The 113,563-nt window shown below is 61.5% G+C and carries 105 protein-coding genes and 1 tRNA gene (2 of these 106 running past the window's edge); 63 read left to right on the top strand and 43 right to left on the bottom strand.

All coding sequences use genetic code 11. The features are described from left to right. On the bottom strand, window positions 1–515 hold the 5' portion of the coding sequence (locus FDM28_RS10850) for a hypothetical protein (protein ID WP_138515152.1). It extends 7 nt beyond the left edge of the window; only the first 515 of its 522 coding nucleotides appear in the window; its start codon is at window positions 513–515; its stop codon lies beyond the left edge, outside the window. A 197-nt stretch (window positions 516–712) separates the two neighbouring features. On the opposite strand from FDM28_RS10850, the gene trmB reads away from it, so the two are divergent. Next, complete coding sequence (gene trmB / locus FDM28_RS10845) at window positions 713–1,501, top strand: tRNA (guanosine(46)-N7)-methyltransferase TrmB (RefSeq protein WP_138515151.1); 789 nt, start codon at window positions 713–715, stop codon at window positions 1,499–1,501. A 52-nt stretch (window positions 1,502–1,553) separates the two neighbouring features. Then, on the top strand, window positions 1,554–2,468 hold the full coding sequence (locus tag FDM28_RS10840; protein WP_138515150.1) for a pseudouridine synthase: 915 nt from the start codon (window positions 1,554–1,556) through the stop codon (window positions 2,466–2,468). Between the two features lie 84 nt (window positions 2,469–2,552). Here the strand turns inward: FDM28_RS10840 and FDM28_RS10835 are convergent, their stop codons facing one another. The 4 genes from FDM28_RS10835 to FDM28_RS10820 are packed head-to-tail and all read right to left on the bottom strand — an operon-like array spanning window position 2,553 to window position 7,700. Then, window positions 2,553–3,629 (bottom strand): rhomboid family intramembrane serine protease, encoded by a 1,077-nt coding sequence (locus FDM28_RS10835; RefSeq protein WP_138515149.1) that lies wholly within the window; start codon window positions 3,627–3,629, stop codon window positions 2,553–2,555. Between the two features lie 37 nt (window positions 3,630–3,666). Continuing rightward, window positions 3,667–4,767: a TIGR03790 family protein gene (locus FDM28_RS10830; RefSeq protein ID WP_138515148.1), complete on the bottom strand. Its 1,101-nt coding sequence runs from the start codon at window positions 4,765–4,767 to the stop codon at window positions 3,667–3,669. After that, complete coding sequence (gene pabB, locus FDM28_RS10825; RefSeq protein WP_138515147.1) at window positions 4,751–6,517, bottom strand: aminodeoxychorismate synthase component I; 1,767 nt, start codon at window positions 6,515–6,517, stop codon at window positions 4,751–4,753. The genes FDM28_RS10830 and pabB overlap by 17 nt, the downstream gene beginning before the upstream one ends. A gap of 19 nt (window positions 6,518–6,536) precedes the next feature. Further along, on the bottom strand, window positions 6,537–7,700 hold the full coding sequence (locus FDM28_RS10820; RefSeq protein WP_138515146.1) for a transglutaminase-like domain-containing protein: 1,164 nt from the start codon (window positions 7,698–7,700) through the stop codon (window positions 6,537–6,539). A gap of 172 nt (window positions 7,701–7,872) precedes the next feature. On the opposite strand from FDM28_RS10820, the gene dinG reads away from it, so the two are divergent. Together dinG and FDM28_RS10810 are read left to right on the top strand one after the other, a co-directional pair. Continuing rightward, complete coding sequence (gene dinG, locus FDM28_RS10815; protein ID WP_240791972.1) at window positions 7,873–10,032, top strand: ATP-dependent DNA helicase DinG; 2,160 nt, start codon at window positions 7,873–7,875, stop codon at window positions 10,030–10,032. 114 nt (window positions 10,033–10,146) lie between these two features. After that, window positions 10,147–13,089 carry a sensor domain-containing diguanylate cyclase gene (locus FDM28_RS10810; protein ID WP_138515144.1) on the top strand — a complete coding sequence of 981 codons (2,943 nt, stop codon included), beginning with the start codon at window positions 10,147–10,149 and terminating at the stop codon, window positions 13,087–13,089. A gap of 40 nt (window positions 13,090–13,129) precedes the next feature. On the opposite strand, the gene FDM28_RS10805 is transcribed toward FDM28_RS10810, so the two are convergent. The 3 genes from FDM28_RS10805 to FDM28_RS10795 are packed head-to-tail and all read right to left on the bottom strand — an operon-like array spanning window position 13,130 to window position 14,412. Continuing rightward, entirely contained in the window at window positions 13,130–13,450 is a 321-nt protein-coding gene (locus tag FDM28_RS10805; protein ID WP_138515143.1) for a single-stranded DNA-binding protein, read from the bottom strand. Next, entirely contained in the window at window positions 13,447–14,001 is a 555-nt protein-coding gene (locus tag FDM28_RS10800; RefSeq protein WP_138515142.1) for a lipocalin family protein, read from the bottom strand. The genes FDM28_RS10805 and FDM28_RS10800 overlap by 4 nt, the downstream gene beginning before the upstream one ends. A 51-nt stretch (window positions 14,002–14,052) precedes the next feature. Further along, window positions 14,053–14,412, bottom strand: coding sequence for a DUF2237 family protein (locus tag FDM28_RS10795; protein ID WP_138515141.1), 360 nt, complete (start codon window positions 14,410–14,412; stop codon window positions 14,053–14,055). A gap of 132 nt (window positions 14,413–14,544) precedes the next feature. On the opposite strand from FDM28_RS10795, the gene FDM28_RS17660 reads away from it, so the two are divergent. Genes FDM28_RS17660 through FDM28_RS10785 form a run of 3 tightly spaced genes read left to right on the top strand, consistent with a single transcriptional unit; the run spans window position 14,545 to window position 15,421 of the window. After that, the gene (locus FDM28_RS17660; protein ID WP_170211630.1) at window positions 14,545–14,721 is read left to right on the top strand and encodes a hypothetical protein; all 177 of its coding nucleotides are present in this window, start codon (window positions 14,545–14,547) and stop codon (window positions 14,719–14,721) included. Then, entirely contained in the window at window positions 14,718–15,176 is a 459-nt protein-coding gene (locus FDM28_RS10790; protein ID WP_138515140.1) for a DUF3429 domain-containing protein, read from the top strand. Before FDM28_RS17660 ends, FDM28_RS10790 begins: the two co-directional genes overlap by 4 nt. Next, window positions 15,173–15,421, top strand: coding sequence for a TIGR03643 family protein (locus tag FDM28_RS10785; protein WP_138515139.1), 249 nt, complete (start codon window positions 15,173–15,175; stop codon window positions 15,419–15,421). Before FDM28_RS10790 ends, FDM28_RS10785 begins: the two co-directional genes overlap by 4 nt. 57 nt (window positions 15,422–15,478) lie before the next feature. On the opposite strand, the gene FDM28_RS10780 is transcribed toward FDM28_RS10785, so the two are convergent. Beyond that, complete coding sequence (locus FDM28_RS10780; RefSeq protein WP_138515138.1) at window positions 15,479–16,255, bottom strand: ferredoxin--NADP reductase; 777 nt, start codon at window positions 16,253–16,255, stop codon at window positions 15,479–15,481. Window positions 16,256–16,389: 134 nt separating this feature from the next. On the opposite strand from FDM28_RS10780, the gene FDM28_RS10775 reads away from it, so the two are divergent. Continuing rightward, window positions 16,390–16,746, top strand: coding sequence for a thioredoxin family protein (locus tag FDM28_RS10775; RefSeq protein WP_138515137.1), 357 nt, complete (start codon window positions 16,390–16,392; stop codon window positions 16,744–16,746). Here FDM28_RS10775 and FDM28_RS10770 read toward each other — a convergent pair. Together FDM28_RS10770 and alaS are read right to left on the bottom strand one after the other, a co-directional pair. Then, a complete protein-coding gene (locus FDM28_RS10770; RefSeq protein WP_138515136.1) occupies window positions 16,725–17,276 on the bottom strand; it encodes a TlpA family protein disulfide reductase in 552 nt (183 codons plus the stop codon). The two genes, FDM28_RS10775 and FDM28_RS10770, sit on opposite strands and share 22 nt — an antisense overlap. Window positions 17,277–17,372: 96 nt before the next feature. Next, window positions 17,373–20,024: an alanine--tRNA ligase gene (gene alaS / locus FDM28_RS10765; protein WP_138515135.1), complete on the bottom strand. Its 2,652-nt coding sequence runs from the start codon at window positions 20,022–20,024 to the stop codon at window positions 17,373–17,375. A 143-nt stretch (window positions 20,025–20,167) separates the two neighbouring features. Here alaS and FDM28_RS10760 point away from each other — a divergent pair, with 143 nt between their 5' ends. The 6 genes from FDM28_RS10760 to FDM28_RS10735 are packed head-to-tail and all read left to right on the top strand — an operon-like array spanning window position 20,168 to window position 25,839. Next, on the top strand, window positions 20,168–20,926 hold the full coding sequence (locus tag FDM28_RS10760) for a GntR family transcriptional regulator (protein ID WP_138515134.1): 759 nt from the start codon (window positions 20,168–20,170) through the stop codon (window positions 20,924–20,926). After that, window positions 20,923–21,837: a dihydrodipicolinate synthase family protein gene (locus tag FDM28_RS10755; RefSeq protein WP_170211713.1), complete on the top strand. Its 915-nt coding sequence runs from the start codon at window positions 20,923–20,925 to the stop codon at window positions 21,835–21,837. The genes FDM28_RS10760 and FDM28_RS10755 overlap by 4 nt, the downstream gene beginning before the upstream one ends. 26 nt (window positions 21,838–21,863) lie before the next feature. After that, entirely contained in the window at window positions 21,864–22,874 is a 1,011-nt protein-coding gene (locus tag FDM28_RS10750) for a sialic acid TRAP transporter substrate-binding protein SiaP (RefSeq protein WP_138515132.1), read from the top strand. 14 nt (window positions 22,875–22,888) lie between these two features. After that, on the top strand, window positions 22,889–23,368 hold the full coding sequence (locus tag FDM28_RS10745) for a TRAP transporter small permease (protein ID WP_138515131.1): 480 nt from the start codon (window positions 22,889–22,891) through the stop codon (window positions 23,366–23,368). Further along, window positions 23,365–24,663, top strand: a complete 1,299-nt coding sequence (locus tag FDM28_RS10740) for a TRAP transporter large permease (RefSeq protein ID WP_138515130.1) — start codon at window positions 23,365–23,367, stop codon at window positions 24,661–24,663. The genes FDM28_RS10745 and FDM28_RS10740 overlap by 4 nt, the downstream gene beginning before the upstream one ends. Before the next feature lie 6 nt (window positions 24,664–24,669). Next, window positions 24,670–25,839, top strand: a complete 1,170-nt coding sequence (locus FDM28_RS10735) for a fumarylacetoacetate hydrolase family protein (protein ID WP_138515129.1) — start codon at window positions 24,670–24,672, stop codon at window positions 25,837–25,839. 14 nt (window positions 25,840–25,853) lie between these two features. Here the strand turns inward: FDM28_RS10735 and FDM28_RS10730 are convergent, their stop codons facing one another. After that, window positions 25,854–27,272 carry an aminotransferase-like domain-containing protein gene (locus tag FDM28_RS10730; RefSeq protein ID WP_138515128.1) on the bottom strand — a complete coding sequence of 473 codons (1,419 nt, stop codon included), beginning with the start codon at window positions 27,270–27,272 and terminating at the stop codon, window positions 25,854–25,856. Window positions 27,273–27,444: 172 nt separating this feature from the next. Here FDM28_RS10730 and gabT point away from each other — a divergent pair, with 172 nt between their 5' ends. From gabT to FDM28_RS10675, 11 genes are all read left to right on the top strand, one after another. Beyond that, complete coding sequence (gene gabT / locus FDM28_RS10725) at window positions 27,445–28,737, top strand: 4-aminobutyrate--2-oxoglutarate transaminase (protein WP_138515127.1); 1,293 nt, start codon at window positions 27,445–27,447, stop codon at window positions 28,735–28,737. Window positions 28,738–28,770: 33 nt separating this feature from the next. Next, window positions 28,771–29,862 (top strand): ABC transporter ATP-binding protein, encoded by a 1,092-nt coding sequence (locus FDM28_RS10720; protein WP_138515126.1) that lies wholly within the window; start codon window positions 28,771–28,773, stop codon window positions 29,860–29,862. A gap of 49 nt (window positions 29,863–29,911) precedes the next feature. Next, window positions 29,912–30,943, top strand: coding sequence for an ABC transporter substrate-binding protein (locus tag FDM28_RS10715; RefSeq protein ID WP_138515125.1), 1,032 nt, complete (start codon window positions 29,912–29,914; stop codon window positions 30,941–30,943). 27 nt (window positions 30,944–30,970) lie between these two features. Continuing rightward, window positions 30,971–32,212, top strand: coding sequence for an ABC transporter permease (locus FDM28_RS10710; protein ID WP_420853013.1), 1,242 nt, complete (start codon window positions 30,971–30,973; stop codon window positions 32,210–32,212). An 11-nt stretch (window positions 32,213–32,223) separates the two neighbouring features. Further along, complete coding sequence (locus FDM28_RS10705) at window positions 32,224–33,042, top strand: ABC transporter permease (RefSeq protein ID WP_138515124.1); 819 nt, start codon at window positions 32,224–32,226, stop codon at window positions 33,040–33,042. A gap of 19 nt (window positions 33,043–33,061) precedes the next feature. Next, window positions 33,062–34,006, top strand: a complete 945-nt coding sequence (gene speB / locus FDM28_RS10700) for an agmatinase (protein ID WP_138515123.1) — start codon at window positions 33,062–33,064, stop codon at window positions 34,004–34,006. A gap of 100 nt (window positions 34,007–34,106) precedes the next feature. Continuing rightward, window positions 34,107–35,579, top strand: a complete 1,473-nt coding sequence (locus FDM28_RS10695; RefSeq protein WP_138515122.1) for an NAD-dependent succinate-semialdehyde dehydrogenase — start codon at window positions 34,107–34,109, stop codon at window positions 35,577–35,579. 112 nt (window positions 35,580–35,691) lie between these two features. After that, window positions 35,692–36,201: a MarR family winged helix-turn-helix transcriptional regulator gene (locus FDM28_RS10690; protein ID WP_240791971.1), complete on the top strand. Its 510-nt coding sequence runs from the start codon at window positions 35,692–35,694 to the stop codon at window positions 36,199–36,201. A 7-nt stretch (window positions 36,202–36,208) separates the two neighbouring features. Continuing rightward, complete coding sequence (locus FDM28_RS10685) at window positions 36,209–37,708, top strand: efflux transporter outer membrane subunit (protein WP_138515121.1); 1,500 nt, start codon at window positions 36,209–36,211, stop codon at window positions 37,706–37,708. Window positions 37,709–37,761: 53 nt separating this feature from the next. Continuing rightward, window positions 37,762–39,027: an HlyD/EmrA/EmrK family protein gene (locus FDM28_RS10680; protein WP_138515120.1), complete on the top strand. Its 1,266-nt coding sequence runs from the start codon at window positions 37,762–37,764 to the stop codon at window positions 39,025–39,027. Between the two features lie 6 nt (window positions 39,028–39,033). Further along, on the top strand, window positions 39,034–40,596 hold the full coding sequence (locus tag FDM28_RS10675; protein WP_138515119.1) for a DHA2 family efflux MFS transporter permease subunit: 1,563 nt from the start codon (window positions 39,034–39,036) through the stop codon (window positions 40,594–40,596). Window positions 40,597–40,665: 69 nt separating this feature from the next. Here FDM28_RS10675 and FDM28_RS10670 read toward each other — a convergent pair whose 3' ends face one another. The 3 genes from FDM28_RS10670 to FDM28_RS10660 all read right to left on the bottom strand — a co-directional run bounded on the left by FDM28_RS10670 (window position 40,666) and on the right by FDM28_RS10660 (window position 42,587). Next, window positions 40,666–41,130 carry a hypothetical protein gene (locus tag FDM28_RS10670; protein WP_138515118.1) on the bottom strand — a complete coding sequence of 155 codons (465 nt, stop codon included), beginning with the start codon at window positions 41,128–41,130 and terminating at the stop codon, window positions 40,666–40,668. Between the two features lie 77 nt (window positions 41,131–41,207). Beyond that, on the bottom strand, window positions 41,208–41,846 hold the full coding sequence (locus FDM28_RS10665; RefSeq protein ID WP_138515117.1) for a 3-oxoacid CoA-transferase subunit B: 639 nt from the start codon (window positions 41,844–41,846) through the stop codon (window positions 41,208–41,210). A 33-nt stretch (window positions 41,847–41,879) separates the two neighbouring features. Beyond that, window positions 41,880–42,587: a CoA transferase subunit A gene (locus FDM28_RS10660; RefSeq protein ID WP_138515116.1), complete on the bottom strand. Its 708-nt coding sequence runs from the start codon at window positions 42,585–42,587 to the stop codon at window positions 41,880–41,882. A 99-nt stretch (window positions 42,588–42,686) separates the two neighbouring features. On the opposite strand from FDM28_RS10660, the gene FDM28_RS10655 reads away from it, so the two are divergent. Both FDM28_RS10655 and FDM28_RS18130 read left to right on the top strand, forming a co-directional pair. Then, window positions 42,687–43,241: a PAS and helix-turn-helix domain-containing protein gene (locus FDM28_RS10655; protein ID WP_138515115.1), complete on the top strand. Its 555-nt coding sequence runs from the start codon at window positions 42,687–42,689 to the stop codon at window positions 43,239–43,241. A gap of 175 nt (window positions 43,242–43,416) precedes the next feature. Then, window positions 43,417–44,979 (top strand): methyl-accepting chemotaxis protein, encoded by a 1,563-nt coding sequence (locus tag FDM28_RS18130; RefSeq protein ID WP_138515114.1) that lies wholly within the window; start codon window positions 43,417–43,419, stop codon window positions 44,977–44,979. Here FDM28_RS18130 and FDM28_RS10645 read toward each other — a convergent pair. Both FDM28_RS10645 and FDM28_RS10640 read right to left on the bottom strand, forming a co-directional pair. After that, entirely contained in the window at window positions 44,976–45,431 is a 456-nt protein-coding gene (locus FDM28_RS10645) for a hypothetical protein (RefSeq protein ID WP_138515113.1), read from the bottom strand. The genes FDM28_RS18130 and FDM28_RS10645 overlap by 4 nt on opposite strands. Window positions 45,432–45,442: 11 nt before the next feature. After that, entirely contained in the window at window positions 45,443–46,273 is an 831-nt protein-coding gene (locus FDM28_RS10640) for an IclR family transcriptional regulator domain-containing protein (RefSeq protein WP_138515112.1), read from the bottom strand. 222 nt (window positions 46,274–46,495) lie between these two features. On the opposite strand from FDM28_RS10640, the gene FDM28_RS10635 reads away from it, so the two are divergent. The 11 genes from FDM28_RS10635 to FDM28_RS10585 all read left to right on the top strand — a co-directional run bounded on the left by FDM28_RS10635 (window position 46,496) and on the right by FDM28_RS10585 (window position 55,566). Next, window positions 46,496–47,698, top strand: coding sequence for an ABC transporter substrate-binding protein (locus tag FDM28_RS10635; protein WP_138515111.1), 1,203 nt, complete (start codon window positions 46,496–46,498; stop codon window positions 47,696–47,698). Window positions 47,699–47,771: 73 nt separating this feature from the next. Further along, a complete protein-coding gene (locus FDM28_RS10630; RefSeq protein WP_138515110.1) occupies window positions 47,772–48,647 on the top strand; it encodes a branched-chain amino acid ABC transporter permease in 876 nt (291 codons plus the stop codon). A gap of 22 nt (window positions 48,648–48,669) precedes the next feature. Continuing rightward, window positions 48,670–49,653, top strand: a complete 984-nt coding sequence (locus FDM28_RS10625) for a branched-chain amino acid ABC transporter permease (RefSeq protein ID WP_138515109.1) — start codon at window positions 48,670–48,672, stop codon at window positions 49,651–49,653. Next, the gene (locus tag FDM28_RS10620; RefSeq protein WP_138515108.1) at window positions 49,653–50,411 is read left to right on the top strand and encodes an ABC transporter ATP-binding protein; all 759 of its coding nucleotides are present in this window, start codon (window positions 49,653–49,655) and stop codon (window positions 50,409–50,411) included. Before FDM28_RS10625 ends, FDM28_RS10620 begins: the two co-directional genes overlap by 1 nt. 3 nt (window positions 50,412–50,414) lie before the next feature. Beyond that, window positions 50,415–51,167, top strand: a complete 753-nt coding sequence (locus FDM28_RS10615) for an ABC transporter ATP-binding protein (protein ID WP_138515107.1) — start codon at window positions 50,415–50,417, stop codon at window positions 51,165–51,167. A 39-nt stretch (window positions 51,168–51,206) separates the two neighbouring features. After that, entirely contained in the window at window positions 51,207–52,091 is an 885-nt protein-coding gene (locus tag FDM28_RS10610) for a 4-hydroxyphenylpyruvate dioxygenase (protein WP_138515106.1), read from the top strand. A gap of 5 nt (window positions 52,092–52,096) precedes the next feature. Continuing rightward, entirely contained in the window at window positions 52,097–52,999 is a 903-nt protein-coding gene (locus FDM28_RS10605; protein WP_138515105.1) for a sugar phosphate isomerase/epimerase family protein, read from the top strand. Window positions 53,000–53,041: 42 nt separating this feature from the next. Continuing rightward, window positions 53,042–53,938 (top strand): lyase family protein, encoded by an 897-nt coding sequence (locus tag FDM28_RS10600; RefSeq protein ID WP_138515104.1) that lies wholly within the window; start codon window positions 53,042–53,044, stop codon window positions 53,936–53,938. 179 nt (window positions 53,939–54,117) lie between these two features. Next, a complete protein-coding gene (locus FDM28_RS10595) occupies window positions 54,118–54,633 on the top strand; it encodes a chemotaxis protein CheW (protein ID WP_138515103.1) in 516 nt (171 codons plus the stop codon). 128 nt (window positions 54,634–54,761) lie between these two features. Beyond that, the gene (locus FDM28_RS10590) at window positions 54,762–55,181 is read left to right on the top strand and encodes a hypothetical protein (RefSeq protein WP_138515102.1); all 420 of its coding nucleotides are present in this window, start codon (window positions 54,762–54,764) and stop codon (window positions 55,179–55,181) included. Window positions 55,182–55,341: 160 nt separating this feature from the next. Continuing rightward, complete coding sequence (locus tag FDM28_RS10585) at window positions 55,342–55,566, top strand: helix-turn-helix domain-containing protein (RefSeq protein WP_206021948.1); 225 nt, start codon at window positions 55,342–55,344, stop codon at window positions 55,564–55,566. 15 nt (window positions 55,567–55,581) lie between these two features. On the opposite strand, the gene pcaC is transcribed toward FDM28_RS10585, so the two are convergent. Next, window positions 55,582–56,001, bottom strand: coding sequence for a 4-carboxymuconolactone decarboxylase (gene pcaC / locus FDM28_RS10580; protein ID WP_138515100.1), 420 nt, complete (start codon window positions 55,999–56,001; stop codon window positions 55,582–55,584). A 297-nt stretch (window positions 56,002–56,298) separates the two neighbouring features. Between pcaC and FDM28_RS10575 the strand changes: the two genes are divergently transcribed. The 3 genes from FDM28_RS10575 (at window position 56,299) to dnaG (ending at window position 60,958) form a co-directional block, all read left to right on the top strand. Further along, entirely contained in the window at window positions 56,299–56,880 is a 582-nt protein-coding gene (locus FDM28_RS10575; protein ID WP_138515099.1) for a peroxidase-related enzyme, read from the top strand. A 36-nt stretch (window positions 56,881–56,916) separates the two neighbouring features. After that, window positions 56,917–58,806 carry a gamma-glutamyltransferase family protein gene (locus tag FDM28_RS10570; RefSeq protein ID WP_138515098.1) on the top strand — a complete coding sequence of 630 codons (1,890 nt, stop codon included), beginning with the start codon at window positions 56,917–56,919 and terminating at the stop codon, window positions 58,804–58,806. Between the two features lie 136 nt (window positions 58,807–58,942). Further along, window positions 58,943–60,958, top strand: coding sequence for a DNA primase (gene dnaG / locus FDM28_RS10565; protein WP_138515097.1), 2,016 nt, complete (start codon window positions 58,943–58,945; stop codon window positions 60,956–60,958). Window positions 60,959–61,010: 52 nt separating this feature from the next. On the opposite strand, the gene FDM28_RS10560 is transcribed toward dnaG, so the two are convergent. Further along, complete coding sequence (locus FDM28_RS10560) at window positions 61,011–61,811, bottom strand: substrate-binding periplasmic protein (RefSeq protein ID WP_138515096.1); 801 nt, start codon at window positions 61,809–61,811, stop codon at window positions 61,011–61,013. A 263-nt stretch (window positions 61,812–62,074) separates the two neighbouring features. On the opposite strand from FDM28_RS10560, the gene rpoD reads away from it, so the two are divergent. Then, window positions 62,075–64,384, top strand: coding sequence for an RNA polymerase sigma factor RpoD (rpoD, locus tag FDM28_RS10555; protein ID WP_138515095.1), 2,310 nt, complete (start codon window positions 62,075–62,077; stop codon window positions 64,382–64,384). A gap of 104 nt (window positions 64,385–64,488) precedes the next feature. Continuing rightward, the gene (locus FDM28_RS10550) at window positions 64,489–65,331 is read left to right on the top strand and encodes a shikimate dehydrogenase (RefSeq protein WP_138515094.1); all 843 of its coding nucleotides are present in this window, start codon (window positions 64,489–64,491) and stop codon (window positions 65,329–65,331) included. A 12-nt stretch (window positions 65,332–65,343) separates the two neighbouring features. Here the strand turns inward: FDM28_RS10550 and FDM28_RS10545 are convergent, their stop codons facing one another. Beyond that, window positions 65,344–65,625 carry a late competence development ComFB family protein gene (locus FDM28_RS10545; protein ID WP_138515093.1) on the bottom strand — a complete coding sequence of 94 codons (282 nt, stop codon included), beginning with the start codon at window positions 65,623–65,625 and terminating at the stop codon, window positions 65,344–65,346. A gap of 266 nt (window positions 65,626–65,891) precedes the next feature. Here FDM28_RS10545 and FDM28_RS10540 point away from each other — a divergent pair, with 266 nt between their 5' ends. The 9 genes from FDM28_RS10540 (at window position 65,892) to FDM28_RS10500 (ending at window position 76,462) form a co-directional block, all read left to right on the top strand. Then, a complete protein-coding gene (locus tag FDM28_RS10540; protein WP_138515092.1) occupies window positions 65,892–66,203 on the top strand; it encodes a winged helix-turn-helix transcriptional regulator in 312 nt (103 codons plus the stop codon). A gap of 151 nt (window positions 66,204–66,354) precedes the next feature. Further along, window positions 66,355–66,708 carry an FKBP-type peptidyl-prolyl cis-trans isomerase gene (locus FDM28_RS10535; protein ID WP_138515091.1) on the top strand — a complete coding sequence of 118 codons (354 nt, stop codon included), beginning with the start codon at window positions 66,355–66,357 and terminating at the stop codon, window positions 66,706–66,708. A gap of 126 nt (window positions 66,709–66,834) precedes the next feature. After that, window positions 66,835–67,395 carry a nucleotide exchange factor GrpE gene (grpE, locus tag FDM28_RS10530; RefSeq protein WP_138515090.1) on the top strand — a complete coding sequence of 187 codons (561 nt, stop codon included), beginning with the start codon at window positions 66,835–66,837 and terminating at the stop codon, window positions 67,393–67,395. A gap of 123 nt (window positions 67,396–67,518) precedes the next feature. Next, window positions 67,519–69,468: a molecular chaperone DnaK gene (gene dnaK / locus FDM28_RS10525; protein ID WP_138515089.1), complete on the top strand. Its 1,950-nt coding sequence runs from the start codon at window positions 67,519–67,521 to the stop codon at window positions 69,466–69,468. 91 nt (window positions 69,469–69,559) lie between these two features. Further along, complete coding sequence (gene dnaJ / locus FDM28_RS10520) at window positions 69,560–70,690, top strand: molecular chaperone DnaJ (protein ID WP_138515088.1); 1,131 nt, start codon at window positions 69,560–69,562, stop codon at window positions 70,688–70,690. A gap of 115 nt (window positions 70,691–70,805) precedes the next feature. Then, complete coding sequence (locus FDM28_RS10515; RefSeq protein WP_138515087.1) at window positions 70,806–72,170, top strand: MBL fold metallo-hydrolase RNA specificity domain-containing protein; 1,365 nt, start codon at window positions 70,806–70,808, stop codon at window positions 72,168–72,170. Between the two features lie 47 nt (window positions 72,171–72,217). Next, entirely contained in the window at window positions 72,218–73,165 is a 948-nt protein-coding gene (trhO, locus tag FDM28_RS10510; RefSeq protein WP_138515086.1) for an oxygen-dependent tRNA uridine(34) hydroxylase TrhO, read from the top strand. 46 nt (window positions 73,166–73,211) lie between these two features. Then, a complete protein-coding gene (locus tag FDM28_RS10505) occupies window positions 73,212–73,862 on the top strand; it encodes a glutathione S-transferase (protein WP_138515085.1) in 651 nt (216 codons plus the stop codon). A gap of 203 nt (window positions 73,863–74,065) precedes the next feature. Beyond that, complete coding sequence (locus FDM28_RS10500; protein WP_138515084.1) at window positions 74,066–76,462, top strand: DUF1631 family protein; 2,397 nt, start codon at window positions 74,066–74,068, stop codon at window positions 76,460–76,462. A gap of 91 nt (window positions 76,463–76,553) precedes the next feature. Here FDM28_RS10500 and FDM28_RS10495 read toward each other — a convergent pair whose 3' ends face one another. The 5 genes from FDM28_RS10495 to FDM28_RS10475 form a co-directional block, all read right to left on the bottom strand. Further along, complete coding sequence (locus FDM28_RS10495) at window positions 76,554–77,519, bottom strand: NAD(P)H-dependent flavin oxidoreductase (protein WP_138515083.1); 966 nt, start codon at window positions 77,517–77,519, stop codon at window positions 76,554–76,556. A gap of 114 nt (window positions 77,520–77,633) precedes the next feature. Continuing rightward, complete coding sequence (locus FDM28_RS10490) at window positions 77,634–79,424, bottom strand: acyl-CoA dehydrogenase (RefSeq protein ID WP_138515082.1); 1,791 nt, start codon at window positions 79,422–79,424, stop codon at window positions 77,634–77,636. Between the two features lie 96 nt (window positions 79,425–79,520). Then, window positions 79,521–80,453, bottom strand: a complete 933-nt coding sequence (locus FDM28_RS10485; RefSeq protein WP_138515081.1) for an electron transfer flavoprotein subunit alpha/FixB family protein — start codon at window positions 80,451–80,453, stop codon at window positions 79,521–79,523. Window positions 80,454–80,455: 2 nt separating this feature from the next. After that, on the bottom strand, window positions 80,456–81,205 hold the full coding sequence (locus FDM28_RS10480) for an electron transfer flavoprotein subunit beta/FixA family protein (protein WP_138515080.1): 750 nt from the start codon (window positions 81,203–81,205) through the stop codon (window positions 80,456–80,458). Between the two features lie 221 nt (window positions 81,206–81,426). Beyond that, the gene (locus FDM28_RS10475) at window positions 81,427–82,713 is read right to left on the bottom strand and encodes a mechanosensitive ion channel family protein (RefSeq protein WP_138515079.1); all 1,287 of its coding nucleotides are present in this window, start codon (window positions 82,711–82,713) and stop codon (window positions 81,427–81,429) included. A gap of 110 nt (window positions 82,714–82,823) precedes the next feature. Between FDM28_RS10475 and FDM28_RS10470 the strand changes: the two genes are divergently transcribed. The 3 genes from FDM28_RS10470 to FDM28_RS10460 are packed head-to-tail and all read left to right on the top strand — an operon-like array spanning window position 82,824 to window position 86,842. After that, the gene (locus tag FDM28_RS10470; RefSeq protein WP_138515078.1) at window positions 82,824–83,744 is read left to right on the top strand and encodes an AAA family ATPase; all 921 of its coding nucleotides are present in this window, start codon (window positions 82,824–82,826) and stop codon (window positions 83,742–83,744) included. After that, window positions 83,744–84,811: a DUF58 domain-containing protein gene (locus FDM28_RS10465; protein ID WP_138515077.1), complete on the top strand. Its 1,068-nt coding sequence runs from the start codon at window positions 83,744–83,746 to the stop codon at window positions 84,809–84,811. Before FDM28_RS10470 ends, FDM28_RS10465 begins: the two co-directional genes overlap by 1 nt. 24 nt (window positions 84,812–84,835) lie before the next feature. Beyond that, window positions 84,836–86,842, top strand: coding sequence for a transglutaminase TgpA family protein (locus FDM28_RS10460; protein ID WP_138515076.1), 2,007 nt, complete (start codon window positions 84,836–84,838; stop codon window positions 86,840–86,842). 18 nt (window positions 86,843–86,860) lie between these two features. Here the strand turns inward: FDM28_RS10460 and FDM28_RS10455 are convergent, their stop codons facing one another. After that, complete coding sequence (locus FDM28_RS10455) at window positions 86,861–88,207, bottom strand: DUF945 family protein (RefSeq protein ID WP_138515075.1); 1,347 nt, start codon at window positions 88,205–88,207, stop codon at window positions 86,861–86,863. Window positions 88,208–88,435: 228 nt separating this feature from the next. Here FDM28_RS10455 and mltB point away from each other — a divergent pair, with 228 nt between their 5' ends. Continuing rightward, window positions 88,436–89,482, top strand: coding sequence for a lytic murein transglycosylase B (gene mltB / locus FDM28_RS10450; protein ID WP_206021959.1), 1,047 nt, complete (start codon window positions 88,436–88,438; stop codon window positions 89,480–89,482). Between the two features lie 3 nt (window positions 89,483–89,485). Beyond that, the gene (locus FDM28_RS10445; protein WP_138515074.1) at window positions 89,486–90,910 is read left to right on the top strand and encodes an SPOR domain-containing protein; all 1,425 of its coding nucleotides are present in this window, start codon (window positions 89,486–89,488) and stop codon (window positions 90,908–90,910) included. 8 nt (window positions 90,911–90,918) lie between these two features. Here FDM28_RS10445 and FDM28_RS10440 read toward each other — a convergent pair whose 3' ends face one another. The 16 genes from FDM28_RS10440 to FDM28_RS10365 form a co-directional block, all read right to left on the bottom strand. Continuing rightward, complete coding sequence (locus FDM28_RS10440; protein ID WP_138515073.1) at window positions 90,919–91,788, bottom strand: HDOD domain-containing protein; 870 nt, start codon at window positions 91,786–91,788, stop codon at window positions 90,919–90,921. 125 nt (window positions 91,789–91,913) lie between these two features. Further along, window positions 91,914–91,990: transfer RNA gene (locus tag FDM28_RS10435), tRNA-Pro, on the bottom strand. A 37-nt stretch (window positions 91,991–92,027) separates the two neighbouring features. Then, window positions 92,028–92,477 carry a MerR family transcriptional regulator gene (locus tag FDM28_RS10430; protein ID WP_138515072.1) on the bottom strand — a complete coding sequence of 150 codons (450 nt, stop codon included), beginning with the start codon at window positions 92,475–92,477 and terminating at the stop codon, window positions 92,028–92,030. Window positions 92,478–92,585: 108 nt separating this feature from the next. Further along, on the bottom strand, window positions 92,586–92,915 hold the full coding sequence (locus FDM28_RS10425; protein ID WP_138515071.1) for an integration host factor subunit alpha: 330 nt from the start codon (window positions 92,913–92,915) through the stop codon (window positions 92,586–92,588). A gap of 26 nt (window positions 92,916–92,941) precedes the next feature. After that, the gene (gene pheT / locus FDM28_RS10420) at window positions 92,942–95,377 is read right to left on the bottom strand and encodes a phenylalanine--tRNA ligase subunit beta (RefSeq protein WP_138515070.1); all 2,436 of its coding nucleotides are present in this window, start codon (window positions 95,375–95,377) and stop codon (window positions 92,942–92,944) included. A gap of 33 nt (window positions 95,378–95,410) precedes the next feature. Next, entirely contained in the window at window positions 95,411–96,481 is a 1,071-nt protein-coding gene (gene pheS, locus FDM28_RS10415) for a phenylalanine--tRNA ligase subunit alpha (RefSeq protein ID WP_138515069.1), read from the bottom strand. Between the two features lie 113 nt (window positions 96,482–96,594). Then, window positions 96,595–96,954 (bottom strand): 50S ribosomal protein L20, encoded by a 360-nt coding sequence (gene rplT, locus FDM28_RS10410; protein ID WP_138515068.1) that lies wholly within the window; start codon window positions 96,952–96,954, stop codon window positions 96,595–96,597. Window positions 96,955–96,979: 25 nt separating this feature from the next. After that, entirely contained in the window at window positions 96,980–97,183 is a 204-nt protein-coding gene (rpmI, locus tag FDM28_RS10405) for a 50S ribosomal protein L35 (RefSeq protein ID WP_087497166.1), read from the bottom strand. A gap of 165 nt (window positions 97,184–97,348) precedes the next feature. Next, on the bottom strand, window positions 97,349–97,936 hold the full coding sequence (gene infC / locus FDM28_RS10400; RefSeq protein ID WP_138515067.1) for a translation initiation factor IF-3: 588 nt from the start codon (window positions 97,934–97,936) through the stop codon (window positions 97,349–97,351). An 88-nt stretch (window positions 97,937–98,024) separates the two neighbouring features. After that, window positions 98,025–99,935 (bottom strand): threonine--tRNA ligase, encoded by a 1,911-nt coding sequence (thrS, locus tag FDM28_RS10395; protein WP_138515066.1) that lies wholly within the window; start codon window positions 99,933–99,935, stop codon window positions 98,025–98,027. A gap of 271 nt (window positions 99,936–100,206) precedes the next feature. Then, entirely contained in the window at window positions 100,207–101,538 is a 1,332-nt protein-coding gene (gene aceA, locus FDM28_RS10390; protein ID WP_138515065.1) for an isocitrate lyase, read from the bottom strand. Between the two features lie 395 nt (window positions 101,539–101,933). Next, on the bottom strand, window positions 101,934–102,788 hold the full coding sequence (locus FDM28_RS10385) for an ABC transporter permease (RefSeq protein WP_138515064.1): 855 nt from the start codon (window positions 102,786–102,788) through the stop codon (window positions 101,934–101,936). 8 nt (window positions 102,789–102,796) lie between these two features. Further along, a complete protein-coding gene (locus FDM28_RS10380) occupies window positions 102,797–103,714 on the bottom strand; it encodes an ABC transporter permease (RefSeq protein WP_138515063.1) in 918 nt (305 codons plus the stop codon). 8 nt (window positions 103,715–103,722) lie between these two features. Beyond that, on the bottom strand, window positions 103,723–104,823 hold the full coding sequence (locus FDM28_RS10375) for an ABC transporter ATP-binding protein (protein WP_138515062.1): 1,101 nt from the start codon (window positions 104,821–104,823) through the stop codon (window positions 103,723–103,725). 86 nt (window positions 104,824–104,909) lie between these two features. Then, a complete protein-coding gene (locus tag FDM28_RS10370; protein WP_138515061.1) occupies window positions 104,910–106,070 on the bottom strand; it encodes an extracellular solute-binding protein in 1,161 nt (386 codons plus the stop codon). Window positions 106,071–106,198: 128 nt separating this feature from the next. Next, window positions 106,199–107,566: a glutamine synthetase family protein gene (locus tag FDM28_RS10365; protein ID WP_138515060.1), complete on the bottom strand. Its 1,368-nt coding sequence runs from the start codon at window positions 107,564–107,566 to the stop codon at window positions 106,199–106,201. 132 nt (window positions 107,567–107,698) lie between these two features. Between FDM28_RS10365 and FDM28_RS10360 the strand changes: the two genes are divergently transcribed. Beyond that, on the top strand, window positions 107,699–108,652 hold the full coding sequence (locus tag FDM28_RS10360; protein WP_138515059.1) for a DMT family transporter: 954 nt from the start codon (window positions 107,699–107,701) through the stop codon (window positions 108,650–108,652). Window positions 108,653–108,659: 7 nt separating this feature from the next. On the opposite strand, the gene rraA is transcribed toward FDM28_RS10360, so the two are convergent. Further along, window positions 108,660–109,181, bottom strand: coding sequence for a ribonuclease E activity regulator RraA (gene rraA, locus FDM28_RS10355; RefSeq protein WP_138515058.1), 522 nt, complete (start codon window positions 109,179–109,181; stop codon window positions 108,660–108,662). A 179-nt stretch (window positions 109,182–109,360) separates the two neighbouring features. Between rraA and FDM28_RS10350 the strand changes: the two genes are divergently transcribed. The 5 genes from FDM28_RS10350 to FDM28_RS10330 all read left to right on the top strand — a co-directional run. After that, window positions 109,361–109,786: an SWIB/MDM2 domain-containing protein gene (locus FDM28_RS10350; protein ID WP_138515057.1), complete on the top strand. Its 426-nt coding sequence runs from the start codon at window positions 109,361–109,363 to the stop codon at window positions 109,784–109,786. Between the two features lie 171 nt (window positions 109,787–109,957). Next, entirely contained in the window at window positions 109,958–110,968 is a 1,011-nt protein-coding gene (locus FDM28_RS10345) for an ABC transporter permease subunit (RefSeq protein ID WP_138515056.1), read from the top strand. Next, a complete protein-coding gene (locus FDM28_RS10340; protein WP_138515055.1) occupies window positions 110,968–111,867 on the top strand; it encodes an ABC transporter permease subunit in 900 nt (299 codons plus the stop codon). Before FDM28_RS10345 ends, FDM28_RS10340 begins: the two co-directional genes overlap by 1 nt. A 19-nt stretch (window positions 111,868–111,886) precedes the next feature. Next, window positions 111,887–112,864 (top strand): ABC transporter ATP-binding protein, encoded by a 978-nt coding sequence (locus tag FDM28_RS10335; protein WP_138515054.1) that lies wholly within the window; start codon window positions 111,887–111,889, stop codon window positions 112,862–112,864. Further along, window positions 112,861–113,563, top strand: partial view of a peptide ABC transporter ATP-binding protein gene (locus FDM28_RS10330; RefSeq protein WP_138515053.1) — the 5' portion only. 293 nt of this gene lie beyond the right edge of the window; only the first 703 of its 996 coding nucleotides appear in the window; its start codon is at window positions 112,861–112,863; the stop codon falls past the right edge of the window. Before FDM28_RS10335 ends, FDM28_RS10330 begins: the two co-directional genes overlap by 4 nt.

Below are 113,563 nucleotides of genomic sequence, written 5' to 3'. Positions count from 1 at the left end.
ATGGAGGCCGCGACAAAGGCGTTGCCATCGGTGACGGTGGCATCCACCCCAGCGCGGTGCTGCAAGTAGAGCGCGTGCACCGCCGCCAAATGGGTTTTGGCCACATCCCCCTGACCTGCCGCCAGCGGCTCCACAATTTGCGAGCGCGCAGCGGCCATGAAGGCCTGCGCCGCCGTGTGCTGCGCCCCCAACAATTTGGCCTCCAAGCCATAAGGCGGGTTCTTGCTCCAGTAGTCCACGCGCTGGGCGTATTCGGCCGCCAACTCGTCAAACCGCTTTTTGCCCTCTGCGGGGCTGAGGCTGCCGTCCAGCATCATGGACAGCACCAGCCGCATTTCAATCAGGTACATGGGCGGCGGCAGGATGTCGGCCACCACGTCTTTGGCAACGTAGGCCTTGGTGGCCGACGCATCCAATTTGTTAATGAAGTGGTACCCCTGAGCGGCCACGGCCAGCGCAGCCGCCACACCAATCGTGCCCAATAGGGCCATCACCCAGCGCAACGATTTGAACATTACCGACCTCCATGGGGCAGCGCCCCGTGTTGTATGTCCTCCCAGAGTAAATCACTCTGTGAGTTTTGACAAAACAAATATTTAACACTTTTTATATTTTGCACGATAAATTGTTCGAATGCGCATTTTTTGCTCTACGGCCACTGTGCCCAACTGCCTACAATGCAGGCCCTGCTCCCCTTTCATGCCCCCTCACCATGACGAACCCGAATCCCGCCCCCACTGACTCTGTCGATGCCGACGCCGCGCCCCAGGAGGCCGCCAAGCCCTTCATGCGCACCATCAAGAGTTTTGTGAAGCGCGCAGGCCGCATGGGCAGCGGGCAGGAGCGCGCCATGGCCGAGCTGGGCCCGCAGTTTCTCGTGCCCTACCAACCCAGCGCTATCAATTTCGAAGCAACTTTCGCAGGCGCAGCGGGCGCTAGCGGCACCAACGATGCCCAACGCCCGGTGGTGCTGGAAATCGGCTTCGGCATGGGCGAGGCCACGGCTCAGATCGCCCTCACCCTGCCCGGCACCAACTTCTTGTGCTGCGAGGTGCACGAGCCCGGCGTGGGCGCGCTCTTGAAGCGCATTGGCGAGCACAGCATCCCCAACATCCGCATCTGCAACCACGATGCCGTCGAGGTGATTGACCACATGCTGCCGCTGGCCTGCCTGGATGGTGTGCACATCTTCTTCCCCGACCCCTGGCACAAGACCAAGCACAACAAGCGCCGCCTGATCCAAAGCCCGCTGGTGGCCAAGCTGGCGGCTCGCTTGAAGCCCGGCGGCTACCTGCACGCGGCCACCGACTGGCAGCCCTATGCCGAGCAAATTCTGGAAGTGCTCACCGCCGAGCCCAAGCTCAAAAACCGCGCCCTGGCCACCCACCCCGAGTTGGCCGGCTACGCCCCCAAGCCCCACTACCGCCCGCTCACCAAGTTTGAGAATCGTGGCATCAAGCTGGGCCACGGCGTGTGGGACGTGGTGTTCGAGCGCATCTAAGCCAGCTTCCAGCCACAGCGCCAACGCACACGCTCGCCCAAGCCCCGCACGCATGGCGCGCTTCAAACCCCAGGCCCCGGCTCCGCGTGACGGCGTGCGCCCGAGCTGCGTGGTCGTCCCCACCGGCAACTGGCCCCACCTGCTGGCATTTTTGAGCCACCGCTTTGCAGGCGTGCCCGCCACGACCTGGCAAACCCGCCTGGATGCCGGCCATGTCAGCGATAGCGATGGCCTCACCGCGCACGCGCAAGACCCCGCCACGCCGGGCCGGCGCCTCTACTACTACCGTGAGGTGCCTGATGAGCCCGTGCTTCCTTTTCAGGAAAACGTGCTCTGGCACGACGAGCACCTGCTGGTGGTGGACAAGCCGCACTTTCTGGCGGTGGTGCCCAGCGGCAAGCATGTGCGCGAAACCCTGCTCGCCCGGCTGCAGCGGCAACTGGATGTGCCGGAGCTCTCGCCCATCCACCGTATCGACAAGGACACCGCCGGGTTGGTGATGTTTTCGGTGCAAGCCGCCAGCCGCAATGCCTACCAAGCCCTGTTTCGCGACCGGCAGGTGCGCAAAACCTACGAGTGCATTGCCCCTTGGAACCCGGCACTGCCCTGGCCCCTGCACCGCGAAAGCCGCATCGGCGACGCCGCCCACTTCATGCAACAAACCGAGGTGCCGGGCGAAGTGAATGCCATTACCGACATCGCCCCCCTGGAGGTGCTCGGCGCCTGGGCCCGCTATGTGCTGCACCCGCTCACCGGCCAACGCCACCAGCTGCGGGTGCACATGCACGCGCTGGGCCTGCCGCTGCTGCACGACGGCATCTACCCCGTGCTCACCCCCGAGGGCGCCAACGACTACGCCCGCCCCCTTCAGCTACTCGCCCGCAGTCTGGCGTTCACCGACCCGCTCACCGGCGCGCCGCGCCAGTTTGAAAGCCAACGCACACTGCTGCCCTTGAATAGCCTGTAAATTTCAAACGATTTCGGGCTCTAGCGCTTGTAGCGTATGCGCAAGCAGCTCCTGAATTCATAGCAAAAAAAGCTACCCGAAGCACTACTTTGCGCCGGACGTACCGGGGCGTGGCGCGGGTGTACGCCCGTGCCGCAAGGCATCGGCCTGCGCTTGGGCTGCTTCGGCTTGCTGGGCCGCATAGGCTTGCAATTGCGCCAGATTGGCCGCCGAGGGCGCGGCACCGCCGGGAGTGGCGCGCATGAGCTGCTCAAAACTCTGGCGGTAGGGCTGCGCCACTTCCGCATCGATACGGCCGGCCACCGATTCAAACGATGCCGAGTTTTTTTGAACATCGTTCAAAATCAAGCTCCAGCGCTCATTGATTTGCTCATCCGCCGACAAAAAGCGCTGGATACTCTGGCGCGCCTTGATCTCTTCACCCAAGCGGTACGCCGGTGCAGGCAACACCCAGCACAGCGCAGCCACAGCGGCCGACAACAAGAATGCAGCACACCAGGGCCGCACTCCCGTGGCCGGGCTGGCAGGCGTCCAGGGACGCAACAGCACTCCCGCCCACAACATGCCGGCAAGCAGCCCGCCGCCATGGGCGGAGTTGTCGATACCCGGCATGACCCAGCCCAACCCTAGCATCAACACTGAAAAGCCCAGCGCACCGCCAAACAACCAGCGGAATTCACCGGCCTCCACCTGCCGGCGCTCGGTCCACAAAAACACCAGCAATGCGCCATACAGCCCAAACACGGCCCCCGATGCCCCACCCGACACCGCGCGGTTGCCCTGCACCACCAGCGACAGCAAGTTGCCACACACGCCCGCGCCCAGATACACAAGCGCAAACCGCCAGCGGCCCATCACCCGCTCCAACAGGCGGCCGATGTCCCACAGTGCCCACATATTGAGCAGCAAGTGCCAGATGCCGAAGTGAATGAACATGGCACTGCCCAGCCGCCACCACTGCCCGTCCTGCGTGGCAGGTGCAAAGTTCGCGCCCCAATCCAGCTGCACGCCCCGCGTGGCGTGCCACCAGCCGCCCCCGGCGGCGGCCAAGGCGGCAAAAACCAGCCCGTTGAGCAACAGCAGGCACAGCACCACCGGCACCTGCCGCGCGGGGGTGCGCATCAAGTCGGTGAGTGCGGGGGGCGTGAAGGCGGTGGACATGGGAGCAGTCTACGGGTCGTGTCGGTGCGCCAGGCGTTCAGCGCCCGAATGGCGCAGCCAAAGGTTCGCCCACCAACACGCCCTGCGCAGGCCAGGCCACGCTGCGCCAATAGGCTTCCAACGCCGTGGCGCCTTGCAGGTAGTGCAGCAGCAAGACCTGGGGGTGTGGAAACTTCTGCCAATGGTTGCAGGGCTCGCTCACGGTGCCGTAACTGGCCGTAGCGCCGGCCTCCAGCCACTCCAGGGCGGTCATCTGGCCACCCGTGTTGTTGAGTTGGCCGCCAAACGAAGTCAGGTGATCAGCGAGCGCACCGGGCAGCCAATCGATGGCAGTGGGATGCTCCACCCGCACCGCGCCGGTTTGGTACAGCAGAACGCGGGGCGGCAGCTCGGTGCTGCTGTCTTGCACCCGCAGTTGTGCGCCCAGTGGCTGCAATGGGTCGGGCTGCCCCATGGCGGGAATAGGCGGGTACCAGGCCGAGCGCACATTGCGGGCCGCATCGGTGGTGCGCAGCAGCACCATGCTGGCAGGCGGCACACCGCGTTTGCCCAGTTGCCGGTCTGCGGCTACACCCCGGTCAATCAGCGCCATGGCGCTGGCCACCGTTTTGCCGGCCAGCAACATGCTGGGGCGCACCCCCAAGTCGGTAAACGGGCGGGCGCTGGCGTGGTTAAACAACACCGAGGGGCGGGTGGGCGCGCAGGTCTGGCTGCACACCTCGGGGGCAAATCCCAGCGTCAAGGCGGCGGTGAGGCTGTTGCACTCGACCGCGTAAGGCTGCCTCCAGGCCAGCGCCAGCGCCTGCACGCTGGGGCCCATGAAAGCCTGCACCTGCTGCGAGAGCAGCTCCAACTCCGCAGCCGTCAATGCGGCTTTCACGGGCAGTGAGGTACGCAGCACTTGCTCGGCGGGAATGCCCCGTTGCAGGACGTAATACTCGCCTACCGCCACCGAATACGGGTCGCTGGTGTTGATCACCACCCCCACATCGGCGGCACTGAGGTGGCCTTGAATGCGTGGCACATTCACCCACACCGGCTTGGCAGGCAGCACCGTTTGCTGCGCACCCGCCGTGGCCGCAGCCCATACGGCCCAGCCCGCCAGCAGCCAGCGCAGGGCACTATGCCAGCGTGGCATCCAGCCAGCCCCGCAAACTGTTGATAAACGCCAGGCCCTGCGCGTGCCGCAGTTGCTCCACCCGCACGACCTGCTCTTGCATGCGGCCTTGCGCCAGCAACACCTGGCGACCGATCCCGGGCAACATGCCACACGACAAGGGGGGCGTGACCCACTGGCCATCCAGCAGCACCGCGATGTTGCCGCGGGTGCACTCGGTGACCTCGCCCGCCGAGTTGAAGAGGATGGTGTCAAACACCGCCGGGTCAGTGGGCGTGAAAGCGTCGTAATGGGCGCGGCGCGTGGTTTTAAAACGCACAAACTCGCCATGCGCCTCGTCCAACGAGCAGTCTGCCAGCTGCAGCTTTACAGGTACCGGCGTGTCTGCCAAAGCGAATGCCTGCGCCGTGAAGCCGCCATCCGGCCGCATGAGCAGCCGCACGCGCCAGGCACCGGTGGGGTGCGCTTGCACCACGCCTGCCAATGCTTGCATGACATGGGCGACATCCCACACCAAGCCGAAGTGCGCCGCCGCGCCCGCCATGCGCTCCAGATGCAGGGCTTGGTGCTGCACCACGCCATCGCGCAAGGCCAGGGTTTCGAGCAGCTCAAAAGGCTGGCTGGCCCGCTCCAGAAACATGCGCTTGTTGCGCCACTCCTGCCACTCGCCTTGCGCCTCGGCGTCAAAGGTAATGCCGCTGCCGATGCCACACCGGGCTTGCCCGCCACGCACGGTGACGGTGCGGATAGGCACATTGAACGTCGCGTGGCCTCCCGGCCGCACCACCCCCACCGCGCCGCAATACACCCCGCGCGCATCCGGCTCCAAGGCCTTGATCTGGCGCATGGCCTGCACCTTGGGTGCGCCGGTGACCGAGCCGCAAGGAAACAGGGCCGCAAACACGTCCCAAAGGCGCGTACCCGCGCGAGTAGTGGCCACCACGTCCGAGGTCATCTGCCACACGGTGGGCAGCGCCTCCAGATGAAACAGGCGCGGCACCTTCACGCTGAAAGGCTGGGCCACGCGGGAAAGGTCGTTGCGGATCAAATCCACAATCATCACGTTCTCGGCCTGCTCTTTGGGGGTGTTGCGCAGGCGCTCGGCATTGGCGGCGTCCTCCTGCGGGGTGGCGCCCCGGGCGGCGGTGCCCTTCATGGGGCGGCTCAGAATGCGCTGGCCATCCCAGTCAAAAAACAACTCCGGCGACACCGAGAGCACCTGCTCGTCGCCGGTGTCGATAAAGGCGCCGTAGGCCCGTGGCTGCGAGCGGCGCAGGGCCGCAAAGTAGGTCCAGGCGCTGTCTGCAACGGTGGATGATGTGGGCCCCGCAAAGGGCGCTTCCAATTGGGCGGTGTAGTTCAGCTGGTAAAAATCCCCCGCAGCAATCGCGTCATGGATGCGCTCCATGTTGGCATCAAACGCCTCGCGGCTGATGCGCGGGGTCCAGAGCACATGCGGCTCGGGCCCTGTGGGCCGCTGCGCATCCGCATTGTCCAAAGGCCGCGCATGCACGCCAAACCATACCAGCGGCCCCTCGGCCGTATGCACCTGCAACGCAGCATCGAATGCAGGCGCCGCTTCATAACGCACATAGCCCACGCACCACAGGCCCTGGCGACTCAGCACATCCACCTGCTCGAGCACCGGCCGCACCTCGTCCAGCGTATGGGCCACCAGCACCTGCTGCGGCTCGCCAAACGCGAGGCGCACCGGGGCTTGGTCTGCGTGGTACGGGTCGCCGAACTCCAGCAGCGCGCGGGGCATCGTCATGGGCAATCGGGCGGCGCGCTTAAACCGTCAGTTCCTTGGCGCTGATCTGGTACTTGAAGTCATCCGGCGCATAGGAATCCAAACGGCCCGCGGCAGTCTCGGCCACCGGGTACATCAAGAAGCCCAGCTTGGGCCCTTGCGACTGGGGCAGTACCACATCGTGCGCCAGGTTGTAGGCCATCCAGTTGCCTTCCCAGCCACCGAACAAGCCCTTGTTCACGGGGGCGACCAGCGGGTTGCTGGCGGACTTGATCCACTCCGGGGTTTCCTGGCGCATGACCTTGGCCACGTCGGCGGGGTCCATGCCCACCCAGCCATAGCCTTTGAGGTAGACCTCGGCACGGCAGTGCTGCGCGCCTTTGAGGCTGGCGGAGTTACCGCCCAGCTCGCGGTAGCCGAAAGCGCTGGGCGCCACCCGCAAACCGTACACATCGCGCGCGGGCACGCCGGCGGCGCGGCACAGGCCCACAAACAAGGCGTTCAAATCGGCGCACTTGCCGCCCAGGTTGTTGGTCTCCAGCATGGTTTTGATGTCACCTTCCCCGCAGCCGCGCACCTTGGGCTCACGGTAGGTGTTGGTGACGATCCAGTCGTAAATCTTTTGCACCTTTTCCACATCGGTCTTGGCACCACGGGTGGCCTCTTGCGCGGTGGTGCGCACGATGCCGTCCAAAGGCAACAAGGCAGTGGGCTGCGTCCAGTATTTCAGGGTAGCGGCGTCTTCCGCCACGGCGGTCTTCTGGCTCCAGTCTTGGGCGCGGCTGCGGGTGCGGATGCGGCTGGTCAGCTCCACAAAGGGCTTTACCTGGTCGGCGGCAAAGTCCACAAACAGCATGCGGGCGCCAGTGGCGTTGTCGTCTTCCATGCGGGCGCTGCCGTTGCTGGCGTAGCTACTCTCCAGCGACTGCTGCCACTCGCTGTTGATGGAGGGCACCGGCAACCACAGGCGCGTAGCCCCCTGGGCTTTGGCAATATCGACCCGGGTGGTCACCTCAAACGTGCGCCAGGCGGCGGGTTTGGGGCTGAACTGGCGCTCAGCCGCAGGCGCGGTTTGTGCAAAATTGATAGCAGGCAGCGCACAGCCGGCGAGCGCTAGCGCCGAATTTTTCATAAATTGGCGGCGCGCAGCGGCGGGTGTGGCGTCGGATGTAGCGATGGGCGTCAAGGTGCGTTGGATGGACATGCTGGATTCTCCCGGAGGGTGGATGGGCCGCATGACTTGCACGCCACGTGGCACCACGTGGCGTGCCCCTGCGGCGAAGGCGCGATTATCCCCTGCTGCCTGTATATTCAGCCCTCCCCGCCCTCTTTCCCCCTTTCCTTGCCCCTGCAACGGCCCTTGGCTGCCCTTCCCCTTGAGCTCTGATTTTTCCTCCCTGTCGCCTGCCAGCGCCGCCCTGGCCCAGCATGCCCTGCGCGCGTTTGAGCAAGTGGTGGGCAGCACCAGCGGTTTCCGGCGCCGCCCCGGCCAGCACCAAATGGCCGAAACCGTGGCCGCCACCCTGGCCCAGGCCGACATCGGCGAGCACCCCAACCCCACCAAAGCGATTGCCGTCATCCAGGCCGGCACCGGCGTGGGCAAGAGCGCGGCCTATGCCAGCACCGCCATTGCCATGGCGCTGGAGCGCAAAACGCGCGTCATCATCAGCACCGCCACCGTGGCCCTGCAAGAGCAGCTGATGACCAAGGACCTGCCCGCCCTGGCCCGCAGCATGGAACAGCCCTTTGCCTACGCACTGGCCAAAGGCCGCGGGCGCTATGTGTGCAAGGTGAAGCTGGAGCGACTGGTGGGCAGCGGCGCAAGCGAGGACGACCTGTTTGACGACGACCTGCCCCAGCCCAAGGTCAGCGCCTTGTCGCAAGAGGCGATCGAAGAACGCCGCCAGGCCCTGTTCGAGAGCATGGCCCACAAGCTGGCAGTCGCCAGCTGGGACGGTGACCGCGACAACCTGCCCGACCTACCCGACCCGCGCGACTGGTCCGCCGTGGCGGCGGAGCGCCACACCTGCACCGCCCGCCACTGCCCGCGCTACAAAGAGTGCAGCTACTACAACGCCCGCACCAAACTCGCGGAGAGCCAGGTCATCGTGGCCAACCACGACCTGGTACTGGCCAGCCTGGGCATGAAAACCCTGCCGGACCTGGACAACTGCCTGGTCGTGTTCGATGAAGGCCACCACCTGCCCGCCGTCGCGCTGGACCAGTTCTCCAACAGCATGGACCTCTCCAACCTGCGCTGGCTGGACAAACTGCCCAAGACCATGAATGACGTGGCCGGCAAGCTGGCCCTGCACCTTGGTGAAGACGTGCAGACTGTGACCAGCCAGCTCAAAGGCGCTCTCACCTCCGTCGCCCGCATGGCCATGGACCTGGTGTGGGCCCACACCGGCCAGGACGCCCACGGTGGCGGCAAAGACGGCACCCTGCGCTTTGCCAACGGCGTGCTGCCGGAGGCCTTGCACGAGCCGGTGCGCCAGATCCAGTCGCAGGCCACCGGCCTGTCCAAAGCACTGGAAGCCTTGGGTGTGGACGTGAAAGCCATTGCCAAAGACGACCCCAGCCAGGCCGTGCTGTGCGCGCAGCTCTATGCCCAGCTGGGCGGTTTGGCGCCCCGCCTGGGCAGCCTGGTGAGCACCGCCAATTTGCTGCTGGAGCATGGCGATCAGCCCCTGGCCAAGTGGCTGCAAGCCGAGAGCGAAAACGGCTACCTAACCATGACGGCGCACGCCTGCCCCATCGTGCCGGGCGATTTACTGCGCCAGTTTTTGTGGAGCCAGGTGCGTGGTGCGGTCGTCACCAGCGCGTCGCTGACCAGCTGCGGCAGTTTTGACTACTTTTTGAAAGAAGCCGGCCTGTCGAACAAGCCGTATGTGACGGCGCTGGAAGTCGCCAGCCCGTTCAACTACGCCAAGCAAGGCAGCCTCACGGTGGTACACACCCGTGCCGACCCCAAGCACGCGGACGCCTACACCGCCGAAGTGGTTCGCGCGCTGATGGAGGACATCGAGCAGGTGCAGCGCGGCGCGCTGGTGCTCTTCACCAGCCGCGCCCAGATGCGCGCCGCCACCGACGCGGTGCCCGGCCACATGATGGACATGGTGCTGGTGCAAGGCACGCAGTCGCGCACCCGCCTGCTGGCAGCTCACGCCGAGCGGGTGGAGAGCGGTTTGCCTTCGGTACTGTTCGGCCTGCAGAGCTTTGGCGAGGGGCTGGATTTGCCCGGTGCGCTGTGTGAAACCGTGTTCATTGCCAAGCTGCCCTTCGCGCCTCCCAGCGACCCGGTGGACGAGGCGCGTGCCGAGTGGCTCAAAAGCGTGGGCCGCGACCCGTTCAATGAGCTGGTGATTCCTGCCACGGGCGTCAAACTGCTGCAATGGACCGGCCGCGCCATCCGCACCGAAGAAGACCGTGCGCAAGTGATTTGCTACGACAAGCGACTCACCCAGACCAGCTACGGCAAGCGCATGCTGGCGGGCTTGCCGGCTTACAAACTGGGCACCCGCAACCTGGGCTGAGCCCGCACGCTGCGGGTGGCGGCGACGTGGTTTTTCTGACCATTTCGTCAGGGTATTGGCTGGCTAGAATCCACCAGAAACAAGCCCCAAACCGTGGAAATCCAGGACGGACGCATGAGAACACCCCCCCCATTTCCACACAACGAAGCCGAACGACTGGCTCGTTTGCGTTTACTGGAAGTACTGGATACCGGGCCTGAGCCCATTTTTGACGCTCTGACCCGCACCGCCTCGCTGATATGCGACGCCCCGATTGCGCTGCTGAGCCTGGTGGATGCGGACCGGCAGTGGTTCAAGTCCAGCGTCGGACTGGAGGGCGTGAGCGAAACCCCGCGCGAACTGGCTTTTTGTGCGCACGCCATTCTGCAAACCGACGTGATGGAAGTGCCCGATGCCCGCCAGGACGCCCGCTTTCACGACAACCCTCTGGTGACTTCGGCGCCCGATATCCGGTTTTATGCCGGTGCACCGGTGGTCATGCCGGGCGGGCAAAACATCGGCACCCTGTGTGTGATCGACAGAAAGCCGAAGGAACTCAGCCCCCACCAACGGGCCGTGCTGGAGAACCTGGCCCAGGTTGCCGCCCATGCTCTGGACATGCGCAAAAAAGCCCTGGAGCTGGACCACTTCAACACCGACCTGCTGCAACGCGCCCACGCGCTCCATGCCAAAGAAGTGCTGTACCAGGCGATTGTGGAAGACCAGACCGACATGATCTCCCTGGCGCTGCCGACCGGAGAGTTGACGTTTGTGAACGAGGCGTATGCCGCGCACTTCGGCAAAAAACCGCAAGAAATGGTGGGGCACAACCTGCTGGACTTTGTAGCCCCGCAGGACAAGGACGCGGTGAACGCGCATCTGCGCACCGTGTGTGCGGCACCCGGTGTGGCCATGGGGGAAAACCAGATGCGCTCCACCGGCGGCGATGCACGCTGGGTGGCATGGACCAATCGCTCCATTGGCGATGAGGCGGGCCGCGTGATCGGCCTGCACTCCGTGGGCCGCGACATCACCGACAAAAAACGGGGGGAGCTGGCCCTGCGCGCCAGTCACGAGCGCTACCGCGCCTTGTACGAATCCACCCCCGCCATGATGCACTCCATCGACGCGCAGGGGCGCATCCTGTTCGTGAGCGACAAGTGGCTGCAGACCATGGACTACCTGCGCGAGGAGGTCATAGGCCGCCCCTCCACCGACTTTTTCACCCCCGCCTCCCGAGCGTATGCGCAGGCGGTGGTCATTCCGGCCTTTTTCGAGTCCGGCCGCTGTGAAGACATTGCCTACCAGCTGGTGCGCAAAGACGGGAGCATTCTGGACGTATTGCTGTCCGCCGTGCTCGAGAACGAGACCCCGGACCGCCCGGCCCACTCCCTGGCGGTGTTGCAGGATGTGACCGAGAAAAATGCCCTCGCCCGTGAGCTGCGCACCCAGGAAGAGCGGCTGAACCTTGCCACCAGCGTAAATGAAATCGGCATCTGGGAGATCGACCTGACCACCGGGCGCCTGGAGTGGAGCGACACCATGTTCCGCATCTTCGGCGGGGAGCGCAACACCTTCAAGGGGCAACTCGAAGACTGGTCCAGCAAGGTCTACCCGGAGGACATCGCTCGCAGCGAACAAGCCTTTGCCAAGGCGCTGCAAACCCACGCGCCCATGGACTTCGACTTCCGCGTGGTGCGCGAGGGCGGCCGTATCCGCTATGTGAATGCGCGCGCCGTGGTCATCAAAGACGCCGAGGGCAAGGCCACCCGGGTTTTGGGCACCAACTACGACGTCACCGACCGCAAGGCGATTGAGAGCGCGCTGGAATACAGCGAGAAGCGCCTGCGCACCATTGCCGACAACCTGCCGGTGCTCATTTCGCACATGGACACGGATTTCCGCTACACCTTTACCAACAACAACTACCAAAACTGGTACGCCCTTCAAGACCCCATTGACGGCAAAACCGTGGCGGAGGTCTTCGGCGACGCCATATTCCAAAGCGTCAAGCCCCACATTGCAGCGGCTCTGGCGGGCGAGAGCGTCACGTTTGAACTGCGCAGCGAAGTGCCCAACTCGCCCCGCCACCTGCTAGTGCACTACGTGCCCGACAAGGACGCCGACGGTGTGATCCGCGGAGTGTTCGGCATGGTGCAAGACCGCACCGAATCCCACCTCGCCCGGGAACGGCTGGAGGACAGCGAACGCCAGCTCAGGGCAGTCACCGACAGCCTGCCGGTGTTGATTTCCTATGTGGACCAGGACGAGTGCGTCCACTTCCTCAACGCAACCTTTCGCGATTGGCTGGGCGTGGATTTGGCGTGGGCCCAAGGCCGCAAGCTGCGCGAGGTGATTGGCGACGCGCTCTACGGCCAACGTGGCGACTACCTCAGACACGCGTTGCGGGGGGAGCGGATCGAGTTTGCGGTGGAGTCCACTACCCAAGGCATCACGCGGCATTTGCAGGCCACCTACATCCCCGATATTCGCCCGGACGGAGAGGTGCGCGGCGTCTTCGCCTTGAGCACCGACGTTACCGCCCTGAAGCTCGCCGAGCTGGAGCTGCGCCGGCTGGTGCGCATTGACTCCCTCACCGGCCTGCCGAACCGCCGTTACTTCGACGAAAAACTGCAGGAAGCGATTGCACGCAGCAAACGCACCCGGCAAACCATGGCCTTGATGTTTCTGGACGTGGACCACTTCAAGTCCATCAACGACACCCTGGGGCACGGCCTGGGTGACCAGGTGCTGTGCGAATTTGCCCACCGACTGCGGTCATCCGTGCGTACCAACGACTTTGCGGCCCGACTGGCGGGCGACGAGTTCGTGATCCTCATTGAGGGCGTGGCCACGGTGGAAGAGATCGAGGTGGTGGCTCACAAGGTGATTGCCCACGTACGTCAGCCCATGACGCTTTCCCGCCACGAGGTTTCAGTCACCACCAGCATAGGCATCGCGGTGAACGATGCAGAAGACATCAACTCCGACGCCCTCATCAACCGGGCAGACAAGGCGCTCTACCGTGCCAAGGCGGCCGGGCGCGACCGCTATGCCTTGGAGCACCGCGAGGCCTGAGCCCCTGATGGCCGCTACTGGCCGCTACTGGCCGCTGCGCTCAGGGGGCTTGCTGTTTGCGTGCTGCGTGATAGGCGGTGAGCACCTGGCTGGCCACCATGTCCAGCGCCGGGCGGGTATTGCCTTGTTTGTCGGTCCAGACCTTGGGGGTGAGCGCTCCTGCCAGGGTAAGTGCATCGCCGTCGTCCAGAGCCATCAATGCGGCACCCGCCTCGGTGGCGAAGGCAATCACGTTCACGATCAGGCTCTCGCCGTCGCCTGCCGTGGCTTTGACCTTGGCCAGCACAAAATTGCTGCCATTTTTGCCTTGGCGGGTTTCGGCCAGGCCCACCAAGTGGCCGGCAATCAGTCCGTCGATCATGGCTGCTCCTGCGGGCTGGGTTCCAAGCGTTTCAAGTCAAAACCCTGCCGGGCCAGTCGTGCCAGCAGGGCCTGGTAGGCCGCAGGGTCGACCTGAGGCATGCGGGAGAGCACCCACAGGTACTCGCGCTGCGGCTCACTCACCGCGACCAATTGGTACTGCGGGTCCAAATCAATCACCCAATAGTCGCCCCACACCATGGGCAAAAAAGACAACCATGCCGGCGCAAACCGCACCTGGAGTTTGGGGGATTTGGCCGGCCCCACTTGGCGGGCAGCGCCGAGCGCCTCGGTGGTCTGCCCATCCGCCGTCACGCAGCGGTTGCGCACTTGGACCGTGCCGTCCGGCTGGGTTTGGTAGTCCGCACGGGTGTTGCGCACGCACTTCTTTTGAAAGCTGTTGGGGTACTTGGCAATCTCGTACCAGGTGCCCATGTAGCGAGGCACGTCGAGAGATGCGATGGTTTGTAGCGCGGGCTGTTCGGCATGCACCCCCACCGCAATGGCGGCCCACATCACGCCCAAAAACAGCAGGAAAAATTTGTTTTTCATGGCGGAAGTATGCATCGGCCCACACCCTGTGTTGTGCGGTGGCGCACGGCTTTACAAGGCGTATTCCTTGAGCTGCTCCAGGCTCACCCGCTCCAGCGCCTTGGCGTGCGTGGCCTCCAGGTGCACCGGCGGCGCCACGCCGGCCTGCAAGGCTTCCAGCCAACGGTTCACACAAAGACACCAGCGATCACCGGGACGGAGACCCACAAAACGATACTCCGGCCGCGGAGTGACCAGGTCGTTCCCACGCTTTAGCGAATAAGCGAGAAAGTCCGCCGTGACCTTGGCGCACACCACATGGGTGCCATGGTCGTGCGCATCGGTATTGCAGCAGCCATCACGGAAGTAGCCGGTAAGCGGGTCGTAGGAACAGGCCTGCAGTGCAGTGCCTAAAACATTCAGTGCGGACATGGTGAATGGGCTTTCTGTGGTCGGGAAAAGGCCCCCGTGCACACGGGCGGGGCCGATTCCAGCAAAATCTATGCAACGGATGCTGCCACAGCGGCAAGCGCCTTTGTTTCACACGGATATTCAGGATGCCCCATGGAAGAAGACGAACGCTACTGCGGTACCGGCACCTGCATCATCAACGCCGAAGGCCTGTGCTGGTGCGGCCAGCAATGGAACGGCACCATGATGTGCCGCCCGACACCCGAGGTTGGCAATGCTGTGACCGCCCAACCAGTCGATACAGAAGACGCGGCGGGAGACGCACCATGAGCACCCCAATCACTTCACCATCCGCAGGCACGCCCCTGCCCCGCTGGGCAGCCCGACTGGGATACGCCGGACTGATTCCGTTTGTGGCATTGGCCGCAGCGGCTTGGCTGGCCCCGGCCACGCATCGTGCGCAAGCGGCTTTTGCCTTGCTGGCCTATGGCGCCACTATCGCGAGCTTTCTGGGCGCTATCCACTGGGGCCTGGCGATGCGTGGGCCACTCACACCGCAACCCGGGCCCTTTGTGTGGGGCGTGTTTCCCAGTCTGGTGGCTTGGGTCGCTTTGCTGCTGCCCCTGTCCCAAGGGCTGGTGACCATGGCACTGCTGCTGGGCATTTGCCTGGCGGTAGACCGGCGCAGCTACCCGGCCTACGGCTTGGGCGATTGGCTGGGCATGCGCTTGCACCTCACCGTGGTAGCGGCACTGTGCATGTTGGCCGGGAGTATGGCGGTATGACGCTCACAGACGCTGATGTGTCGCGCATTGTCGAAATGGCCTGGGAAGACCGTACGCCATTTGAATCCATCGAGCTGCAATTCGGTTTGAATGAATCCGGTGTCATCGCGCTGATGCGCTCCCACATGAAGGCCAGCTCCTTCCGTATGTGGCGCAAACGCATGGCAGGACGGGTTACCAAACACCGCGCCCTACGCTCACCCGAGGTGCAGCGGCACCGGGCCAGCCACACTCGACAGGCGTAAAAAAAGGCCTGCAAGCAGGCCTTTGATCGACAACGAGGCTCTTGCGAGCCCCCGTATTTATTGCTCCACGAATGCGCGCTCCACCACGTAGTCGCCCGGCGTGGTGGTGTTACCTTCCTTGAAGCCTTTGGCGTCCAGGATTTCGCGCATGTCTTTGTTCAGGCCGGGGCTGCCGCAAATCATGATGCGGTCGGTCGCGGGGTCCAGCGGGGGCAAGCCCAAGTCAGCGGGCAGCTTGTTGGACTCGATCAGTGTGGTGATGCGGCCTTGGTGCTCAAACGCCTCACGGGTCACGGTGGGGTAATACAGCATCTGGTTGGTGACCATTTCGCCCAGGAACTCGTGCTTGGGCAGCTCGTTTTTGAAGTAGTCGTAATACGCCAGCTCTTTGACCTCGCGCACGCCGTGCACCACGATGACCTTCTCAAACTTCTCGTAGGTCTCGGGGTCGCGTGCCACGCTCAAGAACGGCGCCAAGCCGGTGCCGCTGCCCAAGAGATACAGGTTTTTGCCAGGCAAGAGGTAATCAATCAGCAAGGTGCCAGTGGGCTTGCGGCCGATCACAATCTTGTCGCCCACCTTGATGTGTTGCAGCTTGGAGGTCAACGGACCGTCTTGCACCTTGATGCTCAAAAATTCCAGGTGCTCTTCGTAGTTAGCACTGACGATGGAATAAGCACGCAGCAGCGGCTTGCCGTTGTCTTGCATCAGGCCGATCATGGTGAAATGGCCGTTGGAAAAGCGCAGCGCAGGGTCACGCGTGGTGGTGAAGCTGAACAAACGGTCTGTCCAGTGGTGTACGCTTAAAACTGTTTCTTCCAGAAATGCACTCATGGGGGCCTTGCTTCAGGGTCAATCTGTGGAGCACCACACAGGCCAGCAATGGCCTAGGGCGAAACCCTATATTGTAAAACTTCATACCCCTGCAGCCCGTTATATCGATATTGATTTGAGTCATTAGACCGCGCATGCCCCCTACCACCGAATCCGCCCCCTCCGAATTGCTGATCACCTGCCTCTGTGCCCAGTGGTGCGGCACCTGCACCGAGTACCACCCCCTTTTCACCAGCTTGCAAGCCGAGTTTGCGGATGCTCGCTTTCTATGGGTGGATGTGGAAGATGAGGCGGACCTTGTAGACCCGATTGAGGTGGAAAACTTCCCCACCATCCTGATCGAACAAGGCGGCAGCGCCCGTTTTTTCGGCACCGTCATGCCTCATCTGGAAACACTGCGCCGCCTGATTCAATCGAGCGCGGCGGTCGATGCACGCCCGGTGCAAGACACCGACGTGCAAGCCCTGGCTCAACGCTTGCGCGGGCGCTGAGGGGCGGACTGCAGCAAGGGGCGCCACAAGGCATCCCCGTCGCGCCCTGCCCAGTCCAAGGCCCCGCGCACGGTGCTACGCGGCGTGCCTTGGCGATCCAGCAACACGGTGGACGGGTAAATGCGGATACCCCAAGCACGTGCGACTTCGCCCTGCGGATCGCGCAGCACGGGCAAGGTCAGCCCCGTGGCTTGCACAAAGCGGGCAATGGCCTCCGGGCTCTCTTTCAGGTTGATGGTCAGCACCGCCAAGTGGGCGGACTCCCGCTCCGCCAGCGTTTGGAGTGCGGGCATTTCCGCGCGGCAGGGTTCACACCAACTAGCCCAGAAGTTGATCAGCACCGCTTTGCCGTGCAGTGCCTGCAAGGAGCCGGCGGAAGCCCCACCATCGCCCACCGGAATGGGCGGCACGCCCTGCCCGACAGGCCACGGCAGCAGGTCATAGCCACGGCCGCTGGCATCGGAAGATGCAGCAAAAACGCCAGAGGCCCCGAGGGCCCCTAGTGCAGTCAATGCATCACGGCGCTGCATACTTGATTTAGATACAAAAAGTGCTGCTAGCGCTTATGGAATATGCGCAAGCAGCTCCTGTTTTTATAGCAATCGCAGTAACTTACAGCACTGTCATCACAGCTTGGCACTGACCCAGGCTTGCACGCTGGCCAAAGCGCCGGCCAGCTTGGCAGGCTCGGTGCCACCGGCCATGGCCATGTCGGCCTTGCCGCCGCCCTTGCCACCGACCTGGCCGGCCACAAAATTCGCCAGCTCGCCGGCCTTGACCTTGGCGGTGGTGTCGTTGGTCACGCCTGCGGCGATTTGCACCTTGTCGCCATCTACCGCGCCCAGCACGATGATGGCGGTCTTGAGCTTGTCTTTGAGCTTGTCCATGGTGTCGCGCAGGGTCTTGGCATCCGCGCCGTCCAGCTTGGCGGCCAGCACCTTCACGCCATTCACGTCCACCGCGCTGCTCACCAGTTCATCGCCTTGGGCAGAAGCCAGCTTGCCCTTCAAGGCAGCCACTTCTTTTTCCAGCGCCTTGACCTGGTCCAGCACCTGGCCCAAACGGTTGCCCAACTCGGCCACAGGAGCCTTGAGGGTCGTGGCGGCTGCGCCCACGGTGTCTTCCAGGTCTTGCAGATACGCCAGCGCGTTGGCGCCGGTCACGGCCTCCATACGGCGCACACCTGCGGCAACGCCACTCTCGGCCACCACCTTGAACAAGCCGATGTCTCCAGTGGCATGAACGTGGGTGCCGCCGCAGAGCTCGCGACTGGAGCCGATGTCGAGCACGCGCACGGTCTCACCGTACTTTTCGCCGAACAACATCATGGCGCCGGTCTTTTGGGCGGACTCAATGTCCATCACGCGCGCTTGCGCTGCGGCATTGGCCAGCACTTCGGCGTTCACTTTCGCTTCAATCAGGCGAATTTGCTGGGCCGTCACAGGCGCGTTGTGTGCAAAGTCAAAACGGGTGCGCTCGGCATTCACCAGCGAACCCTTTTGCTGCACATGCTCGCCCAGCACTTCACGCAGGGCTTTGTGCATCAGGTGGGTGGCGCTGTGGTTGCGCACCGTGGCGGCGCGCTTGGCGGCGTCCACATGAGCAGTCACGGCATCGCCCACGCGCAAAACGCCGGTCTTCAGCGTGCCGTGGTGGCCGAACACATCGGCCTTGATCTTCTGAGTGTCGCCCACTTCAAACAGGCCGGCATCCGAGAACACCGCGCCCTCATCGCCCACCTGGCCGCCGCTCTCGGCATAGAACGGTGTGGTGTCCAGCACCAGCACGCCGTCTTGACCGGCCTTCAGCTCGCTAACCGCCGTACCGTCTGCGTAGAGCGCTACGATTTTTGCAGCCTGGGTCAGGTGTTCGTAACCTACAAAAGTGTTGCCTGCGCCGGTGTACTCCAGCGCCTTGTCCATCTTGAACTTGCCCGCTGCACGGCCCTTGGCCTTTTGCGCTTCCATGGCGGCGCTAAAACCGGCGCTGTCGACTTCCACACCGTTTTCGCGACACACGTCGGCCGACAGATCAAGCGGGAAACCATAGGTGTCGTGCAACTTGAAGGCCACCTCACCGGGCAGTACTTTCACACCGCCAGCCAGGGCTTCGTCCAGAATCTGCATGCCGGTGGCCAGGGTTTCGAAGAATCGCTCTTCTTCGACGCGCAGCACTTCGGTGATGCGAGCCTCTTGCGATGCCATGTTGGGGTAGGCCGCGCCCATGACCTGCACCAGGTCTTTCACTAGCTTGTGGAAGAACGGGGTCTTTTGGCCCAGTTTGTAGCCGTGGCGGATCGCGCGGCGCACGATGCGGCGCTGCACATAACCGCGGCCTTCGTTGCTCGGGATCACGCCGTCGCTCACCAGGAAGGCGGTGGCGCGGATGTGATCGGCAATCACGCGCAAGCTTTTGTTGCCCAGGTCGGTGCAGCCGGTTTCACGGGAAGCGGCTTTGATCAGCGCGTCGAACAGGTCAATTTCGTAATTGCTGTGCACGTGCTGCAGGATGGCCGCCAGACGCTCCAGACCCATACCAGTGTCCACGCAGGGCGCGGGCAGCGGGGTCACGGCGCCGGTCTCGTCCATGTTGAACTGCATGAACACGTTGTTCCAGATTTCAATGAAACGGTCGCCGTCTTCATCGGGGCTGCCGGGAGGGCCGCCGGGGATGTGGGCGCCGTGGTCGTAGAAAATTTCGGAGCAGGGGCCGCAGGGGCCAGTGTCAGCCATCATCCAGAAGTTGTCGCTCTTGTAGCGGCCGCCCTTGTTGTCGCCGATGCGGATGATGCGTCCCTCTTGCTTGACGCGCTCGGGCGTCCAGCCGGACTTCACAAAAATGTCTTCCCAGATGGCATAGGCCTCATCGTCTTCCTGATAGACGGTGGCGTACAACTTTTCAGCGGGGAGCTTGTAGACGGTGGTCAGCAGTTCCCACGCCCAGTTCAGGCTTTCCTTCTTGAAGTAGTCGCCAAAGCTCCAGTTGCCCAGCATCTCGAAGAAGGTGTGGTGGCGGGCGGTGTAGCCCACGTTTTCCAGGTCGTTGTGCTTGCCGCCAGCTCGCAGGCAGGCTTGCACGGAGGCGGCACGCACGTAAGAGCGCTTGTCAGAGCCCAGAAACACGTCCTTGAACTGGACCATGCCCGAATTGGTGAACATCAGCGTCGGGTCGTTGCCGGGCACCAGAGGGCTGCTTGCCACCACGGTGTGGCCCTTGGAGGCAAAGAAGTCGAGGAAGGATTTGCGAATGTCGGCAACACTCATTACGGGCTGGGTCATGACGGAATTTCTTCGAGTGGTGGATCAATAGGACCCACTATTATCGCCGCCCCCGCCATCGCCCCGCAGGCGGCCACCGGGTTCTTGTGCGCGCGGGTTTGTACCAATACCAGCCATACTGACCGACAACTAACATGTCAGTCATGAATCAACCGGTTATCAGCCCTATCGACGACACCTTGAGCCAGCGCGCCAAGGCTTACCAGGGCTTTACCCGGCAAGTGTTTGAGGGCGGCATCCGTGCGGGGCAATTCATCTCGCAACGCGAGCTGATGACCTTGCTGGATATGCCTTTGGGCGCAGTGCGGGAAATGATTCCCCGCCTGGAGGCCGCCGGTCTGGTCAAGACAGTGCCGCAGCGCGGCTTGCAAATCGCCCATGTGGATTTGCGCCTGATCCGCAATGCATTCCAGGTGCGCTCCATGATCGAGCGCGAAGCCCTGCTCCACTTTGTGCATACCGCTACCGATGCCGAGCTGGAAGCCATTGAAAGCACCCACCGCACCATCCTCGCGCGTGCCGCAGCGCCTGACGCCTTGCAAGACAGCACGCTGCTCGACGATGCGCAGGCCGTGGACTGGGGCTTGCATGACCGCATGGTGGATGCGCTGGGCAACGACATCATTTCCGACCAGTACCGCGTCAACAGCCTGCGGGTGCGTCTGATCAAGCTGGAGCACAGCGTGATCACGCCGGGGCGTTTGATCCCCGCCATGGAAGAACACTTGCGTTTCATCGAAGCCCTGCGCCAGCGGGACGCCGGCAAAGCCGCAGCCCTGCTGGAAGAGCACATCAGCAGTGCGCGCAACCGTGTGATGCACGCGCCGCTGGAGCAAGTGCGCAATGAATGGAATACCGGCAACAGCCCTCTCACCACCGACACCACCAGGAGACCTCTTTGAACCCAGACATCCACGGCCTTTGGCCCGCGCTTTTGTTGCCCGTTGCGGCAGATGGCGCACTCGACACCCCCCGTGCACTGGCGCACGCCCGGCGCATGCTGGATGCGGGCTGCGATGGCGTCACCCTTTTTGGCACCACCGGCGAGGGCCCGGCGTTCACCATCGCCGAGCGCAAAGGCTTGCTCGAAGCCATGCTGGCCAGCGGCATCCGCCCGGATCAGGTCATCGTGACCACCACGGCCCTGGCTTTGGGCGACGCTATTGAGTTGGGCCGCCACGCCAGTGGTCTGGGGGTCCACCGCCAGATGCTGATGCCGCCCTTCTTCTTCAACCAGCCCAAAGACGCCGGCATCATCGACGCCGTGTCCCAGGTGGTGCGGGGCATTGGTGACGATGGCTTGAAGCTGTTGCTCTACCACTTCCCCTTCATGAGCACCTTCGGCTTTTCGCACGCGGCAGTGGCCGAGCTGGTACGCCGCCACCCCGGGCAGGTCATGGGCATCAAAGACAGCAGCGGAGATCTGGAGCACTCTCTGGGTCTGGCACGTGCGTTCCCGCAACTCTCCATCTTGGTCGGCGCAGAGCCGCATGTAGCCCCGGTCATGTGCGAAGGCGGCTCGGGCTCCATCAACGGGCTGGCCAATATTGCCCCCCGCTTGATGAAGCGGGTCATGAGCGCACCGGACAAGGTCAGCCAGGCCGATGAGCAGCTCATTCTGGATTTGCTCAAGTTACTGTCTATCAAGCCCGGCATGCCTTTTGTGGGCGTCTACAAAGCCATGCTTGCAGAGCAAACCGGAGACGATGCATGGCTGACCATGCGCGCCCCTTTGAGCCCCTTGGATAACACCGAGTTACAAACCGTGCGCAGCGGTTATCGTGCACTGGGTGCCGCATTGAGCCACCTGTAAATACCAACAACACGAGGAGACACACCATGACCACATCCCACCTGAACCGCCGCACCCTGCTGGGTGCCGCCGCTGCACTGGGCGCCACCGCCTTGCCCGCACTGCCTGCCTTGGCACAAACCAAAACCGTGTTGCGCATTTCCACCCCCGCCGTGCCGGACGACTGGCACGCCAAGATGTGGACCGTGTTCAAAGAGCAGCTCGAAAAAACAGCCCCCGGCGAATTCGATGTGCAGATCAACCTGAATGCCACGCTGTTCAAGCAAGGCACCGAGCCTGCCGCCATGGCCCGCGGCAACCTGGAGCTGTCCAGCATCTCGGCCTTTGACATTGCCAAGCTCGTACCCGAGTTCTCCATCTTCACCGCCGGCTACGTGGTGCGCGATCCGGACCAGCAACAAAAGATATTCAACGGCCCCATTGGTGCGGAGCTGTTCAAGGCCGTGTCTGAAAAAATGGAAGTCACACCGCTGGCCACCGTCTATTTGGGAACCCGACAGGTCAATCTGCGCGAAGCCAAACCGGTCAAAACACCTGCCGACCTGAAAGGCGTGAAGCTGCGCATGCCCGGCTCCAAAGAGTGGTTGTTCCTCGGCGAAGCACTCGGTGCCACCGCCACACCGCTGGCCTTCGGCGAGGTGTACATGGGCCTCAAGACCGGCACCATCGACGGCCAGGACAACCCCCTGCCCTCGGTACGCGCTGCCAAGTTTTACGAAGTCACCAAACAAATCGTGTTGACCAGCCACTTGGTAGATAGCATCTTCATCGCCATCTCCAATAAGAGCTTCAACGCCTTGACGCCCGCGCAAAAGCAAAAGGTGACAGCAGCAGCCCAAGCCGCTGCCGCCTACAACAACGAGAACCGCATCAAGGAAGAAGGCCAGCTCGTCGAATTCTTCAAGAAGGAAGGCCTGCAGGTCACGACCCCTGATGTGGACGCTTTCCGCAAGTCGGTGCAAGCCACCTACCAGGCGTCTGACTACGCCAAGGTGTGGCCCAAGGGCTTGCTGGATCGCATTAACGCGACCAAGTAAGCGACTGCCACGCCATGTTGCGCCGATTGCAACAGGCCGCCAACCTTCTGGGCGGCGGCCTTTTCCTGACCCTGTTCATCGTATTCATCATCCAGATTACAGCGCGTTTCGGCTTTAACAAGCCCCTGCCCTGGACCGATGAAGCCGCGGTGATTCTGTATGTGTGGGTGATTCTTTGGGGTGCCGCGGCCGTGGTGCCCGAGCGCGAACACGTGGTGTTTGATTTGCTGTGGAACAGCGTGAACTACCGCAGCCGCCAGGTCATGCGGATTGTGGGCAATCTGCTCTTGGGCGGGCTCTCCGCAGCCGCCATTCCCGCCAGCTGGGACTATGTGCACTTCATGGCGCGCGAAGGCTCGCCGGTGCTGGGAGTTTCTTTCATGTGGATTTTTCTGCCCTTTGTGTTGCTGCTGATCGCACTGGTCATCCGTAGCGCCTGGGCCATTTGGAACGCGGTGCGCGGCATCGGGTTGGAAGCGGAGCTGCGCATATGACATCGGGACTTTGGATTTTGGTGGCGGTTCTTCTCGCCGGCTTGCTCTTGCGCATGCCCATCGGCTTTTCGATGCTGGCTGCGGGCATCGGCTACCTGCTGGCCAAGGGGCAGGACGTGGGCCTGGTCGCCGAGCAGGTGGGCAACGGGCTTTACAACAGCTATGTGCTGCTGGCCGTCCCCCTCTTTGTGTTCGCGGCCAACATCATGAACGCTGGCACGGTCAGCGAGCGTATTTTTGATTTCTGCCGCATTCTGGTGGGCCGCATGCGCGGTGGCCTGGCACAGGTGGACATTTTGGTAAGCGTGATCTTCTCGGGCATGAGCGGCAGTGCCATTGCCGATGCCGCCGGGCCGGGCCTGGTCACCATCCGCCAGATGCTTAAAAAGCCGGAATACACCCGTGGCTTTGCCGGCGCCGTGGTGGTCGCCAGCGCCACGCTGGGCCCCATCATTCCGCCCAGCATTCCCATGGTGATTTACGCCCTGGTGTCCGGCGCCTCCGTCGGTGCACTGTTTCTGGGCGGCGTCGTGCCGGGCTTTTTAATGGCAGGCCTCATGATGGGCGTGGTGCACATCATTGCCGTCAAGCGCAACATGCCGCGGGACGAGCCCGTGCCCCGCTCCGAATGGGCCGGCCTGATCTTCCGGGGCGCCCTGCCCTTGTCCATGCCCATCGTGCTGCTGGGTGGCATTTACTCCGGCGCTTTCACACCGACCGAGGCGGCCGCCGTGGCGGCCCTGCACGCCCTGATTCTGGCGGCCGTGGTGTTTCGTGCACTCACCTGGCGCAGTTTCTGGGGCGTGGTCATGGAGTCCACCCGGGGCAGCGCCGTCATTACACTGATTCTGGCCGGTTCGTTCATGCTGAACTACGCGTTCACCGCGGAAGGCGTACCGCAAAGCATGGCCATGTGGGTGGACAGCATGCACCTCTCCAAAATCCAGTTCCTGCTGCTGGTGAACGTCATGTTCCTGGTGCTAGGTTGCTTTCTGGATGTGTCGGTGTTGCTGCTGGTGTTTGTGCCCATGCTGCTGCCAGCCGCCAAGTTGCTGGGCGTGGACCTGGTGCACTTCGGTGTGCTGGTGGTGCTCAACATGATGATCGGCCTCATCCACCCGCCCTTCGGCATGTTGCTGTTCGTCACCAAAGCGCTCACCGGCATTCCTATCGGCGAGATGATGAAAGAGGGCTGGCCCTTCCTGGTGATGCTGCTATGCCTGTTGCTGGCCATGACCTTCTTCCCCCAAATCGTGCTGTGGCTTCCACAGACCATGGGCTACGTCACTACCTAAGCCACCATGCAACTCACGCCCCACAACACCCTGCCAGCCGACGCCGATCAGGCAGCCCTGCTGGGCCGCATCTGGCGGCCCGAAGTGCGAGGGCCCAGCGTCGTCACCGTGCGCCATGGGCAGGTGCTGGACATCAGCGCCCGCTATCCGACCACGCGCGACGTATTCGAGGCCGATGACCCCGCAGCCGCCCTGCGCAGCGCCCCAGGGGAGCCTGTGTGCAGCGTGGAAAGCCTGCTGTCCAATAGCAGTGCGGCCACACGCAACACGGCGCTGCCCTGGCTACTGGCGCCCTGCGATCTGCAGGCCATCAAAGCGGCCGGCGTCACGTTTGCCACTTCCATGCTGGAGCGTGTCATTGAAGAAAAAGCCCGGGGCAACCCGGCTGCCGCCGCCGCCATACGCACTGAAATTCAGGCGCTGATCGGCGACGACCTCTCCAAACTCAAGCCCGGTTCAGAGCAGGCCATGGCACTCAAACAGGTCTTGATCGCCCAAGGTGCCTGGAGCCAATACTTGGAGGTGGGTATTGGCCCAGATGCTGAAATCTTCACCAAAGCTCCGGTGCTGGCCGCTGTGGGCTGTGGCGACGATGCAGGCCTGCACCCGGCATCGCACTGGAACAACCCGGAGCCCGAGGTCGTGCTGGCCATCAACTCGCGCAGCGAGGTCGTGGGCGCCACGCTGGGCAACGATGTAAACCTGCGTGATGTGGAAGGCCGCTCGGCCCTCTTACTGGGCAAAGCCAAAGACAACAATGCTTCGGCGTCGATAGGGCCCTTCATCCGCCTGTTTGACGGGCATTTCACCCTGAACGATGTGCGTAACGCCGAGCTCACCCTCCGGGTGGAAGGCACCGACGGATTCGTGATGGATGGCTACTCCTCCATGGCCCGCATCAGCCGGGACCCGCTGGACTTGTCCGCCCAGCTCATGGGCCCCCACCACCAGTACCCGGACGGGGCCATGCTATTTCTGGGAACCTTGTTCGCACCAGTGCAAGACCGGGACGCTCCGGGCAGCGGATTCACCCACCACTTGGGCGATGTTGTCGCCATCAGCAGCCCCCGCTTGGGCAGCTTGCGCAACCGCATGTTGCACACCCACCAGTGCGCGCCTTGGACGTTTGGCGCATCCCACCTGATGCGCAACCTGGCACAACGCGGCTTGCTCTGACCCGCGGGCTGCGCTCAGGCGTGCTCGGTGCTCTGGCCCACCAGAATGCGCTGATCCAGAAAGCGCCACAAGCGCTCATCTGCGCTGAACGCGACGTTGAAACGCAGCCACCCCGTGGGCCGGGGCTCCACCAGAAACAACTGGCCCGGCCCGAGCATGATGCCTTCCTGGGTACCCGCCTGCGACAGCACCGCACTGTCCGCAATGTCCGGGTGCCGGGCCCACAGGTACATGCCGGCCTCCGGCTCATGAAAGATTTCAAAACCCAGCCCCAGCAGGCGGCGGCTGACTTGGCGGTGGGCCTCACCCAAACGGTCGCGCAAGGACTTGAGGTGCTTGCGCCAGCGGCCATCGGTGACCGCACCGAAGGTAATGCGCTCCGCGATATCGGAAGAGGTAAGACCCGCAATCATCTTGAGCTGGACAAACTGGGCCGACAAATCCGGCCTCGCCAACAGATACCCCACACGCAAATTGGGCGAGATAGTTTTGGAATAGCTGCCCACGTACACCACACGGCGTAGCTGATCCAGGCTGGCCAGCGTCGTGCGGGACGCCACGTCCATATCGGCGTAAATATCGTTCTCTACCAGCACAAAGTCATGCGTTTCTGCCAGCTGCAATAATCGGTGCAACTGCGCCACTGAAGCCACCGAGCAGGTCGGACTTTGCAAACGCGGCTGGGTAAAAAACACCTTGGGCTTGCGGGTTTGCAAAATGCTCTCCAGCGCGGCGAGGTCATACCCCACGCCGGTGCGGGGCACACCGATCACCTCCACACCGGCAAAGCGCAGCATGAAGAGCAGGTTGGGGTACGAGGGGTCGTCCACCAACACCGTGTCACCCGGCTTGAGCAGGCAGCGCGCCACCAAATCCAGCCCCTGGCTGGAGCCGTGGGTGAGCAACACCTGCCCAGCCTCCGCGCTGATCTGGTGTTCAGCCAGTGACTCGGCAATGATCATGCGCAGCGCCATGTGGCCATAAGGCAAGCCATAGCCATCGAGCTCGGAACCATCGCTGGAGAGCTGGCGCATGCTGCGGCGCACGGCATCGCCAAACAACCAGTCATGCGGCAACCAGCCGCAACCGGGCTTGAGCGGCAGATTGCGGTTCTCGAAAATCTGCTTCAGGTACCAGCTTGCATCAAAACGGGGCGTTTCTACCGCACGGGCAGGCGTGCCTGCGCTCCCCCCCTCCTCACGCCGCTTCACAAAAAAGCCGGAATGGGCCCGCGACACCAGCCACCCCTGCGCCACCAAACGGTCATAAGCCTCCACCACGGTGAAGACGCTGACGTTGTGGGCCACCGCAAAAGCGCGGATGGAGGGCAGCTTGCTGCCCGGCTTGAGCACCTGCCCTGCAATCAGGCCGCGCAGTCCGTCCACGATCTGGCTGACCAGGGGGGTGGCGATATCGGGGCTGAGTGTGAGCATTGAACGAGGATAAACCGGGCAGACGGGTACGGAAAACGCACCAATTTAGGGAAACTGTGTACAGGATTTTAGACCTGCACAGTGTCTCGAAACTTTCATCATTGTGTACATGGTTGTTTGTGTGCACGCTTTCTATAGTTCCGCCACCCGTTCAACAACACCGGACTACCTTATGCAAGCCGACCGCCAAGTTCTCAATGCCGCCCTGTACGCCCGCCGCCAATCTGCCGTTGCACGCGGCGTCGGCCAGGCCCACGAGATTTTCATCAAGAACGCCCGTAACTCCGAGTTCTGGGATGTGGAAGGCCGCCGCTTCATCGACTTCGCCGGCGGCATTGCCGTGCTCAACACCGGCCACCTGCACCCCCAGGTGATTGAAGCCGTCAAGGCCCAGCTCGACCTGTATACACACACCTGCTTCCAGGTGATCGCCTATGAACCCTATGTGGAAGTGTGCGAGCGCCTCAACGCCATGGCACCCGGCAACTTTGCCAAAAAGAGCCTGCTGCTGACTACCGGCGCCGAAGCCGTGGAAAACGCCATCAAGATCGCCCGCGCTTACACCAAGCGCCCCGGTGTGATCGCTTTCACCGGCGGCTACCACGGCCGCACCAACTTCACCCTGGGCCTGACCGGCAAAGTGGCGCCCTACAAGCTGGGCTTCGGGCCCTTCCCCGGCGAAGTGTTTCACGCCCTGTTCCCCAACGAATTGCACGGCGTGAGCGTGGCAGATGCACTGCACTCGGTGGAGCTGATTTTCAAGAACGACGTGGAGCCCGAGCGTGTGGCGGCCTTCATCGTGGAGCCGGTGCAAGGTGAGGGCGGCTTCTATGTGGCGCCACCCGAATTCATCTCCGGCCTCAAAGCCCTGGCCGACCAATATGGCATCTTGCTGATTGCCGACGAAGTGCAAACCGGCGCAGGCCGCACCGGTACCTGGTTCGCTTGCGAGCAGTGGCCCGTGGCTCCTGATTTGATTACCACCGCCAAGTCTTTGGCCGGTGGCTTCCCCCTCTCCGGCGTGGTCGGCCGTGCGGACGTGATTGACGCCCCCGCGGCCGGTGGCCTGGGCGGCACTTATGCAGGCAGCCCGGTAGCGTGCGCCGCAGCCCTGGCCGTGATCAAGGCCTTTGAAGAAGAAAAACTCCTGCAGCGCAGCAAAGACATGGGCGCCTTCCTGGTTGAAAAGCTCAAGGCGATTGCCACCAAAGTGCCTGCCATCGGTGATGTGCGCGGCCTAGGCGCCATGGTCGCCATTGAGTTGTTTGAAGGGGGCGATGTGCACCGCCCCGACGCCGCATTGACCAAGAAGGTGGTCACAGAAGCTGCACGCCGCGGACTGATCCTGCTGTCCTGCGGTACCTACGGCAACGTGATCCGCATCCTGGTGCCATTGACCGCGCCCGACGCGCTGCTGGAAGAAGGCTTGGCCATTCTGGCCGACAGCTTCGCAGCCGTGGCCTGATCGCCTCTTTTGAATCTGCTTCTCGAAGAACACATGTCCTCTACTGAACCCTTGGTGCGCTTTAGCGGCGTACAAAAAACGTACGACGGCGAACAGCTGGTGGTGCGGGAGCTGAACCTCGATATCCAGCGCGGTGAATTCCTCAGCCTGCTCGGACCCTCGGGCTCGGGCAAAACCACCACCCTGATGATGCTGGCCGGGTTCGAGTCCCCTACGGCAGGCGACATCCTGCTCGACGGCAAGCAGATCACCCGCACCCCGCCCCACAAGCGCAACTTCGGCATGGTGTTCCAAAACTACGCGCTGTTCCCCCACATGACGGTGGAACAGAACGTGGCCTACCCGCTCACCGTGCGCAAAGTGCCCAAAGACGAGCAAGCCAAGCGCGTGCAAAAGGCGCTGGACATGGTGCGCTTGACCGGCATGGGCGAGCGCCTGCCCACCCGCCTCTCGGGCGGCCAGCAGCAGCGTGTGGCTTTGGCGCGTGCGCTGGTGTTCGAACCCCAACTGGTGCTCATGGACGAGCCCTTGGGCGCGCTGGACAAACAGCTGCGCGAACATATGCAGCTCGAACTCAAAGAGTTGCACCGTCAACTGGGCGTGACCTTTGTGTACGTGACCCACGACCAGGGCGAAGCCCTGACCATGAGCGACCGGGTGGCGGTGTTCAACGAAGGCGTGATTCAGCAGCTGGCCGATGCCCAAAGCCTGTACGAGACTCCCAGCAACCGCTTTGTGGCCGGTTTTGTGGGCGACAGCACCGTGCTGCGCGGCACCCTGGGTGGCACGGCAGACGCGCCCGGCATTGCCACCGGCAACGGCATCACGCTGCAGGGCATCAACGTCAACGACGGAGACCTTGGCGCCCGGGTAGAAGCCTGTGTACGCCCCGAGCGTATTGCACTGCATCTGCAGCCAGGCGCGCCCAACACCGTGCCTGCCCAAGTGGCCGGCATTGTGTATTACGGCGACCACGTGCGCCTGCAATGCGAGCTGGGGGCAGGCCAAGCACAAGCGACTGTGAAGCTGCCTCTGACACACCCGTGCGCACTGACGCCCCCCACCATGGGCGCCACCGTGCATCTGGAATTCCCCCCTGCGTTCACGCGCATTTATGCGTTGTGAGCGTTTTCTCTCCCCTGTCCTTCCCTCAACCACTTAAGGAAATTTCTCCATGAAAAAAAGCCTGATCGCTTGTGCATCTGTTGCTGCATGCTTTGCGATGAATGTTCACGCCCAAGAAGCCATCACCGTGGTGAACTTCGGTGGTGCCAATGCCAATGCCCAAAAGGTTGCGTACTACGAGCCGGTCGCCAAAGAAGGCATCAAAGTCACTGCGGTGGAATACAACGGTGAGCAAGCCAAGATTAAGGCCATGGTGGAAACCAAGAACGTGACCTGGGACCTGGTGGAAGTCGAATCCCCCGACGTGGCCCGTGGCTGCGACGAAGGCCTGTTTGAAAAGCTGGACTACAGCAAGATTGCCCCCAAGGCCGACCTGTTGCCTTCCGCCGTGCATGAGTGCGGTGTGGGCGTGTTTGTGTGGTCCACCGTGATGGCCTACAACGGCGACAAGCTGAAGAAAGCCCCCACCAGCTGGGCCGACTTCTTTGACACCAACAAGATCCCCGGCAAGCGCGGCATGCGCAAGGGCGCCCGCTACAACCTCGAATTCGCCTTGCTGGCCGACGGTGTGAAGCCCGCCGACGTTTACAAAGTCTTGGCCACCAAAGACGGTGCCGAGCGCGCCTTCAAGAAACTGACCGCCCTCAAGCCCAACATCCAATGGTGGGAAGCCGGCGCCCAAGCGCCCCAGTTCCTGGTCGCTGGTGACGTGGTCTTGTCCACCGTGTACAACGGCCGCATTGACGCCGCCAACCGCGAAGGCCGCAACCTGCAAATCTACTGGCCCGGTGGCATTTATGACCTGGACTACTGGGTCATCCCCAAAGGCACCGCCAAGAAGGACGCCGCCTACAAGTTCCTGAACTTCGCCATGAAGCCTGAGAACCAAGCCGTGTACGCCCAAAACATCGCCTACGGCCCCACCAACAAGAAGGCCCTCGCCAAGTTGGACAAGAAGGTGCTGGGTGACCTGCCCACTTCCGAGAAGAACGCCAAGGAAGCCTTGCAGTTCAACACCACTTTCTGGGCTGACCAGGGCGAAGCTCTGGAAAAGCGCTTTGCTGCTTGGGCCACCCAGTAATCCGTAGACCGTCAGGAGCCTGAACCCATGTCCATGCAAGCCAGTGCCATCCAGCCCCCGGGCGATCTTCGTGCGGCACTCTCCCGTGCGGAGTCCCGCCGCAAATGGCGGGCTTTCAGCCTGACACTGCCCTTGCTGGTGTTTTTGCTCCTGACTCTGCTGGTTCCCATTGCTGCGCTGTTGATGCGCGCAGTGGAAAACCCCGAAGTCGCCAAGGCCCTGCCCACCACGGTAGACGCCTTGGCCGGCTGGGACCGGCAATCCCCTCCCCAAGCTGCGGCCTACGCCGCCTTGGTCAAAGATTTGTCGCAGCTGCCTGACACCGCCGATGCCGGTGCCTTGGCACGCCGCCTGAACACAGAAGCCCCAGGCGCCCGCTCGCTCATCATGGGCGCTTACAAGGCCCTGCCCATCGAGGGCGATGCCGAAGCCGTGCGCCAGCAGCTGCTGGACAAAGATGCCCGCTGGGCGGAGCCCGAATTCTGGCAGGCGATCGCCAAGAATGGCTCGCGCTGGACCCCGGACTACCTGCTGGCCTCGGTGGACCTGAAACGCGACGCCAATGGCCATATTGAGCGCATGCCCGAAGAGCAGCGTGCCTATAGCGGTATTCTGGTGCGCACCTTCCAGATCAGCTTTGTGGTCACCCTGCTGTGCCTGGTGCTGGCCTACCCGCTGGCCTACTGGCTCTCCACTTTGCCGGAGCGCAAAGCCAATGTGCTGATGATTCTGGTGCTGGTGCCCTTTTGGACCTCCATCCTGGTTCGGGTGGCGGCGTGGATTGTGTTGCTGCAGTCCGAAGGGCTGGTCAACGGCGCGCTGCTGGGCATAGGCGCCATCAGCGAACCGCTGGCGCTGCTGTTCAACCGCACTGGCGTCATCATCTCCATGGTGCACATCCTGCTGCCTTTCATGATCCTGCCGCTGTACAGCGTCATGAAGAGCGTACCCCCCACCTATGTGCGTGCTGCCGTGTCGCTGGGCAGTGCCCCGCTGGCGGCCTTTGTGCGGGTGTATGTGCCGCAAACCTTCCCGGGTGTGGGTGCCGGCGCGCTGCTGGTGTTCATTCTGGCCATTGGCTACTACATCACGCCAGCCCTCTTGGGTGGCGCGGATGACCAGATGCTGAGCTACTACATCGCCCGCTACACCAACGTCGAAGTCAACTGGGGCATGGCCTGCGCGCTGGGTGCCTTGCTGCTGGTCACCACCCTGGTGCTGTATGCCGTGTACCGCCGCATCGGCAAGACCGACCTGGCCTTGGCATAAGAAAGACACCCATGTTCAAACTGCCTGAATTTCCCCTCTACTTCACGCTGGCCGACAAGGCCGGTTGGTGGCTGCTGCGCATTGTGTGTGTGCTGGTACTGGGCTACTTGCTTGCGCCCATCCTGGCCATCATTCCGCTGTCGTTTTCCAGCAGCTCATTCCTGACCTACCCCATCCCCGGCTGGTCGACCAAGTGGTATAGCCACTTGTTCACCGCGCCCGAGTGGTCCAACGCCATGCGCAACAGTTTCATCGTGGCGCCCGCCGCTACGGTGATTGCGACGGTCCTGGGCACCTTGGCTGCCGTGGGCCTGACCCGCACCGAATTTCGCTTCAAGGGCCTGCTGATGGCATTCCTGATCGCCCCCATGGTGGTGCCGGTGATCGTGATCGGCGTAGCCACCTACTTGTATTTCGCCCCCTTGGGTCTGAGCGACAGCTATGTGGGCCTGATTGCCGTGCACGCTGCCATGGGCGCCCCCTTTGTGCTGACCACCGTGCTCGCCACACTGGCCAACTTCAACCACAACCTGGTGCGCGCCTCGCTCAGCCTGGGCGAGACGCCTTTTAGGACCTTCATGCGTGTGACCCTGCCGGTGATTGCGCCTGGCGTGATTTCGGGTGCGTTGTTCGCCTTTGCCACTTCGTTTGACGAAGTGGTGGTCACTCTCTTCTTGGCTGGCGCCGAGCAGACCACCCTGCCGCGCCAGATGTTCACCGGCATCCGCGAAAACATCTCGCCCACGATTGCAGCGGTGGCCACCTTGTTGATCCTGTTCACCACCACCATGTTGCTGGTGCTGGAATGGCTGCGCGGCCGCAAAGCCTGACCCTGAACCCCGCTCCCCTATGGATTTGAACCAACCTCTCTCCGGCAACGCCATGCCGCGCTTCGGCGGCATCGCCAGCATGATGCGCCTGCCGGTCGCCACATCCGCCCGAGGGCTGGATGCTGCTTTCATCGGTGTGCCGCTGGACATAGGTACCAGCCACCGCCCGGGTGCGCGCTTTGGCCCGCGCCAGATCCGCGCGGAATCCTGCCTGCTGCGCCCCTACAACATGGCCACCGGTGCTGCGCCGTTTGATGCCCTGCAAGTGGCGGATCTGGGCGATGTGCCCATCAATACCTACTCGTTGTTGAAATCAGTCGACATCATCACCGCCTATTACGCCGAGGTGCTGGGCCACGGCTGCATACCCCTTACTCTGGGCGGTGACCACACCATTGCGCTACCCATTCTGCGGGCCATGGCCGCCCAACACGGACCGGTGGCGATGGTGCATGTGGATGCGCATGCCGACGTGAATGAAGACATGTTCGGCGAGCGCATTGCGCACGGCACTCCCTTCCGCCGCGCTGTGGAAGAGGGCCTGCTCGATTGCAGCAAGGTCACCCAGATTGGCTTGCGCGGCACCGGCTACGCGGCCGATGATTTCGATTGGCCGTGCCGCCAAGGCTTTACGCTGGTACCCGCCCACGAGGTGTGGCACCAGTCCTTGGCCCCCGTGATGGAGCAAGTGCGCCAGCGGGTGGGCAACACTCCCTGCTACCTGAGCTTTGACATTGACGGTATCGACCCTGCCTACGCCGGCGGCACCGGCACGCCGGAAATCGGCGGGCTCACCGTGCCGCAAGCGCTGGAAATCATCCGGGGTTGCCGTGGGCTTAATATCGTTGGGGCAGACTTGGTGGAGGTATCACCGCCTTATGACACCACGGGCAACACCGCCCTGCTGGGGGCCAACCTGTTGTACGAGATGCTGTGTGTGCTACCCGGGGTGCCGGTGCGCTGAATGCAAATGCCGCACCCGTAACTGCTACTGTTTTTATAGCTGCTTGCGCTTATTCCACGAGCGCTAGCAGCCCATTTTGTTTGAATATTGAGGAGACACCATGTCCACATCGCCGCTTTCCCTCTTGAAAGACCCCAGCCTGCTCAAGACCGATGCGCTCATCAACGGCCAATGGGTCGCAGGTACCAGCCGCTTTGCCGTGACCGATCCGTCCAATGGCCAGCACTTGGCCGATGTGGCCAACCTGGGGGCGGCAGACGCAGAAGCCGCCATCGCCGCCGCCAACGCCGCCTGGCCCGCGTGGAAAGCCAAGACCGCCAAAGAACGCAGCATCATCCTGCGCAAGTGGTTTGATTTGCTGATGGCCAACCAGGAAGACCTGGCCCGCATCATGACCGCCGAGCAAGGCAAGCCTTTTGCCGAGGCCAAAGGCGAAATTGCCTATGGCGCCAGCTTTGTGGAGTGGTTTGCCGAAGAAGCAAAGCGCGTCAACGGCGAGACCCTGCCCCAGTTTGACAACAACCGCCGCCTCATGGTCATCAAGCAGCCCATCGGCGTGTGCGCAGCCATCACGCCCTGGAACTTCCCGCTAGCCATGATCACCCGCAAGGTGGCGCCTGCGCTTGCCGCCGGTTGCCCCGTGATCATTAAGCCCGCTGAGCTGACGCCCCTGACGGCGCTGGCAGCCGCCGAGTTGGCCATCCGCGCCGGCATTCCGGCCGGTGTGCTCAACATGATCACCGCCGACAGCGACCAGTCCATCGCTGTGGGCAAGGTCATTTGCGCCAGCGATGTGGTGCGCCACCTGAGCTTTACCGGCTCCACCGAAGTCGGCCGCATCCTGATGGCGCAAAGCGCGCCTACGGTCAAAAAGCTGTCGCTGGAATTGGGTGGTAATGCGCCCTTCATCGTGTTCGACGACGCCGATGTGGACTCTGCGGTCGAAGGCGCTCTGGCCAGCAAGTACCGCAACGCCGGCCAGACCTGCGTGTGCGCCAACCGCTTCTATGTGCAGGCCGGCGTGTACGACCAGTTCGTCGCCAAATTCAGCGCCAAGGTCAAAGCCATGAAGGTCGGCAACGGCTTTGAAGACGGCGTGGTGCAAGGCCCACTGATCGAAGATGCCGCCATCGAGAAGGTCAAACGCCACGTAGCAGATGCAGTGGCCAAAGGCGGCAAAGTGGAAACCGGCGGTAACGCCCTGCAAGGCCAGTTCTTCGAGCCTACCGTGGTCTCCGGCGCTACTGCCGACATGCTGTGCGCACGCGAAGAAACCTTCGGCCCCTTTGCCCCGGTGTTCAAATTTCAATCCGAGCAGGAAGCCATTGACGCAGCGAACAACACCGAGTTCGGCCTGGCCAGCTATTTCTACAGCCGAGACATCGGCCGCATCTACCGCGTGGGCGAAGCGCTGGAGTACGGCATGGTGGGTGTGAACGTGGGCATTCTGGCTACAGAGCACGTGCCTTTCGGCGGCGTCAAACAATCGGGCCTCGGCCGCGAGGGCTCGCACTTCGGCATGGACGACTACATCGAGGTCAAGTACCTCTGCCTGGGCGACATCCTGAAATAAGCCTGCACCCGCATGCCTGGAAAGCCGGCTTGGGCCGGCTTTTTTTGCTCATTCCATTGCTCATGCAATATCAGCCTTGACAATATTTGCTTAGGCAACTAATATTCGGGCCATGCAACACATTGCCCCTTCGTTTTACCGCCCCGACAGCTACCGGCCGGAAGACAGCGTCGGCTACCTGATGCGCAGCATCCTTTCACACGTGGCCCAGTCGGTGGAGCATCAGCTCGCCCACACCGACCTGACCAACGCGCAGTGGATTCCGCTCTTCAAGCTGTACAACAAGCAGGCCTCGACAGTGGCCGAACTGGCCCGCGCCTGCGAGCTCGACAATGGCGCCACCACCCGCCTGCTGGACCGCATGGAGGCCAAAGGCCTGGTCCAGCGCGTGCGCTCCGAGCAAGACCGCCGGGTGGTCAACATCCAGCTCACCCCTGCCGGCACGCAAGCCGCAGCCGACATCCCCCAGGTGCTGTGCGAGGTGCAAAACACCCACCTCGAAGGTTTCAGCACTGAAGAGTTCGAGAACCTCAAGGGCTACCTGCGCCGCATTCTGGATAACGCCCAACGCATCAAGGCAGCCAACAACGCCGCTGCCGACACCCCCTCTACCGACCGCTAAGCACCCCATGCAAGACACCATCTTCTCCACTTCACAAGCACTGCGCTGGAGCCGTTTTGCGCTCAGCGCGGTGGCCATTGCGTCTTTGAGCGCGTGTGCCAACTTCTCGGGCATCTTTTCGCAGGCCAAGCCGGTTGCTGCGCAGCAAGCCGGCTTGTCCACCCAAGCCATTCCTGCGGACAGCGTGGCGCTGGACAGCCAGTGGTGGAAAGCCTACGGCGATGAGCAACTCAACCAGCTGGTCGCCCAAGCCCTGGCCAACAACCCCAACCTGCGCGTGGCCCAGGCACGTGTGCAGCGTGTGCAAGCAGGAATCGATAACGCCAATGCCGCCAGCGCGCCGCAATTGAACGCCGGGCTGGATGCCACCCACCAGCTCTACACCCGCAACGGCCTGGTGCCCGCGCCGATCGCCGGCAGCGAGCGCGAGATTGCCACGCTGCAAGCCACTGGCAGCTGGGAGCTGGACCTATTCGGCAAAAACCGCGCTGCGCTGGATGCTGCCATCGGCCAAAGCCGTGCTGCTCAAGCCGACGCCCAGGCCGCCCGCATGATGCTGGCCAGCAATGTGGCACGCAGCTACTTCCAGTGGCTGCGGGTGCAGGGCCAGCTTGAAGTTGCTCAGCGCACCCTCGCCCAGCGCCAGCAAACCCAACAACTCGTGAAAGACCGCCTCCAAGCCGGCCTGGACACCCAACTCGAGCTCCAACAAAGCGAGAGCGCCCTGCCCGATGCCCGCTTCCAGATCGAGGCCCTCAAAGAGCAGGAAGCCCTGCTCACCAACGCCCTCGCCGCCTTGACCGGACAACAAAATGGAGGCCTGGCGCTCACCAACCGTGCGCCGGCAGCTATCAATTCCGTAGCAGCTGCACAAACCAAGGTAAAAGCCGTGCCCATGGACTTGTTGGGCCGGCGCGCCGACGTGGTCGCCGCCCGCTGGCGCGTCGAAGCTGCGACCCGCGATGTGGACAACGCCAAAACTCTGTTCTACCCCAACATCAACCTGACCGCGTTTGCCGGCTTCTCAAGCATCGGCTTTGACAAGCTGGTGCAAAGCAGCAGCGCCCAATGGGGCGTGGGCCCGGCCATCCGCCTGCCACTGTTTGAAGGTGGCCGCCTGCGCGCCAACCTCAAAGGCAAGGCAGCGGATCTGGATGCCGCCATTGAGACCTACAACGCCGCTGTGGCGGACGCCGTGCGCGACGTTGCAGACCAGCTGGCATCCACCCAATCGATTGAACGCCAGCAGGCCGAGCAAAAAGCCGCGCAGCGATCCGCCGAAAGCGCCTACGCCATTGCCGTGCAACGCTACGAGGCAGGCTTGGGCAACTACCTGAACGTGCTCAACGCCGAGACCGCCGTGCTGGCCCAGCGCAAGTTGGCCGTGGACCTGGCGGCCCGCAGCGTAGACACCCAGATCCAGCTGATCCGCGCACTGGGTGGCGGCTTTACCGACACCGACACCACCTCGGCCGCCGCACCGACGAGCGACACCGTAGTCCGCTAAGCACTGACCACGGCCCCACCTAACTCGCACTGAACCTGATTGAAAGAAACACCATGAGCACTTCTTCCACCTCCACTGTTACCCCTACCGTTGCTCCATCCGGCAATCCCGCACGCAAAAAAGCCCTGACTGTTCTCTCCATCGTCGTACTGCTGGGCTTGGCCTATGGCGGTTTTGAATACTACGGCGCGCGCCATTCCGAAGAAACCGACAACGCCTATGTACAGGGTAACGTGATCCAGATCACCCCCCAAGTGGGCGGCACCGTCACGGCCATCCTGGCTGACGACACCGACTTCGTGAAAGCCGGCCAGGCGCTGGTGAAGCTGGACCCGGCGGATGCCAAAGTTGCGCTCGACCAAGCTGAGGCCAACCTGGCGCAAGCGGTGCGTCAAGTCCGCACCCTGTATGCCAACAACGGCAGCTTGTCCGCCCAAGTCACGCTGCGTGAGTCCGACATCGCCCGCGCGCAAACCGACATCGCCCGCGCTACCGACGACCTGAACCGCCGCCAGGCCCTGGCCGGCAATGGCGCCGTGTCCAAGGAAGAGCTCAACCACGCCAAGTCCCAACTCACCGCGGCCCAAAACGCCTTGGCCGCAGCCCAAGCCGGTGTGGCGGCTGCGCGCGAGCAGCTCTCCAGCAACCAGACGCTGACCGAAGGCACCAATGTGGAAGGTCACCCCAGCGTGGTTGCCGCATCCGCCAAAGTGCGCGAGGCCTTTCTGGCGCTGCACCGCGCTGAGCTGCCCGCGCCCGTGGACGGCTATGTAGCCAAGCGCACCGTACAGCTGGGCCAGCGCGTAGCCGCCGGCGCCCCGCTGATGTCCATCATCCCGCTCAACCAGGTGTGGGTGGACGCCAACTTCAAGGAAGTGCAGCTGCGTAACATCCGCATCGGCCAACCCGTGAAGCTGACCGCCGACCTCTACGGCAAAAAGATGGAATACAAAGGCACCGTGGCCGGCCTGGGTGCCGGTACCGGCGCGGCCTTCTCGCTCTTACCTGCCCAAAACGCCACCGGCAACTGGATCAAGGTGGTGCAACGCGTGCCCGTGCGCGTGACGCTGGATGCCGAGCAGCTCGCCCAGAACCCGCTGCGTGTGGGCCTCTCCATGGAAGCCACCGTGGACGTCACCGACCAGAGCGGTAAGTCCCTGGCCGATGCACCCCGCACCGCCTCCGCCACCCAAACCGATGTGTACACCGTGCTGGACCAGCAGGCCAATAACGAAGTGCGCAAGGTGATTGCCGCCAACCTCGGCCGCGGTGCCAAGCCCAATGCGCACGCCACCGCCAAAACCGGCGCAGGTGTGTAAGAACGTATGAGCGCCCCCGCCGCCTACACTGCGCCCGCGCCCTTGCAAGGGTCGGCGCGCCTGTGGGGCACGATTGCACTGTCAGCCGCCACGTTCATGAACGTGCTGGACTCCTCCATTGCCAACGTGTCCTTGCCCGCCATTGCCGGCGACCTCGGTGTCAGCTCCAGCCAGGGCACCTGGGTCATCACCAGCTTCGGTGTGGCCAACGCCATTGCCTTGCCGTTGACCGGCTGGCTCTCACAACGCTTCGGCCAGGTGCGCCTGTTCGTGACCAGCGTGCTGCTGTTTGTGCTGTCCAGCTGGTTGTGCGGCATTGCGCCCAACATGCCCTTTCTGATTGGTGCCCGCGCCCTGCAAGGCTTTGTGGCCGGCCCCATGATGCCGTTGGCCCAGACACTGCTGCTCTCCAGCTACCCGCCGGCCCTTGCGGGCTTGGCGATGGCACTCTGGGCCATGACCACGCTGGTGGCGCCCGTGATGGGCCCGCTGCTGGGCGGCTGGATCACCGACAACGCGCACTGGGGGTGGATCTTCTTCATCAACGTGCCCATCGGGATCGTGGCCGGATTTATCACCTGGACCATCTTCCACAAGCGGGAAACCCAGACGCGCAAACTGCCCATCGATACCGTCGGCCTGGCCTTGCTGGTGATTGCCGTGACCGCGATTCAAATGATGCTGGACTTGGGCAAGGAGCTGGACTGGTTCCACTCCAACCAAATCATTGCGCTGACCGCGCTCTCGGTGGTCGCCTTCGCCTTTTTGATCGTGTGGGAACTGACCGATGAGCACCCGGTGGTGGACCTGAAGCTCTTCAAGGTGCGCAACTTTTTGACCGGCACCGTGGCCATGTCGATTGCCTATGGCCTGTTCATGGGCAACATCGTGCTGCTACCGCTGTGGCTGCAGAGCTTTATGGGCTACACCGCGACGCAGGCCGGCATGCTGATGGCACCGGTGGGGCTGTTTGCGATCATTCTCTCGCCCATCATCGGCAAGAACATCGCAAAGTTCGACACCCGCCGGCTGGCCACCATCGCGTTTTTGGTGTTCGCCCTGGTGTTGTGGATGCGCTCGCACTTCAGCACGCTGTCGGACTTCAACACCATGATGATCCCGACGCTGATCCAGGGCATTGCGCTGGCGCTGTTCTTCATTCCGCTCACCAGCATCATTCTGGGGGGCTTGCCGGGGGACAAGATTGCCTCGGCGTCGGGTCTGAGCAGCTTCTGCCGGGTGTTGTTCGGCTCCTTTGGCACCTCGATCTCGGTCACGGTGTGGCAGGACCGCACCACCCTGCACCACGCCCAGCTCACCGAGATGATCAACCGTGGCAGCGTGGCCTCCAACCAGGCGATAGCCGGGCTGAACGGCGCGGGCCTGAGCACCGAGCAGGCCTTCAGCCAGATCAATCGCATGATTGACCAGCAGGCCGCCACCCTGGCCGCTAACGATGTGTTCTATGCCTCGGCCCTGATTTTTGTGGCCTTGATCCCGCTGGTGTGGCTGTCCAAGCCCGCCAAAGCCGGTGCGGGAGCCGCCGGAGCTGCGGCAGGCGCACACTGACCAGGCCAGCGCCCTGGTGCACAGACGAAAAAAACGGGGCCAAGGCCCCGTTTTTTTATGTGTGGAAGATCAACCCAAATCCGGACCTTGCGATCCGTTGGCCCGCACATTGCGGTTCACACCGTTGTTCACCGTCCACGGAATAGACGCCGACTTGTCCAGCGGCGCCACCTTGGTCAACAAGGCTTGCCAGAAGAAGCCGCTCTGGATGGCAATCACCGCAAACAGCATGTAGCTTTGCGAGCTGGAAGCCAGCCACAAGTTGTACACCGGCATGAACACGAAGGGAGACACCAGCAAAGGCAAGCCGATGCGCAACGCCTGCATGGATTCCAGGCCCTTGCCGAGATTGAACAAATCCCAGTAGTAGTTGGTAAACATACCCAGCACCATCCAGCAACCCAGGTGCCATGCGTACACGATGGCATGGTTGCGCACCAGCAGGGAGATCCAGGGTTGCGAGCTTTCATCGGCGTTCACGATCAACACCATGAAAGCTCCCGTGGCCACAAAGATCACGAAGTAGATGGACATCAAAAATTTAAGCGCTCTGGACATGGGTTCCCCGGGGTTGGACATTGCGCGCCATCTTACCTGCAAGAAACCACGGCTCAGAGCAGCGGAACGCCCGTTTTCGCCTGCACCGCCTCGCGGGTGACACCAGGGGCCAGCTCCACCAGCTTCAGGCCTTCAGGGGTGACGTCCATCACCGCCAGGTCGGTGATGATGCGGTCCACCACGCCCACGCCCGTCAAAGGCAGGGTGCAGTTCGGCAAAATCTTCAGGTCTTCGGTGCCGTCTTTCTTCTTGGCCACGTGCTCCATCAGCACGATCACGCGCTTGACGCCGGCCACCAGGTCCATCGCGCCGCCCATGCCCTTGACCATCTTGCCGGGGATCATCCAGTTGGCGAGGTCGCCCTTTTCGCTCACCTGCATGGCGCCCAGGATGGACAGGTTGATCTTGCCGCCGCGGATCATGGCAAAGCTCTCGTGGCTGCCGAAGATGCTGCTGCCCTTGATGGTGGTCACCGTTTGCTTGCCGGCGTTGATCAGGTCGGCATCGACCTCGTCTTCGGTGGGGAAAGGGCCAATGCCCAGCATGCCGTTTTCGGACTGCAGCCACACTTCCTTGTCAGCGGGCACGTGGTTGGCCACGAGTGTGGGAATGCCGATGCCCAGGTTCACATAAAACCCGTCTTCCAACTCGTGGGCGGCACGGGCGGCCATTTGGTCTTGATTCCAGCTCATGTTCAGGCTCCTGATATTTCGATGGCGGCGGGCTTACACGCCCGCCTTTTCAGTGATCGTGCGCTTCTCAATCCGCTTTTCGGGCGAGGCATTGAGCACGATGCGGTGCACATAAATGCCGGGCAGGTGCACCTGATCCGGGGCGATGGCGCCGGTTTCCACAATTTCTTCCACTTCGACCACGCAAACTTTTCCGGCCATGGCCACGGCGGGGTTGAAGTTACGCGCGGTGAAGCGGAACTGCAGGTTGCCCGACTTGTCCGCCCGGTGCGCTTTGACCAGCGACACATCGGGCAACAGCGAGCGCTCCATGACGTAGGTTTCGCCATCGAACTCACGCAGCTCCTTACCGTCGGCCACGATGGTGCCCACACCGGTTTTGGTAAAGAAAGCCGGAATGCCCGCGCCACCCGCACGCAGCTTTTCAGCCAAGGTGCCCTGGGGGGTGAACTCCAGCTCCAGCTCGCCCGCAAGGTACTGGCGCTCGAATTCCTTGTTTTCGCCCACGTAGGAGCTGATCATTTTTTTGATCTGGCGGGTCTCCAGCAGCTTGCCTAGCCCAAAGCCGTCGACACCAGCGTTGTTGGAAATGGCGGTCAGGTTCTTGGCGCCGCTGTCGCGCAGCGCGTCAATCAAGGCCTCGGGAATGCCGCACAGGCCGAAGCCGCCCACGCCGAGCAACTGGCCGTCCTGGATGATGCCTTCAAGCGCTTTGGTGGCGCTGGGATAAATCTTGTTCACTGCGCGTATCTCCTATGTAGATAGAAACAACTGGGCGCTACGATACTACGTAACTGCATACGTAGTTCCCCGTAAAGCCTTTCCCTCCCCCGTACCTGCATGGACATTGACTACCGCCAAGCCTTCGACCTCGCGCCCGTGGGGCTCGCCCTGTCCCGCAACCGCACCATGATCGATTGCAACCAACATCTGTGCGACATGTTCGGTGCCAGCAAGGAGCAGATGGTGGGCCAGTCGTTTCAGGTGCTGTACCCGAGCGCAGACGAGTTCGAGCGCCTGGGTGCCCGCATGGCACCCCTGCTGAACCGCAATGGAACCTATGCAGATGACCGGATCATGAAACGGCTGGCCGGCCGCTTCCAAGGCGAAACCTTCTGGTGCCATGTGAGCGGTCGGGCCCTGAACCCGAGCGCCCCGCACGAAGCCGGCATTTGGACCTTTGAAGACCTTAGCGCCCTGCGGCCGGTGCGTGCCGAACTCACCCCCCGCGAGCGGGAAGTCGCGGCCTACCTCATGCAGGGCCAAACCTCCAAGCAAATCGGCAAAACGCTAGAAATCAGCCACCGCACGGTGGAAATCTACCGCGCCCGCCTAATGCGCAAATACAAGGCATCCACCACCGCCGACCTGGTGCACAAACTCATGGCAGGTTGAGGCCGGGCCGTCAGCGTGCTGGCGCACGGAGCATTCGCGTGAATTGCGTAAATCGGGTTGCTTTGTAGTAATTGGCATGAATTTTCCGGTTTATTACACACCCATGCCCTCCATGCTGGGTCAGAATGGGTTGGCTGATTTGTTTTTACGTGAACAACCCTGAAGGACCCAAGCTGTGGAATTTCTTAACCGTTGGAGCGTCAAGGCGCGACTGGCTTCTATCTTCACGTTTTTAGGCCTGTCTGTTGCGGCAGTGGCATTCATTGCACTGAGCGCACTGAGCAAATCGCAAGCCAATTTCGAGCGACAGGTGGACCAGCTCGACGTCATTCAGCGGCTGGGGGAAAACGTGCTGGACGCGGCCAACGCCCGCGCCGTGTTTGCCCGCAACCTGGTGATTGCCGCCTCGGAAGAGCGCATACAACTCAACAAAGGCCTGATTGAAAAGGCACACGGCGATGTGCAAAAGCAGCTCAAGGCGTTGCACGAGGCGGTTGACAAACTGGAGCCCCAAGACCCCGCACTGCAGACGGCCCTGGACGCAATTGCCAAAACCGAAGCACTGTACGGCCCGGTCGCCCTGGACATTACCCAACTGGGCGCCACCGGCCAGCGCAACACGGCGATTGCCAAAATCAACGCGGAATGCCAGCCGCTGCTGGATCGCTTGGTCGGCGAAATCGACAAATTCAACGACGAAGCCAACCGCATCGGGCAAGCGGGTGTGGCGAACTCCAAAGCCGAATTCAGCCAACTGCGTACCTCACTACTGATCGCGGTCATTGTGGTGCTGGGCATCTCGGGCTTCATGGGCGTAGCCACCCGGCGCTCGATCACCCAGCCGCTGTCCGAAGCCAAACTGGCGACCGATGCGTTTTCGGAGGGCGACCTGTCCAAACCCCTGCATGTTCAGGGTAAAGACGAAATTGCCGCCATGGTGGCCTCGCTGGAGCGCATGCGCCAGAACCTCACAGGCCTGGTGTCGACAGTGCGTGAGGGGGCAGATGCCGTCTCCACCGCGAGTGCCGAAATTGCCCAGGGCAACCACGACCTGTCCGCCCGCACCGAGAGCCAGGCCAGTGCGCTGGAAGAAACCGCTGCCAGCATGGAGGAGCTGTCCTCCACCGTGAAGCAAAACGCCGACAACGCGCAGCAAGCCAACCAACTGGCACAGCAAGCCTCCCACGTGGCCACGCAAGGCGGTGGCGCGGTGCTGGAGGTGGTGAGCACCATGCGCGGTATCAGCGATAGCTCCAAAAAGATTGCCGACATCATCAGCGTGATCGATGGCATTGCCTTCCAGACCAATATCCTCGCGCTCAATGCCGCCGTGGAGGCCGCACGTGCCGGCGAGCAAGGCCGGGGTTTTGCAGTGGTGGCCAGCGAGGTCCGCTCACTGGCAGGCCGCTCTGCCGAGGCCGCTAAAGAAATCAAAACCCTCATCAATGACAGCGTGGAGCGCATCGAACGGGGCAGCACCCTGGCCGATCAGGCCGGCGCCACCATGGATGGCGTGGTGCAGAGCATCAAGCGGGTAACGGACATCATGGGCGAGATCAGCTCGGCCAGCAAAGAGCAGAGCTCGGGCGTCTCTCAAGTGGGCGAGGCGGTCACGCAAATGGACCAGGCCACCCAGCAAAACGCCGCCCTGGTGGAAGAAATGGCGGCCGCCGCCAGCAGCATGCGCAGCCAGGCCAACGACCTGGTGCAGGCGGTGTCCGTCTTCAAACTACGCTAGGGCTGGCCAGCGCCCAAGCGGGCGCGCAGCTCGGCGTTTTCCATCTCCAGCACCTCGACCTGCTGCTCCGCCAAACCCAGTTGGAGCAGCGCGGTCTGCAGCTCGGCAGTCAAGCGCTCTACGTCGGCTTGGAGCGCGTCTGCCACCGCGGTCACCTTGTCTCGGGTGGCGTCGCGGGTGCCTGCTAGGCCGGCCGTCACCCCATCCAACCACGCCAGTATTTGCACCCGTGTGGTGTCTTTGTGCAAGGGGGTTTGCAGGGTGGCTTTTTTCACATCCGCGCGACGGCACAACTCCGACTGGGTGACCCGACCATGGTTGTAGGGGTACACACCCTGGTGCGCCGCAATCTCGGCCTCTATGTCTGCCATGGCTTTGCGCAGGCGGGCAAGGGCCGCTTCGGTACGGGGGTTAGTGTCTTCGTGGGAGGGAAGGTAGTGCTTGTCGCTCATGGGGCTGAAGGCTAAATCAAATTCCGCATGGCCCGCGCGGTTTCCTGCAGCACGGGCAGCACACGACGCACCGCGTCGTCTGTGCTCTCGTTGCCCATGGGCATGGTCACATTGAGTGCCCCCAAAAGAGCGCCATGCCGGTCAATCAGCGGCACGGCCACACCGCGGTGGTTGAGCTCCAGCTGCTGCTCCGACACCGCCCAGCCCTGCTGCCGGATGCGGGCCAGCTCCACCCGCATGCGGTCTTTGCTGGCAATGGTGTGCGAGGTGTAGGCTTTGAATTCGTGTTGCTGAATCCAGTCCTCCAGCCACTGCGGGTCGCGCATGGCCAAGATCAGCATGCCCGCCGAAGTCACTTGCGCCTGCACCCGCGAGCCCAGCACATAGCCGGTATTCATGGTGCGGTTGCTGCCATTGCGGGCGATGTAGACGATTTCCTCGCCATCCATCACGCTCACATACGCAATCTCTTGGGTGCCGGCGGTCACCCGCTGCAAAAAAGGCTGCACCACCCGCGGCAGTCGGGCGCTCTCCAGGTAAGACTGGCCGATGCGCAGCACCCGGGGCGTGAGCCAGAACAACTTGCCGTCCCCCGCCACATAGCCCAAATACTGCAGGGTGAGCAGGTAGCGCCGGGCCGCCGTGCGGGTCATGCCGCAGCGTTCGCCGGCTTGGCTGGCCGTCATGCGGGGGTGGGCATCGTCAAAGGCCTCAATCAAACCCAGGCCTTTTTCCAGGCCGGCAATCCAATCCTTTTTGTCGAGCGCAGGGGCGTCAATGCCGGCAATCGGGGGGCGCACAGGCAGACGTGCAAAGGGGCTGATGGCAAGTTCAGTAGACATGGGCTCGATTCTGGGGAGGGCTGAAAAAGCGGTCTGCCTAGTACTAACCCGCGTTACAAACGATTATCGAACAACAATGAACGATGAACGCTCAAATTTAGGTTTTTCTGCTTTCTTTCCACAATCCCAGTCGCTAAAGTTCGCTCCGAACCAGCCTATTCGTCCGACTAGCGAACAAGCGGTCACCGCAACTCAACCACACACCACCAGGAGACAAGAGTCATGCAAAAACGGAACACTCTCAAATTGATAGCTGCCTGCGCAATGCTGATGGGCGCTAGCACTGCATTTAGCCAAGACACCATCAAGATCGCCAACATCGTGGAGCTGTCCGGCGGTGGCGCTTCGGCCGGTACCAACTTCAAAAACGGCGTGGAGCTGGCGGTGAAAGAGATCAATGCCTCCGGCGGCGTCTTGGGCAAGAAGATCCAGACCATCACCTCCGATACCCAATCCAACCCCGGCGTGGCCAAGGGCCTGACCCAAAAGGCGGTGGACGATGACGTGTTCGCCATCTTCGGCCCCGTGTTCTCCGGCTCCATCATGGTGTCCATGGCGGAAAGCCGCCGCGCCGAAATCCCCAACTTCACCGGTGGCGAAGCTGCCAGCATCACCATGCAGGGCAACCCCTACATCTTCCGCACCAGCTTCACCCAAGCCACCGCCATGCCGAAAGTGGCCCGCTACATGAGCGAGCAGGCCAAGCTCAAGAACATTGCCATCATTTACGTGAACAACGATTTCGGCAAAGGCGGCCTGGACATGGTGAAGAAGGCGCTGGCCACCTCTGGCACCAAGATCGCTGCTGAAATCTCGACCGACGCCGGCCAGGTGGATTTCTCCGCCGCCGTGCTCAAGGCCAAGCAGAGCAACGCCGACGGCGTGTTCGTCTACACAAATGAAGAAGAGTCCGCCCGCGCCCTGCGCGAACTGCGCAAGCAAGGCTGGAACAAGCCCATCATCGGCGAGACCACCCTCACCGGCCAAAAGGTCATTGAGTTGGCCGGCGAAGCGGCCAACGGCGCGGTGGCCCACGTGGGCCTGACGGTGGATGCCCCCATCCCCGCCGTGCGCGCTTTCCGCGCCAAGTTTGAGCGTGAGTACAAATACATCTCTGACCACAACGGCATGAAGGGCTACTCCGGTATCTACACCCTCAAAGCCGCCATCGAAAAAGTCGGCAAACTGGACCGCAAGGCCGTGGCCAACGCCCTGCACAGCCTGGTCGTGACCACCGACAAGGAACCCGGCATTTTGATGAACGTGGCCTTTGACCAGAACGGCGACCTGGACCGCGAAAGCTTCCTGGTGGAAGTGAAAAACGGCAAGCAGGAAGTCGTCGCCACCCTGCCCCCCCTGAACCCGATTGCGGTGAACAAACCTGCTACCGCAGCGGCCAAGCCCGCAGCCCCCGCCAAGAAGTAATGGCCTCAGCCACGCCGGCCCGCAGCCACGCTGCAGGGGGCCGGGGTGGCTTTTTTTGCCCAAAGGGGACTCCATGACCGATTTTCTTCAACTCTTTTTCAGTGGAATGGCCACCGGCGCCATTTACTCCTTGGCCGCCCTGGGCTTTACGCTCTTGTGGCAGGCCAGCGGCACCATCAACTTCGCCCAGGGCGAGTTTGTGATGCTGCCCGCCTTTATGATGCTGGGCTTTTTGAGCATGGGCGCGCCCTTGGCAGTGAGCTTTGCCATGACCGTGGTGCTGGCCGTGTTTCTGCTGGGCTGGGTGTTCAAGCGCGGCTTGGTGGACCCCTTGTTCAAGTTCGGCATGATGCCCATCGTGGTGGCCACCATCGGCCTGTCGATTGCCATGCGCAACGGCCTGCGCGCCGGCTACAGCGCCGAAGCCCACCCCTTCCCCAGTTTGTTTGCCGACACCTTGTTCAACATTGCCGGCGTGACCATCACCCTGGCCGATGTGGGCACCTTCGGGCTCGCTCTGGTGCTGGTGTTTGCCACCCAGGCCTTCATGACCAAAACCGTGACCGGCCGCGCCATGCAGGCCGTGGCGCAAAACACCGAGAGCGCCAGCGTGTTGGGCATCAACGTGCCGCGCATGATTTTTTACGCATTTGCCATCAACGCGCTGCTGGCCGTGGCCGCCGCCTTGTTGGTCACCCCAACCTACCTGGCCAAGTTCGACATGGGTGAGTCCCTGGGCAACAAGGCTTTCTTCGCAGCCATCATCGGCGGCTTCAACAATTCCCGTGGCGCGCTCTTGGGCGGCCTGATTGTGGGTGTGTGCGAGAACCTGGCAGCCGCCTACATCTCCCCCGCCTACAAAGACGCCGTGGCGCTGGTGATCTTCATGGTCGTGATTTTGTTCAAGCCGCAAGGGCTGCTGGGCAAAAAAGTGGAACGCAAGGTCTAAGCCTCTGCAGAAAGACACCATCATGAAAAAACTCACTCCTCTTTTGATAGCTGCTTGCGCAGTTCTGCTGCTGGCTGCGCCGCCTTTTCTTAAAAACTACGGCATTTACCTGCTGTCGTATTGGCTGGTGTTCGTCATCGCCACCATGGGCCTGAACCTCACCGTGGGCTACGCCGGGCAAAAGTCCTTGGGCCACGCCGCCTTCTTCGGCATCGGTGCCTACACCGTGGCCATCATGATGAAGGCCGGCCTCAGCTTCTGGGTGGGCTTGCCTGCTGCCGCGCTGATTTGCTTTTTTGTGGGCATCGCACTGGGCTTTCCGGCACTGCGCGTGCAAACCATTTACCTGGCCTTTGCCACCCTGGGCTTCAACACCGCCGTCTGGCTGGTGATGCGCAATGAAGAGTGGCTCACCGGCGGCACCTTCGGCATCAACAACATTGCCCGCCCCAGCCTGGCCGGCTTCTCGCTCGAAGGCAACCTGGCCTATTACTACTTTGTGCTGGGCACTGCCGTGCTGCTGGGCGGCCTGCAATGGGGCCTGCTGCGCAGCCCCTGGGGCAAGGCCTTCACGGCGCTGCGCGACAACCCGATTCGCGCCGAGAGCCTGGGCATCAACACCCGCAGCTATACCCTTCTGAGCTTTGCCATCGGCGCGGTATACGCCGGTATTGCCGGTGTCTTGTTTGCCTCGCTGGTGCAGTTCATTGAGCCTGCGCCGTTCACCGTGGGCGCGTCCATCATGATGTACCTCATGGTGGTGGTGGGTGGCCCGGGCTACTTCCTCGGCCCGCTGCTGGGCTCTGCCGTGGGTGTGATCCTGCCCGAGTGGCTGCGCTTTGCGCAGGCCTGGTACCTGTTTGTCTTCGGCGCCGCCGTGGTGCTGCTGATGATCTGGCTGCCTGATGGTTTGCTGAGCATTCCCGACCGTATCAAGGCCAAGCGCCAAGCCCGCGAAGCCAGCGCCGCACGCGCTGCCGCCGCCCAACAACAGGGAGCCAAGTGATGAGCCACCCGGTCCTTAAAGTAACCAACATCAAAAAATCCTACGGCGCCATCCAAGCCGTCGGCGGTGTGTCGTTTGAAGTCATGCCCGGAGAAATCTTCGGCGTGATCGGGCCCAACGGCTCGGGCAAAACGACCCTGTTCAACTCCATGCTGGGCCAGATCACGCCTGATGAAGGCAAGATCGAACTCAACGGCCAGGATGTCACGCAGGCAGGCCCACTGGAACTCAACCGCCGCGGCGTGGGCCGCACCTTCCAGACCCTGCAAGTGTTTGGCAAGATGAGCGTGCGCGACAACCTGATCGTCGCGGCCCAGGAGCACCAAGGCTCCATGCTCAGCCGCATGTTCGCCCCCTCCGATTCGGGTCTGGGCGCCAAAGCTGATGCGCTGATCGACCAGTTCCACATCCGCCACGTGGCCGACAAAAAGGCCGGCGAGCTGTCCTACGGCCAGCAAAAGCTGGTGGACATTGCCATGGCCTTCATGAGCGAGCCCGACCTGGTGCTACTCGATGAACCCTGCGCCGGGGTGAACCCCAGCCTGGTGGGCGGCATCAGCACCCTGCTGAAAGAGCTCAACCGCAACCCGAAGTTCGGCAAGAAGAGCTCTTTTGTGGTGATCGAGCACAACATGGATTTCGTGATGGACCTGTGCCACCGCATCATGGTGATGGTCGAGGGCCAGGTCATGGCCATCGGCACACCCGAAGAAATCCGCAACAACAAGCAAGTCCTTGACGCTTACCTCGGGAGCTGAAGCATGACAACAGATACCTGTATTGAATTCAAGGACGTGGTGGCGGGCTACAAGGATTTCATGATCCTGAATAACCTGTCCTTCCAAGCCAAACGCGGCACCATCACCCTGCTGCTGGGCCCCAATGGCGCGGGTAAGTCCACCGTGCTCAAAACCCTGTTCGGCTTGCTCAAGCCACGCCAGGGCGACATCCTGCTCGACGGCGTGAGCGTGGCCGGTGCCAGCCAAAAGGCCTTGCTGGCACACGGCATTGCCTTTGTGCCGCAGGGCCGCAACCTGTTCGGCCAGCTCAGCGTGTACGAGAACCTGGAGTTGGGCGGTATTACGTTAGGCATGAAGACCACGCACGAGCGCATTCCGGAAGTGCTGGAATTCTTCCCCCGCGTGAAGCAGCGTCTGCACTCGCCGGCAGCGGCCCTGTCCGGCGGTGAGCAAAAGCAGCTCGAAATCGGCCGCGCTTTGCTCTTGCGCCCCAAAGTAATTTTGATTGACGAGCCCTCCATCGGCCTCTCGCCCATGGTGGTGGCCGATGTGTTCAAGCTGCTGCGCAAGCTGGCCGACCAGGGCACCACGGTGCTGATGGTGGAACAAAACGTGAAGAGCGCGCTCAAAATTTCCGACGAAGCCATTGCGCTCGAATCCGGCCGCCTGGTGCTGCAAAAGCCGGCATCCGAATTGCTGGCAGACCCGCATATCGAGCGGTTGTTTTTGGGCGGTGCACACACCACGGCGGCACCTGCTGCCGCTACGGTGTAACCATTTTCTTTTTTTACTTTTTGACGACCGGGAGAATCCATGACAAACACCCCACGCCCCAGCGGCGCAGACCGCGAACACATTGACGAAGGCCCCAACCCCCTGGGGCTGGAAGGCATTGAATTCATTGAGTACGCCACGTCCAAACCGCAAGCGCTGGGCCAGGTGTTGGAGGCCATGGGCTTCCGCCCGATTGCACGCCACCGCTCGCGCGAGGTGCTGCTGTACCGCCAAGGCGATGTGAACGTCATCGTCAACGCCCACGGCCGGGGCGCCGCGCTGACTGAAAAGCCGGTGATCGCCGCCATCGCCCTGCGGGTGCAAGACGCGTCTGCCGCCTACAAGCGCGCGCTGGACCGTGGTGCCTGGGCCGTACCGGTGCAGGTGGAAGTGATGGAGCTGCACATCCCCGCCGTGCATGGCGTGGGCAACAGCCGCATCTACTTTGTGGATCGCCACCGTGAGTTCTCGATTTACGACGTGGACTTCACCCCCGTGCCCGCAGTCGACAAAAACCCACCCGCCATCACCGGCCTGCACTTTTTCGGTGTGGTGCAGTACATCGGCAACGACCGCGTGGACGACTGGACCGAGTTTTACGGCGCCCTCTTCGGCTTCACCGCGCTGGAGCCCGAAACCCGCTTCGGCATCCTGCCCAAAGGCCGGATTTTGCAAAGCCCGTGCAAAACCTTTTACCTGCAACTCATTGAGCCCGAACCCGGCGTGCTGGACGTGGAAGACGATGAGTGCTTCCAGCGCATCGGCCTGGGCACCCCGGATGTGCAAGCCACGGTGGCGGCCCTGCGCCAGCGGGGGGTGGACTTTGTGCCCAGCAAAGACGCGAGCCAGGACAGCAAGGGCGCGCTCACCCGCCCCACCATGGGCAATGCCATGTTTGAGCTGGTTCACCAAGTGCGGGGTTGAACACCATGAGCCAATTTGAAGGCAAATTTGACGACTTCGGGATGGACACCATCACGCTGGCCGGGCCCCTGAAGGCCAAGCTGGACGCCATGAAGGCGGCCGGCTTTACCCAGGTGATGCTGCTGGCCCGTGACTTGGTAAGCCACCCCGAGGGCTGGCGCGCAGCGGTGCAAGAGGTCAAGGACAGCGGCCTGCGCGTGACCGGCTTTCAGGTGCTGCGCGACTTTGAGGGCCTCTCCGGCCACCTGCATGACTACAAGGTCGACATCGCCAAAAGCATGATGGAGATGTGCGCGGCCCTGGACTGCCGGGTGATGCTGGCCTGCTCCAGCACCTCCACCCACGCCACCGGTGACACCGACAAACTGGTGCAGGACCTGCGCAAGCTGGCCATGCTGGCAATTCCGATGAACATCAAAATCGCGTTCGAGGCCCTGTCATGGGGCCGCAACGTGAACGAGTTCCCCCAGGCGTGGGACCTCATCATGCAAGCCGACATGCCCAACCTGGGTTTGGGCTTTGACTCCTTCCACCTGTTTGCTACCAAGACCCCGCTGGACGAGTTGGAGATTCTGGACCCCAGCAAGATCTTTCTAGTGCAGCTGGCCGACTTCATGTGGAACGAAATCAAAACGGTCGAGGAGCGCATCACCACGGCGCGCACCTTCCGCGTGTTCCCCGGCGAAGGCGTGCACAGCGAGGCTCTGGCGGAACTCGTGCTCAAGCTGCACCAGCTGGGCTATCGCGGTGACTACAGCTTTGAGGTATTCAACGACGACTACCAGCAGATGCCGCTGGAAACCGTGGCTGCCCGCGCGCGTCGCGCTGCCCTGTGGCTGGGCGAAGATGTGCTGCGCCGCTCGGTCCCCCTGCCCAACCAGATGCGCCTGCGCCAGGCTCGCGCCTGAGGCGCTGAGCCCAGCCCCGCCGCATCCACCGACCCGCCCGCCATGAGCAGTGTGTTTGACGACTTTTTGTACCCGCCCGAGGTGCTGGAGTCCTTCGGGGCGCAGCGCTTTGTGGCGGCCATGCTGCGGGTCGAAGCCGCACTCGCCCAAGCGCAGGCGGATGCGGGCGTGATTCCGGCCGACGCGGCCCGCTCCATTGTGGGCACCTGCAAAGCCGAGCTGTTTGATGCGCCCCGCATCGTGCGCGACAGCGCCAGCTCCGGCAGCCTGGCCGACCCACTGGTCAAAAGCCTGCAGGACACGGTGGGCCTGTTCAACCCGGCTGCGGTGCCCTATGTGCACTTCCGCATCACCCGGCAAGACTTGGTGGACACCACCATGGCCCTGATGACCCGGCAGGTGGTGGCGCAAACACGGCACTACGTGCAAAGCTGCATCACGCCCCTGCAAGCACCGCTGCGCCTTGCCCATGCCGCCGCACTCCAGCGCGCACTGCAGCGCCTGGAGCTCAGCACCGGGCAGGCGCTGGCGGTGCAACTAGGCGGCATGCGGGCCCAGTTGCCGGAGCACGGGCCGGCGGTGCAAGACCGCGTGGCCGCCCTGCTCGGGCTGGCGGTGCCACCCGATGCGTGGGACATCCAACGCGACACCTGGGTCGCACTGGGCTGCGATATCGCCTTGCTGACCGGGAGCCTGGGCACCCTGGCAAGCGCCCTGGTGCGCGAGGCAGGTGCCGCCGACCCCCCTGCCAGCTGCCTGATGGCACTGGCCATGGCCCGCCGCGCACCGCAGAGGCTGGCCGGCCTGCTGGGCTCCATGCCCCATGCCCACACCCGGGGCCTGGGTGTTTGGCAAGCCGACCAGAGCGACTGGACGCAGCTGCTCATGTCCGCCCATGCCAGTGCCTGGGGCTTGGCACAAACGCTATTAAAAAAGTAGCACATCCCGCAGATGGGACGGGCGCTAGCGGTCTAAAAGATGCCTAACTGCGCCATCAGGGCTTCCGGGAGCGGTTTGCTGTCGAATTTTGTTTAATTTAATTATTTACAATGAATTAATTGCTTTTTTAATAAATAAAATTAAAATGGCGGCATCTGTTCCACTCACCCGTTACTGCCATGTCCCTCACCGCTACTGCCCCCGTATCCACCACCAGCCTGCCCGTGGGCCAAGCCCCCAGCCAGGTGTATGAGTACCTGGCCTTCAAAATCGGCCAAGAGGAGTACGGCGTCGACATCCTGCGGGTGCAAGAAATCCGGTCCTACGAAAAGCCCACCGCCCTGGCCAATATGCCCGAGTCGCTCAAAGGTGTGATCAACCTGCGCGGCGTGATCGTGCCTATCATCGACATGCGCATCAAATTCCGCCAGGAGCAGGCGCTGTACAACGAGCTGACCGTGGTGATCGTGCTCAATGTGGGCAACCGCATCGTGGGCGCGGTGGTGGACAGCGTGTCTGACGTGGTCACCCTGGAGCCCCACCACTTGAAGCCCGCGCCAGCCTTTGGCAATGGCTTTCAGCCCGGCCACATCACCGCGCTGGGCTCGGTGGATGACCGCATGTTGATCCTGCTGAATATGGACCAGCTGCTGGAAGGCGAAGAGGCGCTGCGCTCTTACGCCCTGACGCACTAAACATCCGCCCTGCGTGCGCCTGCTGCGGGCGTCTGAATGAGTGTGTTCCCCGCCCGCGCTCCTTTTTTTACAGTGAAACATCGGCACCGCATTGGTGCCTTCGCGGTCACAACAAGGAGCCCGGACCCATGCCTTATTCCCGCTGGATTGTCGCCAGCTCGTTGGTGGACGAATACGGCATTGCACTGCCCCCGGTGATCGAGGCGGCCTATTTCCAGGCCGACAACTCGGCCCACAGCGGGCTCCACGGCATCACGCTGTTTGCCAATGGGCATGTGATGCAACTCATTGAAGGCGACACCGAGGCCCTCCACCACGCCATGCGTAACCTGCGCAACCAGAGCAAGTTGTTTGGCATGGTGCCGGTGCTGCGCGAAAAAACACCTGCCCTGCAAGCCCGGGGCGTGGCCGTTGGCGTGAGCCGCTTTGCGGACGAAATCGCCGGCCAGCTGCCGGGCGAGGTGCAAGTGTTTCCACTCAACGCGGAGGAGGTCTGCAAGCGCACCGCCCCGGGCAAGGTACGCGACATGCTGCTGGATTTCATCTAAGCCCCCACGCGCGCCAGCGCACGGACACCCCGGGCCACCAGGCAGACCATGGTGTTTTTGGAGCCGTCTTACCCCGGGCACCATGGCACTCACCACCCGCTCCACCGCTTGTGCGAATGAATGTGTTTGCAAGAAAACGCATTCACCGGACACTGCGACGGTGACTAAAAACAAGATCAATTACAAACTTATCGTCGGAAAGCGTATCAAGGGTTTAAGGCAAGACGCTGAGATATCTCAGGAGGTTCTGTCAGAGCGCTGCGGCATTTACCGTACCTACCTCAGTCGTATCGAATCCGGCTCCGCCAACCCCACCTTGCTGGTCTTGGTGGCACTCGCCGACTCTTTGGGCGTGCCGCCCCGCGAGCTGCTGGTGGAAGCCTAAGCGCGCTCCCCGCACTCAGGCAGGCGGCGCCACCACCTCACTCGCCGAGCGAAACGCCTCCACCGCCGCCGGCACACCACAGTACACGGTGGCGTGCAGCAGCACTTCTTGAATCTCGGCCACCGACGCTCCGTTATTCAGCGCGCCACGCACATGGCCTTTGAGCTCGTTCTGCTTGCCCAGCGCCGTGAGCATGGCCACGGTGATCAGGCTGCGGGTCTTGAGGTCCAGGCCCGGGCGCTGCCACACATCGCCCCACGCGGCGCGGGTAATGTGCTCTTGCAGCGGTGCCGTGAAGGGCGTGGCATTGGCCAACGCGGCGTCCACAAACGCATCCCCCATCACCTGCCTGCGCATGGCCAGGCCTTGGGCAAAGGCTTCGGGGTGGCGGCTCTCCGGCAAGGGATGGACGGGCGGGTTCACCGGCTGGGTCATGTCACAGGCTCCTGGGCAAAAAAACCCATGTTAGCCCGCGTGCCACTGCCCCAGGTGAGACAAGAGCACGATCAAGCCCGTGCCGTTGATGACGATACCTGCGCTGGCTTTGAGATGTTTCATGGTGTGGCACTCCTGTGGATGATGGTGGATGTAAGACCTGTTGAACACTGTGGCAAATCAAGACTAGCGGGTTCTGCCGCAGTACGATGAATGGTAGGGAGCCGCCGCGCTGCTGTAAAAGCAATAAAAAATATGGCGGCCATAGGTATAAATAAATACGACCCGAGAAGACCCATGAGCCACGCCCCACGCTACCCCTTGCCCGACCTCAACACCCTGCCGGACGACCTGAAGACCAAAATTCTAGAGGTGCAGGAGAAGTCCGGCTTCATTCCGAATGTGTTTCTGGCCTTCGCCCGCCGCCCGGCCGAGTGGCGCGCTTTCTTTGCGTACCACGATGCGCTCATGCTGCGCGAAGGCAGCAGCCTCACCAAGGGGGAGCGCGAGATGATCATTACCACCACCAGCGCGGCCAACCACTGCCTGTACTGCGTGGTGGCACACGGCGCCATCCTGCGCATTTATGAAAAGAAGCCTTTGGTGGCCGACCAGGTCGCCGTCAATTACCGCAAGGCCGACATCACGCCCCGCCAGCGCGCCATGCTGGACTTTGCGATGAAGGTCTGCACAGAGAGCCACACGGTCGACGACGCCGACTTCACCGCCCTGCACGCCCATGGGTTTGATGATGAAGACATCTGGGACATTGCCGGCATTACCGCCTTCTTTGGTTTGAGCAACCGCATGGCCAATGTGACCGGCATGCAGCCCAACCCCGAGTTTTACCTGCTGGGCCGCGTGCCCAAAGCCAAGTAAACACAACGCAGCCTGCCCCCACGCCCCAGAAGCCCCATGCAAACCAGCACATCGCCCTCCCCGCTACGCACTACGCCGCCTGCCCTCAAGCCGCGCTGGGCCGGCACGGTCTTGGCCATTGCGGTCAGCCTGCTATCGGCGTGCAGTACCGTACCCGGCACCCTGAACTACATCGCGCCACCAGCGCAGCCCGAAGCCGCCACCGGCAACACGGCCAAACCCGGCTGGGCCACGCGCACCTATGCGGTGGCCGCCGCCAACCCCCTAGCCACCGACGCGGGCCGCCAGGTGTTGGCCGCAGGCGGCAGCGCGGTGGATGCTGCCATTGCCGTTCAAATGGTGCTGGCGCTGGTGGAGCCACAAAGCAGCGGCATTGGGGGCGGCGCGTTCCTGCTGCACTTCGACGGAACCACCACCCAAGCGTTCGATGGCCGGGAGACCGCTCCCGCTGCCGCAACGCTCGCCCTGTTTCTGGACAGCCAAGGGCAGCCCATGAAGTTCACAGACGCGGTAGTAGGCGGCCGGTCCGTGGGCGTGCCCGGTGCAGTAGCCATGCTGGCACAGGCCCACGCGCAACACGGCAAGCTGCCTTGGGCCAGCCTGTTCCAACCGGCCATCACCCTGGCCACACAAGGCTTTGCGGTCAGCCCGCGCATGGCGGCCTTGCTGGCGGCAGAGCCGCATCTGAAAAAAGACCCGGTAGCCGCGGCCTATTTCTACGACGCGGCCGGCAAACCCTGGCCTGCGGGTCATGTGCTGCGCAACCCCGAGCTGGCGGCCGTGCTGCAAGGCATTGCGGACCGCGGCCCGTCTGCCCTGCTGCAGGGCGAGGTAGGCCAAGCCATCGCCCGCAAAGTGCAAGGCCACCCCAGCAACCCCGGCAGCCTGAGCCCGCAAGACCTGGCCGGCTACCGCCCGGTGGTGCGCGAACCGCTGTGTTTTGACTACCGCGCCACCAATGCCGCAGCCCCGGGGCGCGAGGTGCGTATCTGCGGCATGCCGCCGCCCAGCTCGGGCGCCATTGCGATCGGCCAGATCCTGCGCATGTTGGACAACACCCCCGCTTCCACCCTGCCACTGGCCCAAGGACTGCCCACGGCGGACTGGCTACACCTCTACACCGAGGCTGCACGTCTGGCCTTTGCCGACCGTGCGCAGTACCTGGGCGACCCCGCCTTTGTGCAAGCTCCCGGTGGCACTTGGACCAGCCTGTTGAACCCCGCTTATCTGCGTAGCCGCGCTGCGCTGATCGACAGCAGCCCGCAAGGCAAAAGCATGCAAATGGCCCTGCCCGGCCAGCCCGCAGGCACCCCGCTGAGCTACGCCCCCATGCCGGACCAGATCGAGTACGGCACATCGCACATCTCGGTGGTGGATGCTTACGGCAACGTCGTGGCCATGACCACCACGATTGAAGACGCATGGGGCTCGCGCCAAATGGTCAACCGGGGCGTAGGCTTGGCCGGCGGCTTTTTGCTTAACAACCAGCTCACCGACTTCAGCTTCAGCCCCAACGGCCCGGACGGCCGCCCCGTGGCGAACCGGGTGGAGCCGGGCAAGCGGCCCCGCTCCAGCATGTCGCCCACCCTGGTGTTCGACAAAGCCAGCGGCAAGCTGCTGATGAGCGGCGGCAGCCCGGGCGGCGCGCTCATCATCCACTTCACCGCCAAAACCTTGTATGCAAACCTCCATTGGAGCCTGAATGCCCAGCAAGCCATCAACCTGCCCAACTTCGGCTCGCTCAACGGCCCCACCCTGCTGGAGGCCGGCCACTTCGATGCCGCGACCGTGCAAGCCCTGCGGGCCCGCGGCCACACCGTGCTGGAAGTGCCCATGCCCAGCGGCCTGCAGGCCATTGAGCGCACCGCCACCGGCTATTTCGGCGGGGCCGACCCGAGGCGCGAAGGAATTGTGCTGGGCGATTGAGTTTTGGATTTCATATGAAATCAGCCTCTAGCGCTCGTGGAATATGCGCGAGCAGCTTCTGAATTGATAGCAAAATCACCGCTCTAGCACACCCGGGACGAGGCGCCGACATGGCGTACGTCCCTACAATCGCCCCATGGCCATCCCCCAAAGCTTCATCCAGGAACTGCTCGCGCGTGCGGACGTGGTGGAGATCGTGGGCCGCTATGTACAGCTCAAAAAGGGCGGTGCCAACTTCATGGGCCTGTGCCCGTTTCATGGGGAAAAGTCGCCCTCGTTCACGGTGAGCCCGACCAAGCAGTTCTATCACTGCTTCGGTTGCGGCAAGAACGGCAACGCCATCGGCTTCCTGATGGACCACGCCGGCATGACCTTTATCGAAGCGGTCAAAGACCTCGCCGGCCAGTTCGGGATGGTGGTGCCCGAAGAAGAAGGCAGCCCCCAGGACCGCGCCCGCGCCCAGGCCCAGCGCGAAAAGCAGAACACCCTGACCAGCGTACTGGAAAAAGCCTGCGACGCCTACAAGCGTGCCCTCAAGGAGTCGCCCCGGGCGATTGAGTATTTCAAAGGCCGCGGCCTCTCCGGCGAAGTGGCCAAACAGTTCGGGCTGGGCTACGCCCCCGAAGGCTGGCGCAATCTGGCAAGCATCTTCCCCGAATACACCGACCCGCTGTTGGTGGAAAGCGGCTTGGTCATCCTCCACGAGGCCGAAAACGGCGCGGAAGAAAAGCGCTACGACCGCTTCCGCGACCGGGTGATGTTCCCCATCCGCAACATCAAGGGCGAATGCATAGGCTTTGGCGGGCGCGTGCTGGGCGATGAAAAGCCCAAGTACCTCAACTCGCCTGAGACACCGGTCTTCAGCAAGGGGCGTGAGCTGTACGGCCTGTTTGAAGCCCGCAGCTCCTTGCGCGAGCACGGCTATGTGCTGGTGACCGAGGGCTACATGGACGTGGTGGCGCTGGCGCAGCTGGGCTTTCCGAATGCCGTGGCCACGCTGGGCACTGCGTGCACCAACGACCATGTGCAAAAGCTGTTTCGCTTCACGGACGCTGTGGTGTTCAGCTTTGATGGAGACGCCGCCGGTCGGCGCGCTGCCCGCAAGGCGCTGGATGGCGCGCTGCCCTTTGCGTCCGATGTGCGCAGCATCAAGTTTTTGTTCCTGCCTGCCGAGCACGACCCGGACAGCTTTATCCGCGCCTACGGCAAAGAAGCGTTTGCCGACTACGTAGCCAAGGCTACGCCGCTGAGTAGATTTCTCGTGGAGTCGGCTCAGGACGGCTGCGACCTGAGCACTGCCGAAGGCCGGGCCCGTATGGCCAGCAACGCCAAGCCTCTGTGGAACCAACTGCCCGACGGCGCGCTCAAGCTCCAACTGCTCAGCGAAATCGCCCAACTGGTGCAACTGGGCAGCACCGAGCTGGGCACCCTGTGGGCCCACGGTGCAGCCAAGCCCGCGCCTGCGGAAGCGCCACGGCGCAAACGCGAAGCGCCACCCGCCACCGAGTTCAGCCCGGATGACGACCACTTTTCCTACGACGAGCCAGCCGAGTTCTCCGAGCCCTGGATTCCGCAGGACGAGTGGAAGAAGAAAACCGAGTGGAAAAAAGACGGCTGGACGCCCCGTGGCAAGGGCGACGGCAAATGGGAAGGCAAGTGGTCCGGCAAAGGCAGCAAATTCGGCAACCGCGAAGCGCGCCCTGCCGGCCCGCTGGCCAAGCTGGACAGCCGGCCCGACTTGGCAGCCCGCATCCTGCTCAACCACAGCGAGCTGTGGGACATCCTCTCCAGCGAAGACCATGGCTTGCTGTGCGAGCTTCCGGCACCCCATGGTGAGCTCTTCACCTGGCTGGAGAGCCAATTGCATGAGCACGGGCCGGTGTCGCGCGGTACCTTGAAAGAAGAAATCGTGGGGCACCCGGCCGAAGACCTGGTGCAGCGCCTCACCGCCGGCCCCGTGCTGGCCTCGGAGCCCCTGAGTGAGTCCGGCCCCGAGTTGCGTGACCTGCTCAACCGCATGCTGCTGGACCGGCTGGACGCGCAAATGCGCACTCTGGCCACCGACCCGACCAACCTCGGGCAGTTGCGGGTGCTGATGGACCGCAAAAAAGAGCTGCTCAAACTGCTACAGCCCGCAGTCGCAGACAGCTAGTCCACCCTGAAGCCCCCTGGTTGGAAGCGCCGCCCTGCCGTGTGCCGGCAGACTATTTGCTGTTTTTCAGCAGGTATTTTTGGCGGAGCTGGTTGTAGCGGCCATCGACCTTGGCTTTGACCAAGGCCTGGTCCAGCCGCTTGGCCACCTCCGGGTCGGTGCCCGGGTTCAGGCCGTACCAGTAGGCCGAGGATTCATCGAGCACCAGCGCTGGCACCAATTGCGCCGGGTCGATGCCGGCATTTTTGGCGTTGTAGGCCGCGGCCCAATCGAGCGACACCAACAAGTCAAAGCGCTTGGCGATGAACTTGCGCATATTGGTTTCGTCGTTCACCCCCAGCTCCAACCCGCCGCCCGCGGCATCCGTGGCGGGAATGGCCGCGAATCCCAGTTTTTCGAGCAACTTGGTGGAGGCGGACTCCAGGGTGGAGCCGATGCGGTAGGGCCGCGCGTCGTCGAGGTTTTTGAGCACGATGTCGGTGCGGTCCGCCCAGCGGTAGAGCACGATGCGGCGCGGGCTGATGGGCCCCACCCAGCGGAACAGGCTTTCCCGCTCGGGTGTGCGCACCAGGGAATACAAAATCACATCGCTGTGCCGCAATGCCCGGTCATACGCACGGGCCCAGGGCAGGACCTGTTTGCGCACATGGATGCCGGCGTCGGCCGCTATCAAATCCAACAATTCGCTGGAGAAGCCGGTAACGCGGCTGTCGGCCTCCATATTCAAGGGGGGCAACTGCTCGGTCAATGCCGACAACTCCACCACCGGCCCTGCGGCCCGGGCAGCCAGCGACAGCCCGAGCACACACGCTCCGATCCAGTGGGTCCGACTGCATGCGAACTTGAAATTCATCCAACGGCTCTCATAATATGAATCGCAACTATAATGTGCGATTGTTTCGGCAAGAGCGACAGCAGCACCTCCGGGCTAGGCTACCGTGAAAATTTACTCACAACGGCCACATTACCGCAAGGACTGCACCCCAAATGATCGCCCTCCCATCTTGCCATCAGGGAATTTGATTCCCTGCCTTGCCACTACCTCGCGTCTCCAGCGTTGCGTAGGCGGCACCTGTTCTATCGTTTGTTAGTTTTTTGTTGTTCTGAGGTTTTTGCATGCCCGCTTCAAAATCCGCCAAGCCCGATCAGTCTGCCGGCCTCGCCGCCAAAACCGAAAAGAAAGCCACCGCAGTGACCGCACCGAAATCCAAAGCCGCCCAGTTGAAAGAAGCCGCCGACGCATTACTGGCCGCCGCAGAAGCGCCCGCCAAAAAGAAAGCCGGCCGGCCGGCCAAAGCAGCGGCTGACGAGTCTTCGGCACCCGCCAAAGCCACCACAGGTGCCAAGCGCGGCCGCAAGCCCAAGGCAGCGGCAGCAGAGTCCAGCGGCGACGACATGGACATGTCGGACATTGAAGCGGACTTGGTCGGCGAGCCAGAAGCAGCAGCTACGACCACGCCCACGGGCGAGAAGGTCAAGCCCCTGCGCATGAAGATCAGCAAGGCGAAAGAACGCGCCTTGATGAAGGAATTCGGTCTGGACGAGACCGTCTTGTCCGAAGAAGACATGGCCAAGCGCCGCGCGCGCCTCAAGGCCCTGATCACCCTGGGCAAGACCCGCGGCTACCTGACCCACGGCGAAATCTCCGACCACTTGCCCGACAAGCTGGTGGATGCAGAAACCCTGGAAGTGGTGATCTCCATGTTGAACGACATGGGTGTGGCGGTGTATGAGCAGACCCCCGATGCGGAAACCCTGCTGCTGAACAACAACGTCTCCACCGCAGCCACCGTAGAAGAAGCGGAAGAAGAAGCCGAAGCAGCCCTCTCCACCGTGGACTCGGAATTCGGCCGCACCACCGACCCCGTGCGCATGTACATGCGCGAAATGGGTACCGTGGAACTGCTGACCCGCGAAGGCGAAATTGAAATCGCCAAGCGCATCGAAGGCGGCTTGATGGACATGATGGAGGCGATCTCGGCCTCCCCTGCCACCATCGCCGAAATTCTGCGCCTGGGTGAAGACATCCGCGAAGGCAAGGTGGTCATCACCACCATCGTGGACGGCTTCTCCAACCCCAACGAAGCTGACGACTATGTGGCCGAAGAAGACTTCGACGAATTCGACGAAGCCGACGATGACGACGGCAAAGGCGGCTCCAAAGCGCTGACCAAGAAGCTGGAAGAGCTGAAGAAGCAGGCGCTGGAGCGCTTCGACAAGATGCGCGAGCTCTTCGAGAAGGTGCACAAGGTTTACGACAAGGAAGGCTACGGCACGCCCGCCTATGTGAAAGCCCAGAAGGCCCTAAGCGACGAGCTGATGACCATCCGCTTCACCGCCAAGGCGATCGAGAAGCTGTGCGACATGGTGCGCGCCCAAGTGGATGATGTGCGCAAGAAGGAACGCGAACTGCGCCGCATCATCGTGGACAAGTGCGGTTACCCGCAAGAGCAGTTCATTGCCGACTTCAGCGGCCGTGACAAGGCCGGCAACAAGGTGGCCTCCAACCTGCTGAACCTCAAGTGGATCGAAAAGCAAGCTGCATCGGGCAAGTCTTGGGCCGCCGTCATGGGCCGCAATATTCCACCGGTGCAGGACTTGCAACAAAAGCTGATCGACCTGCAATCCCAGGTGGTGGTGCCTTTGGACCAACTCAAGGACATCAACAAGCGCATGAACGCCGGCGAGTACGCATCGCGTGCCGCCAAGAAGGAAATGATCGAGGCCAACTTGCGCTTGGTGATCTCGATTGCCAAGAAGTACACCAACCGCGGCCTGCAGTTCCTGGACTTGATCCAAGAAGGCAACATCGGTTTGATGAAGGCGGTAGACAAGTTCGAATACCGTCGCGGCTACAAGTTCTCGACCTACGCCACCTGGTGGATCCGCCAGGCCATCACCCGCTCGATTGCAGACCAGGCCCGCACCATCCGTATCCCGGTGCACATGATCGAAACCATCAACAAGATGAACCGCATCAGCCGCCAGCACTTGCAAGAGTTTGGTTTTGAGCCCGATGCATCCGTCTTGGCCGAGAAGATGGAGATCCCGGAAGACAAGATCCGCAAGATCATGAAGATCGCCAAAGAGCCGATCTCCATGGAAACGCCGATCGGGGACGACGACGACAGCCACTTGGGCGACTTCATCGAAGACAGCGCCAACACCGCGCCTATGGAAGCCGCGATGCAGGCCGGCCTGCGCGATGTGGTCAAAGACATTTTGGACAGCCTCACGCCGCGTGAAGCCAAGGTGCTGCGCATGCGTTTCGGTATCGAAATGACCAGCGACCATACCTTGGAAGAAGTGGGCAAGCAGTTCGACGTGACCCGCGAGCGCATCCGCCAGATCGAAGCCAAGGCGCTGCGCAAGCTCAAGCACCCCAGCCGCTCGGACAAGCTGCGCAGCTTCACCGATACGCTGTAAAGCCTGAGGCTTTCAAGCCATTTAGCGCCCCAGCCCACATGGAATGTGCGCGGGGCGCTATTTTTTGATAGTACTGATTTCACATCGCTGCTTCTCCAACTGTTATGGCTAACGATCAACCGTACAAACTCGCCGGCGTCATGGGCTGGCCTGTGGCCCACTCCCGCTCCCCTGTCATTCACAACCACTGGATTGAAGAGCACGGCCTGCGTGGCGCCTATGTGTTGCTGCCAGTACAGCCCGAAAAGCTGGAGCAGGCTCTGCGCGCCCTGCCGGTGCTGGGCATTGCAGGCTGCAACCTGACCATTCCCCACAAAATTGATGCCATGAGCATCGTCGATGAGGTCGATGCCCTCGGCCAACGCATAGGCGCGGTCAACACGATTGTGGTGAATGCCGATGGCAGCCTGAGCGGGCGCAACACCGATGCCTTCGGCTTCATCCAGAGCCTGTATGAAGCGCGCAGCACCTGGAAGCCCGCCCAGGGCCCCGCTTGCGTGGTGGGTGCCGGCGGCGCAGCACGCGCGGTGGTCACCGGCCTGCTCGACGAAGGCGTGCCGGAAATCCGGCTCACCAACCGCAGCGATGCCAAGGCCACAGACATGGCGCAAGAGTTTGGGCCCCGTGTCAAAGCCGTTCCGTGGACTGAGCGGCATGACGCACTGGAAGGCGTAGCCTTGCTGGTCAACACCACCAACCAGGGCATGCATGGTCAGCCGGCGCTGGATCTGCGGCTGGACGCATTACCGGTGACGGCCTTGGTCTCTGACATTGTGTATGTACCCATGGAAACGCCTTTGCTCACGGCAGCGGCCGCCCGCGGCAACGCCACGGTGAATGGCTTGGGCATGTTGCTGCACCAGGCACGCCCAGCGTTTGAAGCCTGGTTCGGTCCCCTGCCCTCCGTCAGCCCGGCGCTGATGCAGAAAATACGGGCGACTTTTTAAGCCACGCGGCGCTCAGACAGCGGTCTTGGCGCTGCGCTCCCCCACGAAGCGGAAGGCGAAGGACAGCACCTCTTCGAGGGACAGCTCTATCGCCTGGCGCTCCTGCTCAGTGAGGTAAAACATCATATCCACATCGTGCCGGACGTAGCGGGCCGGCAGGCGGTTCAAAGCTACGCAGCACACGTCGGCCAGCATGTCATTGGTGAACTCGGGGTGCTGTGCCGCGCGCTGCACCACCTCTTCAAAAACCAGGCGTTCGTAATAGTTATGGACCTGCTCAAAATTGAAATTCATGGTGGAACTGCCTCCGGAAATAGTCGAGTGCGTGATGCTAGCCAAGAACCATAGCACCCCGTCCCGTATGTGACAAGCACACGCCGGACAGCGAGCATGCAAAGCCCCTTGCAAAGGGCGGCGCCCTGTTTACATGCGTTAACAGCTATGAAACTTGTAGCAGTGCAAAATCTGCGCTATAGTTTCCGCTCTATTTCGGATTCGCGGTCATGGAGCCGCCCATCCCTTCAGACACAAGCAAAGTACCAACAATAAAGGGCAAGGTAATGAGTGCAAAAGAAACGGTCGCCGTGGGACAACTGTTGGAATTGTTGGAATCCCGTTATGCGATTCGCGTTTTGTGGGCTTTGCGCGATGGTCACGCCCAAACCTTCCGCTTGCTGCAAGACAGCGTGGGCGGCATTACCCCCAACACCCTGAACACCCGTATCAAGGAATTGCGCGAAGCCGCCTTGCTGACCCATGGTGCGGATGGCTATGTCCTGACCACCGCAGGCACCGACCTCGTGAAGCGCTTGGGCGATTTGCAGGCCTTTGCCGTCAAATGGTCCACCGCGCAAGCCAAAAAGACCAAGTAAACCCCGCCCGACCGCCCTGCGGTCCGCACCCCACCAGACAGGCCATGCCTGTCTTTTTTTTGGCTGGGGCATAATTTAGGGTTTTTCCGGCCGCCAGCGCCCTGTGCATATGCGCGGTCAGCTCTCATTTTTATAGCAAAAGGATTCGAACATGCCTACTACCGCCAGCGGCCTCCAATTTGAAGACACCATCGTGGGCGAAGGCCCCGAAGCCGCCAAAGGCCAAAGCGTCACCGTGCATTACACCGGCTGGCTGTACAACGATGGCGTGCAAGGCGCCAAGTTCGACTCCAGCAAGGACCGCAACGACCCGTTTGTGTTCCACCTGGGCGCCGGCATGGTGATCCGCGGTTGGGACGAAGGTGTGGCCGGCATGAAGGTCGGCGGTGCGCGCACCCTGATCATCCCCGCAGCATTGGGCTACGGCTCCCGCGGCGCTGGCGGCGTGATCCCTCCCAACGCCACTCTGAAATTTGATGTGGAGTTGTTGGGCGTTCGCGGTTAATCCCGTCACCCCACCCTCCCATGTGACTTTGGCCGGATATCGGAAAGATATCCGGCAAGCCCCCCTTGAAAACATGGTTATGCGTCGCCAATTAGGGCGCAATCGCATTCAACCGGATTGAACCGTATGTCAGATACCCCAAGCACCCCCAGCACCCCGGCCACAGACGCCCCCCAAAGCCCCGAAGAAATTCTGGCGGCTGCGGCTGCTAACGAAGTTGATGCGCTGACCGCAGCGCAGGCTGAGCTGGCGACCCTGAAAGCCAAAAGCACCGAGCTGGCCGACCAGTTCTTGCGCGCCAAAGCCGAGGCCGAAAACGCCCGCCGCCGCGCAGAGGACGAAATCTCCAAAGCCCGCAAGTTCGCCGTGGAAAGCTTTGCCGAGAGCATGTTGCCCGTGGCTGACAGCCTGGAAGCCGGTCTGGTGATCAAAGATGCCACCCCCGAACAAATCCGCGAAGGCGCCCAGGCCACCCTGCGCCAATTGACAGCTGCACTGGAGCGCAACAAGGTGATCGCCATCGCACCGGCTGCCGGCACCAAGTTCGATCCGCACCATCACCAGGCCATCAGCGTGGTGCCTTCCGAGCAGGAAGCCAACACCGTGGTCAATGTGCTGCAAAAGGGCTACTCCATTGCTGATCGCGTGCTGCGCCCGGCCTTGGTCACCGTGTCTGCCCCCAAGTAAGTGCGACAGCGCACAACCAGCCGACCGGATTAATCGTATTTTTTGAGCGGTTGGGCACTTGAAACGTTTTGAGTAGCCCACACCTTATCCACATCTGAATTTTTAGAGTTTTAGGAGTACACCATGGGAAGAATCATCGGCATTGACTTGGGAACCACCAACAGCTGCGTTGCTGTGATGGAAGGCAACACGCCCAAAGTGATCGAAAACGCGGAAGGCGCGCGCACCACCCCGTCCATCATTGCCTACCAAGAAGATGGCGAAGTGTTGGTGGGTGCATCCGCCAAGCGTCAAGCCGTGACCAACCCCCGCAACACACTGTACGCAGTGAAGCGCCTGATCGGCCGCAAGTTCACTGAAAAAGAAGTACAGAAGGACATCGACCTGATGCCCTACACCATTGCCGCTGCCGACAACGGCGACGCCTGGGTGGAAGTGCGCGGCAACAAGCTGGCGCCCCAGCAGGTCAGCGCAGACGTGCTGCGCAAGATGAAGAAAACCGCCGAAGACTACCTCGGCGAAGAAGTGACTGAGGCCGTGATTACCGTGCCCGCCTACTTCAACGACGCGCAGCGCCAAGCAACCAAGGACGCTGGCCGCATTGCCGGTTTGGATGTGAAACGCATCATCAACGAACCTACCGCTGCCGCTTTGGCCTTCGGTATGGACAAGAACGAAAAGGGCGACCGCAAGATCGCCGTGTACGACTTGGGTGGAGGTACGTTTGACGTGTCCATCATCGAAATCGCGGATGTCGATGGCGAAAAGCAATTCGAAGTGTTGTCCACCAACGGTGACACCTTCCTGGGCGGTGAAGACTTCGACCAGCGCGTGATCGACTTCATCATCACCGAGTTCAAGAAAGAGCAAGGCGTCGACCTGTCCAAGGACGTGCTGGCCCTGCAACGTTTGAAGGAAGCCGCTGAAAAGGCCAAGATCGAACTCTCCAGCAGCTCCCAAACCGACATCAACCTGCCCTACATCACCGCAGATGCGTCCGGCCCCAAGCACCTGAACATCAAGCTGACCCGCGCCAAGCTGGAGTCCCTGGTGGAGGAGTTGATCGAGCGCACCATTGCGCCTATCCGCACGGCGTTGAAAGACGCTGGCGTGTCGGCCTCCGAAGTGCACGACGTGATTCTGGTCGGCGGCATGACCCGCATGCCCAAGGTGCAAGAGAAGGTCAAGGAACTGTTTGGCAAGGAACCCCGCAAGGACGTGAACCCTGACGAAGCCGTGGCCGTGGGTGCTGCGATCCAAGGTCAGGTTTTGTCGGGCGACCGCAAGGACGTGCTGCTGCTGGACGTGACTCCTCTGTCCCTGGGTATTGAAACCCTGGGCGGTGTGATGACCAAGATGATCAGCAAGAACACCACCATCCCCACCAAGTTCGCGCAGACCTTCTCCACCGCTGAAGACAACCAGCCTGCCGTGACCATCAAGGTGTTCCAGGGCGAGCGCGAAATCGCTGCCGTGAACAAGATGCTGGGCGAGTTCAACCTCGAAGGCATCCCACCCGCAGCACGTGGCACACCCCAGATCGAAGTGTCTTTTGACATTGACGCCAACGGCATCTTGCACGTGGGCGCCAAGGACAAGGGCACCGGCAAGGAAAACAAGATCACCATCAAAGCCAACTCTGGCTTGTCGGAAGACGAAATCCAGCAAATGGTGAAAGACGCCGAGCTGAACGCTGCCGACGACAAGAAGAAGCTCGAACTGGTCCAGGCCCGCAACGAAGCCGAAGCCAACGCCCACAGCGTGAAGAAGAGCTTGGGCGAGTACGGCGACAAGCTGGACGCCGGCGAGAAGGAAAAGATCGAAGCGGCCATCAAGGACGTGGAAGATAGCCTGAAGTCTGACGACAAAGACGCCATCAAGGCCAAGAGCGAAGCGCTGATGGCCGCCAGCCAGAAGCTGGGCGAAAAGATGTACGCCGACATGCAAGCCAAGCAAGCCGCTGAAGGCGGTGAGCAGCCTGCCGGCGGTGCTGACCAAGGCGCACAGGCTTCCAAGCCAGCGGACGACGACAACATCGTGGACGCTGAAGTTAAAGAAGTCAAAAAAGGCTAAGCTGGCACACTAGCGCAGCACAAAGATGCCGCGTTGAACGCCACTTGGGGTTCAACGCGGCTTTTCTGTTCTAAACAGGCACAAGAGACACATGGCCAAACGCGACTATTACGAAATTCTGGGCGTCGGCAAGACCGCATCAGAAGAAGAGATCAAAAAGGCCTATCGCAAACTGGCGATGAAGCACCACCCTGACCGCAATCAGGGCGATGCTGCCAAAGCCGCTGAAGAGAAATTCAAAGAGGCCAAAGAGGCCTACGAGATGCTTTCTGACGCCCAGAAACGTGCCGCCTACGACCAGTACGGTCACGCCGGCGTGGACCCCAACCGGGGTGGCGGTGGCGGCGAGGGCTATGGCGGTTTTGCCGAAGCCTTTGGCGACATCTTTGGCGACATGTTCGGCCAGCAGCGCGGTGGTGCCCGTGGCGGGCGCCAAGTCTACCGGGGCGGCGACCTGAGCTATGCGATGGAAGTCACCCTGGAAGAAGCGGCCCGCGGCAAAGATGCGCAAATCCGCATCCCCAGCTGGGACAACTGCGACACCTGCAAGGGCACCGGTGCAAAACCCGGCACCCAGGTCAAAACCTGCGGCACCTGCAACGGCGCCGGTTCGGTGCAAATGCGCCAAGGCTTCTTCAGCGTGCAGCAAACCTGCCCAACTTGCCGTGGCAATGGCAAGGTCATTCCCGACCCCTGCAACGTCTGCAGCGGCCAGGGCAAGATCAAGCGCCAGAAGACGCTGGAAGTCAAAATCCCCGCCGGTATCGACGGTGGCATGCGCATCCGCAGCGCAGGCAATGGCGAGCCTGGCACCAATGGCGGCCCGCCCGGCGACCTGTACATCGAAATCCGGCTCAAGAAGCACGACATCTTTGAGCGCGATGGCGATGACCTGCATTGCTCGGTGCCCATCAGCTTCGTCACGGCCGCATTGGGCGGCGAAATTGATGTGCCCACGCTGGCCGGCAAAGCCGCGATCGACATCCCCGAAGGCACCCAAACCGGCAAGCAGTTCCGCCTGCGCGGCAAGGGCATCAAGGGTGTGCGTTCCAGCTACCCGGGCGACCTGTATTGCCACATCACCGTGGAAACACCGGTCAAGCTCACCGAGCACCAGCGCAAGCTGCTCAAGGAATTGGACGAGTCATTCAAAAAGGGCGGCAGCAAGCACTCCCCCACGGGTGACAGTTGGACAGACCGCCTGAAAAGCTTTTTTAGCTGATCCAGCGCAAGCTCAGGGCTCACCCTGAGCCCTGCAGAAGCCGCCGCAGTCTATAAAGGACCCGGCGGCTTTTTTACGGGTGCTTTTGCCCACGGGCTGCCGGGAGGTTTGCACCATGTCCGTCACCATCACTTTTCTGGGCGCTGCCGGCACCGTCACCGGCTCCAAATACTGGGTTCGCCATGGCGACCAGAGCCTGCTGGTGGACTGCGGCTTGTTCCAAGGCTACAAGCCCCTGCGCCTGCGCAACTGGGCGCCTGTGCCGCTGGTGCCCGAGGATGTGGGAGCAGTGCTGCTGACCCATGCTCACCTCGACCACAGCGGCTACCTCCCCTTGCTGGCGCGCGAAGGCTTTCGCGGCCACGTATATTGCTCCGAGGGCACGCGGGACCTGGCCAAAATTCTGCTGCCCGACAGCGGGCATATCCAGGAAGAGGACGCCCTGTTTGCCAACCGCCACGGCTTTTCCAAACACAACCCGGCTCTGCCCCTCTACACCCGGCAGGACGCCCTCGACAGCCTGCCCCTGCTCAAAGCCGTCAAGCAGCGCCACACCTTCAGCCCCCTGCCGGGCTGGAAGGCCACTTTTCAGCCTGCCGGCCACATCCTCGGAGCCTCCAGCATCTTGCTGGAGGTGGCCGGGCGGCGCATTCTGTTCTCCGGTGACTTGGGCCGCCCCGACGACAGCCTGATGAATCCGCCCGATGCGCCCCCCGCCGCCGACACGGTGTTGATCGAATCCACCTACGGCGACCGCACTCACCCGGCAGACAACCTGCTTGCCGAGCTCGGCCCCGCCTTGCACCGGCTGGCAGCGCGTGGCGGGGTGGCGGTAGTCCCCGTATTTGCCGTGGGCCGCGCCCAGGCGCTGCTGCTGGCTATTGCCCAGCTCAAGGAGCAAGGCCAGATTCCGCATGGCTTGCCGGTGTTTCTGGACAGCCCGATGGCAGTGCACACCACCCACTTGTTTGAGCAACACCCGGGCGAGCATCGCCTGTCCACCCGGGAGGTGCATGTCATGACCCGCTGCGCCACCATGGTCAGCAGCACCGACGAATCCAAGGCACTGGCCTCGCGCCACGGACCGATGGTGATTTTGTCGGCCAGCGGCATGGCCACCGGGGGGCGGGTATTGCACCACCTGGCCCACCACGCAGGCAATCACCGCAACATGGTCATCTTGACCGGCTACCAATCCCCCGGCACACGGGGCGCCACACTGGCCTCCGGTGCGCGCACTGTGCGCATCCACGGCCGCGATGTAGAAATCAACGCCGAGGTGGTGCAATTGGAGTCTGCCTCCGCCCATGCGGACTCGGGCCAACTGCTGCAGTGGTTGCAACAGATGCCCTCGCCGCCGGACCAGGTGTATGTGGTGCACGGTGATTTGCCCGCGGCCGACGCCTTACGCACCCGGATTGAGCGTGAACTGCACTGGCGTGCGCTGGTGCCGGAGCACAGCTCCACCTGGCCTGTATGAGCCGGCGAGTACCGGGGCGCACTCCCCGGTGAAGGCACAATCGGGGCATGTCGTCCCCCGAATACCTGACCGCCGCCTTTTACAAGTTTGTTGACCTGCCGGACTACGCCGAGCGCAAGCCCGCACTGCTGGCGTTTTGCGAAAGCCGCAATGTCAAAGGCATGATCCTGCTCGCCCGCGAAGGCATCAACAGCACCATCGCCGGCATTGCGGAGGACGTGCATGCGGTGCTAGCCTACCTGCGTGCAGACCCTTTGTTGGCGGACCTGCAACACAAAGAATCCTTCTCTGACAAAGCCCCCTTCTACCGCATGAAGGTGCGCCTGAAAAAAGAGATCGTCACCATGCAGGTGCCCGGCATCAGCCCCACCAAAATGGCCGGCACCTATGTAAAGCCCGAAGACTGGAATGCCCTGATCTCCGACCCGGACGTGGTGGTAGTAGACACCCGCAACGACTACGAGGTGGAGATCGGTACCTTTGCCGGCGCCATTGACCCGCACATCAAAAGCTTTGCCGAATTGCCTGCGTGGGTGGAGCAATCCGAGCTACTGGGCCAGTCCGGCAAAAAACCCAAAGTGGCCATGTTTTGCACCGGCGGCATCCGCTGCGAAAAGTCCACCGCCTACATGCGCGAGCGGGGTTATGACGAGGTCTACCACCTCGAAGGCGGCATCCTCAAATACCTGGAAACCATCCCCCCGGAGCAAAGCTTGTGGCAGGGTGAATGCTTTGTGTTCGACGAACGTGTGTCGGTCGGCCATGGCTTGGTACCCGGGCCGCACGGCCTGTGCCGGGCCTGCCGCCACCCTTTGGAAGAAGGCGCTACCAATTCCCCCCTGTATGAAGCCGGCGTGAGCTGCCCGCGTTGTCACGCCCACACCAGCGACACTCAAAAAGCCAGCGCCCGCGAGCGCCAACGCCAGTGGGAGCTGGCCAAGGCCCGCCGGCAGGTCCACATAGGCGCCAGCCTGCCCAAGCCCGACGCCGCTTGAGCGCTCAACGCTGCCATTGCCCGCGCTAGAGCCCCAGCCTGAGCCCATGACCCTGCCTGTGCTCTATTCCTTTCGCCGTTGCCCCTATGCGATGCGGGCCCGGCTGGCCATCGCCAGCAGCGGCACGGCGTGCGAATTGCGCGAGATCGTACTGCGGGCCAAACCGCCCGAGATGCTGCAAGCCTCACCCAAAGGCACGGTCCCCGTACTCGTGTTGCACCATGACAAAGTCCTGGAGCAAAGCCTGGACATCATGCTCTGGTGCCTGCAGCGCCATGACCCAGCGCAATGGCTCCCGGCGGATGACGCTGCGCGGCAGCACAGCCTGCAGCTGATTGCGGACTGTGACGGTGAATTCAAACACCACCTGGACCGGTACAAATACCCCAACCGGTACAACCTGCCGGATGGCGACGTCCACCGTGCGCAATGCGCTACTTTTTTGATAGCACTTGAATCCCGCTTGTGCGAGCACCCGTTTTTGCACGGCACTCACTGGGGCTTGGCGGATGCGGCTATCGCCCCGTTTGTGCGCCAATGCGCCCACACCGACAGGGCATGGTTCGACGCACAAGCCTGGCCCCGTTTGCAAGCCTGGCTGACGGCGTTTGAACACTCTGCGTTGCTGGAGGCCTGCATGCACAAATACACCCCATGGCAAGCGGGTGACACACCGGTGTACTTCCCTACCGTTTAGGCCCCAAGCAGCGGGATTTCCCGCCACGTGAGACGGTTTTACATCTGCTTACCAGAAACCCCTGTCTTGCCCCGCCCCTGCGGGGTAAAGCTGCGCGGGCCCCCTGTCAGCACGCCCCGAGGCGTGCGATCATTCCAGCTCAATAAAAACTCAGAGAGCCGCACCGGGCACGCGCACGCACCGCCCGATGCACCCGTTGGTCCATGAGCGCTTTTCAGTCCCTGTCCGCCAGCCACAGCACGCCCGAGACCCGCGCTCGGGCGCAACGCTTGGTGCGCGCCATGGTCGGCAAAACGCTGGGGTATCTGGAAGAGCGCGACACCGCCTGTGTGCAACACCTGCGGGGCCATTTGTTGGACCTGGCCGATGGCAAGGTGCCCATGCTGCAAGGCCAGAACCTGCGCGCCGCCGCCATGCTGCTGGACCGCCAAGCCCCCCGGTTTTTGGGGAGCTTTCGCAAAGCCCTGCAGAAAACCCTGCATGACGAGATTGCCGATGTCTGGCCCGCCTTCCACCACGCCTCGGCACCCGCCAGTCCTGTCGCGGGATCCGCGCTCGACGGCATGTCGCTGAGCCTGATCGATGTGGACGAGGTGCACCGCATCCTCCTGCTAGACCGCGTAGCCCAGCGTTTCAACAACCGGCAGGAGCCCTTGCTCAGTCCGCTCACCACCAAGCTGGCAGCGTTGGTGGAAGACGAGAATTTTTCGCTGGGGCAAAACGTGTTCCGCCCCCAGGTGATCCTCAAAGGCTTCATGCTGGGCTGGGAACAAAGTGAGCTGGACCCGCAGGTCACCGACGACCTCATCGAGTCCCTGGAGCCTGACCACTTCGTCGACCTGGCTCCGCTGTACCAGGAGCTGCTGTCCATGCTGACCCAAGCCGGTGTGCAAGCGCAAACGGTGCACCGCATCCGCAAGGCACCGGAATCCAACTTTGCACCGCTCACGGGCGCGGCGCCCTTGAGCGCTACACCGCAAGCCAGCCACGGAGATACCGCGCAGCAGGCTGCGACGGCGGTGCCAGCCAGCGCAGCGGGGTCAGGCCCCGCAGCAACAGGCACAGGCGGCTGGAGCGCCATCGCGCCCACCGGCCAGCAACTGGTGCAGCAGGTGCGCAGCTTTTTGCAGCGCCTGGGTTTCGGCTCATCCGCTCCCGCTGGCGAGGCCGATGACGCCCCAGACGATGGGGACCGCCACATCCACGGCAACGCCGAAATGCTCGCCATTCCGCCGGACCCGGCCCTGCTGCAATACCTTGGCGATATGCAGGCCGGCGCAGGCAGAGGCTCACGCTTTCAGTTTCTGCAAGACGACCTGCCCCCGGATGACAATGGCCCCCTCCCCCACACGGGGCTGCACCGCAACGTGCTGCGCCAGCTGAGGGAGCAACCGGCGTTTCAAAACGCGCAGGAGCTGGACCGTGGCACGGTGGACGCGCTGGCCGAGGTGTTTGACTATGTATTTGCCGACATGGCCATCCCGGCACCGCTCAAAGTCATCATCGGGCGCTTGCAAATTCCGGTGCTGCGTGCAGCCATGCTGGACCGGGACTTCTTTCTGAGCGCAGAGCATCCGGCCCGCAAGCTGGTAGACACGCTCGCCTCCGCCTCGGTCACATGGACGCCCGAGAAAGGCGAACAGGACCCGCTTTACCTGCAGATTGACGGCTCGGTGCAGCGGGTGCTGCACGAGTTTGAAGACGACCTGGCCTTGTTTGCCATCGTGCTGGCGGATTTCACCGAGTTCCTGTTCGAAAGCGAACAACGTGCCGACAAGGAAATTGAGCCGGTTGCCGCCCAGGAAAACAACCAGGAACAACTCCAGGCGGCGCTGGCCCATGCGGACGAAATCGTCCACGCCCGCATCTCCGCGCTGCCGGAACACCTGCCGCTGGCGCCTTTTCTCAAGCCCTTTCTGGCCATGCAATGGCGCCAGGTGATTGCCCGAGCCTGGATGACGGAAGACAGCCACGCCGGCCACTGGAACCACGCCCTGGACACCATGGACCAGCTCATCTGGAGCACCCAGGCCAAGACCACGCAGGAGGAACGCCAGAAGCTGGTGGCCGTGCTGCCGGAACTGGTGCGTACCCTGAACGAGGAGCTGGACGGTATCGCCTGGGAGGGGGACGACCGCGGCAACTTCACCCGCCGCCTGATTGCCACCCACATGCTGGCCATTCGCATGAAAGCTCCGGCCCCGCCCGACAGCCGCAGCGCGGCCCTGGAAGAAAGCGCTGGCGAAGAGGCCATGCAGGCGCTGGACGAGCGCCGTGCCCTCAAACTGGCCGAGCAAGACCAGAGCCAGATGGATGAGTTCGACGCCAGCGCCCAACTGCTCACCCGTGGCGTATGGTTTGAAAAAGTATCGCCCGACACCCCGCCCTTCCGCTGCCGCCTGAGCTGGGTCAGCCCGCTGCGCACCCGCTTTGTGTTCACCAACCGCGAAGGCTTTGATGCTTTTGTGCTGACCGAGCGCGAAGTCGCCACCATGCTGCGCCGCCACGAGCTGCAAATGCTCGATCAGGCGCCGATTGTGGAACGCGCTTTGAACCGCCTCATGGCCGACAACGAACCTGAGCTGCGCCTGCAAGCTTGAGCGTCAGCAGGTCCTGGCCGACCCCGTACTATCAAAAAAATAGCGCCTCGCGCACAAAGCACGGGCGCTAGCAGCCTCAAAGGCTTGTCACTCAGGCGTAGTTACGCGCCAGCAGTTCGGCTTTGGCCGCAGCGTATTCGCGCTTGAGCTGCGCCACAAACTCACCCGCAGGTTGAATTTTGTCGACCGCGCCAATGCCTTGTCCGCAGCCCCAGATGTCTTTCCAGGCTTTGGCCGAGGCGCCGCCAAAGTTCATCTTGCTCGAGTCACTCTCCGGCAGGTTGGCCGGGTCTAGGCCGGCAGCGCGGATGCTGGGTGCCAGGTAGTTGCCGTGCACACCGGTGAAGAGGTTGCTGTACACAATCTCATCCGAGTTGTTGTCCACGATGGCCTGTTTGTATTCCTGCGCGGCGCGGGCTTCTTCGGTCGCAATAAAGGCCGAGCCGATGTAGGCAAAGTCTGCCCCCATGGCCTGTGCCGCCAGCACCGAGGCCCCAGTAGCAATGGAGCCGGACAAGGCCAATGGGCCATCGAACCACTGGCGGATTTCCTGCACCAGGGCAAACGGACTCTTCACACCCGCATGGCCGCCGGCACCTGCGGCCACGGCGATCAGGCCGTCCGCACCTTTTTCAATGGCTTTGTGCGCGTGCTTGTTGTTGATGATGTCGTGCAACACCACACCGCCGTAAGAGTGGGCTGCGGCATTGATGTCTTCGCGTGCGCCCAGCGAGGTGATGATGATGGGCACCTTGTACTTCACGCACAGGGCCATGTCGTGCTCCAGGCGGTCGTTGCTCTTGTGCACGATCTGGTTGATGGCAAATGGCGCTGCGGGCTTGTCCGGATGGGCCGCGTTGTGGGCCGCCAAAGCCTCAGTGATCTCCTTCAGCCAGTCCTCCAGCAACTCGGCCGGACGCGCATTGAGCGCCGGCATGGAACCCACCACACCCGCAATGCACTGGGCAATCACCAGCTTCGGGTTGCTGATGATGAACAAGGGCGAGCCGATCACCGGAAATGGCAGCCTATCCAGCGGCGCAGGCAGTTTGGACATGGGGTCTCCTCGGGTACTTTTTATGAAAGAAATCGACCGGTAGCGCCCGCTGCATATACGCGAGCAGCTACCAAATCTATAGCATCAACTTTGCCGGTATCGCCGGCCAGCCCATCAAAAAGCGTCGAGCGGCAAGGCGGTGACGCTGTCGGCACCTTCCACAATGCTGTCACGCAGACCACCGGCCTTGCTCAACAAGTGGTCGGCATAGAAGCGTGCGGTGGTGATCTTGGCCTGCATGAAAGCCACATCATCTCCGGCAGCAATGGCCTTTTCGGCGACCAGGAGCGAGCGGGCCAGTTGCCAGCCGGCCATCAAGTTGCCTGCGAGCATGAGGTAAGGCACGCTGCCAGCGAACACCGCGTTCGGGCTGGCCTTGGTGTTACCGGCCACAAACTCCACCACGTCGATGAACGCCAAACGTGCTGCCTTCAGGCGCTTGGCAACCGCCAAGGCATGGGCGGAGCCGCTGGCCAACAAATCGGCTTCGGTCGCTTCCACTTGGCCGGCGATACCCTTGGCAATCTGGCCGCCATCGCGGGAGGTCTTGCGTCCCACCAGGTCATTGGCCTGAATGGCAGTGGTGCCCTCGTAAATGGTGAGGATCTTGGCATCACGGTAGTACTGGGCAGCGCCGGTTTCTTCGATGAAACCCATGCCGCCGTGCACCTGCACACCCAGCGAAGTGACTTCCAGGCTCATCTCGGTGCTGTAGCCTTTGACCAGCGGCACCATGAACTCATAGAAAGCCTGGTTCTGTTTGCGGGCCTCAGCGTCGGTGTGGTGGTGGGCTGCGTCATAAGCGCTGGCGGCGACACTGGCTAGGGCGCGGCAGCCTTCGGTGTAGGCGCGCATGGTCATCAGCATGCGGCGCACATCGGGGTGGTGAATGATGGGGGCGCTGCCGGGTGTAGAGCCATCCACCGGGCGGCTTTGCACGCGGTCACGTGAAAACTGCACGGCCTTTTGGTAAGCGCGCTCGGCAATCGCAATGCCCTGCACACCCACGCCATAGCGGGCCGCGTTCATCATGATGAACATGTACTCCAGCCCCCGGTTTTCTTGCCCCACAAGGTAGCCAATGGCACCACCGTTGTCGCCGTACTGCAGCACGGCGGTCGGGCTGGCCTTGATGCCCATCTTGTGCTCGATAGAGGCACAGTGCACATCGTTGCGGGCACCCAAAGAACCATCTTGGTTGACCATGAATTTGGGCACCACAAACAGGCTGATGCCCTTGACGCCTTCGGGCGCGCCGCTCACGCGGGCCAGCACCAGGTGGACGATGTTCTCGGCCATATCGTGCTCACCCCAGGTGATGAAGATTTTGGTGCCGAAGACTTTGTAAGTGCCATCCAGCTGGGGCTCGGCGCGGCTGCGCACCAGGGCCAGATCGGAACCTGCTTGGGGTTCGGTCAGGTTCATGGTGCCTGTCCACTTGCCGCTCACCAGGTTTTCCAGGTAGGTGGCCTTGAGCTCGTCAGACCCGGCGGTCAGCAAAGCTTCGATGGCGCCATCCGACAACAAGGGGCACAGCGCAAAGCTCATGTTGGCGCTGTTGACCATTTCGCCGCAGGCAGCGCCAATGGTCTTGGGCAGGCCTTGGCCGCCGAAGTCGGTAGGGTGCTGCAGGCCTTGCCAGCCACCGTCGGTGAATTGCTTGAACGCATCCTTGAAACCCGGAGTGGCGGTGACCACGCCATCTTTCAGGCTGGAGGGGTTCTTGTCGCCTTCCCAGTTCAAGGGCGCCAAAACGCCTTCGGTGAACTTGGCGGACTCTTCCAGCACGGCTTGAGCGGTGTCGAGGCCGGCATCTTCAAAGCCGGGCAGTTGAGCGATCTGTTCAATGTTGGCCAGGTGCTGGATGTTGAACAGCATGTCCTTGACGGGGGCGACGTAGCTCATGGATGTCTCCTGTTTTTGTAGGGGCGGTAAGGGGGTAGAAAAAAGTCAGGCCAAAAAAAAGGGCACCGCGCGCGATGCCCCTGGGTCACACCGGCATCAGAGTGCCGCAATGAGTTCCGGCACAGCGGTGAAGAGGTCGGCCTCCAAGCCGAAGTCCGCCACGCTGAAAATCGGGGCTTCCGGGTCCTTGTTGATCGCCACAATGACCTTGGAGTCCTTCATGCCGGCCAAGTGCTGAATGGCACCACTGATGCCCGCTGCGATGTACAGCTGGGGCGCCACGATCTTGCCGGTCTGGCCCACTTGCCAGTCGTTGGGTGCGTAACCGGCGTCCACCGCGGCACGGGATGCACCCAAGGCCGCACCCAGCTTGTCAGCCAGGGGCGTCATGACCTCAGTGAACTTCTCGGCAGAGCCCAGCGCACGACCACCGGAGACGATGATCTTGGCAGCCGTCAACTCAGGGCGATCGTTCTTGGCGATCTCGGAACCTACAAAGGTCACCGCAGCGCTGGTAGCGGTAGCAGTCACGGTCTCCACAGCTGCACTGCCACCAGTGGCCGCTGCGGGGTCGAAACCGGTGGTGCGCACTGTCAGCACTTTCACCGCGTCCGTGGCTTGCACGGTGGCAATGGCGTTGCCGGCATAAATGGGGCGCTCGAAGGTGTCGGCACTCACCACTTTGGTGATGTCAGACACTTGGCCGACATCCAGCTTAGCCGCGACGCGAGGGGCGATGTTTTTGCCGGAAGCGGTGGCGGGGAAAACGATGTGGCTGTAAGCACCGGCAATAGCGAGTACCTGGGATGCCACGTTTTCAGCCAAGCCGTGCTCGAACGCTGCGCTGTCGGCGTGGATCACTTTGGACACACCGGCGATTTGCGCTGCAGCGGCAGCGGCGGCGCCCGCATTGCTGCCGGCAACCAGCACGTGCACATCACCACCCGCTTGGGCGGCAGCAGTCAAGGTGTTCAGGGTGGCACCCTTGATGGATGCGTTGTCGTGTTCGGCGATAACAAGAGCGGTCATGATCAGATTACCTTTGCAACATTCTTCAGTTTGTCCACCAGGGTCGCCACATCGGGCACCTTGATACCGGCGCTGCGCTTGGCAGGTTCAGCCACGCTCAGGGTCTTGATGCGGGGAGCCACATTCACGCCGAGGTCTTCAGGCTTGAAGGTGTCGAGTTGCTTCTTCTTGGCCTTCATGATGTTGGGCAAGGTCACGTAGCGGGGCTCGTTCAGGCGCAAGTCGGTGGTGATGATGGCCGGCAGGGTTACCGCCAGAGTTTCCAGGCCGCCGTCCACTTCACGGGTCACGTGGGCCTTGCCGTCCACCACTTCCACCTTGGAGGCAAATGTGGCCTGGGGCAAATCAGCCAAGGCTGCCAGCATCTGGCCGGTCTGGTTGCAATCGTCGTCGATGGCTTGCTTGCCTAAAATCACGAGGCCGGGCTGCTCTTTGTCGACCAGCGCCTTGAGCAGTTTGGCGACGGCCAAAGGTTGCAGTTCTTCAGCAGTTTCCACCAGAATGCCGCGGTCGGCACCAATGGCCATGGCAGTACGCAGGGTTTCCTGGCACTGGGCCACGCCACAGGACACGGCGATCACTTCCGTGACCACGCCCTTTTCCTTGAGGCGCACGGCTTCTTCCACGGCGATCTCGTCAAAGGGGTTCATGCTCATCTTGACGTTGGCGATGTCTACTCCCGTGTTGTCCGACTTCACGCGAACCTTCACGTTGTAGTCCACCACTCGTTTGACGGGTACCAGGACTTTCATTGCTGCGACTCCAGATAGTTAAAAATTTGGCCGTTTTAGTTGACGTGCACGTCAATCATCCGATTCTATGCCGGACTGCCTGCTCCCTGCGGAATGCGATAACAGGTGGCCTGAAATAGACAAAAATAGAACGACCGTGCTTTTTTAAGATTATAGCCATGCCCGGCCGCCTGTGAGGCAAAGCGTCACCTTCTTTTAGGGCGAAGACTCAGAAAACGCTCTCAGTGCACCTTGGTGTGCACCACCCGTTGTGGGTAGGGAATGTCGATGCCGTGCTCGCGCAGGGTCTTGAGAATCGCCAGGTTGATTTCGGAGCGCAAGTTGCCCTGCCCGTTCTCCAGATCGTCGATCCAATAGCCCACGGTGAACTCCAGACCGTCCGCACCAAAATTGGCCAACTGCACGGCCGGCGCAGGCTCCCGCAGCACGCGGGCTTGGCTCAAGGTGGCCTCCAGCAGCAGCGCCATCACCTGCTCCACATTGCTCTCATAGCCCACCGACACGGCCACACTCTGGTTCACCTTGGGGTCTGCCAGCGAGAGGTTTTCCACCCGTTGCGTGATCAGCATTTCGTTGGGGACGATGGACTCGCGCCCGGTCTGACTACGCACCACGGTGTAGCGGGCGTTGATCTGGGTGATCTGCCCCTCAAAGCCATCCACCCGCACCACATCGCCGATGCGCATGCTGCGCTCGGTGAGGATGACGAAGCCCGATACATAGTTGGCCGCCAGCTTCTGCAAGCCCAGACCAATACCCACCCCTACCGCGCCGCCGAGCACCGAGAGGGCCGTGAGATCAATACCCACCGCCGAAAGCGCCATCATCAGGCCCACGAACATCAGCACCGCACGAACGGCATTGCTGGCCGCCTTGCGCAGCGAGAGTTCGCCGCCGGTGGCTGAGCGCAGCAGGCGGGATTCAATGCCGGCCGATATCCACAGTGTGATGATGAGCACCGCACCCGCGGTCACCATGCCTTCGAGAATGTTGCGCACTGACAGCGTGGTGCCGCCCACCTTCCAAGTGATCAGGTCCAGCTCATTGAGGATGACCGGCAGCAAACCGCTCACCCACAGCACCATGGCGATCCAGGCGACCCAGGAGATGGTTTGCTCCAGGGGCTTGATCCAGCGCGCGTCCGCAAAGGTGGCCTGTAGCACCTTGACGCCCACCCGTATCACCACCAGCGAGATCAACACCGGAATCACGACACGGAACACCGCAATATTCACAAAGTGGCTCAAGAGCTCCAGAGCCACATAGCCCAGACACAGCAACACCAAGGGGAACAGCACCCCGTCAATCACGCGCCGGCCGAACCAGATGGAGCGCTCCTCCGTCAAACCCAGCGCTTTGCGCAGTGCCGCCACCAAACCCCACGCCATGACCACCACGCCGCCCAGCACCGCCAGCTCGGTCAGCACGGTGATTTGGGTGAAGGCATCCAGCCAGCCTGCGAAATCGTCAATCGGTTGAGGGGCAGGGATGTGTTTCAAAGAAGCCATACGTAAAACAGCAAAAAAACAGACAAGCAAAAGGAATAAGCAGGGGGCGCACGCCCGGTCATTCCAACGCCGGCAACGCTGCCACCGTGAAATTCGGGTAACGTCTTGGCATGGACATCCAAGACAAACTCCAAGCCCTGCTCAACCAGCTTAACACGGTGATTGTGGGCAAACCCGACCAGATCCGCGACTGCGTAGCCTGCTTGCTGGCCGGTGGCCACCTGCTGATTGACGACGTGCCCGGCGTGGGCAAAACCACCTTGGCCCACGCGCTGTCGCGCACCTTCGGCTTGCAGTTTTCGCGGGTGCAGTTCACCTCCGACCTGATGCCCAGTGACCTGACCGGCGTCTCGGTGTACGAGCGCGGCAAAGAGGCTTTTGTGTTCCACCCCGGCCCCTTGTTTGCGCAAGTGTTGCTGGCGGACGAAATCAACCGCGCCAGCCCCAAGACCCAGAGTGCTTTGCTCGAAGCCATGGAAGAAAAGCAGGTCACCGTCGAAGGCGAAACCCGCGCTCTGCCCCGCCCCTTCTTTGTGATCGCCACCCAAAACCCTTTGGACCAGCTCGGCACCTACGCGCTGCCGGAATCCCAGCTGGACCGCTTTTTGATGCGCATCTCTCTGGGCTACCCGGACCGCGCGGCTGAGCGCGCCTTGCTCGCAGGCGAGGACCGCCGTGCCATGGTGGACCACCTGCCCAGCCTGCTGCAGGGAGATGAGCTGGATCGCCTGCAGCAGGCGGTGCAAGCCGTGCATGCAGCCGACCCTCTGCTGGACTATGTGCAAGACCTGATCACCGCGACCCGCAGCGGCCGCTGGTTCCTGCAAGGCCTGTCGCCCCGCGCCGGTATTGCGTTGCTGCGAGCCGCCAAAGCCCAGGCCCTGATCAGCGGCCGGGACTACGTGGCCCCCGACGATGTGCAGGCCGTGCTGCCGCAAACCATTGCGCACCGCTTGATCCCGGTGGGTGACGCGGGGCGCGGTGCCGAGGAGCAAGTACGCGCCATGTTGCAAGCGGTTCCGTTACCCTGATGGCGCCCCCCCGAAGCGCCGTTGGCGCCTCCCCCCCGGGGGGGCGCACCCTGTGGACCGGCGAAGCTGGTTCCACGGGTGCCCTGACGTGGAATCCGGTCACCCTCGTGCGGCGGCGCTTTCAAGCCTGGTGGCAAGCGCGCTTGCCGCTCAAAGACAGCACCACCCTCACCCAGCGCAATGTGTACATTCTGCCCACGCGGCCGGGTTTCATGCTGGGGCTTACGCTGCTGGTGCTGCTGGTGGCCAGCATCAACTACCAGCTCAATCTGGGTTACCTGCTGACCTTCATGCTGACCGGTGCGGCCATCATCGGCGTGCATGTGTGCCACGGAACACTCAGCGGCCTCACTATGCATTTGATAGCGCCTGACGCACATTTCGCGGGCGCCAGCGTGCCATTGGGCATACAACTCAACAACCCGTCCAAACGCAACCGTTACGGCATCGGCCTGGCCGTGCTGGGCAGCGGGCACTGGAGCTGGACCGACGTGGGCCCGCAAGGCAGCGCCAAGGTGCAGATCAGCTTTCCCGCCACCGCGCGCGGCCTGCAGCCCCTGCCGGCCCTGACCGCAGAAACCCGCTTTCCACTGGGCACCTTCCGGGTCTGGACCGTGTGGCGCCCGGCCTCCAAGGTGCTGGTGTACCCCGCGCCGGAATTGAACCCGCCTCCTCTACCGCCGGGCGAACCCCGCAGCGGCGGTGCCCCAACAGCGCAGCGCCACGCCACCGGCGAGTTCGATGGTGTACGTGCCTACCGCCGCGGCGATCCGCTCAAACTGGTGGTCTGGAAAAAGGCCGCCAAGAGCGACGAACTGGTCAGCCGTGACGCCCAACAAGCCCAGCGACTGGAGCTGTGGCTGGACTTGGGCACTGTGGAAAACCAGCTACGCAGCCGGGTGGCCGGTGCCGCACGGGAGCTGGCCCTCTCGCGCCTGTGTGCCTGGGTGCTGCAAGCCGAGACCCGTGGCCTGCGCTACGGCTTGCGTTTGGGCTCGCACGAGCTGGCGCCCGATAGCGGCCCGGCCCACCAAAAGAACTGCCTGCAAGCCCTGGCGCTGGCCTGAGCCCACCGAACCCCGACCACCGCCATGCTGCAACGCCTTCAAACCCTGCCCCGTGAAGCCCGTGACACCCTGTTTCTGCTGGGGGTGATCGCCTGGGTCATCCTGCCGCAGCTGGACCGCCTGCCCTGGTGGTGCAGCGCGATGGCAGGGGCCGTCCTTGTATGGCGCGGCGTGCTGGCTTGGGGCAGCCGCTCCCTGCCTTCGCGCTGGTGGCTGTTGGCGTTGCTGGCTCTGGCTACAGCCGGCACCTGGTTCAGCTACCGCACCCTGCTCGGGCGGGATGCCGGGGTCACCTTTATCGTAGTGCTGCTGGCACTCAAAACCCTGGAGATGCGGGCAAGGCGCGATGCCTTCGTCATCTTCTTTCTGGGCTTTTTCACCATGCTCAGTAACTTCTTTTTCTCGCAAAGCCTGCTGACCGCCGGGGCCATGGTGATTGCCTTACTGGGCCTGCTGACGGCGCTGGTCAACAACCACATGCCGGTGGGGCGCCCGCCCCTGATGCAAGCCGCACGCATGGCGGGGTGGATGGCACTGGCCGGCGCCCCTATCATGGCGGCGCTGTTCATGCTGTTCCCCCGCATCGCTCCGCTCTGGGGCTTGCCGGGCGACGCCATGAGCGGACGCAGCGGCCTCTCCGGCCAGATGCAGGTGGGCACGATTGCCAGCCTGGCGTTGGACGACAGCATTGCCATGCGTGTCAAGTTCGAAGGCCCGCCGCCGCCCCAGGATCAGATGTATTTCCGTGGCCCGGTGCTCTCCACCTTTGACGGACGCGAATGGAAACCCCTGCGCTCAGCTTTCCCCACCCGCGCACAACTGCAGCCCGAACTCGCGGTGCGCGGCAACCCGGTGAGCTACCAAGTCACCCTCGCGGCCAACAATCGCCCTTGGCTTATGGTGTTGGATGCCACGCCACAAGCGCCTGAGATCGTGGGCTATAGCGTGAGCATGGGGCCGGACCTGCAATGGCAAGCCGACCAGCCGATCGCTGATCTGGTGCGCTACCGCGCCACCAGCTACCCCGACTTCCGGCATGGCCCCAGCCGCTTGGCCGTGGGCCTGCAGGATTACGTCGACCTGCCCCCGGGCTTCAACCCCCGCACCTTGCAGCTCGCCGCTGACCTGCGCAGTCAGCCGGAGCTGGCAACCGCCGGCGCCCAAACCGTCGTCGATGCCGTGATGAACAAGCTGCGCACCGGGGGCTACGAATACACCCTGGAACCGGGCGTCTATGGCACCCACACGGCCGACGAGTTCTGGTTCGACCGCAAGGCCGGTTTCTGCGAACACATTGCGTCCAGCTTTGTCCTGTTGATGCGCGCGCTGGATGTACCTGCCCGTGTGGTCACCGGTTATCAGGGTGGGCAAGTCAACACAGTGGATAGCTTCTGGACCGTGCGGCAAAGCGATGCCCACGCCTGGGCCGAGGTCTGGATGGCCGGCCGCGGCTGGGTGCGAGTGGACCCGACATCGGCCGTCTCGCCAGGCCGGGTGGGTATTGGCAGCTACACCCGCTTGCAGCCCCAACCCAATGTGTTTACCCAAGCCCTCAACACCGTGAGCCCCGGCTTCTCGGTGAACCTGCGTGCGCTCTGGGAAGCCACCAACAACCGTTGGAACCAGTGGGTGCTGAACTACAGCCAGGCCAAGCAAATGGATTTGCTGCGCAACATCGGCTTCAGCGCGCCGGACTGGCAAGACCTGAGCACCGTGTTGATTGGCCTGATCGTCACTGCCAGCCTGGCGGGCGCAGGCTGGAACTGGTGGGAGCGCCAGCGCCAGGACCCTTGGTTGCGCCTGCTGCACCACGCCCGCAAGCAACTGCGCGAAGGCGGTGTGGCCGTGCCCGACGATGCCACGCCCCGCGCCCTGGCCACGCTGCTGCACAGTGCGCCGCACGCCACGCCGCAAGGGAAGGATTGGCTGCTGCGGCTCGAAGCCTGGCGCTACGCCAAATCCGGCGCCCATCAGGCCACGCTGCGCCAACTGCGAGGCGAACTACGCACACTGCGCTGGTTCACCCCCTGAGCGATTCGAGGCCACAGCTCAGGATGCGGGCGTAGCAACCGGCGCTTCGGCAGGCGCCACTACAGGCACTTCTTCCACGGGCTCCAGACTCTTGCCCAGCAAAAACGCCTGCAGCCAACCGTCGAGCTTTTGCAGGCCCATTTGCACCATGGCGCCATCCAGCGTTTTGCCACTGACCTTGAGCACACCCTTGTCGTACTCAAAAGCCGCCTGCACGCCATCGGGCACCTCAGTGGCGTAGCCGGTGGACATGGCAAACGCCCGTTGCTCCGGCGGCATCAGCTTGCCCTTGATGGTGAGCTGCCCGCTGGTCGATAGCTGGTGGGCCAAGGCCACCGCATCGCCCTGTGCGGGGGCGAGCGTCAGCAGCAGCTTGCCATCCAAGCTGCCTTCATTTCCACTACCCTGCAGCTTGGGAATGCCCATGCTGAAGCCCGAGGCCAGCAGCTTTTGGATCGCGGCACGCAGTTGCTGCTGTTCATCCGCCGTGGCGTTTTGCAGGCCGCAGCTCTCGCCAAACACCTTGCTGATGGTCTGCACACTGGCCGTGTGCACGCCCTTGACCTCGGCTTCCAGCACCAAATCCTTGAGGCTCTGCCCCATGAACTGCACACTGCGCACCGACTCGGTCACGCGGGAATCCAGCCGGTCCGCCCGCTCGCTGGTTTCGCTGGCCACACGCAAACCCTGCAGGGTCAGGTCGGCAGTGCTGACGCTCTCAATGTCCACGGCCATGCGGCCGGTGCCCACGGTGCGGTTGTTCAGGTCCAGCTGCAGCGCAATCTGCTTGGCCTCCAGTGCTTTGCCATGGCCGCGCAGCGCCATGCGCTCAAACATCCAATCAAACTGCAGCGAGGTTTTGCCCAACACCATGCGCCCCTTGGAGGGGGTGACCTGCAGGCTCTCGCCCTCGGCGTTCATCGTCAACTCAGGCAGCTGCATGTCGGTGCTCAGGGTGCCGTCATAGCCCGCACGCCCGGTGCCGGTGAGCTTGCTGCCGCCCAGCCATTGCGAGGCCGCGCCCACCGCCGCCCCGCCAGGGGTGGCCGACCACTCCAGCCGGGTCAAGCCTTGCAAATCAGGTACATGCCGTGCGCTGTATTCCAGGTGCATCACCACCGGGCCTTCCGGGTTGTCTGCGCACTGGTTGCGCCACTCCACGTCCAAAGCGCCCTTGGAGCTGAGCCACCCGGCCTCGTGCGCCAGATTGCGGATGCGCAATTCGCCTTGGCCGTGGGTAGCAGCCAGGGCTTGCAGTTCGGCCACCAGCGTGCGGGAGCTGTACCACGGCACAGCAAGAGCACCCGCCGTCAACACCAAGGCGCAGCCTGCCAGCGCGATACGAACTTTGGGAGAGAGGCTCATAAATTAATTTAGTTATTTAAAACAAATGGCGTGAATTTTGCAAAATTTTAGCAAACCGGCATGCAGACAATGCGCCCCACCACGCCAACGAAGCACGCCCCAGTGGCTACACTGCCAGTCATGCCTCCATGCCAGCAGACAGCCCGATCAACCCCCTTACACCCCGCTTCTGTGTCTTTGAAAAAAATCGTTGTTACTCTTGTTTTGATAGCAGCTTGCGCACATTCCATGGGCGCTACAGGCAAAAAACACCATAAATCGAAGCCTGCCTCAAAGACGGCTGCCGTTGCAGCTGAGGGCGCGCCTTATGGCGAACGTGCCGATGTCATGCGCATCGCAGACGACATCGCCCAGCGCCGCGACCTGCCCGCTGTGTGGGTGCGCGACACCTTGAGCAAAGCACGCATGGTGCCCTCAGTGGTGCGGGCGATCACCCCGCCTGCGGTGGGCACCCCCAAAAACTGGGCGCTGTACCGCAGCCGCTTTGTGGAGCCCATCCGCATCAAAGCGGGCGTGAAATTCTGGCTGGCCAACCGGGATACCTTGGCCCGCGCAGAAGTGCAAACCGGTGTACCGGCCAGCATCATCGTCGGCATCATCGGCGTGGAGACTATCTACGGCCAACAGCTTGGCAACTACCGGGTGATCGATGCGTTGACGACGCTGAGCCTGGACTTCCCCGATGCCCACCCGCGCAAGGCAGATCGGGCCGCCTACTTTTTGACCGAGCTGGAAGCCTATCTCAGCCTGACCCACCGCACCGGCACCGACCCCATGGCCTTGCGCGGGAGCTATGCGGGCGCCATGGGTTGGCCGCAGTTCATGCCATCAAGCTGGGCCAAGTACGGCATCGACTTTGATGCAGACAGCCGGGTCGACCTGTTTCACAGCCAGGCCGATGTGATCGGGTCGGTGGCCAATTACTTTCAGGCCTTCAAGTGGAAGCCGGGCATGCCCACCCACTATCCGGTGCAGTTCGACATGGCCCGCCTAGACCGCGCGGCCCTGATGGCACCGGACATCCTGCCCACCTTCAGCCCTGCCACCATGCAAGACAAGGGCGTGCTGCTGGACGCTGCTGGCCAGGTCCACAACGGCCCGCTGGCCCTGATCGAACTGCAAAACGGTGCGGAGCCCCCGACCTATGTGGCCGGCACCGAGAACTTCTACGCCATCACCCGCTACAACTGGAGCAGCTACTACGCCATGGCAGTGATTGACCTGGGACAGGCTGTGGCCCAAGCGGTACAAGCCCAGACAGGCGTGCCAAAATAAGCCATGGCCACCGCCCCCACCACCGCACTGGACAACACGGACGAGCATTCCACCACCGCGCTCTACCGTGCGGCCATCGGTGACATCAGCAACGGCTACTACCTGCCCCGCTTTACCCGTTTTGAGGCGGCTGACCGCCCCGGCCTGAGCTGGAACTGGGCGGCTGCGCTCAACACCCTGAATTGGCTGATGTTCCGCCAGTTGTGGCACGCCGCGCTGGTGTACAGCGGCAGCATCGTGGCCTTGGCGTTGCTGCTGTTCGGTATCGGAAAGTTGGTGTTTCAGTTCTCGGAAGGCACGCAGTGGGGCCTGCTGGCAGCCTTGGTTGGCTTGGCTTTTGTGGTGCCGGGTTTGGGGGGCAATGCCCTGTACTACCTGGCGACCCGGCAGCGGGTCCAAAACGCGCTCGCCAAAAACCAAACTGTGCCCGAAGCCTGTGCCCAGCTAACCCAAGAAGCCAGTACCCGCAAAGGCCTGATCATTCTGGCCGCCTGCAACGCCGTGGCACTGGCCGTGGGCGCCCAGTCGTATGCCATGTTTTCCGGCTTTGAGCCGCTCCCGGCCGGAACACCGGTCGCCGTGAGCCCGGCGCCGGAAGCGCGCAATGTCGCCAGTGGACGGGCCGTGGATGCGACTACCGTAGAAACCACCAAGCCAACGGTATCCACAGCCCCTGCTCCTGTGGCCTCTGCGGCCGTAGCTGCCGCTTCCGCAGCTAGCAATTCCCGCCAAGCAGCATCCAGCGCAGTGGCGGCAACAGCAGCAAGTGCTGCGGCATCTGCCCCCGCAGCAAAAGCCCCCCCAATTGCCCCTTCCGCCAGTGCTTCGACAGCTGCAGCGCCCAAGGCGGCAACCACAGCAAGTGCACCCACCTCCGCGCCACAAGCCAAAGCATCTGCGCCTGCGGCCTCCGCAGCCCAAAAACCTGCCAGCGCCAGCACTCCAACACGCCCAGCAGCGCAAGCGGTTGTGGCACCGACCACTCCCGCCGCTAGCAGTGCCCCGAAAGCATCTGCCAAAGCAACACCTGACAAACCCTCTGCCACAAAGGCCGATCCAGTTCCGACACCTCTGCGTTCTGCCGCTGCAGCGAATGCTGCCCGCGAAGTGGCTGCCGCTCTCGGTCAATCAGCACCGGCGGTACAGGCCACGCCACGTGCAGCGGCTGCAGTTCCTGCGCCCGCAATCGCAATCAGTGGGCGTTTTGTCGTGAATGTGGGGCTCTTCGCTGACAGCAATAACGCGCGCAACGCCTTGGTCAAGCTGATGGATGCCGAATTGCCCGTGGTGAGCAAGGAAGTGCGCTTCCCTAAAGGCAACCGCACCCGCATCCAAGTGGGGCCGTTTGACACCTTGGCAGAGGCAGACGCCGCTGCCGACAAGGTACGCGCTTTGGAGTTGGAAGCCCGCGTCGCGCCGGCTCCCTGAGCCTTGGCTTAAAAACCGGCGGGGCCGGAGAACTGCTCTTGCAGTGCGTCAGACCAGTGCTGAATTTCTTCCGCGTTGACATGGAGAAATGCAAGGCACTCGGCACCGTGCAATTCCCATTCACGCAGCTCGCCGCCCTCCTCGTGTAAGGCGACCATGTGCTCTGCCAGCAGCGACATGGCCACCAACGTGCGCACGTTATGCGGAATTTGCTCATCCCGCAGCACCGTGAAGTCGTGGTGCAGACGCACCGCATGGGCCACCGTGGGCGGCAGGCGCCAGGTTTTGGCCACAATCGCGCCCACCACCGCATGGTCGGTGCGGTGGGCCGCGTTTTCTATCTCGATACTGGTTTTCTCCACCTGCGCCAGTGAATGCGCCAGCGTGGCCTCGTAGCCCTTGATGCCTTGCAGCATGACGGGAATACCCACATTGCAAAATAGACCACAGGTATGGGCCATGTCCGCATTCACCCCGTACATCTGCCGGGCGATGTAGCCCATCGCATAGGCACGCCGGGTAGACGTCTCCCAAAAGTGCTCCAGCAAACTGGACTTCACCTGTATCGTTTCACGCAACAAAAAGCCGGTGAGGATCGATACGGTTTGCGAAATGCCCAACAGCGCCACGGCCTCCGCCACCGTTGCGGCCTGGCGGGAGCGGGCATAAATCGGGCTGTTGGCCACCTTGATCAGCGCTGCCGCCATAGCCACGTCCCGTGAGGCGATTTTGGCAATCTTCGTGGGTTCAGGATCCTCACGGTTCACCTCCACCCGCAAATCCGACAGCAACGCCGGGCACGGTTGAATCACGATGTCTTTGAGCGGCCCCTCGGCTCTGGCGGTGTCAATTTCCCGATCAATGTCTGCGACGTGCATGTGTGCTCCTTGGTGCACACATTATGCAAAGTCTGGTGACGCTTTCGGGGGGTGTATCGATGTTTATGACGCACCAAGCAAAAAGCCTTCTAGCATTACTGCTAGAAGGCTTTTGACATATCTAATGGTCGGTGTGAAAGGATTCGAACCTTCGACCCCTTGCACCCCATGCAAGTGCGCTACCAGGCTGCGCCACACACCGATCGAGCCTCAAATTATAACCCTATATTTCTGCTCAATCAGGCTGTCGCCATAAGAAGTTCACGAATATCGAGCAACTCTTTTTTAATAGCGTGTAACTCCATGACCGCCATCTCTTCATCGGGAACATCGCCCGGCTCATCAAATCCATCCATTTCGGAATCGTGGATTTCCAACACTTCCATGCCGTCCAACTGCACCTCGCCACTGCGTTTTTTATCCCGCTCGACCTGCAGCAACTCCTGCATCTTGTTGCGTGCACCGCTGATAGTGAAGCCTTGGTCGTACAGCAAATCGCGGATACGCCGAATCATGAGCACCTCATGGTGCTGGTAATAGCGGCGATTGCCCCGCCGCTTCATCGGGCGTAGCTGCGTGAATTCCTGCTCCCAATAACGTAGCACATGCGGTTTGACACCGCATAAATCACCAACCTCTCCGATGGTGAAGTAGCGTTTTGCGGGGATGGGAGGAAGCGTTTTCTCCATTGAAATCAATGCTGTACGAGACAAAGCGTAGAGGTTACTCTAAGTTTTGCCCGCACGCAAAGATTCCTTTACACACGGCTACAAATAAATCAGCCGCTGTGCTTTAGTTCACGATTCAGACTTGCCGTCGTCCTGAATCTGCTCTTTGAGCTTGTGGCTGGCGTGGAAAGTCACCACCCGCCGGGCCTGGATAGGAATGGCCTCACCGGTGCGGGGGTTTCGCCCCGGCCGAGGCGCTTTGGTACGAATCTGAAAGTTGCCAAAACCGGAAATTTTCACGTCCGTGCCATCGACCAGACTGGTCGCAATCAGGTCGAAAAAGGCATCAATCATGTCCTTGGACTCGCGCTTATTCAGCCCGATCTGCTCAAACAACAGGTCAGAGAGCTGCGCCTTGGTTAACGCCGGAGTTTCCAGACTTTCAACAGAAAATTCCATGATTGAGCCCTTGTGCGTTTCAGCCATCAAGCGCGCTGACGGGCGCCCACCGACGCTACCAACTGATCGACCACGGCTTTCATCGCAGATTCGATCTGTTCCTCCGTCAATGTGGCTTCATCGCTATTGAGGGTCACACGCAGCGCAAGGCTGCGATCGGTGCTGCCCGCGCTGGCTTCAGCCTCTTTGGAGAGCTTGGGGCGGTACACGTCGAACAACTGTACGTCGCGCAACAAACCTTGGGTAGGCGCGGCGCGCACAGCGGCGATCAAATCGGCATGGGTGACCTGGTCGCCCACGACCACCGCCACATCACGCTGGACAGCCTGGAACTTGGCAACGCTCTGGAAGACCGGTACTTGGCGTGCCAGCACCGCATCCAACTCCAGCTCAAACACCACCGGCGCGGTAGCCAGCTCGTAGGACTGGCGCCACTTGGGGTGCAGCTCGCCGACAAAGCCGATGGAGCGGCCGTGCAGTTTGACTTCGGCCGTGCGGCCGGGATGCAACGCAGGGTGTTGGCCCGGCACAAACTCGGGCTTCAACGGTGCGAGCAGGGCTTCCACATCACCTTTAACGTCAAAGAAATCCACGCCCTGCTCTTTGCGCCCCCATTGCAGCGCATCGGCACCGCCACTGGCCAAGCCAGAGACGCGCATAGGCTGGTCGAACCCTTCTACCGTGGTGTCGGTGCTCTTGATCTCGGGGTTGCGCAAGAAAACACGTCCGATCTCAAACACCCGGACCCGCGGTGCCTTGCGTGCCAAATTGAAACGCAAAACTTGTAGCAAAGAACCCAGCAGGGACGAGCGCATCACGCTCATTTGACTGGCAATCGGGTTCAACAGTTTGATAGGGTTGGGGTTGCCGGCGAGTTCGTGCTCCCAGCGCTCTTCCACAAAACTGAAGTTGATGGTTTCCTGATAGCCCAGCGCAGCCAGCGAGCGGCGCACCGCAAACGCACTGCGCTGATTCTCTTGGCGAATCTTGGCCGTGATAGGCGCTTGCGGCGGCGTGTGCGGCAGATTGTTGTAGCCGACCATACGGGCGACCTCTTCAATCAGGTCTTCTTCGATCTGCAGATCGAAGCGGAAGGACGGGGGGGTGACGGTGATCACCCCCTCAGACTCCTGCACCGGCAGCCCCAAGCGCCGCAATGCATCAGCACACTGAACTTGGGTCAGAGGCATTCCGATTACCTTGACTGCACGCGCAACACGCAACGAAACGGGTGTAACCGCAGGCAGATTCGCGATGAGGTCATCCACCGGACCACACTGGGTTTCAGGCGTGCCACAGATCTCGATGATCAATTGCGTGATGCGCTCAATGTGCTCCACCGTCAGCTGAGGATCCACGCCACGCTCAAAACGGTGACCGGCATCGGTCGAAAAATTGAAACGACGCGAACGGCCTGCAATCGATTTGGGCCACCAGAAAGCGGCCTCCACATAGATGTGACGTGTGTCGTCAGACACCGCAGTGGCGTCACCGCCCATGATGCCGGCAAGAGACTCCACGTGCTGCGCGTCAGCGATCACACCCACCTTGTCGTCCAGAGTGACGGTGTTGCCACTCAAGAGTTTGAGCTGCTCACCCGGTTTACCCCAGCGAACGTCCAAGCCACCATGAATTTTGTCCAAATCAAAAATATGGCTAGGGCGCCCCAACTCGAACATCACGTAATTGGAGATGTCCACCAGAGGGCTCACGCTGCGCTGGCCACAGCGTGCCAAACGGTCCACCATCCACTGGGGAGTGCTTGCCTTGGTGTTGACGTTGCGAATCACCCGGCCTGAGAAACGGCCACACAAATCCGGTGCACTGATGTTGACGGCCACTTTGTCTTGTGTCGCCACCGGCGCTGGCGTAAACACCGGCGACAACAGCGGAGAACCTGTGAGTGCAGACACTTCGCGGGCAACACCGTACACGCTCAGGCAATGGGCCAGATTGGGCGTGAGCTTCAAGGTGAACAGCGTATCGTCCAGGTCCAAATATTCACGGATGTTTTGACCCAAGGGCGCATCCAGGGGCAGCTCCATCAGGCCGCCATGGTCTTCCGACAACTTGAGCTCGCGCGCGGAGCACAGCATCCCTTGGCTTTCCACGCCGCGAAGCTTGCCGACTTTGATCAGGAAACGCTTGCCATCCTCACCGGGAGGCAATTCAGCACCCGACAAAGCACACGGAATACGGATGCCGACACGCGCATTGGGTGCGCCGCAGACGATGTTCAACAGCTCGGCTTGGCCCACATCGACCTTGCAGACGCGCAAGCGATCTGCATTGGGATGTTGCTCGGCTTCTTTGATCTCACCCACCACGATGTGGGTAAAGGGAGGCGCAACAGGCTTGAGCTCCTCAACCTCCAGCCCTGCCATGGTCAGGGTTTCAGCAAGTTGAGCGGTAGAAATAGCGGGGTTGCAGAAAGTGCGCAACCAGGATTCTGAGAATTGCATGTTCGGGATCGGCGTGGTTGTTGTTCTTGTGGATTACTGGAATTGCGACAGGAAGCGGACATCGCCGTCAAAGAACAGGCGCAAGTCATTCACGCCATAGCGCAACATGGTCAAACGGTCCGGCCCCATGCCGAAGGCAAAGCCGATGAATTTCTCGGGATCCAAGCCCATGTTGCGAATCACATTGGGGTGCACCTGGCCGGAGCCAGCCACTTCCAGCCAACGACCTGCCAACGGACCCGTCTGGAACTGGATGTCGATCTCCGCGCTGGGCTCGGTGAACGGGAAGAAGCTGGGGCGGAATCGCAACACCAGATCGTCCGATTCAAAGAAAGTGCGGCAAAAATCCGTGAAAACAAACTTCAAATCTTTGAAGCTGACGTTTTCGCCTACCCACAGGCCTTCACACTGGTGGAACATGGGCGAATGGGTAGCGTCACTATCCACACGGTAAGTGCGGCCGGGGGCGATCACGCGAATCTCAGGCATGTCTCCCGCGTACAGCCCCTCCAAAGAGGCACCAGCCGCAGCGCGGTGGGCCTTGACGTGCTGCACCGCATAGCGAATCTGCATCGGGCTGGTATGGGTGCGCAGCAAGTTAGGAGCAGCTTCTGAACCACCTTCCACATAGAAGGTGTCATGCATGGAGCGTGCGGGATGGTCTTCAGGTGTATTCAGCGCAGTGAAGTTGAACCAATCGGACTCGATTTCAGGGCCTTGGGCCACATCGAAGCCCATGGATCCGAAGAGCGCTTCGATGCGCTCAAGCGTCAGGGACACGGGGTGCAAACCACCCTGCCCGCGCTGGCGGCCGGGAAGCGTCACGTCCAAGGCTTCCGCCTGGAGTTGGACTTGCAATTCGGCATCGGCCAGGGCCTGACGACGATCGGTCAAGGCAGACTCGATAGCTTGCTTGGCCAAGTTGATAGCGGCACCGCGGGATTTTTTCTCCTCCACGCTGAGAGCGGCCATGCCTTTCATCAGCTCGGTGATCTTGCCGGACTTGCCCAGAAACAGGGCCTTGGCATTCTCCAGATCGGCGGGCGTAGCGGCCTGCAAAAAAGCGGCCTTGGCTGTGTCAACGATGTCGTTCAACTCGGTCATAAATAGGTACTTGACGATTCAAATCAATGAAAAAGGGCTAGTGCTTTTTCAAGCGCTAGCCCTTGTTTCTGGTGCGCGGAGTGCTACTGAATCAATAGCACCCTGCTGCGGACTCAAGCAGCCAGTTTGGCTTTCACTTGTTCCACAATGCCAGCAAAAGCAGCCATGTCGTGAATAGCGATATCGGACAGAACCTTACGGTCGATCTCGATATTGGCTTTCTTCAGACCATTGGCAAACTGGCTGTATGTCAGACCGCATTGACGGGCTGCCGCGTTGATACGGGCAATCCACAACTGACGGAACACACGTTTCTTGGTACGGCGGTCACGGTAGGCATATTGCCCAGCCTTCATTACCGCTTCTTTGGCGATACGGTAGACATTACCGCGGCGACCACGGAAACCCTTAGCAAGGGCCAGAACTTTTTTATGGCGGGCGCGAGCCGTTACACCACGTTTGACGCGAGGCATGTGATTACTCCTTGTACGTCGTTAATTAAATACCACGACCGGGCAGCATCTGTGCCATGTGACCCATGTTGGTCTCATGAACAGCTGCGGAACCGCGCAAGTGGCGTTTATTTTTAGTGGTCTTCTTGGTCAAGATGTGACGTTTGAAGGCTTGACCGCGCTTAACGGTACCACCTGGACGGACGCGGAAGCGTTTCTTCGCCGCGCTCTTGGTCTTCATTTTGGGCATGTAAATGCTCCTTTTCATTTGTGCTCGTGAGGCGTCTGGAAAACGACTTCCAGCCTTGTTGGCCCCGAGCCACTTGTGCAAAACCCGTTGCCGGGTTTGCTTTTTGCCAGTCGCCTTTCAGCGACTTGCGAACTCTGGGCAGGTGACCAGACCTGCCCAGAATACTTAGGCTGCAGCTTCCGCTGCAGGCTTTGGAGAGCCACCTGGCTTTTTACGGCCCGGCGCGATCATCATGATCATCTGACGGCCTTCCAGCTTGGGGAACTGCTCCACGATGATGGAGTCACCCAACTCGTCTCGCATGCGCTGGAGCATGGCCAAACCAATTTCCTGGTGGGTGATTTCACGACCACGAAAACGCAAAGTGATCTTGCACTTGTCGCCCTCCGCCAAGAAGCGGCGAATATTGCGCATCTTGATGTTGTAGTCGCCGTCATCCGTACCCGGACGGAACTTGATTTCTTTGATCTCAATGACCGTCTGCTTGGCTTTCGCTTCCGCCGCCTTTTTTTGCTCTTGGTACTTGAACTTGCCGTAGTCCATCAACCTGCACACGGGCGGGTTGGCAGTAGCGGCGATTTCAACCAAGTCAACATCCAGCTCACCCGCCATGCGGAGAGCTTCCATAAGGCTGACGACACCCAAAGGCTCGTTCTCAGGACCAGAGAGGCGCACCTCAGGGGCCATGATTTCACGGTTCAAACGGTGTTTACGTTCTTCGCGCTGGCGGCGGTCACGAAATTCAGTAGCGATGGCTCAATCCTTCACAATATCTGCTACACAAACTGTAGCGGTTGCCGCACAGCGCGCGCCGTCAAACCGGTATTTCCTTGGGGAGACCTCAGGAAGACTTGTTGGCAATGTCCGTGGTGATGCGCTCAATGAACGACTCCAGGGGCATTGCACCGAGGTCTTGACCACCCCGGGCACGCACTGCGACAGCGCCTGCTGCCATCTCTTTGTCACCAATAACAACTAGATACGGCAGCTTCTGCATCGAATGCTCACGTATTTTATAGGTTATTTTTTCATTGCGCAGGTCTAAATTCACCCTAAGCCCTTGATTTTGCAGCGTTTTAGCGACGCTTCGGGCGTATTCCGCTTGCGCATCAGTGATGTTGAGCACCGCCACTTGCACTGGAGCGAGCCATGCAGGCAAGGCGCCAGCGCTTTCTTCGATCAAGATGCCGATGAAGCGCTCCAAGCTACCGACGATGGCCCGGTGCAACATGATCGGGCGGTGGCGCGCACCATCTTCACCCACGAACTCTGCATCCAGGCGCTCGGGCAAGTTGGGATCCACCTGGATAGTGCCGCACTGCCAAGGACGACCCAAGGCGTCCTTGAGTGTGTACTCGATCTTGGGGCCGTAGAAAGCGCCCTCGCCCGGCAAGTATTCGAAATCGCAGCCCGAAGCCCGCAAGCCCTCAGCCAACGCATTTTCTGCACGGTCCCAGCTTTCTTCAGTGCCGATGCGCTTTTCTGGCCGGGTAGACAGCTTGTAAATAATGTTGGTGAAGCCGAAATCTTTGTAGACCTTTTGCAGCAACGTGGTGAAGGCCACCACTTCGGACTGAATCTGATCTTCCGTACAGAAGATGTGGCCATCGTCTTGGGTAAACGCACGCACGCGCATGATGCCGTGCAGACCGCCCGAGGGCTCATTGCGGTGGCACGCTCCAAACTCGCCGAAGCGCAACGGCAAATCCCGGTAGCTCTTGATGCCGTGTTTGTAGATCAGGATGTGGCCGGGGCAGTTCATCGGCTTGAGTGCGTAGTCGCGCTTTTCCGACTCGGTAATGAACATGTTTTCACGGTACTTGTCCCAGTGGCCGGTTTTCTCCCACAGGCTCTTGTCAATAATTTGGGGGCCCTTGACCTCAAGGTAACCGTTGTCCTGGTACACCTTGCGCATGTACTGCTCCACCCCTTGCCAAAGTGTCCAGCCCTTGGGGTGCCAGAAGACAGTACCGGGGGAATGCTCGTCAATGTGGAACAGATCGAGTTCGCGACCCAGCTTGCGATGGTCACGTTTCTCCGCCTCTTCCAGCATGGTCAGGTGCTGCTGCAATTCGTCCTTGGTAGCCCAAGCAGTGCCGTAAATACGCTGCAGCATTTCATTCCGGTGGTCTCCACGCCAGTAGGCACCCGCCACCTTCATGAGTTTGAAATGCTTGAGCTTGCCGGTGCTGGGCACGTGCGGGCCACGGCACAGATCTTCAAACTTGCCTTCGCGGTACAGCGACACGTCTTCATTGGACGGAATGCTGGCAATAATTTCCGCCTTGTACTGCTCACCCAAGCTCTTGAAATACGCCACCGCTTCATCACGCGGCAAGACTCGGCGCACTACCGGCTCGTCTTTGTTCGCTAGCTCCGTCATTTTCTTTTCGATTGCCGCCAGATCTTCCGGAGTGAAGGGGCGCTTGTACGAGAAGTCGTAAAAGAAGCCGTGCTCAATCACAGGACCAATGGTGACCTGCGCATCCGGAAACAACTCTTTCACCGCATACGCCAGCAAGTGGGCCGTGGAATGACGGATCACCTCAAGACCATCGGCATCCTTGGCGGTGATGATGGACAGCGCACTGTCTACCGCCATCTGGAAGCTGGTATCCACCACCTTGCCATCTACCTTGCCTGCCAGTGCCGCCTTGGCCAAGCCGGCACCAATAGAAGCCGCCACTTCGGCCACCGTAACCGGGCCGGGAAATTCACGTTTGGAACCGTCAGGGAGTGTGATGTTGATCATGGTGATTGCAGGAAAAAAGAGTGTCTGGAAAAGCAAAAAGCGCGGAAGGGTCCGCGCTTTACTATGATTTTGGTAGCTGGCTGCGCAAAAGGCGCGCGGACTAGCGGCCTATTCGCTGATGAATGTCGCCGGTGTAGTTCGCGGTGTCATAACCAAACTGCCTTTCTCGCTCTTATACAAAGTTGATTCATTATTTTAACCGCAGTCTCTTGGAATGAAAAAAGGCCGGGCGCCTTGTGAGCAACCCGGCCTGGACTCCACAGCGGTTGGCTTAGTGGAATTGCTCTTCTTCGGTGGATCCGGTCAGGGCCTTCACGGAAGACGAACCACCCTGGATCACGGTGGTCACGTCGTCGAAATAGCCTGCGCCCACTTCTTGCTGGTGGGACACAAAGGTGTAACCCTTTTCGCGTGCTGCGAATTCAGGTTCCTGCACCATTTCGGTGTAGTGCTTCATGCCTTCGCCCTGTGCGTATGCATGGGCGAACTGGAAGGTGTTGAACCAGTTGATGTGAATACCAGCCAGCGTGATGAACTGGTACTTGTAGCCCAGCGCGGACAGGTCTTCCTGGAACGACGCGATCTGCTTGTCGTTGAGGTTCTTCTTCCAGTTGAAGGAAGGTGAGCAGTTGTAGGACAGCAGCTTGCCGGGGCAGGCAGCGTGCACGGCTTGAGCGAACTCGCGGGCAAAACCAATGTCGGGCACGCCGGTTTCGCACCACACCAGATCAGCATAGGGCGCGTAGGCAACGCCGCGGCTGATGGCTTGTTCCAGGCCGTTCTTCACGCGATAGAAGCCTTCTTGCGTGCGCTCACCGGTCAGGAAAGGCTTGTCGTTGGCGTCGTGGTCAGACGTGATCAGATTGGCGGCTTCCGCATCGGTGCGGGCCAGAACGATGGTGGACACGCCCATCACGTCAGCAGCGAAACGTGCGGAGATCAGCTTTTCGCAGGCTTCTTGCGTAGGAACCAGCACCTTACCGCCCATGTGGCCGCACTTCTTCACAGCAGCCAGCTGGTCCTCAAAGTGCACGCCAGCAGCGCCGCTTTGAATCATGTTCTTCATCAGTTCGAACGCGTTCAGCACGCCGCCGAAACCGGCTTCTGCATCGGCCACGATGGGCAGGAAGTAGTCAATGAATTCCTTGTCGCCGGGGTTGATGCCACGGCCCCACTGGATTTCGTCAGCACGCTTGAAGGTGTTGTTGATGCGGCGCACCATGGTGGGCACCGAGTCGTAGGCGTACAGCGACTGGTCGGGGTACATGGTCTCAGACGTGTTGCCGTCTGCGGCGACTTGCCAGCCCGACAGGTACACGGCTTCCAGGCCAGCCTTGGCCTGTTGCATGGCTTGGCCAGCAGAAATGGCACCAAACGCATTCACGTAGCCCTTCTTGGCGCCGCCGTTGATCTTGTCCCACAGTTTTTCAGCACCGCGCTTGGCCAGCGTGTGCTCGATAGGCAGCGAACCGCGCAAGCGGACCACGTCGGCGGCAGAGTAACCGCGCTTCACACCCTTCCAGCGGGGATTGGTAGCCCAGTCTTTTTCCAGTGCGGCGATTTGTTGTTCGCGGCTCAATTGCTCGTTGATGGATTGCGGCATGAGAACACTCCTAGGTTGATGGATCAATTCAGCAGTTTTGGACTGCGCATGGATGAATTCTAAGTCTTATATAAGACACATGTTTAATCTTGTGTCTTATATAAGATATAAATTTTCTTGTTAAAAATCAATGGCTTACGCAAACAACACCACAATACAAAACACATTCACCTGATGCGAAATGTTTGATGCGAAATTCTCTTTCCAAAATTTCACATAAAGAAATCAAATCACGCATCACAAAAATTCGTCTGTACATATCCACTTTGCATGCGTGATGTGAACGAATTGCGTCAGGTGCCAAAAGAAAAGGCCCGGAAACCAAGGTTTCCGGGCCTTTGCAATGCGCCAACAGGCGCGCTAAGGAGTTGTCACGACTAGCGGCACAAGTGCGCTTAGGCGGCTGCGGGCACCACAGCGCGGGCCGCTGCTGCAATCTCCCGCTCGCGTTTGCGCGTCTGCCGAGCCACCCAAATGCTGTAGCCCACAATCACCAGTGTGACGGTCGTAATCAACAAAGTGGCAGCTGCATAAATGGTGGGGTTGATACCGCGGCGCGCGTAGCCGAAGATCACCTGGGGCAAGGTGTTAACCCCGGGCCCCGACAAAAACTCCGAAATCACCACATCATCAAATGACAGGGTGAAGCTCAATAAAAAAGCCGCCAGAATGCCTTGGGCGATATTGGGCAGAGTCACCAAGAAAAACACCTCGTGCGGACGGGCCCCCAAATCCATCGCTGCCTCTTCCAACGAGCGGTTGACCTCCAGCAAGCGTGACTGCACTACCACCATGCCATAGGCCATCCCCAACAAGGTATGGCCGAGGATGATGGTGAACACGCCCCGCTCCGGCCAGCCGAAGAGGTTTTGAGCGCCCACCATGAGCAGCAACAGCGACAGGCCAATCACCACCTCCGGCATGACCAGCGGCGCGTTGACCATGCCGGAGAACGCTGTCCGCCCCAGAAAGCGGCGATAGCGAACCAGCACAAAGGCCGCAAACGTCCCCAGCACGGCGGAGAGCACCCCGGTCACCAATGCCACCTGCACCGACAACCAGAAGCCCTCCACAATTTTGGTGTCTTTGGTCAGTGCCTCATACCAGCGCAGCGAGAAACCAGTGAAGTTGGCGTCTTGTCGGGTGCTGTTAAAGGAAAACACCACCATGAAGACCAGTGGCATGTAGAGGAAAGCGTAGACCACGCCCATCCATACTTTGCCGAAATGTTTTTCAAACCAGGCTTGCATCATTCACCTCAATGCCGCGACTCGGCAGATTCACCGGTATAGCGGTAATACAGCGCCAAGGGAATCACGATCAAACCAATCATCACCACCGCCAGTGCGCTTGCGCGGGGCCAGTTGTTGCTGGTGAACATTTCATCCCACACGACGCGACCAATCATGATGTTCTCCGGCCCCCCGAGCAGCGAGGGGATGACGAATTCGCCCACCGAAGGAATAAACACCAACATGAAGCCCGCCACAATGCCCGCGCGGGATAGGGGCACCGTGATCAACCAAAAGGCCTTCCATGGCGAGGTGCCCAAGTCGTAGGCCGCCTCCAGCAGACGGAAATCCATCTTCACCAGATTGGCATACAAGGGCAACACCATAAAGGGCAAGTACACATAGGTCATGCCAACCAGCATGGACACGTTGGTGTACAGCATTTGCACGGGCTCGGTGGTCAGCCCCAGTGCCATCAATAACTGATTGATCACCCCTTGGTCCGCCAGAATGCCTTTCCAGGCATAGACCCGCAACAGGAACGAGGTCCAAAACGGCAGCATCACCATCATGAGCAAGGCGGGCCGCACACTGGGCTTGGATCGGGCGATGAAATAGGCAAATGGGTAACCCAGCAACAAGCACAGCACTGCGGTACACAGCGCATACCAAATGGAGCGCAGGTAGGCCTCGATGTACAGCGTCTGGAACAGCGCACCGCCTTCGGGATTGCGAAAAATGGACCAGTAATTTTCGTACTTCAACTTCAACAAACCGGTTCCGGAATCCCAGATAGGCTTGAAGGGGTTGATGTCGTTGCCCATGTCCACAAAGCTGATGTAGAGCAGGATCAAAAAGGGCAGCAGAAAAAACAGCAGCAACCAGCCGTAAGGCACACCAATCACAAAGCGGCGGCCGGGCATGGACAAGGTGGTTTGGGGCATGGCGGTCCTCAATCCCGCAGCAACACGCCTGCGCGGTCGCCCCACCAGAAGTACACATCGTCTTCCCAGGTGATGTCACTCAACTCCTGGCGGGATGTGTTCGCCTCGGTGATCTTGACGCGGGTGCCATCGCTCGCCAGCACGATGAAGGTGTTGTAAGAGCCGAAGTAAGCAATTTCCTTCACCTTGCCGGTGAACAGGTTCACATCCACCGCAGGCCGGGTCTTGCTGATTTCAATTTTTTCCGGCCGCACGGCAATACCCACCGGCATGTTCAGCGTGCCACTCACGCCGTGGCCAATATGAATTTCACCAATGCCGGTGACCGCCGCGCAGCGGTCCACCTCGTCCACACTCAATCGCCCCTCAAACACATTCACGTTACCAATGAAATCGGCCACAAACCGGTTCGAGGGATGCTCGTACACCTCTTCAGGGGTGCCCACCTGCAACACACTGCCTTTGCTCATCACAGCGATACGGCTGGCCATGGTCATGGCCTCCTCCTGGTCGTGAGTCACCATCACGCAGGTCACGCCTACTTTTTCAATGATGTTGACCAGCTCAAACTGCGTTTGCTCCCGCAGCTTCTTGTCCAAGGCTCCCAAGGGCTCATCCAGCAACAAGAGCTTGGGGCGCTTGGCCAAGCTTCGCGCCAACGCCACGCGTTGCTGCTGCCCCCCCGACAACTGGTGAGGCTTGCGCTGGGCATAGGCGCCGAGTTGCACCAAGTCCAGCATCTCGCCGGTGCGCTGCTTGATTTCGTCTTTGGGCAGCCCTTCCCGCTTGAGACCGAAAGCAACGTTCTCCCAAATATTCAGATGGGGAAACAAGGCGTAGCTCTGGAACATCATGTTGATGGGCCGGTTATAGGGCGCGAGTTTGGCCACATCCTGCCCGCCCAACAAAATACGCCCGGAGGTGGGCGACTCAAACCCCGCCAGCATGCGCAGCAAGGTGGACTTGCCACAACCGGAGCTGCCCAGCAGTGCAAAAATTTCGCCCTGCGCGATAGACAAAGACACCTCATCCACCGCCAGCGCATCATCGAAACGCTTAACCAGCTTTTCAGTAACCAAGTAGCCCACTTTGTCGGGTTGTACTGCCATGTAGTGACCTTTGACGATGTCTCAAAAATACAAAAAGGGCTGTTTATACCTTGGTACAAACAGCCCCGGGCGCTCAGCGCAGAGAATTACTTGCCCTTCTTGAACGCGTTGTAGGCGTTGGCCATCGCTTCACGCGCTTCATTGGAGAAGCTGCTGGGCGGGATCATCTTGCCGAAATACTCGGTTTCTACAAAGATGCTCTTGTTGCCAGCGATCTCAGGTTTGATCTTGTCCACAGCCGCTTTGTTGCCGGTGTTGTAGTTCATCTCGTTGGCGATCTGCGCTGCGTTTTCGGGGCGCAGGTAGAAGTCGATGAACGCATGGGCGTTGTTGGGGTGCTTGGCATCCTTAGGCATCGCAATCGAATCGATAAAGATCAGAGCGCCAGTGCTGGGCAACAGCGCCTCGATCACGTCTTTGGAACCGTTCTCTTTGGCGCGATTGGCGGCAATGTTGATATCGCCAGCCCAGCCCACCACGGCGCACGCCTTGCCGCCCGCGATATCGTCGATCATGGTGGAGCTGAACAAACGCACGTCCTTGCGCACCTTGGCCAGCATTCCAGCGGCTTCCTTGTAATCGTCGTTGCTATTGGAGTAAGCATCCTTGCCGATGTAATGCAACGCAGCAGGCAAAATTTCAGTCGGCGAGTCGAGGTAGGCAATACCGCAGGACTTCAGCTTGGCGGTGTACTTGGGGTTGAACACCAAGTCCCAGGCGTTTTCAGGCATGGGCATGCCACCCAAAGCTTTTTCTACTTTGGTCTTGTTGACACCCACGGTGGTGAAGCTCCAGGCCCAAGGCACGAGGTGCTTGTTGTCCGGGTCCGCCTTGGTCATGGTGGCCAGCAAAGCCGGATCCAGGTTGCCGAGGTTCTTGAGTTTGGATTTATCCAAAGGTTGCAACAGGCCGCCTTCGATCTGGGGCTTGGCAAACACCGTGCCGGGCACCACCAAGTCGTAACCCGTGTTGCCAGCCACCAACTTGGCGTGCAAGGCTTCGTTGGTTTCAAAGGTGTCGTAGTTCACCTTGATGCCGGTTTCCTTCTCAAACGCGGCCACCATGCCTTCGGGAATGTAGTCCGGCCAGTTGTAGATGTTGAGCACCTTTTCTTCGGTGTTGGCAGGCGCCGCGGGGGCGCTGGCTACCGGCGCGGGTGCGGCAACAGCAGCGGGCGCTTCTTCTTTTTTGCCGCAAGCGGCCAAAACCAGCGCCGACAGCGCAAACGAGCAAAGGTACTTATTCATGGGGGGTTCATCTCCGGTGAAAAGGGTTCGAACAGATACACAAGGCCAAGGGCCTGATTCAAGCAATATTCAGACCAAAAAATATTATAGAAGTGGCGCGGCACCCAAATACGGCCGGCCACAAGGGTTTACACATGGAGCAACAAATGTTCACGCTCCCACGGCGAAATCACTTTCATGAACTCATCAAACTCCAACTCCTTGATCTCGGAGTACACGGTGATGAATTCCTTGCCCAGCACCTCATGCAAATCAGACTCCTTGCGCAGCCAATCCAGCGCCTCACCCAAACTGCGGGGCAAGGCATAGGGTGACAGGTACGCATCCCCCCGCATTTCGGGTTTGGGCTTGATCTTGTTTTTCAGCCCCAAGTAGCCGCAAGCCAAGGTCATGGCCATGGCGACATAGGGGTTGGCGTCCGCACCGATCACACGGTTTTCCACCCGGCGGGCAGCAGGGGATGAAATGGGCGAACGGATGCCCACCGTGCGGTTGTCATACCCCCACTCGATGTTGATAGGTGCCGCCGTATTGCGAGAGAGGCGGCGGTAGCTGTTCACATACGGGGCCACCAGCACCATGGCGGCGGGGATGTAGCGCTGCAGTCCGCCGATGTAGTGCATGAAGGCTTCCGACGGCGTGCCATCCGGGTTGCTGAACACGTTTTGCCCGCTGGCGATGTCCACCAGGCTCTGGTGCACATGCATGGCACTCCCCGGCTCACCGGCAATCGGCTTGGCCATGAAGGTGGCGTACATGTCGTGGCGCAAGGCAGCCTCGCGCACGGTACGCTTGAAGAAAAACACCTCATCCGCCAAGCCTAGGGGCTTGTTGTGGAAGAAGTTGATTTCCATCTGCCCGGCGCCCACCTCGTGGATCAAGGTGTCCACGTTCAGCTCCATCTTGTCGGAGTAGTCGTAAATCTCCTCAAACAAGGGGTCAAACTCGTTCACCGCATCGATGCTGTACGCCTGCCGTGAGGTTTCGGCCCGTCCGCTGCGGCCAATGGGCGCGCGCAGCAGGGTGTTGGGATCGGTGTTGCGGGCCGTGAGGTAAAACTCCAGCTCCGGAGCCACGATGGGCTGCAACCCTTCCGCGGCAAACAAATCGCACACGCGGCGCAACACGCTGCGTGGCGCAAAAGGCACCAACTTGCCTTCATGGTCAAAACAGTCGTGGATCACCTGGGCCGTGGGGTCGGTGGCCCACGGCACGATGCGTACCGATGACGGGTCCGGCCGCAACTGCATATCCTTGTCGGTGGGGTCCACCACGTCGTAATACGGGCCGCTCTCGGGGAACTCTCCTGTGACCCCCATGGCCACAATGCCCTGCGGCAAGCGCATGCCACGGTCTTCGGTGAACTTGCCGCGCGGCAGAATTTTTCCACGCGCCACCCCCGTCAAGTCGGGTACCAGGCACTCCACCTCGGTCACCCGCCGCTCGTTCAGCCACTGCTCCAGGTCGTTGAAATTCATAGTTTTGTTTTCTGTCATTTCTCATCTCCTTGAAAAGCCACGCTTCGTGATGCCACTGTAACCCGACCACATGCTTCTGCAGCGCAGCTGCGTGGCAATGCCCCGGGCTTGGTGTAGGCTTGCGCGCTTCGCTTCTTTGTTAATCGCCTGATGCCGCAAACACGCCCCGCCTCCCACCTGTTGTCGTACGGACTCCTCGCTCTCAGCATGGCGCTGGTAGGCAGTTATGTGGCGCTCTCCAAGCCTCTGGTGCTGGTGCTGCCGGTGTTTTTATTGGCTTGGCTGCGGTTTGGCATTGGCGGGCTCGCCACGCTGCATTGGCTCAAGCGCCCGGCCGATGAGCCTGCCATGACTCCAGCCACCCGCAAATACCTGTTCCTGGAGTCGTTCTTCGGCAACTTCCTGTTTTCCATCTGCATGCTCTTTGGGGTGAGCATGACCACCGCCGTCTCTGCCGGGGTCATCATGGCGTCGATCCCGGCCGTGGTGGCAGTCATGAGCTGGGTGTTTCTGAAAGAGCGCGTCACCCCACGCACCTGGGCTGCCGTAGCCTGCAGCGTGCTGGGCATCAGTCTGCTGGCGCTATCAAAAAATGAGCTGCCTGCGCATGGTGCACCTGCGCCAGAGGGCGATTTGATGCCCAACAGTGCGTGGTTGGGTAACACCCTGGTTTTCGCGGCGGTGCTCTGTGAAGCCGCCTACGCCGTCATTGCCAAAAAGCTCACCGGCGCGCTTACCCCCCGCCGCATTACCTCGCTCATCAATCTGTGGGGTTTTGCATTGATGACCCCCTTCGGCCTCTACACCGCGTGGAGCTTTTCCTTCGCGGCAGTACCCGCCCCTTCCTGGCTCTTGCTGGTGTTTTACGCGCTGGCGGCCAGCGTGTGGACCGTGTGGCTCTGGATGACAGGGCTCAAACATGTGCCTGCCTCCCGGGCCGGTGTATTCACCGTGATGCTGCCTATCTCCGCTGCATTGGTCGGGGTGCTGGTGCTGGGTGAGCCCCTGGGCGGCTTGCAACTGCTGGCCTTCGGCATTGCCCTGCTGAGCGTGGTATTGGCCACCTTGCCGGGCAAAGACACGGCACACTCACACCACGCCTGAGCAGGCCTTACAGCAAGGGACGCGGGCTGACCACGATGCCGTCGCGGTCGGCGTACAGCCAGTCACCAGGCCGCACCCACACCCCTTGCACCCGCACGGGCACATCGGCAACACCCTGCTGACGGCGGTCGGTGGGCAGTGGCATGGAAGCCAATGCCCGGATACCAATAGCCTGCTGTTCGAGCTCTGCCACGTCGCGCACACAGCCATCCACGAGCACACCAGCCCAGCCATTGCGAGCTGCGGCCGCCGCGAGGTTGCCACCCAACAGAGCCTTGCGCAAAGACGCACCGCCATCGACCACCAGCACCTTGCCGACGCGACCCGCCGGGGTGTCTATCCAACCCGGCGACTCCACGGCTTCTTTGACGCGGCTGTTGTCATCCAGGCACTGCACCGTTTGCACAGGTCCGCAAAAAACCTGACGCCCACCAAAGTCGCGAAACACGGGCGGCAATACGCGGAAATCGCCACTGGTATCAGCCTTGAAGGCATCGCAAAAATCACAGGTCGCAAAGGGTGCAGTCATCTCCAGGCTCCTCAAAGGGTTTGTTTGTGTAATTCTCCAATGGAAAAAACAACATTTCCCTCGGAAAAATGGATGTGCTCCCTTGGAAAGGTGCTTTTTTGCCATTAGCATGTGCGTTACCAGTGAAGAAGCTGTTTTTTACTGGCGGTAAACCAACTTCTACAAAAGGACAATCGATCATGGCAACTGCGAAAAAAGCACCGGCAAAGAAAGCCGCTGCTCCAGCAAAGAAGGCTGCACCCGCTACCAAAGCTGCAGCTCCCGCAAAGAAAGTAGCTGCCAAAGCAGCAGCCCCCGCCAAGAAGGCCGCCGCTCCTGCCAAAAAAGCTGCTGCTACCAAGGCTCCCGCCAAGAAGCGCACAGTGAACGCCGCGTTCATGAAGGCACTGACACCTAGCGCTGCATTGGCTGCCGTGGTCGGCGCAGCCGCACTGCCCCGCACCGAAGTGGTGAGCAAGCTGTGGACTTACATCAAGAAAAACGGCCTGCAAGACGCTACAAACAAGCGCAACATCAATGCAGATGCCAAGCTGAAAGAAATCTTCGGTAAAGCCCAAGTCACCATGTTCGAACTGGCTGGCCTGATCGGCAAGCACCTGAAGTAATCAGCCCCTGCTGATGACTGATACAAAGGCCGCACCCACGCGGCCTTTGTCGTTTTCAAGCCTCCTGTCACTTGGGTGACTGGCGCCTTTCCCCATAAGGGAAAGTCGCTAGTCGTTATTGCGCCAGATCATGCCTCTGCTCTGCACTACGTGCCTAGAATCCACCCCCTCATGCTTCGATTCATCTTTACACGACTGAGCCTCATCATCCCGACCTTCTTCGGCATGACGCTGCTCGCCTTCTTCCTCATTCGCCTGGTACCGGGCGACCCGATTGAAACCCTAGCCGGCGAACGCGGCATTGATGCGGCCCGGCACGCGGTATTGCTCAAAGAGTACGGGCTGGACCAACCCGTCATGGTGCAGTACGGCATCTACATCGGCAAAGTGCTCAAGGGAGATTTGGGCAAGTCCATCATCACCCAGGAGCCGGTGTTGCGCGAGTTCGCCACCCTCTTCCCGGCCACGATCGAGTTGGCGGTGTGTGCCATCATTTTTGCGCTGTTGATCGGCATTCCGGCGGGCATCATTGCCGCTGTCAAACGCAACTCCATCCTGGACCACGGTGTGATGGGGGTGTCGCTGACCGGCTACTCCATGCCTATCTTCTGGTGGGGTTTGCTGCTGATCTTGTTGTTCTCGGTGCAGCTGGACCTGACACCGGTGTCCGGCCGTATTGCGGTGGAGTACTTCATTGAGCCGGTCACCGGCTTTTTGCTGATAGACACCTTGCTGGCCGGGGAGACCGCCGCCTTCTGGTCGGCCGCGTCTCACCTGATTCTTCCCATGATTGTGTTGGGCACCAACCCGCTGGCCGTCATTGCCCGCATGACGCGCTCCGCCATGCTGGAAGTGATGGGCGAAGACTACATCCGCACCGCGCGCGCCAAAGGCCTGACGGGGCTGCGGGTGGTCGCAGTGCACGCCCTGCGCAACGCCATGATTCCGGTGATCACCGTGATCGGTCTGCAAGTGGGCGTGCTGTTTACTGGAGCCATCCTGACCGAAACCATCTTCTCCTGGCCCGGCGTGGGCAAGTGGCTGATTGAAGCCATCAGCCGCCGCGACTACCCAGTGCTGCAAGGCGGCATGCTGCTTCTTGGCCTGATGGTCATGACTGTCAATCTGCTGGTGGATATCACCTACGGCATCATCAACCCGCGCATCCGCCACCAAAAATAATGAGCACTACTACGCTGAACGCTGCGGTGGCGTCACAACCGTCCCATCCTTTGCAGGAATTCTGGCGCTACTTCAAAGGCAACAAAGGGGCTTTGGCCGGCTTGGCCATTGTGGTCCTCGTGCTGTTGATGGCACTGCTGGCGCCCTGGATTGCACCCTACCCGCCTGACCTGACCAACAACGCTGCCTTTTTGAAGCCTCCTGCCTGGCAAGAGGGTGGCTCGCGCGCTTACCTGCTGGGTACCGACGCCATCGGCCGCGACATTCTCTCGCGCCTCATGCACGGCGCGCGCCTGTCTCTAGTGATCGGCATTGCCGTGGTGTCCCTGTCGGTGGTGGTCGGCACGGTGCTGGGCCTGGTTGCGGGCTACTTCAAAGGCATTCTGGAAATCACCATCATGCGCATGATGGACATCATCCTCACCCTCCCCAGCCTGCTGCTGGCTATTGTGATTGTGGCCATCCTCGGACCCGGCTTGGTGAACGCCATGCTGGCTGTAGCCATCGTGGTGCTGCCGCACTATGTGCGCATTACGCGTGCTGCCGTGATCGCTGAAACCTCGCGTGACTACGTGACGGCGGCCCGCATGACAGGCGCCAGCCATTTGCGTCTGATGTTCAGCGAGGTGTTGCCCAACTGCACCGCCCCGCTGATCGTGCAGGCCTCGCTGGGCATCTCCACCGCCATTCTGGATGCCGCCGCACTCGGCTTCTTGGGCTTGGGCGCACAGCCGCCCTCACCAGAGTGGGGCACCATGCTGGCCGATGCCCGCGAATTTGTGCTGCGCGCCTGGTGGGTCGTGACCTTCCCCGGCCTGGCCATCCTGATCACGGTATTGGCGTTCAACCTGTTGGGCGATGGTCTGCGCGACGCACTCGACCCCAAACTCAAACGCTAAGGCAACGAGACACATAACCATGGCATTGCTAGAAATTGAAAACCTGTCCGTAGAGTTCCCGTCGCACAACGGCGTGATGCATGCGGTGCAGGATGTCAGCCTCTCACTGGAGGCTGGAGAAGTATTGGGCGTGGTCGGTGAATCCGGCTCGGGCAAAAGCGTCACCATGATGGCGCTGATGGGTCTGGTGGCCTTTCCCGGTCGCGTGCAAGCCAAAAAGCTGCGCTTTGATGGGCACGACCTGCTGGGCCTGAGCGACCGCGAACGCCGGCGCTTCACCGGCAAAGACATGTCCATGATTTTTCAGGACCCCACCACCAGCCTGAACCCATGTTTTACCGTGGGCTTCCAGCTGGCGGAAACACTGAAACTGCATCTGGGCCTGGACAAAAAAGCCGCCCACAAACGCTCCATCGAACTGCTGGAGCAAGTGGGCATTCCCGCGCCGGAGAGCCGCCTCAAGGTCTACCCCCACCAGCTCTCCGGCGGCATGAGCCAGCGTGTGATGATTGCCATGGCCATTGCCTGCAACCCCAAGCTGTTGATTGCCGACGAACCCACCACGGCGTTGGACGTGACCATTCAGGCGCAGATTCTGGATTTGCTCAAGAGCCTGCAAAAAGACCGTGGCATGGCCCTGGTGCTGATCACCCACAACATGGGCGTGGTCTCCGACATGGCCCAGCGCGTCGCCGTGATGTACGCCGGCCAGGTCATGGAGCAACGTGAGGCAGACGCCTTGTTTGCGGCCCCCGCACACCCCTACACAGAGGCATTGCTATCCGCCATGCCCGAACGCAGCATGCACCAGAGCCGCCTCAACACCATCCCCGGCATGGTGCCGGGCCTGTACGACCGGCCGGACGGGTGCCTCTTCGCCCCCCGTTGCAGCCACGCCCGCCAAGGCGCATGCGACCAACGCCCCGCCCTCACCCCATGGAATGGCGGCAGCGTGCGTTGCCACTTTGCCCTGGGCGCACAGGAGGTGGCGGCATGAGCACCCCTCACACCAACGCTACTGTGGTAGAGGCCAAAGACCTGCGTCAGGTCTACACCATCCGCCGCGGCTTCCTGCAAAAGCCCGACCAGCTGCAAGCGGTCTCCGGCGTGTCGTTCTCTGTGCAGGCCGGCAAAACGCTGGCTGTGGTGGGCGAATCCGGCTGCGGCAAGTCCACGCTGGCGCGCATGGTCTCCCTCATCGAATCGCCCACCGCCGGTAGCCTGCAGCTCGCCGGTGTGGACGCCACAGACCCCAAGCACAAGGCCACGCTGCGCCAGAAGGTGCAGCTGGTGTTCCAGAACCCCTATGGCTCGCTGAACCCGCGCAAGCGCATCGGCCAGATCCTGGAGGCGCCGCTCGAAATCAACACCGAGCTGTCGGCCGCCCAGCGCCAGGAGAAAGCCCGCGCCATGCTGGCCAAGGTGGGCCTGCGCCCTGAGCACTACGAGCGCTATCCGCACATGTTCTCGGGCGGCCAGCGTCAGCGCATCGCGATTGCCCGCGCGCTCATGCTGGACCCCGCGCTGGTCGTGGCCGACGAACCCGTCTCGGCACTGGACGTGTCCATCCAGGCCCAGGTGCTGAACCTGCTGGCCGATCTGCAGCAGGAGCTGGGCCTGGCCTACCTGTTCATCTCGCACGATCTTGGTGTGGTGCGCCACATCGCGCACGACGTGATGGTGATGTACCTGGGCC

Source organism: Rhodoferax bucti (assembly GCF_005876985.1).
In the GTDB taxonomy this organism is placed as follows: Bacteria; Pseudomonadota; Gammaproteobacteria; order Burkholderiales; family Burkholderiaceae_C; genus Allorhodoferax; species Allorhodoferax bucti.
Note: the sequence above shows the minus strand (reverse complement) of the source record. Positions and strands in the feature narration are given on the sequence as shown.

Excerpts from the sequence above, each read along its gene's own strand:
- FDM28_RS10750 (WP_138515132.1), top strand. The coding sequence starts at position 21,864 with ATGACCACATCCCACCTGAACCGCCGCACCCTGCTGGGTGCCGCCGCT.
- FDM28_RS10495 (WP_138515083.1), bottom strand. The coding sequence starts at position 77,519 with ATGTCCAAACTGCCTGCGCCGCTGGATAGGCTGCCATTTCCGGTGATC.
- rplT (WP_138515068.1), bottom strand. The coding sequence starts at position 96,954 with ATGCCTCGCGTCAAACGTGGTGTAACGGCTCGCGCCCGCCATAAAAAA.
- FDM28_RS10720 (WP_138515126.1), top strand. The coding sequence starts at position 28,771 with ATGTCCTCTACTGAACCCTTGGTGCGCTTTAGCGGCGTACAAAAAACG.
- mltB (WP_206021959.1), top strand. The coding sequence starts at position 88,436 with ATGGGCGCTACAGGCAAAAAACACCATAAATCGAAGCCTGCCTCAAAG.
- FDM28_RS10630 (WP_138515110.1), top strand. The coding sequence starts at position 47,772 with ATGACCGATTTTCTTCAACTCTTTTTCAGTGGAATGGCCACCGGCGCC.
- FDM28_RS10610 (WP_138515106.1), top strand. The coding sequence starts at position 51,207 with ATGACAAACACCCCACGCCCCAGCGGCGCAGACCGCGAACACATTGAC.
- gabT (WP_138515127.1), top strand. The coding sequence starts at position 27,445 with ATGCAAGCCGACCGCCAAGTTCTCAATGCCGCCCTGTACGCCCGCCGC.
- FDM28_RS10445 (WP_138515074.1), top strand. The coding sequence starts at position 89,486 with ATGGCCACCGCCCCCACCACCGCACTGGACAACACGGACGAGCATTCC.
- FDM28_RS10805 (WP_138515143.1), bottom strand. The coding sequence starts at position 13,450 with ATGATCGACGGACTGATTGCCGGCCACTTGGTGGGCCTGGCCGAAACC.
- FDM28_RS10490 (WP_138515082.1), bottom strand. The coding sequence starts at position 79,424 with ATGAGCTACGTCGCCCCCGTCAAGGACATGCTGTTCAACATCCAGCAC.
- FDM28_RS10665 (WP_138515117.1), bottom strand. The coding sequence starts at position 41,846 with ATGAGCTGGAATCAAGACCAAATGGCCGCCCGTGCCGCCCACGAGTTG.
- FDM28_RS10345 (WP_138515056.1), top strand. The coding sequence starts at position 109,958 with ATGCTTCGATTCATCTTTACACGACTGAGCCTCATCATCCCGACCTTC.
- rpmI (WP_087497166.1), bottom strand. The coding sequence starts at position 97,183 with ATGCCCAAAATGAAGACCAAGAGCGCGGCGAAGAAACGCTTCCGCGTC.
- FDM28_RS10840 (WP_138515150.1), top strand. The coding sequence starts at position 1,554 with ATGGCGCGCTTCAAACCCCAGGCCCCGGCTCCGCGTGACGGCGTGCGC.
- FDM28_RS10705 (WP_138515124.1), top strand. The coding sequence starts at position 32,224 with ATGTTCAAACTGCCTGAATTTCCCCTCTACTTCACGCTGGCCGACAAG.
- FDM28_RS10500 (WP_138515084.1), top strand. The coding sequence starts at position 74,066 with ATGAGCGCTTTTCAGTCCCTGTCCGCCAGCCACAGCACGCCCGAGACC.
- FDM28_RS10820 (WP_138515146.1), bottom strand. The coding sequence starts at position 7,700 with ATGTCCATCCAACGCACCTTGACGCCCATCGCTACATCCGACGCCACA.
- FDM28_RS10475 (WP_138515079.1), bottom strand. The coding sequence starts at position 82,713 with ATGGCTTCTTTGAAACACATCCCTGCCCCTCAACCGATTGACGATTTC.
- FDM28_RS10440 (WP_138515073.1), bottom strand. The coding sequence starts at position 91,788 with ATGCACGTCGCAGACATTGATCGGGAAATTGACACCGCCAGAGCCGAG.
- pabB (WP_138515147.1), bottom strand. The coding sequence starts at position 6,517 with ATGACGATGCCCCGCGCGCTGCTGGAGTTCGGCGACCCGTACCACGCA.
- FDM28_RS10680 (WP_138515120.1), top strand. The coding sequence starts at position 37,762 with ATGAGCACTTCTTCCACCTCCACTGTTACCCCTACCGTTGCTCCATCC.
- FDM28_RS10615 (WP_138515107.1), top strand. The coding sequence starts at position 50,415 with ATGACAACAGATACCTGTATTGAATTCAAGGACGTGGTGGCGGGCTAC.
- FDM28_RS10780 (WP_138515138.1), bottom strand. The coding sequence starts at position 16,255 with ATGAGTGCATTTCTGGAAGAAACAGTTTTAAGCGTACACCACTGGACA.
- FDM28_RS10740 (WP_138515130.1), top strand. The coding sequence starts at position 23,365 with ATGACATCGGGACTTTGGATTTTGGTGGCGGTTCTTCTCGCCGGCTTG.
- FDM28_RS10645 (WP_138515113.1), bottom strand. The coding sequence starts at position 45,431 with ATGAGCGACAAGCACTACCTTCCCTCCCACGAAGACACTAACCCCCGT.
- FDM28_RS10695 (WP_138515122.1), top strand. The coding sequence starts at position 34,107 with ATGTCCACATCGCCGCTTTCCCTCTTGAAAGACCCCAGCCTGCTCAAG.
- FDM28_RS10550 (WP_138515094.1), top strand. The coding sequence starts at position 64,489 with ATGGCTAACGATCAACCGTACAAACTCGCCGGCGTCATGGGCTGGCCT.
- dnaG (WP_138515097.1), top strand. The coding sequence starts at position 58,943 with ATGGCCATCCCCCAAAGCTTCATCCAGGAACTGCTCGCGCGTGCGGAC.
- pheS (WP_138515069.1), bottom strand. The coding sequence starts at position 96,481 with ATGACCGAGTTGAACGACATCGTTGACACAGCCAAGGCCGCTTTTTTG.
- FDM28_RS10535 (WP_138515091.1), top strand. The coding sequence starts at position 66,355 with ATGCCTACTACCGCCAGCGGCCTCCAATTTGAAGACACCATCGTGGGC.
- FDM28_RS10460 (WP_138515076.1), top strand. The coding sequence starts at position 84,836 with ATGCTGCAACGCCTTCAAACCCTGCCCCGTGAAGCCCGTGACACCCTG.
- FDM28_RS10430 (WP_138515072.1), bottom strand. The coding sequence starts at position 92,477 with ATGGAGAAAACGCTTCCTCCCATCCCCGCAAAACGCTACTTCACCATC.
- trhO (WP_138515086.1), top strand. The coding sequence starts at position 72,218 with ATGTCGTCCCCCGAATACCTGACCGCCGCCTTTTACAAGTTTGTTGAC.
- trmB (WP_138515151.1), top strand. The coding sequence starts at position 713 with ATGACGAACCCGAATCCCGCCCCCACTGACTCTGTCGATGCCGACGCC.
- dnaJ (WP_138515088.1), top strand. The coding sequence starts at position 69,560 with ATGGCCAAACGCGACTATTACGAAATTCTGGGCGTCGGCAAGACCGCA.
- FDM28_RS10385 (WP_138515064.1), bottom strand. The coding sequence starts at position 102,788 with ATGCAAGCCTGGTTTGAAAAACATTTCGGCAAAGTATGGATGGGCGTG.
- FDM28_RS10600 (WP_138515104.1), top strand. The coding sequence starts at position 53,042 with ATGAGCAGTGTGTTTGACGACTTTTTGTACCCGCCCGAGGTGCTGGAG.
- rpoD (WP_138515095.1), top strand. The coding sequence starts at position 62,075 with ATGCCCGCTTCAAAATCCGCCAAGCCCGATCAGTCTGCCGGCCTCGCC.
- FDM28_RS10715 (WP_138515125.1), top strand. The coding sequence starts at position 29,912 with ATGAAAAAAAGCCTGATCGCTTGTGCATCTGTTGCTGCATGCTTTGCG.
- rraA (WP_138515058.1), bottom strand. The coding sequence starts at position 109,181 with ATGACTGCACCCTTTGCGACCTGTGATTTTTGCGATGCCTTCAAGGCT.
- FDM28_RS10795 (WP_138515141.1), bottom strand. The coding sequence starts at position 14,412 with ATGTCCGCACTGAATGTTTTAGGCACTGCACTGCAGGCCTGTTCCTAC.
- FDM28_RS10745 (WP_138515131.1), top strand. The coding sequence starts at position 22,889 with ATGTTGCGCCGATTGCAACAGGCCGCCAACCTTCTGGGCGGCGGCCTT.
- FDM28_RS10730 (WP_138515128.1), bottom strand. The coding sequence starts at position 27,272 with ATGCTCACACTCAGCCCCGATATCGCCACCCCCCTGGTCAGCCAGATC.
- FDM28_RS10640 (WP_138515112.1), bottom strand. The coding sequence starts at position 46,273 with ATGTCTACTGAACTTGCCATCAGCCCCTTTGCACGTCTGCCTGTGCGC.
- FDM28_RS10685 (WP_138515121.1), top strand. The coding sequence starts at position 36,209 with ATGCAAGACACCATCTTCTCCACTTCACAAGCACTGCGCTGGAGCCGT.
- FDM28_RS10340 (WP_138515055.1), top strand. The coding sequence starts at position 110,968 with ATGAGCACTACTACGCTGAACGCTGCGGTGGCGTCACAACCGTCCCAT.
- FDM28_RS10790 (WP_138515140.1), top strand. The coding sequence starts at position 14,718 with ATGAGCACCCCAATCACTTCACCATCCGCAGGCACGCCCCTGCCCCGC.
- FDM28_RS10350 (WP_138515057.1), top strand. The coding sequence starts at position 109,361 with ATGGCAACTGCGAAAAAAGCACCGGCAAAGAAAGCCGCTGCTCCAGCA.
- FDM28_RS10675 (WP_138515119.1), top strand. The coding sequence starts at position 39,034 with ATGAGCGCCCCCGCCGCCTACACTGCGCCCGCGCCCTTGCAAGGGTCG.
- FDM28_RS10770 (WP_138515136.1), bottom strand. The coding sequence starts at position 17,276 with ATGCAGCGCCGTGATGCATTGACTGCACTAGGGGCCCTCGGGGCCTCT.
- FDM28_RS10590 (WP_138515102.1), top strand. The coding sequence starts at position 54,762 with ATGCCTTATTCCCGCTGGATTGTCGCCAGCTCGTTGGTGGACGAATAC.
- FDM28_RS10625 (WP_138515109.1), top strand. The coding sequence starts at position 48,670 with ATGAAAAAACTCACTCCTCTTTTGATAGCTGCTTGCGCAGTTCTGCTG.
- FDM28_RS10545 (WP_138515093.1), bottom strand. The coding sequence starts at position 65,625 with ATGAATTTCAATTTTGAGCAGGTCCATAACTATTACGAACGCCTGGTT.
- FDM28_RS10710 (WP_420853013.1), top strand. The coding sequence starts at position 30,971 with ATGTCCATGCAAGCCAGTGCCATCCAGCCCCCGGGCGATCTTCGTGCG.
- aceA (WP_138515065.1), bottom strand. The coding sequence starts at position 101,538 with ATGCCGCAATCCATCAACGAGCAATTGAGCCGCGAACAACAAATCGCC.
- FDM28_RS10760 (WP_138515134.1), top strand. The coding sequence starts at position 20,168 with ATGAATCAACCGGTTATCAGCCCTATCGACGACACCTTGAGCCAGCGC.
- FDM28_RS10540 (WP_138515092.1), top strand. The coding sequence starts at position 65,892 with ATGAGTGCAAAAGAAACGGTCGCCGTGGGACAACTGTTGGAATTGTTG.
- FDM28_RS10670 (WP_138515118.1), bottom strand. The coding sequence starts at position 41,130 with ATGTCCATCTACTTCGTGATCTTTGTGGCCACGGGAGCTTTCATGGTG.
- FDM28_RS10365 (WP_138515060.1), bottom strand. The coding sequence starts at position 107,566 with ATGACAGAAAACAAAACTATGAATTTCAACGACCTGGAGCAGTGGCTG.
- FDM28_RS10360 (WP_138515059.1), top strand. The coding sequence starts at position 107,699 with ATGCCGCAAACACGCCCCGCCTCCCACCTGTTGTCGTACGGACTCCTC.
- FDM28_RS10570 (WP_138515098.1), top strand. The coding sequence starts at position 56,917 with ATGCAAACCAGCACATCGCCCTCCCCGCTACGCACTACGCCGCCTGCC.
- FDM28_RS10380 (WP_138515063.1), bottom strand. The coding sequence starts at position 103,714 with ATGCCCCAAACCACCTTGTCCATGCCCGGCCGCCGCTTTGTGATTGGT.
- FDM28_RS10595 (WP_138515103.1), top strand. The coding sequence starts at position 54,118 with ATGTCCCTCACCGCTACTGCCCCCGTATCCACCACCAGCCTGCCCGTG.
- FDM28_RS10785 (WP_138515139.1), top strand. The coding sequence starts at position 15,173 with ATGACGCTCACAGACGCTGATGTGTCGCGCATTGTCGAAATGGCCTGG.
- FDM28_RS10635 (WP_138515111.1), top strand. The coding sequence starts at position 46,496 with ATGCAAAAACGGAACACTCTCAAATTGATAGCTGCCTGCGCAATGCTG.
- speB (WP_138515123.1), top strand. The coding sequence starts at position 33,062 with ATGGATTTGAACCAACCTCTCTCCGGCAACGCCATGCCGCGCTTCGGC.
- FDM28_RS10800 (WP_138515142.1), bottom strand. The coding sequence starts at position 14,001 with ATGAAAAACAAATTTTTCCTGCTGTTTTTGGGCGTGATGTGGGCCGCC.
- alaS (WP_138515135.1), bottom strand. The coding sequence starts at position 20,024 with ATGACCCAGCCCGTAATGAGTGTTGCCGACATTCGCAAATCCTTCCTC.
- thrS (WP_138515066.1), bottom strand. The coding sequence starts at position 99,935 with ATGATCAACATCACACTCCCTGACGGTTCCAAACGTGAATTTCCCGGC.
- FDM28_RS10375 (WP_138515062.1), bottom strand. The coding sequence starts at position 104,823 with ATGGCAGTACAACCCGACAAAGTGGGCTACTTGGTTACTGAAAAGCTG.
- FDM28_RS10830 (WP_138515148.1), bottom strand. The coding sequence starts at position 4,767 with ATGCCACGCTGGCATAGTGCCCTGCGCTGGCTGCTGGCGGGCTGGGCC.
- FDM28_RS10480 (WP_138515080.1), bottom strand. The coding sequence starts at position 81,205 with ATGAAAGTCCTGGTACCCGTCAAACGAGTGGTGGACTACAACGTGAAG.
- FDM28_RS10575 (WP_138515099.1), top strand. The coding sequence starts at position 56,299 with ATGAGCCACGCCCCACGCTACCCCTTGCCCGACCTCAACACCCTGCCG.
- FDM28_RS10560 (WP_138515096.1), bottom strand. The coding sequence starts at position 61,811 with ATGAATTTCAAGTTCGCATGCAGTCGGACCCACTGGATCGGAGCGTGT.
- FDM28_RS10835 (WP_138515149.1), bottom strand. The coding sequence starts at position 3,629 with ATGTCCACCGCCTTCACGCCCCCCGCACTCACCGACTTGATGCGCACC.
- pheT (WP_138515070.1), bottom strand. The coding sequence starts at position 95,377 with ATGCAATTCTCAGAATCCTGGTTGCGCACTTTCTGCAACCCCGCTATT.
- FDM28_RS10775 (WP_138515137.1), top strand. The coding sequence starts at position 16,390 with ATGCCCCCTACCACCGAATCCGCCCCCTCCGAATTGCTGATCACCTGC.
- FDM28_RS10335 (WP_138515054.1), top strand. The coding sequence starts at position 111,887 with ATGGCATTGCTAGAAATTGAAAACCTGTCCGTAGAGTTCCCGTCGCAC.
- FDM28_RS10735 (WP_138515129.1), top strand. The coding sequence starts at position 24,670 with ATGCAACTCACGCCCCACAACACCCTGCCAGCCGACGCCGATCAGGCA.
- FDM28_RS10485 (WP_138515081.1), bottom strand. The coding sequence starts at position 80,453 with ATGACCGCTCTTGTTATCGCCGAACACGACAACGCATCCATCAAGGGT.
- FDM28_RS10370 (WP_138515061.1), bottom strand. The coding sequence starts at position 106,070 with ATGAATAAGTACCTTTGCTCGTTTGCGCTGTCGGCGCTGGTTTTGGCC.
- FDM28_RS10425 (WP_138515071.1), bottom strand. The coding sequence starts at position 92,915 with ATGGAATTTTCTGTTGAAAGTCTGGAAACTCCGGCGTTAACCAAGGCG.
- FDM28_RS10620 (WP_138515108.1), top strand. The coding sequence starts at position 49,653 with ATGAGCCACCCGGTCCTTAAAGTAACCAACATCAAAAAATCCTACGGC.
- FDM28_RS10465 (WP_138515077.1), top strand. The coding sequence starts at position 83,744 with ATGGCGCCCCCCCGAAGCGCCGTTGGCGCCTCCCCCCCGGGGGGGCGC.
- dnaK (WP_138515089.1), top strand. The coding sequence starts at position 67,519 with ATGGGAAGAATCATCGGCATTGACTTGGGAACCACCAACAGCTGCGTT.
- pcaC (WP_138515100.1), bottom strand. The coding sequence starts at position 56,001 with ATGACCCAGCCGGTGAACCCGCCCGTCCATCCCTTGCCGGAGAGCCGC.
- FDM28_RS10655 (WP_138515115.1), top strand. The coding sequence starts at position 42,687 with ATGGACATTGACTACCGCCAAGCCTTCGACCTCGCGCCCGTGGGGCTC.
- FDM28_RS17660 (WP_170211630.1), top strand. The coding sequence starts at position 14,545 with ATGGAAGAAGACGAACGCTACTGCGGTACCGGCACCTGCATCATCAAC.
- FDM28_RS10470 (WP_138515078.1), top strand. The coding sequence starts at position 82,824 with ATGGACATCCAAGACAAACTCCAAGCCCTGCTCAACCAGCTTAACACG.
- FDM28_RS10505 (WP_138515085.1), top strand. The coding sequence starts at position 73,212 with ATGACCCTGCCTGTGCTCTATTCCTTTCGCCGTTGCCCCTATGCGATG.
- FDM28_RS10690 (WP_240791971.1), top strand. The coding sequence starts at position 35,692 with ATGCAACACATTGCCCCTTCGTTTTACCGCCCCGACAGCTACCGGCCG.
- FDM28_RS10515 (WP_138515087.1), top strand. The coding sequence starts at position 70,806 with ATGTCCGTCACCATCACTTTTCTGGGCGCTGCCGGCACCGTCACCGGC.
- grpE (WP_138515090.1), top strand. The coding sequence starts at position 66,835 with ATGTCAGATACCCCAAGCACCCCCAGCACCCCGGCCACAGACGCCCCC.
- FDM28_RS10455 (WP_138515075.1), bottom strand. The coding sequence starts at position 88,207 with ATGAGCCTCTCTCCCAAAGTTCGTATCGCGCTGGCAGGCTGCGCCTTG.
- FDM28_RS10810 (WP_138515144.1), top strand. The coding sequence starts at position 10,147 with ATGAGAACACCCCCCCCATTTCCACACAACGAAGCCGAACGACTGGCT.
- FDM28_RS10605 (WP_138515105.1), top strand. The coding sequence starts at position 52,097 with ATGAGCCAATTTGAAGGCAAATTTGACGACTTCGGGATGGACACCATC.